General features: G+C 66.7%; 110 protein-coding genes, 1 pseudogene and 2 riboswitches (2 of these 113 cut by a window edge). Of the genes and pseudogenes, 47 read left to right on the top strand and 64 right to left on the bottom strand.

The genetic code is table 11. The features are described 5' to 3' along the window. Together WJ12_RS22460 and WJ12_RS22455 are read left to right on the top strand one after the other, a co-directional pair. Positions 1-300, top strand: partial view of a hypothetical protein gene (locus tag WJ12_RS22460; RefSeq protein ID WP_034188448.1) — the 3' portion only. 396 nt of this gene lie to the left of the window's left edge; only the last 300 of its 696 coding nucleotides appear in the window; the start codon falls outside the window, past its left edge; the stop codon is at positions 298-300. Between the two features lie 129 nt (positions 301-429). Next, complete coding sequence (locus WJ12_RS22455; RefSeq protein WP_059559834.1) at positions 430-750, top strand: DUF1330 domain-containing protein; 321 nt, start codon at positions 430-432, stop codon at positions 748-750. 28 nt (positions 751-778) lie between these two features. On the opposite strand, the gene WJ12_RS22450 is transcribed toward WJ12_RS22455, so the two are convergent. After that, positions 779-1,615 carry an NAD-dependent epimerase/dehydratase family protein gene (locus WJ12_RS22450; protein ID WP_034188450.1) on the bottom strand — a complete coding sequence of 279 codons (837 nt, stop codon included), beginning with the start codon at positions 1,613-1,615 and terminating at the stop codon, positions 779-781. A gap of 79 nt (positions 1,616-1,694) precedes the next feature. Between WJ12_RS22450 and WJ12_RS22445 the strand changes: the two genes are divergently transcribed. After that, positions 1,695-2,798 (top strand): LacI family DNA-binding transcriptional regulator, encoded by a 1,104-nt coding sequence (locus WJ12_RS22445; RefSeq protein ID WP_034188451.1) that lies wholly within the window; start codon positions 1,695-1,697, stop codon positions 2,796-2,798. Between the two features lie 72 nt (positions 2,799-2,870). On the opposite strand, the gene WJ12_RS22440 is transcribed toward WJ12_RS22445, so the two are convergent. Next, a complete protein-coding gene (locus WJ12_RS22440) occupies positions 2,871-4,163 on the bottom strand; it encodes an MFS transporter (RefSeq protein WP_034188452.1) in 1,293 nt (430 codons plus the stop codon). Positions 4,164-4,480: 317 nt separating this feature from the next. On the opposite strand from WJ12_RS22440, the gene WJ12_RS22435 reads away from it, so the two are divergent. Next, positions 4,481-5,953 (top strand): DNA-3-methyladenine glycosylase 2 family protein, encoded by a 1,473-nt coding sequence (locus tag WJ12_RS22435; protein ID WP_059559836.1) that lies wholly within the window; start codon positions 4,481-4,483, stop codon positions 5,951-5,953. After that, positions 5,950-6,483: a methylated-DNA--[protein]-cysteine S-methyltransferase gene (locus tag WJ12_RS22430; protein WP_049028613.1), complete on the top strand. Its 534-nt coding sequence runs from the start codon at positions 5,950-5,952 to the stop codon at positions 6,481-6,483. Before WJ12_RS22435 ends, WJ12_RS22430 begins: the two co-directional genes overlap by 4 nt. A 13-nt stretch (positions 6,484-6,496) precedes the next feature. Here WJ12_RS22430 and WJ12_RS22425 read toward each other — a convergent pair whose 3' ends face one another. Then, positions 6,497-7,315, bottom strand: coding sequence for an AraC family transcriptional regulator (locus tag WJ12_RS22425; protein ID WP_059559839.1), 819 nt, complete (start codon positions 7,313-7,315; stop codon positions 6,497-6,499). Positions 7,316-7,392: 77 nt separating this feature from the next. Between WJ12_RS22425 and panB the strand changes: the two genes are divergently transcribed. Beyond that, the gene (gene panB, locus WJ12_RS22420) at positions 7,393-8,259 is read left to right on the top strand and encodes a 3-methyl-2-oxobutanoate hydroxymethyltransferase (RefSeq protein ID WP_034188456.1); all 867 of its coding nucleotides are present in this window, start codon (positions 7,393-7,395) and stop codon (positions 8,257-8,259) included. A gap of 24 nt (positions 8,260-8,283) precedes the next feature. Here the strand turns inward: panB and WJ12_RS22415 are convergent, their stop codons facing one another. Continuing rightward, positions 8,284-8,775: an Lrp/AsnC family transcriptional regulator gene (locus tag WJ12_RS22415; protein ID WP_059559841.1), complete on the bottom strand. Its 492-nt coding sequence runs from the start codon at positions 8,773-8,775 to the stop codon at positions 8,284-8,286. Positions 8,776-8,932: 157 nt separating this feature from the next. Here WJ12_RS22415 and glmS point away from each other — a divergent pair, with 157 nt between their 5' ends. The 5 genes from glmS to WJ12_RS22395 all read left to right on the top strand — a co-directional run bounded on the left by glmS (position 8,933) and on the right by WJ12_RS22395 (position 14,958). Then, complete coding sequence (gene glmS, locus WJ12_RS22410; protein ID WP_059559844.1) at positions 8,933-10,762, top strand: glutamine--fructose-6-phosphate transaminase (isomerizing); 1,830 nt, start codon at positions 8,933-8,935, stop codon at positions 10,760-10,762. A gap of 252 nt (positions 10,763-11,014) precedes the next feature. After that, positions 11,015-11,452, top strand: coding sequence for a hypothetical protein (locus WJ12_RS22405; RefSeq protein ID WP_051700987.1), 438 nt, complete (start codon positions 11,015-11,017; stop codon positions 11,450-11,452). 22 nt (positions 11,453-11,474) lie between these two features. After that, the gene (locus tag WJ12_RS35145; protein WP_080287846.1) at positions 11,475-11,729 is read left to right on the top strand and encodes a DUF2933 domain-containing protein; all 255 of its coding nucleotides are present in this window, start codon (positions 11,475-11,477) and stop codon (positions 11,727-11,729) included. Continuing rightward, positions 11,713-12,366, top strand: a complete 654-nt coding sequence (locus WJ12_RS22400; RefSeq protein ID WP_034188459.1) for a methyltransferase family protein — start codon at positions 11,713-11,715, stop codon at positions 12,364-12,366. The genes WJ12_RS35145 and WJ12_RS22400 overlap by 17 nt, the downstream gene beginning before the upstream one ends. Positions 12,367-12,594: 228 nt before the next feature. Then, positions 12,595-14,958 carry a heavy metal translocating P-type ATPase gene (locus WJ12_RS22395; protein ID WP_059559845.1) on the top strand — a complete coding sequence of 788 codons (2,364 nt, stop codon included), beginning with the start codon at positions 12,595-12,597 and terminating at the stop codon, positions 14,956-14,958. Positions 14,959-15,185: 227 nt separating this feature from the next. On the opposite strand, the gene WJ12_RS36045 is transcribed toward WJ12_RS22395, so the two are convergent. The 3 genes from WJ12_RS36045 to WJ12_RS22380 all read right to left on the bottom strand — a co-directional run bounded on the left by WJ12_RS36045 (position 15,186) and on the right by WJ12_RS22380 (position 17,652). Continuing rightward, positions 15,186-15,506 carry a hypothetical protein gene (locus WJ12_RS36045; RefSeq protein WP_154233749.1) on the bottom strand — a complete coding sequence of 107 codons (321 nt, stop codon included), beginning with the start codon at positions 15,504-15,506 and terminating at the stop codon, positions 15,186-15,188. A 42-nt stretch (positions 15,507-15,548) separates the two neighbouring features. After that, positions 15,549-15,652, bottom strand: a riboswitch (SAM-I-IV-variant riboswitch). 151 nt (positions 15,653-15,803) lie between these two features. Continuing rightward, positions 15,804-16,616 carry a hypothetical protein gene (locus WJ12_RS22385; protein ID WP_059560090.1) on the bottom strand — a complete coding sequence of 271 codons (813 nt, stop codon included), beginning with the start codon at positions 16,614-16,616 and terminating at the stop codon, positions 15,804-15,806. A 220-nt stretch (positions 16,617-16,836) separates the two neighbouring features. Further along, positions 16,837-17,652 (bottom strand): AraC family transcriptional regulator, encoded by an 816-nt coding sequence (locus WJ12_RS22380; protein WP_059559848.1) that lies wholly within the window; start codon positions 17,650-17,652, stop codon positions 16,837-16,839. Positions 17,653-17,774: 122 nt separating this feature from the next. Here WJ12_RS22380 and WJ12_RS22375 point away from each other — a divergent pair, with 122 nt between their 5' ends. Continuing rightward, the gene (locus WJ12_RS22375) at positions 17,775-18,434 is read left to right on the top strand and encodes a glutathione S-transferase family protein (RefSeq protein ID WP_059559850.1); all 660 of its coding nucleotides are present in this window, start codon (positions 17,775-17,777) and stop codon (positions 18,432-18,434) included. 67 nt (positions 18,435-18,501) lie between these two features. Here the strand turns inward: WJ12_RS22375 and WJ12_RS22370 are convergent, their stop codons facing one another. From WJ12_RS22370 to WJ12_RS22330, 9 genes are all read right to left on the bottom strand, one after another. Further along, positions 18,502-19,590, bottom strand: a complete 1,089-nt coding sequence (locus WJ12_RS22370) for a porin (protein ID WP_059559853.1) — start codon at positions 19,588-19,590, stop codon at positions 18,502-18,504. 196 nt (positions 19,591-19,786) lie between these two features. Beyond that, positions 19,787-20,122: a Rieske (2Fe-2S) protein gene (locus WJ12_RS22365; RefSeq protein WP_059559855.1), complete on the bottom strand. Its 336-nt coding sequence runs from the start codon at positions 20,120-20,122 to the stop codon at positions 19,787-19,789. Between the two features lie 3 nt (positions 20,123-20,125). Then, positions 20,126-20,437 carry a YciI family protein gene (locus WJ12_RS22360; RefSeq protein ID WP_034188464.1) on the bottom strand — a complete coding sequence of 104 codons (312 nt, stop codon included), beginning with the start codon at positions 20,435-20,437 and terminating at the stop codon, positions 20,126-20,128. A gap of 62 nt (positions 20,438-20,499) precedes the next feature. Next, positions 20,500-21,567, bottom strand: coding sequence for a maleylacetate reductase (locus tag WJ12_RS22355; RefSeq protein WP_059559858.1), 1,068 nt, complete (start codon positions 21,565-21,567; stop codon positions 20,500-20,502). 7 nt (positions 21,568-21,574) lie between these two features. Next, positions 21,575-23,041, bottom strand: a complete 1,467-nt coding sequence (locus WJ12_RS22350) for an aldehyde dehydrogenase family protein (protein WP_059559861.1) — start codon at positions 23,039-23,041, stop codon at positions 21,575-21,577. 48 nt (positions 23,042-23,089) lie between these two features. Beyond that, positions 23,090-24,109, bottom strand: coding sequence for a hydroxyquinol 1,2-dioxygenase (locus WJ12_RS22345; protein WP_034188467.1), 1,020 nt, complete (start codon positions 24,107-24,109; stop codon positions 23,090-23,092). 37 nt (positions 24,110-24,146) lie between these two features. After that, a complete protein-coding gene (locus WJ12_RS22340) occupies positions 24,147-24,641 on the bottom strand; it encodes a cupin domain-containing protein (RefSeq protein ID WP_034188468.1) in 495 nt (164 codons plus the stop codon). A gap of 115 nt (positions 24,642-24,756) precedes the next feature. Continuing rightward, positions 24,757-25,686, bottom strand: coding sequence for a LysR family transcriptional regulator (locus tag WJ12_RS22335; RefSeq protein WP_034188469.1), 930 nt, complete (start codon positions 25,684-25,686; stop codon positions 24,757-24,759). A gap of 117 nt (positions 25,687-25,803) precedes the next feature. After that, positions 25,804-27,057 (bottom strand): MFS transporter, encoded by a 1,254-nt coding sequence (locus WJ12_RS22330; RefSeq protein WP_034188470.1) that lies wholly within the window; start codon positions 27,055-27,057, stop codon positions 25,804-25,806. Positions 27,058-27,599: 542 nt separating this feature from the next. Between WJ12_RS22330 and WJ12_RS22325 the strand changes: the two genes are divergently transcribed. Then, a complete protein-coding gene (locus WJ12_RS22325) occupies positions 27,600-29,078 on the top strand; it encodes an aminotransferase class V-fold PLP-dependent enzyme (RefSeq protein WP_059559863.1) in 1,479 nt (492 codons plus the stop codon). Between the two features lie 96 nt (positions 29,079-29,174). On the opposite strand, the gene WJ12_RS22320 is transcribed toward WJ12_RS22325, so the two are convergent. From WJ12_RS22320 to WJ12_RS22270, 11 genes are all read right to left on the bottom strand, one after another. After that, on the bottom strand, positions 29,175-29,474 hold the full coding sequence (locus tag WJ12_RS22320) for an MmyB family transcriptional regulator (protein WP_226103872.1): 300 nt from the start codon (positions 29,472-29,474) through the stop codon (positions 29,175-29,177). A 23-nt stretch (positions 29,475-29,497) separates the two neighbouring features. Then, complete coding sequence (locus WJ12_RS22315) at positions 29,498-29,929, bottom strand: hypothetical protein (RefSeq protein ID WP_049033869.1); 432 nt, start codon at positions 29,927-29,929, stop codon at positions 29,498-29,500. 43 nt (positions 29,930-29,972) lie between these two features. Next, positions 29,973-31,820: a S10 family serine carboxypeptidase-like protein gene (locus WJ12_RS22310; protein ID WP_049033867.1), complete on the bottom strand. Its 1,848-nt coding sequence runs from the start codon at positions 31,818-31,820 to the stop codon at positions 29,973-29,975. A gap of 694 nt (positions 31,821-32,514) precedes the next feature. Next, positions 32,515-34,320 (bottom strand): ExeM/NucH family extracellular endonuclease, encoded by a 1,806-nt coding sequence (locus tag WJ12_RS22305; RefSeq protein WP_059559866.1) that lies wholly within the window; start codon positions 34,318-34,320, stop codon positions 32,515-32,517. 212 nt (positions 34,321-34,532) lie between these two features. Next, positions 34,533-35,474 (bottom strand): CopD family protein, encoded by a 942-nt coding sequence (locus WJ12_RS22300; RefSeq protein ID WP_059559868.1) that lies wholly within the window; start codon positions 35,472-35,474, stop codon positions 34,533-34,535. Beyond that, on the bottom strand, positions 35,471-35,851 hold the full coding sequence (gene copC / locus WJ12_RS22295; protein ID WP_059560093.1) for a copper homeostasis periplasmic binding protein CopC: 381 nt from the start codon (positions 35,849-35,851) through the stop codon (positions 35,471-35,473). The genes WJ12_RS22300 and copC overlap by 4 nt, the downstream gene beginning before the upstream one ends. 14 nt (positions 35,852-35,865) lie before the next feature. After that, positions 35,866-36,213 carry a copper-binding protein gene (locus WJ12_RS22290; protein WP_049035864.1) on the bottom strand — a complete coding sequence of 116 codons (348 nt, stop codon included), beginning with the start codon at positions 36,211-36,213 and terminating at the stop codon, positions 35,866-35,868. Between the two features lie 68 nt (positions 36,214-36,281). Beyond that, positions 36,282-37,577: a multicopper oxidase family protein gene (locus tag WJ12_RS22285; protein WP_059559871.1), complete on the bottom strand. Its 1,296-nt coding sequence runs from the start codon at positions 37,575-37,577 to the stop codon at positions 36,282-36,284. 1 nt (position 37,578) lies between these two features. Beyond that, entirely contained in the window at positions 37,579-39,081 is a 1,503-nt protein-coding gene (locus tag WJ12_RS22280; RefSeq protein ID WP_059559874.1) for a TolC family protein, read from the bottom strand. After that, complete coding sequence (locus tag WJ12_RS22275) at positions 39,078-39,350, bottom strand: hypothetical protein (protein ID WP_059559876.1); 273 nt, start codon at positions 39,348-39,350, stop codon at positions 39,078-39,080. Before WJ12_RS22275 ends, WJ12_RS22280 begins: the two co-directional genes overlap by 4 nt. 88 nt (positions 39,351-39,438) lie before the next feature. Further along, positions 39,439-39,783, bottom strand: coding sequence for a hypothetical protein (locus WJ12_RS22270; RefSeq protein WP_059559879.1), 345 nt, complete (start codon positions 39,781-39,783; stop codon positions 39,439-39,441). Positions 39,784-40,050: 267 nt separating this feature from the next. Between WJ12_RS22270 and WJ12_RS22265 the strand changes: the two genes are divergently transcribed. Both WJ12_RS22265 and WJ12_RS22260 read left to right on the top strand, forming a co-directional pair. Beyond that, entirely contained in the window at positions 40,051-40,722 is a 672-nt protein-coding gene (locus WJ12_RS22265) for a heavy metal response regulator transcription factor (protein ID WP_049035872.1), read from the top strand. Further along, positions 40,719-42,128, top strand: a complete 1,410-nt coding sequence (locus tag WJ12_RS22260; protein ID WP_059559882.1) for a heavy metal sensor histidine kinase — start codon at positions 40,719-40,721, stop codon at positions 42,126-42,128. The genes WJ12_RS22265 and WJ12_RS22260 overlap by 4 nt, the downstream gene beginning before the upstream one ends. 13 nt (positions 42,129-42,141) lie before the next feature. Here the strand turns inward: WJ12_RS22260 and WJ12_RS22255 are convergent, their stop codons facing one another. Genes WJ12_RS22255 through WJ12_RS22245 form a run of 3 tightly spaced genes read right to left on the bottom strand, consistent with a single transcriptional unit; the run spans position 42,142 to position 43,607 of the window. After that, a complete protein-coding gene (locus tag WJ12_RS22255; protein WP_034188486.1) occupies positions 42,142-42,327 on the bottom strand; it encodes a DUF1289 domain-containing protein in 186 nt (61 codons plus the stop codon). A 2-nt stretch (positions 42,328-42,329) separates the two neighbouring features. Next, the gene (gene dmeF, locus WJ12_RS22250) at positions 42,330-43,319 is read right to left on the bottom strand and encodes a CDF family Co(II)/Ni(II) efflux transporter DmeF (protein WP_049035874.1); all 990 of its coding nucleotides are present in this window, start codon (positions 43,317-43,319) and stop codon (positions 42,330-42,332) included. A gap of 12 nt (positions 43,320-43,331) precedes the next feature. Continuing rightward, on the bottom strand, positions 43,332-43,607 hold the full coding sequence (locus tag WJ12_RS22245; protein ID WP_034188488.1) for a metal/formaldehyde-sensitive transcriptional repressor: 276 nt from the start codon (positions 43,605-43,607) through the stop codon (positions 43,332-43,334). 116 nt (positions 43,608-43,723) lie between these two features. Further along, a riboswitch (yybP-ykoY riboswitch) is annotated at positions 43,724-43,859 on the top strand. Positions 43,860-43,961: 102 nt separating this feature from the next. On the opposite strand from WJ12_RS22245, the gene WJ12_RS22240 reads away from it, so the two are divergent. Next, positions 43,962-44,972 (top strand): sodium:calcium antiporter, encoded by a 1,011-nt coding sequence (locus tag WJ12_RS22240; RefSeq protein WP_059559884.1) that lies wholly within the window; start codon positions 43,962-43,964, stop codon positions 44,970-44,972. Between the two features lie 100 nt (positions 44,973-45,072). Here WJ12_RS22240 and WJ12_RS22235 read toward each other — a convergent pair whose 3' ends face one another. From WJ12_RS22235 to gstA, 6 genes are all read right to left on the bottom strand, one after another. After that, positions 45,073-45,441, bottom strand: a complete 369-nt coding sequence (locus WJ12_RS22235) for a copper-binding protein (protein ID WP_059559887.1) — start codon at positions 45,439-45,441, stop codon at positions 45,073-45,075. Next, positions 45,438-48,644, bottom strand: a complete 3,207-nt coding sequence (locus WJ12_RS22230) for an efflux RND transporter permease subunit (protein ID WP_059559889.1) — start codon at positions 48,642-48,644, stop codon at positions 45,438-45,440. Before WJ12_RS22230 ends, WJ12_RS22235 begins: the two co-directional genes overlap by 4 nt. Further along, on the bottom strand, positions 48,641-50,164 hold the full coding sequence (locus WJ12_RS22225; RefSeq protein WP_059560096.1) for an efflux RND transporter periplasmic adaptor subunit: 1,524 nt from the start codon (positions 50,162-50,164) through the stop codon (positions 48,641-48,643). The genes WJ12_RS22230 and WJ12_RS22225 overlap by 4 nt, the downstream gene beginning before the upstream one ends. An 11-nt stretch (positions 50,165-50,175) precedes the next feature. Further along, on the bottom strand, positions 50,176-51,468 hold the full coding sequence (locus tag WJ12_RS22220) for a TolC family protein (RefSeq protein ID WP_059559891.1): 1,293 nt from the start codon (positions 51,466-51,468) through the stop codon (positions 50,176-50,178). 91 nt (positions 51,469-51,559) lie between these two features. Then, complete coding sequence (locus tag WJ12_RS22215; protein ID WP_034188493.1) at positions 51,560-51,946, bottom strand: hypothetical protein; 387 nt, start codon at positions 51,944-51,946, stop codon at positions 51,560-51,562. A 72-nt stretch (positions 51,947-52,018) separates the two neighbouring features. Next, on the bottom strand, positions 52,019-52,651 hold the full coding sequence (gene gstA / locus WJ12_RS22210) for a glutathione transferase GstA (protein WP_049035471.1): 633 nt from the start codon (positions 52,649-52,651) through the stop codon (positions 52,019-52,021). A gap of 136 nt (positions 52,652-52,787) precedes the next feature. Here gstA and WJ12_RS22205 point away from each other — a divergent pair, with 136 nt between their 5' ends. The 4 genes from WJ12_RS22205 to WJ12_RS22190 all read left to right on the top strand — a co-directional run bounded on the left by WJ12_RS22205 (position 52,788) and on the right by WJ12_RS22190 (position 56,029). Continuing rightward, positions 52,788-53,168, top strand: coding sequence for a winged helix-turn-helix transcriptional regulator (locus WJ12_RS22205; RefSeq protein ID WP_034188495.1), 381 nt, complete (start codon positions 52,788-52,790; stop codon positions 53,166-53,168). Between the two features lie 23 nt (positions 53,169-53,191). Continuing rightward, entirely contained in the window at positions 53,192-53,560 is a 369-nt protein-coding gene (locus tag WJ12_RS22200; RefSeq protein ID WP_034188610.1) for a hypothetical protein, read from the top strand. A gap of 45 nt (positions 53,561-53,605) precedes the next feature. Further along, a complete protein-coding gene (locus WJ12_RS22195; protein ID WP_059560100.1) occupies positions 53,606-54,469 on the top strand; it encodes an XAC2610-related protein in 864 nt (287 codons plus the stop codon). A gap of 180 nt (positions 54,470-54,649) precedes the next feature. Beyond that, complete coding sequence (locus WJ12_RS22190; RefSeq protein WP_059559893.1) at positions 54,650-56,029, top strand: MFS transporter; 1,380 nt, start codon at positions 54,650-54,652, stop codon at positions 56,027-56,029. Positions 56,030-56,087: 58 nt separating this feature from the next. Here WJ12_RS22190 and WJ12_RS22185 read toward each other — a convergent pair whose 3' ends face one another. The 4 genes from WJ12_RS22185 to WJ12_RS22170 all read right to left on the bottom strand — a co-directional run bounded on the left by WJ12_RS22185 (position 56,088) and on the right by WJ12_RS22170 (position 61,986). Beyond that, positions 56,088-57,164: a C45 family autoproteolytic acyltransferase/hydolase gene (locus tag WJ12_RS22185; RefSeq protein ID WP_059560103.1), complete on the bottom strand. Its 1,077-nt coding sequence runs from the start codon at positions 57,162-57,164 to the stop codon at positions 56,088-56,090. Positions 57,165-57,251: 87 nt separating this feature from the next. After that, positions 57,252-58,835 carry a DUF3138 family protein gene (locus WJ12_RS22180; RefSeq protein ID WP_059559896.1) on the bottom strand — a complete coding sequence of 528 codons (1,584 nt, stop codon included), beginning with the start codon at positions 58,833-58,835 and terminating at the stop codon, positions 57,252-57,254. A 97-nt stretch (positions 58,836-58,932) separates the two neighbouring features. Beyond that, a complete protein-coding gene (locus WJ12_RS22175; protein ID WP_059559898.1) occupies positions 58,933-60,048 on the bottom strand; it encodes a polyamine ABC transporter substrate-binding protein in 1,116 nt (371 codons plus the stop codon). A gap of 213 nt (positions 60,049-60,261) precedes the next feature. After that, the gene (locus WJ12_RS22170) at positions 60,262-61,986 is read right to left on the bottom strand and encodes an amidohydrolase (RefSeq protein WP_059559901.1); all 1,725 of its coding nucleotides are present in this window, start codon (positions 61,984-61,986) and stop codon (positions 60,262-60,264) included. 237 nt (positions 61,987-62,223) lie between these two features. On the opposite strand from WJ12_RS22170, the gene WJ12_RS22165 reads away from it, so the two are divergent. Beyond that, on the top strand, positions 62,224-63,054 hold the full coding sequence (locus tag WJ12_RS22165) for a helix-turn-helix transcriptional regulator (RefSeq protein WP_034188500.1): 831 nt from the start codon (positions 62,224-62,226) through the stop codon (positions 63,052-63,054). Positions 63,055-63,069: 15 nt separating this feature from the next. On the opposite strand, the gene WJ12_RS22160 is transcribed toward WJ12_RS22165, so the two are convergent. The 4 genes from WJ12_RS22160 to WJ12_RS22145 form a co-directional block, all read right to left on the bottom strand. After that, entirely contained in the window at positions 63,070-63,990 is a 921-nt protein-coding gene (locus WJ12_RS22160; protein WP_034188501.1) for a LysR family transcriptional regulator, read from the bottom strand. Positions 63,991-64,121: 131 nt separating this feature from the next. Beyond that, positions 64,122-65,312: an MFS transporter gene (locus WJ12_RS22155; protein WP_059559904.1), complete on the bottom strand. Its 1,191-nt coding sequence runs from the start codon at positions 65,310-65,312 to the stop codon at positions 64,122-64,124. Between the two features lie 87 nt (positions 65,313-65,399). After that, entirely contained in the window at positions 65,400-66,863 is a 1,464-nt protein-coding gene (locus WJ12_RS22150; RefSeq protein ID WP_034188503.1) for an NAD(P)/FAD-dependent oxidoreductase, read from the bottom strand. Positions 66,864-66,948: 85 nt separating this feature from the next. Then, positions 66,949-67,293 (bottom strand): cupin domain-containing protein, encoded by a 345-nt coding sequence (locus tag WJ12_RS22145; RefSeq protein WP_006484551.1) that lies wholly within the window; start codon positions 67,291-67,293, stop codon positions 66,949-66,951. A 198-nt stretch (positions 67,294-67,491) separates the two neighbouring features. On the opposite strand from WJ12_RS22145, the gene WJ12_RS22140 reads away from it, so the two are divergent. The 3 genes from WJ12_RS22140 (at position 67,492) to WJ12_RS22130 (ending at position 71,005) form a co-directional block, all read left to right on the top strand. After that, positions 67,492-68,376 (top strand): helix-turn-helix transcriptional regulator, encoded by an 885-nt coding sequence (locus tag WJ12_RS22140; protein ID WP_034188504.1) that lies wholly within the window; start codon positions 67,492-67,494, stop codon positions 68,374-68,376. Positions 68,377-68,550: 174 nt separating this feature from the next. Beyond that, entirely contained in the window at positions 68,551-69,501 is a 951-nt protein-coding gene (speB, locus tag WJ12_RS22135) for an agmatinase (RefSeq protein ID WP_034188505.1), read from the top strand. A 22-nt stretch (positions 69,502-69,523) separates the two neighbouring features. After that, positions 69,524-71,005 (top strand): aldehyde dehydrogenase family protein, encoded by a 1,482-nt coding sequence (locus WJ12_RS22130; RefSeq protein ID WP_059559906.1) that lies wholly within the window; start codon positions 69,524-69,526, stop codon positions 71,003-71,005. Positions 71,006-71,146: 141 nt separating this feature from the next. On the opposite strand, the gene WJ12_RS22125 is transcribed toward WJ12_RS22130, so the two are convergent. Then, positions 71,147-72,073 carry a patatin-like phospholipase family protein gene (locus WJ12_RS22125; protein ID WP_156444811.1) on the bottom strand — a complete coding sequence of 309 codons (927 nt, stop codon included), beginning with the start codon at positions 72,071-72,073 and terminating at the stop codon, positions 71,147-71,149. A gap of 350 nt (positions 72,074-72,423) precedes the next feature. Here WJ12_RS22125 and motA point away from each other — a divergent pair, with 350 nt between their 5' ends. The 6 genes from motA to WJ12_RS22105 all read left to right on the top strand — a co-directional run bounded on the left by motA (position 72,424) and on the right by WJ12_RS22105 (position 79,500). Continuing rightward, positions 72,424-73,293 (top strand): flagellar motor stator protein MotA, encoded by an 870-nt coding sequence (gene motA / locus WJ12_RS22120; protein WP_034188508.1) that lies wholly within the window; start codon positions 72,424-72,426, stop codon positions 73,291-73,293. Between the two features lie 27 nt (positions 73,294-73,320). Next, positions 73,321-74,256: a flagellar motor protein MotB gene (gene motB, locus WJ12_RS22115; protein ID WP_034188509.1), complete on the top strand. Its 936-nt coding sequence runs from the start codon at positions 73,321-73,323 to the stop codon at positions 74,254-74,256. Between the two features lie 407 nt (positions 74,257-74,663). Then, positions 74,664-76,118 carry a hypothetical protein gene (locus WJ12_RS36470; RefSeq protein ID WP_167361895.1) on the top strand — a complete coding sequence of 485 codons (1,455 nt, stop codon included), beginning with the start codon at positions 74,664-74,666 and terminating at the stop codon, positions 76,116-76,118. A gap of 28 nt (positions 76,119-76,146) precedes the next feature. Continuing rightward, a complete protein-coding gene (locus tag WJ12_RS35135) occupies positions 76,147-77,364 on the top strand; it encodes a S1 family peptidase (RefSeq protein WP_167361894.1) in 1,218 nt (405 codons plus the stop codon). A 198-nt stretch (positions 77,365-77,562) separates the two neighbouring features. After that, on the top strand, positions 77,563-78,045 hold the full coding sequence (locus WJ12_RS22110; RefSeq protein ID WP_059559912.1) for a hypothetical protein: 483 nt from the start codon (positions 77,563-77,565) through the stop codon (positions 78,043-78,045). Between the two features lie 117 nt (positions 78,046-78,162). Next, a complete protein-coding gene (locus tag WJ12_RS22105; RefSeq protein ID WP_059559916.1) occupies positions 78,163-79,500 on the top strand; it encodes a DUF2325 domain-containing protein in 1,338 nt (445 codons plus the stop codon). A gap of 24 nt (positions 79,501-79,524) precedes the next feature. Here the strand turns inward: WJ12_RS22105 and WJ12_RS22100 are convergent, their stop codons facing one another. From WJ12_RS22100 to WJ12_RS22090, 3 genes are all read right to left on the bottom strand, one after another. Next, positions 79,525-79,848 carry a winged helix-turn-helix domain-containing protein gene (locus WJ12_RS22100; protein WP_034188511.1) on the bottom strand — a complete coding sequence of 108 codons (324 nt, stop codon included), beginning with the start codon at positions 79,846-79,848 and terminating at the stop codon, positions 79,525-79,527. Positions 79,849-80,128: 280 nt separating this feature from the next. After that, complete coding sequence (locus WJ12_RS22095) at positions 80,129-80,896, bottom strand: DeoR/GlpR family DNA-binding transcription regulator (protein ID WP_034188512.1); 768 nt, start codon at positions 80,894-80,896, stop codon at positions 80,129-80,131. Between the two features lie 44 nt (positions 80,897-80,940). After that, positions 80,941-81,621, bottom strand: a complete 681-nt coding sequence (locus WJ12_RS22090) for an MgtC/SapB family protein (RefSeq protein WP_034188513.1) — start codon at positions 81,619-81,621, stop codon at positions 80,941-80,943. 259 nt (positions 81,622-81,880) lie between these two features. Between WJ12_RS22090 and WJ12_RS22085 the strand changes: the two genes are divergently transcribed. From WJ12_RS22085 to WJ12_RS37135, 5 genes are all read left to right on the top strand, one after another. Next, positions 81,881-82,825 (top strand): choline ABC transporter substrate-binding protein, encoded by a 945-nt coding sequence (locus tag WJ12_RS22085; protein ID WP_059559919.1) that lies wholly within the window; start codon positions 81,881-81,883, stop codon positions 82,823-82,825. A 23-nt stretch (positions 82,826-82,848) separates the two neighbouring features. Further along, a complete protein-coding gene (locus tag WJ12_RS22080) occupies positions 82,849-83,529 on the top strand; it encodes an HAD family hydrolase (RefSeq protein ID WP_034188515.1) in 681 nt (226 codons plus the stop codon). 168 nt (positions 83,530-83,697) lie between these two features. Then, the gene (locus WJ12_RS36875) at positions 83,698-83,835 is read left to right on the top strand and encodes a hypothetical protein (protein WP_226103870.1); all 138 of its coding nucleotides are present in this window, start codon (positions 83,698-83,700) and stop codon (positions 83,833-83,835) included. Between the two features lie 41 nt (positions 83,836-83,876). Further along, on the top strand, positions 83,877-86,324 hold the full coding sequence (locus WJ12_RS22070) for a phosphocholine-specific phospholipase C (protein WP_069245819.1): 2,448 nt from the start codon (positions 83,877-83,879) through the stop codon (positions 86,322-86,324). Between the two features lie 510 nt (positions 86,325-86,834). Then, the gene (locus tag WJ12_RS37135) at positions 86,835-87,425 is read left to right on the top strand and encodes a GNAT family N-acetyltransferase (protein WP_034188518.1); all 591 of its coding nucleotides are present in this window, start codon (positions 86,835-86,837) and stop codon (positions 87,423-87,425) included. A 30-nt stretch (positions 87,426-87,455) separates the two neighbouring features. Here WJ12_RS37135 and tam read toward each other — a convergent pair whose 3' ends face one another. Next, positions 87,456-88,241, bottom strand: coding sequence for a trans-aconitate 2-methyltransferase (gene tam / locus WJ12_RS22060; protein ID WP_059559925.1), 786 nt, complete (start codon positions 88,239-88,241; stop codon positions 87,456-87,458). A gap of 129 nt (positions 88,242-88,370) precedes the next feature. Here tam and WJ12_RS22055 point away from each other — a divergent pair, with 129 nt between their 5' ends. Further along, positions 88,371-89,267: a LysR family transcriptional regulator gene (locus WJ12_RS22055; RefSeq protein WP_034188520.1), complete on the top strand. Its 897-nt coding sequence runs from the start codon at positions 88,371-88,373 to the stop codon at positions 89,265-89,267. A gap of 87 nt (positions 89,268-89,354) precedes the next feature. On the opposite strand, the gene WJ12_RS22050 is transcribed toward WJ12_RS22055, so the two are convergent. The 3 genes from WJ12_RS22050 to WJ12_RS22040 form a co-directional block, all read right to left on the bottom strand. Then, a complete protein-coding gene (locus WJ12_RS22050) occupies positions 89,355-89,789 on the bottom strand; it encodes a GNAT family N-acetyltransferase (RefSeq protein WP_049030422.1) in 435 nt (144 codons plus the stop codon). 207 nt (positions 89,790-89,996) lie between these two features. Then, a complete protein-coding gene (gene cynS / locus WJ12_RS22045) occupies positions 89,997-90,467 on the bottom strand; it encodes a cyanase (protein WP_047901820.1) in 471 nt (156 codons plus the stop codon). 36 nt (positions 90,468-90,503) lie between these two features. Further along, entirely contained in the window at positions 90,504-91,163 is a 660-nt protein-coding gene (locus WJ12_RS22040; protein ID WP_034188523.1) for a carbonic anhydrase, read from the bottom strand. A gap of 113 nt (positions 91,164-91,276) precedes the next feature. On the opposite strand from WJ12_RS22040, the gene cynR reads away from it, so the two are divergent. From cynR to WJ12_RS22020, 4 genes are all read left to right on the top strand, one after another. Beyond that, entirely contained in the window at positions 91,277-92,173 is an 897-nt protein-coding gene (gene cynR / locus WJ12_RS22035; protein WP_059559927.1) for a transcriptional regulator CynR, read from the top strand. A gap of 92 nt (positions 92,174-92,265) precedes the next feature. After that, positions 92,266-92,685 (top strand): hypothetical protein, encoded by a 420-nt coding sequence (locus WJ12_RS22030; protein WP_226103868.1) that lies wholly within the window; start codon positions 92,266-92,268, stop codon positions 92,683-92,685. A 312-nt stretch (positions 92,686-92,997) separates the two neighbouring features. Then, a complete protein-coding gene (locus WJ12_RS22025) occupies positions 92,998-93,453 on the top strand; it encodes a DUF3304 domain-containing protein (RefSeq protein WP_059560106.1) in 456 nt (151 codons plus the stop codon). Positions 93,454-93,469: 16 nt separating this feature from the next. Beyond that, positions 93,470-95,482 (top strand): DUF2235 domain-containing protein, encoded by a 2,013-nt coding sequence (locus WJ12_RS22020; protein WP_049033635.1) that lies wholly within the window; start codon positions 93,470-93,472, stop codon positions 95,480-95,482. Positions 95,483-95,557: 75 nt separating this feature from the next. On the opposite strand, the gene WJ12_RS22015 is transcribed toward WJ12_RS22020, so the two are convergent. After that, positions 95,558-95,761 (bottom strand): hypothetical protein, encoded by a 204-nt coding sequence (locus WJ12_RS22015; protein ID WP_059559930.1) that lies wholly within the window; start codon positions 95,759-95,761, stop codon positions 95,558-95,560. Positions 95,762-95,795: 34 nt separating this feature from the next. After that, a complete protein-coding gene (locus tag WJ12_RS22010) occupies positions 95,796-97,115 on the bottom strand; it encodes a DUF3422 family protein (RefSeq protein WP_034188526.1) in 1,320 nt (439 codons plus the stop codon). A gap of 161 nt (positions 97,116-97,276) precedes the next feature. Here WJ12_RS22010 and WJ12_RS22005 point away from each other — a divergent pair, with 161 nt between their 5' ends. After that, positions 97,277-98,152, top strand: a complete 876-nt coding sequence (locus WJ12_RS22005; protein WP_027782171.1) for a LysR family transcriptional regulator — start codon at positions 97,277-97,279, stop codon at positions 98,150-98,152. Here WJ12_RS22005 and WJ12_RS22000 read toward each other — a convergent pair whose 3' ends face one another. From WJ12_RS22000 to WJ12_RS36460, 3 genes are all read right to left on the bottom strand, one after another. Continuing rightward, on the bottom strand, positions 98,153-98,713 hold the full coding sequence (locus tag WJ12_RS22000; protein WP_034188527.1) for a hypothetical protein: 561 nt from the start codon (positions 98,711-98,713) through the stop codon (positions 98,153-98,155). A gap of 146 nt (positions 98,714-98,859) precedes the next feature. Beyond that, positions 98,860-99,210, bottom strand: coding sequence for a hypothetical protein (locus WJ12_RS21995; RefSeq protein ID WP_034188528.1), 351 nt, complete (start codon positions 99,208-99,210; stop codon positions 98,860-98,862). Positions 99,211-99,374: 164 nt separating this feature from the next. Further along, positions 99,375-99,575: a hypothetical protein gene (locus WJ12_RS36460; protein WP_083262751.1), complete on the bottom strand. Its 201-nt coding sequence runs from the start codon at positions 99,573-99,575 to the stop codon at positions 99,375-99,377. Here WJ12_RS36460 and WJ12_RS21990 point away from each other — a divergent pair. Next, a pseudogene (locus WJ12_RS21990) lies at positions 99,534-100,358 on the top strand (GMC family oxidoreductase); the annotation flags it as partial. The gene WJ12_RS36460 and the pseudogene WJ12_RS21990 overlap by 42 nt on opposite strands. Before the next feature lie 40 nt (positions 100,359-100,398). Here the strand turns inward: WJ12_RS21990 and WJ12_RS21985 are convergent. Further along, a complete protein-coding gene (locus WJ12_RS21985; protein WP_059559933.1) occupies positions 100,399-101,301 on the bottom strand; it encodes a LysR substrate-binding domain-containing protein in 903 nt (300 codons plus the stop codon). Positions 101,302-101,410: 109 nt separating this feature from the next. Here WJ12_RS21985 and WJ12_RS21980 point away from each other — a divergent pair, with 109 nt between their 5' ends. Then, positions 101,411-102,118, top strand: a complete 708-nt coding sequence (locus WJ12_RS21980; RefSeq protein WP_063896734.1) for a hypothetical protein — start codon at positions 101,411-101,413, stop codon at positions 102,116-102,118. 119 nt (positions 102,119-102,237) lie between these two features. Here WJ12_RS21980 and WJ12_RS21975 read toward each other — a convergent pair whose 3' ends face one another. Next, on the bottom strand, positions 102,238-103,146 hold the full coding sequence (locus tag WJ12_RS21975) for a LysR family transcriptional regulator (RefSeq protein WP_051700989.1): 909 nt from the start codon (positions 103,144-103,146) through the stop codon (positions 102,238-102,240). Positions 103,147-103,268: 122 nt separating this feature from the next. Here WJ12_RS21975 and WJ12_RS21970 point away from each other — a divergent pair, with 122 nt between their 5' ends. After that, positions 103,269-104,300, top strand: a complete 1,032-nt coding sequence (locus WJ12_RS21970; protein WP_049028945.1) for an NAD(P)H-quinone oxidoreductase — start codon at positions 103,269-103,271, stop codon at positions 104,298-104,300. Between the two features lie 18 nt (positions 104,301-104,318). Here WJ12_RS21970 and WJ12_RS21965 read toward each other — a convergent pair whose 3' ends face one another. From WJ12_RS21965 to WJ12_RS21955, 3 genes are all read right to left on the bottom strand, one after another. Beyond that, positions 104,319-105,140, bottom strand: coding sequence for a quaternary amine ABC transporter ATP-binding protein (locus WJ12_RS21965; RefSeq protein WP_059559939.1), 822 nt, complete (start codon positions 105,138-105,140; stop codon positions 104,319-104,321). Between the two features lie 14 nt (positions 105,141-105,154). Then, positions 105,155-106,120: an ABC transporter permease gene (locus WJ12_RS21960; protein WP_034188532.1), complete on the bottom strand. Its 966-nt coding sequence runs from the start codon at positions 106,118-106,120 to the stop codon at positions 105,155-105,157. A gap of 70 nt (positions 106,121-106,190) precedes the next feature. Beyond that, complete coding sequence (locus WJ12_RS21955) at positions 106,191-107,228, bottom strand: ABC transporter substrate-binding protein (protein WP_059559942.1); 1,038 nt, start codon at positions 107,226-107,228, stop codon at positions 106,191-106,193. A gap of 551 nt (positions 107,229-107,779) precedes the next feature. Here WJ12_RS21955 and WJ12_RS21945 point away from each other — a divergent pair. The 3 genes from WJ12_RS21945 to WJ12_RS21935 all read left to right on the top strand — a co-directional run bounded on the left by WJ12_RS21945 (position 107,780) and on the right by WJ12_RS21935 (position 111,201). Further along, a complete protein-coding gene (locus WJ12_RS21945) occupies positions 107,780-108,931 on the top strand; it encodes a porin (protein ID WP_059559949.1) in 1,152 nt (383 codons plus the stop codon). 324 nt (positions 108,932-109,255) lie between these two features. Continuing rightward, complete coding sequence (gene blaOXA / locus WJ12_RS21940) at positions 109,256-110,065, top strand: OXA-1043 family class D beta-lactamase (RefSeq protein WP_059559954.1); 810 nt, start codon at positions 109,256-109,258, stop codon at positions 110,063-110,065. Then, positions 110,062-111,201 (top strand): acyltransferase family protein, encoded by a 1,140-nt coding sequence (locus WJ12_RS21935; RefSeq protein WP_059559957.1) that lies wholly within the window; start codon positions 110,062-110,064, stop codon positions 111,199-111,201. The genes blaOXA and WJ12_RS21935 overlap by 4 nt, the downstream gene beginning before the upstream one ends. Positions 111,202-111,280: 79 nt before the next feature. Here WJ12_RS21935 and WJ12_RS21930 read toward each other — a convergent pair whose 3' ends face one another. Together WJ12_RS21930 and poxB are read right to left on the bottom strand one after the other, a co-directional pair. Then, entirely contained in the window at positions 111,281-111,871 is a 591-nt protein-coding gene (locus tag WJ12_RS21930) for a class I SAM-dependent methyltransferase (protein ID WP_034188538.1), read from the bottom strand. Positions 111,872-112,237: 366 nt separating this feature from the next. Next, positions 112,238-112,571, bottom strand: partial view of a ubiquinone-dependent pyruvate dehydrogenase gene (gene poxB / locus WJ12_RS21925; protein WP_059559960.1) — the 3' portion only. The gene runs 1,388 nt beyond the window's last position; the window shows 334 of its 1,722 coding nt (coding positions 1,389-1,722); the start codon falls outside the window, past its right edge; its stop codon occupies positions 112,238-112,240.

Genomic DNA, 112,571 nt, shown 5'->3' with positions numbered 1-112,571 from the left:
CTCACGGTCGAGCCGCGCACGTTCACCGTCGAACAAGGCGTATTCGCGGGCCATAGCCACTGGCGCGACCGCGTGACGTTCCGCTACGACGCGGCGCACCGCACGTGGGTGTTCCATCGCGAAGTGTTCCGGAACTGGCGATTCGACGCGGACGCCGACGGCGATGCGCTGAAGGCCGACCCGGTGCGTGTCACGCGCGCCAATGCGGCGAAGGCCGTCGCCTTCGAAGCCTGGCGGCCGAACGACTGGTGCGCTTCCGCCGAGCGGCGCGACACCGATCCGGCTTGCCGCCAGCCTTGACGGCGTCGGCTGGCGGCGACACGGGCGCCGCCGTGAGGATTGGCTTACGTCGCAGGTAATCGACGCGCGCCGCCCGCGCCGCGATCATGGCGCCATCGACTCACGAACCGCAACGACCGGGAGCCCGCCATGACCGCCTACGCCATCGCCCACCTGCACGACGTCGAGATGTGCGACGACATCGTCGGCTACCTCGAACGCATCGACGGCACGCTCGCGCCGTACGACGGCCATTTCGTGATTCACGGCGCGCGGCCGGAGGTGCGCGAAGGCGTGTGGCGCGGCGACCTGATCGCGATCGCGTTTCCCGATCTCGACACGGCGCGCGCCTGGTACGAATCGGATGCGTACCGGCGGATCCAGCCACTGCGCGCACGACACGCGAGCGGCCCGCTGATCCTGATCGACGGGGTCGACGAGCGGCACAAGGCGACCGACATCCTGCACTGAATCAGAACGCCGGCGATGCCGGCAACGCTTACGACGCCTTTCGCTCCATCGGCTCGCCGACGACGAAGCCGCCGCCCTGGAACCGCTGCGCGGGATCGTCGTACTCGGCGCTCGGCGCCGTCACCGGGAACAGGCCCGCGAACTGCTCGGAGCTGTCGCGCGGGCGGAAGCCGAGGAAGCCGGCCTTCGTGTTGTCCCACCACTTCACCGGGTTGTCCGACGCGCCGTAGACGATCGCGTGCCCGACGCGGTTCGTCAGCAGCGAGCAGCGCACGAGCTCAATGAAGTCGCGATAGCTGAGGAACGTGACGAGCATGCGCGGATTCTTCGGCACTTCGAACGACGAGCCGATCCGCAGGCACACCGTCTCGATCCCGAAGCGGTCGAAGTAGTAGCGCGACAGCGATTCGCCGAAGCACTTCGTCACGCCGTACAGGCTGTCGGGGCGCAGCGGCGAATCGGCGTCGAGCACTTCGGTGACCGGATGGAAGCCGATCGCATGGTTCGAGCTCGCGAACACGACGCGCTTCACGCCATGCTTGCGCGCGGCCTCGTACAGGTTGTACGTGCCGGTGATGTTCGCGTCGACCAGATCGTCGAACGGCGCATCGACCGAAATACCGCCGAGATGGACGATCGCGTCCACGCCCTCGACGAGCTGCATCACGGCCGGACGGTCGGCCAGATCGACCACGCGGATTTCTTCATGCGCGGCCGCGTCGTCCAGCGCCGCGATGTCGCTGACGCGCACGACGTCGGCCCAGTCGGCGAGCGCGCCGCGCAACTGGCGGCCGAGGTTGCCGGCCGCGCCCGTCAGCAGCAGGCGCCCGAAAGGTTTGCGCGCGGCGGTGGATGAGGCGTTCATCGAATCTCCTTGAATCTGACAATCTGATCAAAATCGGAAAACGTTTTCCAACTATACGCGGGGGCGCGACCGAACGTCAATGGCCGAACCTGTTCGCAGCCATCCGCACTTTCCCGATATCGGCCGGTGGCCGCAGCCCGGCTTTTTCTGCCACAATCCGGCGTTATCGAACGAAAACGTTACCCTTCCGATGAAAAAAGTTTCCCCGACGATCCGCGACGTGGCCGCGGAAGCCGGCGTGTCGGTCGCGACGGTATCGAAGTACGTGAACGGTACCCAGCGCTTCTCGCCGACCGTCGAGGCGCGGCTCAAGGAGGCCATCGAGCGGCTCGGCTACCGTTCGAACCCGCTCGCGCGTTCGATGATCACCGGCCGCACCCGCACGATCGGCCTCGTGATCCTCGACATCAGCAACCCGCACTTCACGAACGTGGTGAAAGGCGCGAACCGCGTCGCGCTGCAGCACGACTACACGCTGCTGCTCGTCGACACCGAAGAGAACCAGGCACGCGAACGCTCGCTGATCGAAGCGCTCGCGCAGCGCGTCGACGGGCTGATCGTCAGCACGCGGATGCCCGACGAGGAAGCCGGCTGGATGCTCGACCTCAACAAGCCGCTCGTGCTGCTGCGTCGCAGCCCCGGCCTGCCGATTCCGAGCGTCGGCATCGACAACCGGCTGTCGACCTACATGCTCGCGCGTCACCTGCTCAATCTCGGCCACACGCGCATCGCGTATCTCGGCTTCGGCAGCGCGCGCGTGAACGACGAGCGGATCCAGGGCGCACGCGATTGCCTCGCCGAAGCGGGGCTCACGCTCGACGTACACGACGCGCACGCACCGACCGCCGAGGCCGGCGAACGCGCGTGCTCGCGCGTGATGCTCGGGCCGCAACGCCCGCAAGCGGTGATCTGCTACAACGACCTGATCGCGCTCGGCTTCATGAAGGAAGCCGCGTCGCTCGGCTTCCGGCTGCCGCAGGACGTGTCCGTCGCCGGCATCGACAACGTGCCGTACGGCGAATACGCGGCGCCCGCGCTGACGACCGTCGACATCCAGAGCGAGAACATGGGCGAGCTCGCGATGCAGAAGCTGATCGACGCGCTCGCGGGGCGCACCGACGCGAGCTATTCGACGTTCGAGCCGCGGCTGATCATGCGGGCGTCGACGGCGCCGGCCGGCTGACCGCGCGCCCGCCCCGCACGCCGAACGAAAACGCGCCGCCCTCGGGCGGCGCGTTCGTTTGCCGGCACGCGATCACGCATCGAGCTTCGCGGGCTTCATCTTCGGCGTCAGCACGTGCATCACGGCCAGCGCGATCAGGTAGGCCGACGCGCCGATCGCGAACAGCACCCAGTAGTGGCCCGTGCGCTGCAGCACCTGGCCGATCACTTCCGAGAACAGCACGCCGCCGATCGAGCCGGCCATCCCGCCGATGCCGACCACCGACGCGACCGCACGGCGCGGGAACAGGTCGGACGCGGTCGTGAACAGGTTCGCCGACCAGCCCTGATGCGCGGCGGCGGCGAGGCCGACGATCAGCACCGCGACCCACAGGCTCTGCACCTGCGACACGAACGCGATCGGCAGCACGCAGCATGCGCAGATCAGCATCGCCGTCTTGCGCGCGCCGTTCACGCTCCAGCCCGCGCGCAGCAGCATCGACGACAGCCAACCGCCGCCGATGCTGCCGACCGTCGTCAGCGCGTAGATGCACACGAGCGGCAGGCCGATGTGCTGCATGTCCATCCCGCGCGATTCGTTGAGCCACTTCGGCAGCCAGAACAGGTAGAACCACCACACCGGATCGGTCAGGAACTTGCCGATCAGGAACGCCCACGTCTCGCGCTTGCGGATCAGTTCGCCCCAGCGCGGCGCGCCGGCGTCCGCGTTCGCCGCGTCGAGCGCCTCGGCTTCGTCGCGCGGTTCGTCGTATTCCGCGGCGAGTGCGCGCGTGTCGGCCTGCCGATAGAGCACGAGCCACACCGCGAGCCACACGATGCCGATCGCGCCGATGATCACGAACGCCGCGCGCCAGCCGTACGCCACCGCGATCGCGGGGATGATCGCCGGCGCGAACACGGCGCCGATGTTCGCGCCCGAGTTGAAGATGCCGGTCGCGAGCGCGCGTTCGCGGCGCGGGAACCATTCGGCCGTCGTCTTGATCGCGGCCGGGAAATTGCCGCCCTCGCCGATCCCGAGCAGCGCGCGCACGAACGCGAAGCCCGTCACCGAGCCGACCGCCGCGTGCAGCATCGCGGCGATGCTCCACACCAGCATCGCCACCGCGTACGACACGCGCGTGCCGAGCCAGTCGACGATCCGCCCGAAACCGAGCAGGCCGAGCGCATAGAACGCGGAAAACGCCATCACGATCCGGCCGTACTGCACCTGGCTCCAGCCGATGTCGTGCTGGAGCATCGGCGCGAGCAGCCCGAGGATCTGCCGGTCCATGTAGTTGATCACGGTCGCGAAGAACAGCAGCGCACAGACGGTCCAGCGGTAGCGGCTGGCGGCTGCGCGCACGGCGCCGACGACGGCAGATTGCATGAATGTCTCCGATGCGCGGCCGCGCCCGTCGCGCCGCACTGGGTTCGTTGACCGGCGACCGGCGCCGGGGCGGACGGCCCGCGCTGACGCGCGGGCCCTTTCGCCAATCAGTCTGGAAAACGTTTTTCAAAGGATAGGGCGTCTGCCGGCGCCCTGTCAGTCGGGGATTTCGATGAGTCATCTCAAATTGATCGCGGCAAAAGAGACGACTGTTTCGCAGCGTGGCATTAACCGTTTTTCCCGGATTTTCCCGACGCGCGCGCAGACGGGCGGCCGCCGATACACATGTCCGATTCCAGCCAGAATGCGGCACGGAGATGGGTTACAGTCGCCCCATGCGCCTCGATCCCGATACCTGCTACGACGCCCTGCTTGCGCGGAACCGCCGCTTCGACGGCTGGTTCTTCGTCGGCGTGGCGACGACCGGGGTGTACTGCCGCCCCGTCTGCCCGGTGAAGCCGCCGAAGGCGCGGAACTGCAGCTACTACCCGACCGCCGCCGCGGCCGAGAAAGCCGGGTTCCGGCCCTGCATGCGCTGCCGCCCCGAGCTCGCGCCCGGCCACGGGCTGCTCGACCTGTCCGGCAATCTCGCCGACGCGGCCGCGACGCTGATCGAGGACGGTTTCCTGAACGCGCACGGCGTCGACGCGCTCGCGCAGCGCGTCGGCGTGACCGAGCGGCATCTGCGACGGATCTTCGGCGCGCAGTTCGGCGTGTCGCCGGTCGAGTTCGCGCAGACGCACCGCCTGCTGATGGCCAAGCGGCTGCTGACCGACACCGCGCTGCCGCTGGCCGTCGTCGCGTCGACGGCCGGATTCGGCAGCGTGCGACGCTTCAACGACCTGTTCCGCCAACGCTACGGCCTCAACCCGCTGCGGCTGCGCAAGGGCGCCGGTGCCGCCGCCGGCGACATGACGTTCCCGCTGCCGTACCGGCCGCCGTTCGCGTGGGACGAGCTGATGCGTTTTCTCGCCCAGCGGCAGATCGACGGCGTCGAGCGGATCGATGCACGGGGTTATGCGCGCGCCGTCGCCATGCCGAACCGGAACGACGGCGGCCGCGTGACGGGCTGGCTGTCCGTCGCACACGTGCCGCAGCGCTTCGCGCTGGCCGTCACCGTGTCGCCCGCGCTGACGCCGGTCGTCCCGGCCGTGCTCGCGCGCGTGCGGCGGCTGTTCGATCTCGACAGCCGGCCCGACGTGATCGACGCGCATCTCGGCGAGCTCGCGCACGGCTCGCCGGGCCTGCGCGTGCCCGGCGCGTTCGACGGCCTCGAGATCGCGATCCGCGCGATTGCGGGCGAGCAGCTTGCGGCGGCGGATGCGTGTACGGGTACGCCCGTGCCGGCACGCCTCGCAGAACGTTTCGGCGCGTCGGTCGAAGGTGCGCCGCCGGGCCTCGCGCATGCGCTGCCGTGCGCCGCGACGCTGGCCGCCCTGCCGCCTGCGGCCCTCGAAACGATCGGCATCCCGCGCGAGACGGCGCGCGCCATCGTGTCGCTCGCGCGCGCGGTCGACGACGGCACACTCGCGCTCGAACCGATGGCGCCGCTCGACGCGACGCTCGCCGCGTTGCGCGCGATGCCCGGCTTCGACGAACGCGCGGTGCAGTACGTCGCGATGCGTGCGATGGCCTGGCCGAATGCGTTCCCCGCGGACGATACGTGGCTTCCCGCCCGCAACGAACGCGCGACCCTGCCATCATCCGCGCCGCATGCGGCGCGCTGGGCGCCGTGGCGCGCGTATGCCGCACTGCATGTGTGGCGCCTCCAAGGAGATGCAGCGCGATGACTCCCGCTCACCTGATTCCGAGCCCGCTGGGCGACATCGCCGTGCGCATCGAGGACGATGCGTTGACGGGCCTGTACTTCGTCGGCCAGAAATACTTTCCGCCGGTGACGATCGTGACCGAAGCGGACGCACACCCGATGTCGCCGATCGCGCGCAAGGTCGCGGAGGAAATCGCCGAATATTTCACCGGCACGCGCGACACGTTCTCGGTGCCGATCCACCTGCGCGGCACCGCGTTTCAGCGCCGCGTATGGAAGGAACTGCTCGCGATTCCGTTCGGCGAACTCGTGTCGTACGGCGACATCACCGAGCGCGTCGGGTTGCCGATGAGCGGCGCGCGCGCCGTCGGCGGCGCGGTCGGCCGCAATCCGGTATCGATCATCGTGCCGTGCCATCGCGTGGTCGGCGCGTCGGGCAGCCTGACCGGTTACGCGGGCGGCATCGATCGCAAGCGCGCGTTGCTGTCGCTCGAAGGCGCCGGGTTCTCGCGCGGCGCGTCCCATCCAGTGCAGCAGGCGCTCGCGTTCTGAGCGACGCTGCGCATCACGCGCTCAACGCCGGCCGGCGCGCTTCACGCTTCGCATACGCGCCGGGCGTCACGCCGAACTTCGCCTGGAACAGCGCGATGAACGACGACGTCGAGTCGTAACCCAGTTGCGCGGCCACCGTGCCGATCGGCTCGCCCGCGTCGAGCAGCGGCAATGACGCGAGCAGCCGCACGGCCTGCCGCCATTCGGTGAACGACAACCCCGTGTCCTGCCGGAACAGCCGCGACAACGTGCGCCGCGTCGCGCCGACCTGATGGCCCCATTCGTCGAGACTGCGCGTATCGCCCGGCGCGGCATGCAACGCACGCGCGATTTTCAGCAGACGCGGATCGCGCGGCAGCGGCACCGTCAGCGGCGCCGGCTGCATGCGCGCGATCCGGTCGGCGATCAGACACGCGAGCGCGCCGTCCGGCCCCGTCTCGTCGTAGTTCACCGGCAACTCGCCCGTCGCGATCACCAGCTCGCGCAGCAGCGGCGTCATGCACAGGATCGTGCAGTCGCCGTTCACGTCGTCGCGCGCGATCGCTGCATCGAGATACAGGCTGTGGAACGCGACGCAATCGCGCGTCGATACCGCATGCGGCACGTGCGGCGGAATCCACATCGCATAGTGCGGCGGCAGCAACTGCCGGCCCGACGGCGTCGACACCTCGAGCACGCCGCTCGTCGCATACATCAGCTGCGCCCACGGATGACTGTGCGCGTCGACGCTGACGTTGCCGGGAATGCCGAACGCGCGCACGTACAGCGGCCTCGGCAGCCGCGCCATCGGCGGCACCGCGTAAGGGTCGGCCGATTGTCCCGCCAGCAACATAAGACGTCCTCCGAAGGTCATTGCGCGAACGCATGCGATGCTACCGTGGCGGCTCTTCATTCACACGGCTTCCGTTCATGAGCGCTCACACCCGCACCACCCGCAAGACCGTCACCGCGATCCGTTCGACCAAGGGCATCGGCAGCCTCGTCGCGCTGACCGCGTATTCCGCGCCGATGGCGAAACTCGTCGACGACGTGGCCGACGTGATCATCGTCGGCGACTCCGTCGGCATGGTGCTGTACGGAATGCCCGATACGCTGCGCGTCACGCTCGACATGATGATTGCACACGGCGCGGCCGTCGTACGCGGCGCCGCGCAGGCGTGCGTCGTCGTCGACCTGCCGTTCTCGACGTTCCAGGAATCGCCCGCCCAGGCCTATCGTTCGGCCGCGCGCCTGCTCGCCGAAACCGGTGCGCAGGCCGTGAAGCTCGAAGGCGGCTGCGAGATGGCCGACACGATCCGCTTCCTGACCGATCGCGGCATCCCGGTGATGGCGCACGTCGGCCTCATGCCGCAGCAGGCCAACGCGACGGGCGGCTTCCGCGCGCAGGGGATGGACCCGCATTCGGCCGCGCACGTGTTCGACGCCGCGTGCGCGGCCGAGCGGGCCGGCGCGTTCAGCGTGGTGATCGAAGGCACCGCCGAGGCGCTCGCGCGCCACCTGACCGACACGCTGACGATCCCGACGATCGGCATCGGCGCGTCGCCCGCATGCGACGGCCAGGTGCTCGTGACCGAGGACATGGTCGGCGCGTTCGATGCGTACACACCGCGCTTCGTGAAGCGCTACGCCGACGCGAATGCGGTGATGCGCGACGCGATCCGGCAGTATGCGCACGACGTGCGGGAGCGCGTGTTTCCGGAGCCCGCGCATTGCTTCGGATACGGCAAGCCGCTGCAACTGCCGGAGGCGGCTGCGGTTGCGGCTACGGTTGCGTGATGCGGATCGAACGGTATGGTCAGGTCACGCGCGTTTGCGCGTCGCATGCGCGACCCGTGCGTTCGCTTCGAATTTCGCGCGATGCGTCGAGAAGAACGTTCGCACGTTGCGGACGTTCGATGCGCCGGTGAACAGCCGTCGCGCGAATTCGTCGTATTCGGCGACGTCGGCGAGATCGGCCACCACGACGAAATCGGGCCCCGGGGACACGCGGTAGCACTGCGTGACGGCCGGCTCCGCGCAGACGTAGGTTTCGAACGCGTCGTAGTCCTCGGCTGTCTGCCGGTCGAGACTGATCTCGATCAGTGCGGTGACGGCCGTACCGATCGCGACCGGGTCGAGCACCGCGACCTGCCGGCGGATCACGCCCGCCTCCGTCATACGCCGTACGCGGCGCATGCAGGTCGGCGGCGACGACAGCGCCCGCTCGGCCAGTTGCAGGTTCGACACCGACGCATCCTCCTGCAGGATCGCGAGGATGCGCAGGTCGAGATCGTCGAGGGTGATGCCGGCCATCGGCGGCTCCTTCCGGTCAAGGGAGTGAAATTTAATTTCAATATGATAGATGATCTACGGTACGTTTCATTTTCATTTGATTTTTGAAATTTAATTCCACACAGCCAGCCCTACCATCGCTCTCACTGATCCAGACAGGACATTTACGGAGCGCGATATGTGTGGAATTGTCGGGGCGGTCGCCCAGCGGGACATCCTGCCGAACCTGGTCGACGGCCTGAAGCGGCTCGAATACCGCGGCTACGATTCGTGCGGCGTCGTGGTCTATCGCGACCGCGCGCTCGCGCGGGCACGCAGCGTCGACCGCGTGGCCAACCTGCAGCGCGACATCGCCGCGCAGGCGCTGTCCGGTTACACGGGCATCGCGCATACGCGCTGGGCCACGCACGGCGCGCCCGTCACGCTCAACGCGCATCCGCACTTCTCGCCGAGCGACGCCAATGCGCGCATCGCGCTGTCGCATAACGGCATCATCGAGAACTGCGATCAACTGCGCGTGGAGTTGCAGGCGCACGGTTATGTGTTCGCGAGCCAGACCGACAGCGAGGCGATCGCGCACCTGATCGATCACCTGTACGACGGCGATCTGTTCGATGCGGTGCGGCGGGCGGTGGCGCGGCTGCGCGGCAGCTACGCGATCGCGGTGATGTGCCGCGACGAGCCGCACCGGATCGTCGGCGCGCGCGACGGGATGCCGCTCGTGGTCGGGGTCGGCGAAGGCGAGAATTTCCTGGCGTCCGATGCGATCGCGCTGTCGGGCATCACCGATCGCATCGCGTATCTGGAGAACGGCGACGTCGCCGACATTCAGCTGCATCGCTACTGGATCGTCGACGCGAACGGCCAGCGCGTCGAGCGCGCGGTGCAACGCGTCGCCGCGCATAGCGGCGCGGCCGATCTCGGGTCGTACCGCTACTACATGCAGAAGGAGATCTTCGAGCAGCCGCAGGCCGTGGCCGATACGCTGCTCGACGTGTCGTCGATCATGCCCGAGCTGTTCGGCGACGGTGCGTGGCGCGTGTTCAACGATGTCGACTCGGTGCTGCTGCTCGCGTGCGGCGGCAGTTATCACGCGGCGCTGACCGCGAAGTACTGGATCGAGAGCATCGCGAAGCTGCCGGCGAGCGTCGAGATCGCGAGCGAGTTTCGTTATCGCGACGGCGTGCCGAATCCGCGCACGCTGGTGGTCGCGGTGTCGCAGAGCGGCGAGACGGCCGACGTGCTCGGCGCGGTGCATATCGCGAAGAAGAGCGGGATGATGCATACGCTCGCGATCTGCAACGTCTCGACGAGCGCGTTGATGCGCGAATGCGCGCTGCAGTTCGTGACGCGCGCGGGCATCGAGATCGGCGTGGCGTCGACGAAGGCGTTCACGACGCAGCTCGTTGCGTTGTTCCTGTTGACGTTGTCGCTGGCGCAGGTGCGCGAGCGGTTGAGCGACGACGAGGAGAAGACGCATCTGCGCGCGCTGCGGCACCTGCCCGATGCGATGTCGAAAGTGCTCGCGCTGGAGCCGCAGATCATGGGGTGGTCGGAGTTGCTCGCACGACGCGACAACATGCTGTTTCTCGGGCGCGGGATGCATTACCCGATCGCGCTGGAAGGCGCGCTGAAGATGAAGGAGATTTCGTATATCCATGCGGAGGCTTATCCGGCCGGCGAGCTGAAGCACGGGCCGCTCGCGCTCGTCAGCAACGAGATGCCCGTGATCGCGGTCGCGCCGAACGACATGCTGCTCGAAAAGCTCCGGTCGAACATGCATGAGGTCAGCGCGCGGAACGGACGGCTGTTCGTGTTCGCGGATGTGGACTGCGGGCTGGTGCCGGGCGAGGGGATCGAGGTGATCCGGCTCAACGAGTACTACGGGCCGCTTTCGCCGATCCTGCATACGGTGCCGATGCAGCTGCTCGCGTATCACGCGGCGCTGGCGCGGGGGACGGATATTGATAAACCGAGGAATCTGGCGAAGTCGGTGACGGTGGAGTGAAGCCTGTTTTTTGAGCAATTTCGGCACGATGAAAAAAGCGTTCCGCGCCCCGTCCAGTTAGGTTTTTCGGAGAATTTATCTCCCTCCACGAAACGCTCCGGCCTTCACCCCCTCGTCTTCGCTCTGGATCGCGTTATGGCCGCGCTACATATGAAGAATTCGGTGCGTGATTCGTTGAGCCACGTCAAGCCATCGGAGGGGCGTCGGCATAGAGTGGTTTCAGGGTTCGACCGCCTCCCGAGAACCGCGCTCATGGAGAACAAGATGGCAATCCCGCAAAAACTCGCCATTGCAATTGCGACGCTCGGCATGGTCAGTGCCGCTGCAATCGCTGGTACGCCGGCAGCCAGCGACAGTGCAGCACACGACGCCCATCATCCGAATAAAGCAACCGCAAAAGCGCCGAGCAAGTCGAAACGCGACGCGGACGACCAAATGCAGGCCATGCGCGTCATGCACGAAAAGATGATGAACGCGAAGACGCCTGAAGAACGCGCCGCCCTGATGGACGAACAGATGAAAGTCATGCAAAACGGCATGAGCATGATGGAAATGATGGGGCCTCCCTCGTCCGGCATGCCGATGTCGTCGCGGCGGGGAAGCATGGAAATGCGCATGGACATGATGCAAATGATGATGCAGGCAATGATGGACCGTCAGGCTGCTCGGGAGCATCCGGCCGAGAAGTGACGGTACGAAATGGGAGACTGCCGTGGATGACAACTCGCATGGCGACCGGCCGTTCTGGAAATCGCGGTCAGCCGTTGCACTCATCGCGTTCACCGCAATAGCGCTGGTCCTCCTGCTTTCCGAACACCGCGCCCACTTCCTTGGGGCGCTGCCCTATCTGCTGTTGCTCTCGTGCCCGCTGATGCATCTGTTTATGCACCATGGACACGGGCACCACGGGACGAAATCGACCGACAGGCGTCCTGATTCAGGAGACGGTCATGACCAGCATCGGTGACGGTTACGGGCTATGGAGCCTCGTCGTTATCAATTCTCTTGTCTTCATCATCTTCGCGTTCAGCTTCTTCAAGCCGGCAACCAAGCGGGACTGGCGAACGTTCGGCGGGTTCTCCGCCTTCATCGTCGCGCTATTTGCGGAAATGTACGGATTTCCGCTCACCCTCTATTTGCTGTCGGGTTGGTTGCAGACGCGCTTTCCGCAAACGAATTTGCTGTCTCACGACGCAGGGCACCTCTGGTGGACCTTGACCGGCCGGCACGGCGACCCGCATGGCGGACTGCCGCATCTTCTCAGCTTCTTCCTGATACTGGGCGGCTTCTACTTGCTGTCCACAGCCTGGCACGTACTGTATGAAGCGCAACGCGACAAAGAGCTGGCCACCACCGGCCCCTACGCGAAAATCCGGCATCCTCAGTACGTCGGGTTCGTCGTCATCATGCTGGGCTTCCTGCTCCAATGGCCCACGCTCGTGACTTTGGCCATGTTCCCCATCCTGGTCTTCATGTACGTTCGACTCGCGATACAGGAGGAGCGCGATTCGGAGGCGAAGTTCGGCGCTGCGTGGCGTGAATATGCGGCACATACGCCGCGCTTTGTGCCGAACTTGTCTGGAAAACGCCCGGCTCACCCGTAGCTGGCACTGCCGCCCGGAATGAATGTTGCTCCCGCCCTATCGCTCAGGCGTCCTCCGACGATTCGGCAATGTAGTCTCACTGTACGCAACCGAGATACCGGCCAGCCTCAATGGAAGCGGAACGGATGAGCAAAGGAGCGTCAAATGAGCGGCCAACCCGGCGAAGACAAGCTTCATCACCCACGGATTTCCGAGCACGTGTCATCGGGCGAACATCACGCTCGCGAGATGGACAAGCACGACCATCCCGCCGGGCACGAACACGACGCACATGCTCATCACCGTGAGGGCCAGGACGAGCGCGTTCGTTCCACCGATTCGCTTCGCGACCCTGTCTGTGGAATGACGGTGACCGATGAGTCACGCTTCCGCCGCGAACACAATGGCAAGTGGTACACGTTCTGCAGCCAGGCCTGCTTGACGAAATTCGAGGCTGCACCGTCCAGGTACGTTGAGCCTTCGACCATTGAGCAACCACAAGCAGTGCCCGGGGGCACCATCTACACGTGTCCGATGCACCCGGAAATTCGCCAGGACCATCCCGGGCAATGTCCGAAGTGCGGCATGACCCTGGAACCGATTCTGCCCAGCGATGACGAAGACGACAATCCGGAGCTGGCCGATTTCCAACGCCGATTCTGGTGGACGTTGCCACTGACCGTCGCAGTCTTCGTCCTGGCGATGTTCGGTCATCGCCTCAGATTGATGGACGTCGGCACCGGGAGCTGGATCGAGTTCGTCATCTCCACACCGGTCGTCCTGTGGGCAGGACTGCCGTTCTTCGAGCGGTGCGTGCGCTCATTCATGAACCGCAGCCCCAACATGTGGACGCTCATCGGGCTCGGGACAGGCGCGGCCTACATCTACAGCGTCGTCGCCACCCTCTTCCCTGGCGTGTTTCCCGATACGTACAGTGCGCACGGCCGAGTCAGCGTATATTTCGAGGCGGCGGCAGTCATCATTTCGCTAACGCTTCTCGGGCAGCTGCTCGAACTGAAGGCCCGCTCGCAAACGTCCGCCGCCATCAAGGCACTCCTCGGGCTCGCGCCCAAGACTGCGCGGCGCATCAACCCGGACGGCTCCGAAGAAGACATTCCGTTGCCCCATGTTCATGTCGGAGACATTCTTCGTGTGCGGCCGGGCGAGAAAGTCCCCGTCGACGGTGTGGTGACGGACGGCACGAGTTCGGTCGACGAGTCCATGATTACCGGCGAGCCCATTCCCGTCACGAAGCGTGTTGGCGACCACATCATCGGCGCAACGATGAACGCGACGGGCAGTCTCCTCATCCGCTCCGAGAAAGTCGGCGCCCAGACCGTCCTGTCGCAGATCGTGCAGATGGTCGCGCAGGCGCAGCGCTCCCGTGCCCCCATGCAACGTATGGCCGACAAGGTCGCCGGCGTATTTGTCGTCGGGGTCGTCAGCGTTGCGCTTCTGACGTTCTTCGTGTGGGGCATCCTTGGCCCCGAGCCCAGCTGGGTGTTCGGTCTCATCAATGCGGTGGCGGTGCTCATCATTGCGTGTCCGTGTGCGCTGGGCCTGGCGACGCCCATGTCCATCATGGTCGCGAGCGGAAAAGGCGCCACAAACGGAATTCTCTTTCGCGATGCGGCTGCGATCGAAAATTTGCGCAAGGTCGACGTGCTCCTTGTCGACAAGACGGGGACACTGACGGAAGGGCGTCCCGCGTTCGAGCAAGCCGTAGGCGCAAACGGATACACGACCGACGAAGTGCTTCGTCTGGCGGCGAGTCTCGATCAAGGCAGCGAGCATCCGCTTGCGGCAGCCATCGTTGCGGCAGCCCGTGAGAAGAAGCTGACTTTGGACCGCGCGGAAAATTTTGAATCCGCAACGGGTATCGGCGTGAGAGGAATGGTCGCGGGCAGGAGACTTGCACTCGGCAACACCGCGCTGATGCAGACTGACGGCGTATCCGTCGAATCGCTGTCCAACAAGGCGGACAGCCTGCGTGCACAAGGCGCCAGCGTCATGTATCTGGCAGTCGACGGCAGTTTGGCCGGACTGCTGGCGGTCGCCGATCCGATAAAGCTGACCACGCCGGAGGCACTTTCGACATTGAGGGCGAACGGAATTCGAGTCGTGATGGCGACCGGTGACGGTGTGGTCACGGCCCAGGCGGTGGCCGAAAAGCTCGCCGTCGACGAATTCCATGGCGAGGTGAAACCTGCCGACAAGCTCGATCTGGTGACACGGCTTCAGCAAGCCCGGCATGTCGTCGCGATGGCTGGCGACGGTATAAACGACGCCCCCGCGCTTGCCAAGGCCGATGTCGGCGTAGCCATGGGAACAGGCACGGATGTGGCGATGAGCAGCGCTCAGGTGACGCTCGTCAAGGGCGACTTGCGCGGTATCGCGCGTGCTCGAAAGCTGTCCGAGGCAACCGTCGCAAACATGAAGCAGAATCTTGGCTTCGCGTTCGTTTACAACGCGCTCGGGGTTCCGTTGGCGGCCGGCGTTCTTTACCCGTTCACGGGGCTGCTACTCTCGCCGATGATTGCAGCGTTGGCGATGAGCCTGAGTTCGGCCTCGGTCATCTCGAACGCGCTGAGATTGCGTAACGCCAAAATTTGAGCAGCACCGAACCCTGCCGCAATTCGAGCCACCCGCCACGATTCGCTGATGAAGCGTGCGTCAAGGCACTGGCGGGAGACGCGGTCCGGAGAAGTCACGCGCGCAGTTCCACCGGCGGCATACGTCATTCACACGATTGCAAAAGCGCGTGTTCGGATGTTGATGGTGGACACACGATCCGTATGACCTGCACCAACGGGCCGTTGTCCGGTTCATCCGAACGCGCCTCACCCCGCCCGCACGAAATGATGCTCCACCCTCGTGCGCAATACACCATCGAGCGCGGCAAGCCGTTCGCGCAGACGCACCGCCTGCCCTTCCGTCATTTCACCGAGAACGATTTTTTGCTCGAGCACGTCGCCACAGCGGGTGATGGCCCACCGGTCGACCGTCGCCGTTTCACCTTCGAGCACGGCGGCCGCGGTCGAGACGATGCCCGGATTCCGTTTCGATACGAGATGAACGGTATGCGTCAACGTGAAACCGGGAAGGAACTGCGACCAGTCTTCACAGAGGGTCGGGCGGGAAGCGGAGGAAACTTGGCTCATGGTTGCTCCGGATGAAAGGTTATCGAACCGGTGCCAGCCATGCTGCTCCCGTTTCGTTGCCGTCAATCGGCCGCATCGCCTCGAAGGCGTCCACCTTGCCCGGGAGGGCAGGTTGGCGTCGGATAATCCGACTCTGGATGCTTGATGTGTCACGTTCGGCATTTCGAACGTGGGTTCATTATACCGAAAACCTGCCGTCGGGCAAGAAGCCCCGGAAAACGGCGCTTCAGCCGGACCGCATCACCGATCCGGCCCTTGTCTGTCCACACGCCGGCATACCCTCGTCGCCGACACCCGCTACTTCGACAAAGCCAGCTTCTTCGACACCACGACGCCGCTCGACGGGCTCACGAGCCGGATGTCATGGAGATCCACGTGCAACGTGGAGACCCTCGTCGTGATGTCCGTCGGCTCCTCGATACTCGGATCGGCATGTTCGGTTTGGTCGGTCAGGTAAGGCCGAACCAGGCGCCCGGAAAAAACGAGCGCGAAGTCGCCCTGCGTCCGGGCGTACTCGGCGGGCGAAAGCCGCATGCGGCTACGAACGGTGGTCTTTTTGCCTTCCCCGGCGTCGAGTTCGATGACGTCGACGTGCTGGATGTACCCTTTTGCCTTCGCTTCGGGTGCAATCACGAGCCCGCGCCCTCGTGGCCCCGTCGTGACCTTGCTGAGCAGGATGCCCGTCCGGTCGCCGCGCTCCGCGTCGAACAGGTCGACATCCAGCGTCAACAGGTGCCGCCGCGACCGGTACCTCACCCCGTACCGCACCGGTACCACGAACGTCACGTCACGATCCAGACCGACGGCCGCCAGGTCAGGATTCGATCCGTGCCGGTCGACCGCACCGGGAACCAGGCCGCGAACCCGGTCGCGCAACGAAGGCGAGCGCGTGCCGACGTGCAGTTTCTGCAGCGCATCGCGAATGGCGGCCGGGTCGTCGCCGACAATCGGCCGGGCCGGCGACGCGTCGCGATTGACGGCCGACGCGATGCGCGTCGCGCCGTCGACAGTCTCCGTCTCTGCGTGCGCGGCGGCCGTCGCCAGCATCGTCGCCAGGGCGACGATGCACGCCAGGTTCGAACGACCCCATTTGGATTTCCGGTGAAACACGACACACTCCTGATTGGCTTGCAGATCGATCAACGACGAGCACTATAGGGTGGAATGATCGGCAGCGCACCCCTCGGTGTTGACCGTCACCGAGGGCCGGCTCGCCCCATCATAGGTTCGTTGTCGGCGCGGCGGCAGGCCCACGGGCACACTACCGTGTTGCCCGGCCGACAACAACCAACGGGGGGTGCGCTGCGGCGCCCATCGGGCATCCACACACTCATGCCTGCCCGTCCTCCCGCCGATACTCCGCCGGCGCCTTCCCCACCAGCTTGCGAAAATCGCGCGTGAAGTGTGCCTGATCGAAATAGCCAAGCGCCTGCGCCAGTTCAGCCAGATCGACCGGCTGTCCGCCGGCCAGCCGGTCAGCCGCCTCGTGCAGGCGATATCGACAGATCACCCACTTCGGCGTCACCCCCACGTAGTCGGCAAAGAGCTGCTGCAGCGTGCGCTCGCTCAAGCCGGCGCGTTCGGCCAGATCGCGCACCTGCGTGATGCCGATGTCCTGCTGCAGCATCTGCAGCAAGCCGTGGATACGCTCCACCTGAGGATCGGGCGGCGGCAGCACGCGCAACAGCAACGACTCCGCGGCCGACACCATGCCCGCATCGTCCTGCGCACCGAGCACCGCCGCCTCGGCCTGCGCATCGCTGCAGTCGAGCAGCGTCGACACCGGCAGCACCTTGTCGGTCATCAGATGCACGGGCTTGCCGAAAAACGCCCGAAACGCGCCGGGCTGGAATCGCAGCCCGATGACGCGCCCCGTGTCGGCCAGCGTCGTCTCGAATGCGCCGGACACCACGCCGAAAATGCCCGTCTGCCGCCGGTCGAACACCAGGTTCACGCAGGGATACGGCAGCGTGCGCTGCACATGGGGCGGCTGGTCGCGCAAATCCCATTCGACGATCCAGTGGTGATCGAGCACGCCGGCCAGTGCGGCGCACGGATAGTAGCGATTCAGGCGGAAGCGCTGCAGGGCGGCCCGAGGGCCGACCACGCCCTTGGGGCTATCGGTCACGTTGCGCAGGTCGGACATGGTGTGAACGGCGAGAGGGAATACCGTGATGATGCACCGCCACAGCGGATTTTTCCAAGACGATGCCGCGCGCGCCGGCCTACATTGGACGCCCGCTTCCCGACCACGCCATGGAGTCCGCCATGCCGCCAGACCGCCACCTGATCCTTTACCATTCGCCGCGCAGCCGGTCGGCCGGCGCCCGCATGCTGCTCGAGGAACTGAACGCCGACTATGCACTGCACGCGTTCGACCTGTCCGCCGGCCAGCATCGCGAGCCCGCCTATCGGGCGATCAATCCGCTGGGCAAGGTGCCCGCCCTGCGCCACGGCGACGTGGTCGTCACCGAGCAGGCCGCCGTCTATCTCTATGCGGCGGAACTGTATCCGGAAGCCGGCCTGGCGCCGGCAACGGGCGATCCGCTGCGCGGCTCGTACCTGCGCTGGATGGTGTTCTACGGATCGTGCTTCGAGCCGGCCATCGTCGATCGATCGATGAACCGGCCGCCTGCTCCGTATTCGACGTCACCCTACGGCGACTTCGATACCGTCGTCGACACGATCGGCGCGCAACTGGCCAACGGGCCTTATCTGCTCGGCGAACGCTTCACCGCAGCGGACGTGCTGTGGGCGTCCGCGCTGAACTGGATCACGATGTTCAAACTGATGCCCGAGACGCCGGCGGTGCGCCACTATCTCGATCGCGTGCTCGCACGCCCCGCCATCCAGCGCGCACAGGCGGCCGATGCGGCGCTGGCGGCGGAGCAGGACAAGGTGAAGGCGGCCGCCGCATCGGCCGGCTGACGCCGGGAACCGTCGCACGCGACGGAGCCGGACCCGCGCACCGTCGTGCGGCGTCGGCTCCGCTCCCTCAAAACACCGTATGCAACCCGAGCCGAGCCACCGTCTGACTTGCCGAACTCGACGCACCGTTCGGATCGAGCACGCCATTCACCTGCGCATTCGCGCCGCTATTGGCGCGCTGGTAATCGGCCGACACGTACACCATGGTCCGCTTCGACAACAGGTACTGAAGCGCCACGCTGACCTGATGCGCGTGGTTGTCGTTCACCGCTTCGTTGCCTTTCATGTACATGTACTTCGCGCCCAGGACGACGTCCGGCCTGATCCGCCACAGGCCGCCTGCTTCCGCCATCCACACACCGGCATCGTTGAACGCATTCCGCACGGTGGTCACCAGTGCCGTCGCCTTCACGACACCGAAGTCGTAGTGCATGCCGACGCCCCAGTTGCGCACGCTGGTCGACGGCACACCCGGCGCCGAGCCATATTTCTCGTTCGTGTATGCCGCGCCCACGCCGAAAGCGCCCATCTCGTAGTTCACGCCGGCACTGACGGCGTTGTCCGCGCCGATCGAGCCGGCCACCCCGCCGAACGCATACATCACGCCGCCGGAAAAGCCCGAGACCGTCGGCGACGTGTACTTGACCGAATTCGCGATCGGCTTGCTGCCTGCCGTGCGGTCCCAGTCGAACGCGCCGGTCGGATTGCCCGGCAGCGCGAGACGCTGGAACGGCCCGTTCCTGAAACCGTACAGCCCCGAGATGTCCCGCCCGATCGCATTCCCCTTGTTGAAAAGCGCGTCGACCATGAAGTCGTATTGATTCCCCAGCGTGATGCTGCCGAACCGGTCGCTGTCGAGGCCGACGTATGCATTGCGCCCGAAGATCCCGGTCCCGACGATGCTGCCGTTCGCCATCGAGAACTGGTTCACGAGCGCGAACACGGCGCGATATCCGCCGCCGAGGTCTTCGGTGCCGCGCAAGCCGAACAGATTCGGCGCATAGATGCCGTCGTCGAACTTGACGTTCTTGCCGCCGCCCTCGTTGCTGACATACGAGATGCCGGCGTCGATCAGACCGAACATCGTCACACTGCTCTGCGCCCATGCGCCCTGCGCGACGGCAAGCACCGCGAATACGCCAAACCTGAGTTTCATGTTGTCTCCGTCTTTTTATGGAAATACGAGCCCGTCACCGCGCCAGGCGGCGGGTGCTCGCTTGTTGCCTCGTGGAAAATCGCCCTGATTCGGGCTGCTACATCACCATCAAAATCATGATTAGTTTTACTGATTGATTATCTTGAAATTCTTTACGTGAACCGGTGTCGCACCCGAGCCGATCAGGATCCGTGATTCACGGCTCTCGAGAAATGACCCACGCCGAGGAATCCACGTCAACGGCCACGGCTTCCAGTCCGGCACCCGCACACGGCCCGTCGATGCACACGCCGTCGTCGAAGCGGAACAGCGCGCTGTGATGTGCGCACATCAGCACCTGCGACCGATAGCAGGAGACATTGCCCGGCACGTAGTCGAGCGGGACGGAAAAGTGCGGGCATCGATTCACGTACGCCCACACCTGCTCGCCACGCCGCACGACGATGACGGGACGCCCGAGGCACGCTTCGTCGACGACGCGCGCGCCGCCGTCGGGCACCTCGGAAACGCGGCAGAGTCGTCTCGCTTCCATCGCTCACACCCGCTGCTCGGGGTTGCCGAGGCTCCAGTCCCACGGGCGCACTTCCACGTGCGAGAACAACCCCTCCTTCACATACGGGTCGTTGCCAACGAACCGCATCACCGCATGAATGTCGTCCGCCTCGACGACGAGCAGCGTACCGTTCATCGCGTCGCCCTGCGGGTCGAGCGTCGGGCCGCCGAGCCGCACGACCACGCCGTGCTCGGCGGCCGCACGCAGATAGGTCCGATGAATCGGCCGCACACGATCGCGCACGTCGCGCATGCCGGGCTGGTCCGTCGCCAATACCGCGAAAAATCGAGCCATGACGATCAGCTCCGGTCGATGGGGTCATTCATCAGTCTTTCTCCATTGGCGCATCACGCCGCTCAACGCGGCGCACGCCCTTCCCATGCGTCCTGAAGCAGCGCGCGAATCGCCGCGCGCTCGATCGGCCGCGGATTCGCATACGGGTTCTTGCATGCGAGATCGGCCGCCTCGTCGAGCCCTTCCCGCGGCATTCCGATCGCGGCGAGCGCCGGCGCGATGCCGAGCTGCTCGTTCAGCCCGAACAGCAACGGGCCGGCGTCGGCCGCGTCGTTCCCGCCTAGCGCCCGCGCGACGCGACGCAACGCATCCGGCGCCGCCGCGTGGTTGTAATGCGCGGTATGCGGCAACATCGACGCGTGCGTCTGTGCGTGCGGCAGGTTGAACGTGCCGCCGAGGGTGTGACAGAGCTTGTGGTGCAACGCCATGCCGACCGCACCGAGGCAGGTCCCGGCGAGCCACGCGCCATACAGCGCGCGGCTGCGCATCGGCCGGTCCGCCGGATCGCGCACCACGCCAGGCAGCGCTTCGCCGAGCGCGCGAATCGCTTCTTCGGCCATCAGGCTGATCACGGGGTTCGCATCTTCCGCATAGAGCGCCTCGACCGCATGCGCGATCGCATTGACGCCCGACGCCGCCGAAATACCCGGCGGCAGCGACACCGTCAGTGACGGGTCGTACAGCACGGTACGCGGCAGCACGCGCACATCGCGCCCGGTGCGCTTCAGGCGGCCTTCCGTGAGCCCGTAGATCGGCGTCATCTCCGAGCCGGCATACGTCGTCGGCACGGCCAGGATCGGCAGCGGCGATTCGAGCGCGATGGCCTTGCCCAGCCCGATCGTCGACCCGCCGCCGATCGCGATGCAACAGTCCGCGCCCCGTTCGGCGGCCATCTCGCGGGCCGCGCGCGCGACGTCGACCGGCACGTGCATGACGGCCTGCGCGCACACGCCGGCCGCGCGCTCGCCCAGTATGTCCGTCACCCGGTCGGCGAGAGGCCGCTGTTCGGGTGTGGACAGGATGAGCGCGCGGCGGGCGCCGAGCGTCGCCAGCTCGTCCGGCAGCCTGTCGAGCGCCCCCCATTCGAATACCACGCGGGAGGGCGTGCCCTGATAGACGAAGCGCTCCATGCGAACCTCAGCGCTTGAAGTGCGGCGGCACGTTGCCGTCGACGTTGACCCACACCGATCGCGCTTCCGTGTAGTCGTGCATGGCCTCGAAACCCATCTCGCGGCCGTAGCCCGACTTGCCGACGCCACCGAACGGGCTGCCCGGATTGACGCGCTTGTAGCAGTTGATCCAGCACATGCCGGCGTTGATCCGCGACGCCATCTTGTGGGCACGCGAGAGATTCTGGGTCCAGAGGCCGCTGCCGAGCCCGTATTCCGTCGCGTTGGCAATGGCGAGCGCCTCTTCGTCGCTGCCGAAGCGCAACACGGTGACGAACGGGCCGAACACTTCCTCCTGCGCGACGCGATCGTTGGCGCGCTTCGCCTCGATGACCGTCGGGCGCACGTAGTAGCCGTTGGCGAGCGCCGGATCCTGCGGCGCGCTGCCGCCGGTGAGCACGTGGCCGCCCTGCTCGCGCGCGACGTCGACATACGACAGCACGCGCTCGAGGTGCTGCTTCGACGTGAGCGGCCCCATTTCGGTATTCGCATCCAGCGGATTGCCGATGCGGATCGACGACGCGAGCGCGACGAAGCGCTCGAGGAACGCATCCGCGATCCGTTCGTGCAGCACGAGACGCGAGCCCGCGATACACGCCTGCCCCTGGTTGTGAAAGATCGCCCACGCAGCGCCGTTGATCGCCGCATCGAGGTTCGCATCGTCGAACACGATGTTGGCGCCCTTGCCGCCCAGCTCCAGCTGCACGCGCTTCAGGTTGCCCTGCGACGCTTCGACGATCCGCCGGCCGGTCGCGGTCGACCCCGTGAACGCGATCTTGCCGACGCCCGGATGTTCGGCGAGCCGCTGGCCTGCCGTATGACCGTAACCGGGCACGATATTGACGACGCCGGCGGGAAACCCGACTTCCGCCATCAGCTCGACGATGCGCAGCGTCGACAGCGGCGTGATTTCCGACGGCTTGAGCACCACCGTGTTGCCGGCCGACAGCGCCGGGCCCATCTTCCAGCTCGTGAACATCAGCGGAAAATTCCACGGCACGATCTGGCCGACCACGCCGATCGGCGCGCGCTGCACGTAGTTCAGGAAACCGGTCTCGACCGGGATCACCGAGCCTTGCAGCTTGTCGGCCATGCCGCCGAAATAACGAAAGCACGCGGCCGTGCGCGGCACGTCGAGCGAACGCGAATCGCGAATCGGGTGACCGGTATCCAGCGATTCGAGGCGCGCCAGTTCGTCCGCGTTGGCTTCGATCGCATCGGCCAGGCGCAGCAGCAGACGGCCGCGTTCGGCCGCCGGCATCGCCGACCATGTCGGAAAGGCGCGCGTCGCGGCTTCGACGGCCAGGTCAACGTCCGCCGCGGTGGCCGCCGCGATCTTCGCGATGACGGCACCGTCGTGCGGGTTTAGCACGTCGATCGTGCCGCGCTCGACGGCGTCGACGAAACGCCCGTCGATGAAGAGTTGGGTTTGCATGAATCGTCCTCGGTGTAGGGCTGAAGCGGAAGCCGTCGCTGGCGCGGCTCAGAACGCGATCGGGTACGGCGCAAGCTCGCCGCTCTCGTAGCGCCGCGGCAGGTCCGGCGTCGCGTTTTCCCAGACCAGCAGCATCGACCGCTTCGTCGAATAGCCCTGGTGGCGGATGTCGGCCGGCATCGCGCAGATGTCGCCCGCGCGCATCGTGATGCGCGCACGCGGCGCGCCGGTATTCTTGTCGCCGATGTCCCACACGATTTCGTCGGACAGTTGCAGGAACCATTCGACGCGGTCGTTGCCGTGGAACACCGGCAGGATGAATTCCTCGGTGGTCGGGCAGAACAGGCTGCGCCCGCACACCGACGTCACCGACGGATTCCACGTCACGTCCGAGCGCGACAGGTACTTGAACAGGTTGAACGCGTGCAGCTCGCCTTCGAAGCCCGGCTCGACGTGCACGTCCGGCTCGTCCTGCGCGACGTCGAGGAACGCGCGGTTGACCGGCAGTGCGTCGCGCAGCGGCGAATCGCCTTCGAGGCCCGGCATGCGGCGCGTCGCGATACGCGTGCGCTCGATCGCCGAGCCGTTGTCGCCGTGCTTGCGGCCGAACGCGGTCCCCGTTTCCTCGGGCGCCGCGAACGGATCGAAGCCTTCGTTCGTCCAGTCGTGCAGCATCGCCTTGAAGGTCGCCATGATCGTCGGCGTGTCGAAGGTCTCGGTATAGTCGACACCGGCATCCTTCAGGATGCCGTTGAAGGTGCCCGCATACATGTCGACCTTGCCGTAGTGATTGCGCGTGCCGAACACGTGGTCGAAGTTCACCCAGCCGTAGAAGAAGCCCCAGGCGACGTCACGCATCATCGCGCGCAGGAACGCATCCGCCGGCATCGCATGCGTGCGCGTCTGGCCTTTCGCGGGCCAGCTGATCTTCACGAAGTATTCGTCGCGCTGGAATTCGAATTCGCCGAGCTGGAAGCGGCGGTAGCCGGTCACGGCATCGGCGTCGGTCGATCGCACCAGATCGGCGGCAAAGCCCGTGGACGGATCGAGGGTGTCGAGGGTGGCCATAACGTGTCTCCTGGAATAGTCGAATGAGGTCGGAAGGTCAGTGCAGGCAGATCTCGGCCCACTTCTCGACGGACAATTCGCCGAGGACGGTCTGCACGAGCGCGACGCCCGGCCGGCTCGCGGTGAAGCGATACGCGCAGCCGGCCGGCAGCAGTGCCTGATGGCCCTGGCGCAACACGACGTACCCCATGTTCCGGCCGGCCGGCTGCGGGCCGGCGCTCACGGTGCCGCGGCCCGATCTCGGCGGGTGGTCGAGCTTGATGAAATCGATCCGGACTTCGCCGTCCATCTGGATCGTGAACTCGTCGTGCGCACAGGCGAACCACGGCGACTGGCCGTCGGTCCTCAACACTTCGATCACGTATTCGAGATTCTTGCCGGCGACGACCTTTTCATAAGGGGCCGACTTCGATGCCACCTCGAAGACGTTCGAGAAGGCGTAGTGCTGCGCGCTGCCGCTGGTGATTTCGATCTCGCCCTTCCGGTAACCGTCGAGCGAGCCGAAGACGGTGTGGAATGCCGTGCTGGTCATTGCTGTCTCCTGAGTTGAACCGCTTGTTGGATTCCACTCTAGGGGCAACGCACGGCAGCAACAAGGCAACGGACGGCGATTACGGCATTTGCGTTTCGCGAATAATCCGCGCGGCTCAACGCACCCAGCCGCGCGCCAGCAGCGGGAGATCCCACGGCGATTCGTCGCCGATGTATTCGGCGAGGAATTCGACCAGCGCCTTGACCTTCAGCGCCTGTCGCTGCGTCGCGGGATAAACGGCGGCGAAGCTCAGTGGCGCGAGCTGGTAGTCGGTGAGGATCGGCACCAGGCGGCCCGCGACGAGCGCGTCGCTCGCCACGAGCGTCGGCAAACAGACGACCCCGCCGCCGGTCAGTGCGTATTCGCGCAGCAGGTGGACGGAGTTCGAGCGGATCATGCCCGGCAGCTCCATTTCGACGACCTCGTCGCCGCGCGTCATGGTCCAGCGGTTACGTGACGGATAGCCCGAATACAGCGCCGTCGTGTGCTGCAGCAATTCGCGCGGATGTTGTGGCGCACCATGCGCGTCGACGTAGGCGGGTGCCGCGCAAAAGAGACGCCGGACCGTGAACAGCCGTCGCTCGATCAGCGATTCGGAAATCGGCGGGAAGATCTGGAACGCGATGTCGAACCCTTCTTCGACAGGGTCGACCACACGGTCGTTGACGATGATGTCGAGCTGGATGCCCGGGTAGCGCTGATTGAAGGCCGCCAGCGGCGCGCCGAAGTGATCGAGCGCGAAGCCGGGCAGCATCTGGATACGCAGCCGCCCGGTCGGCGTCGCGCGAAGCTCGCGCATCTGGTCCGTCAGCTCGTTGACGCGCCCGACCACCTCCGCGCACTCGCGATAGAACGTCTCGCCCACGTCCGACAGGCGCACGTGGCGCGTGCTGCGATGGAACAACGGCGCGTTGACGAACTTCTCGAGCTGCTGGATGCGATTCGTCACGACCGAACTCGTCACACCCAGCTGCCGCGCGGCCTCCGCGAAGCTGCTCGCCTCGGCCACTCTCACGAATGCCTCGATGCTCAGGAACCGGTCCATACCGCGCCCTTTTTCGACAGCGAAACCGGCAGTCTACCCGCGCGGGAATCGGGCTGTGTCATGTGAAAAGCGTCACAGTGTCGCCGAATCGATGTCAATTGCGCGGCGCACCGCGCGTTACCGCGATTGCTCTCCGGCCGCCAGCTCCGGCGGCACGACCGCGCGGCGCTGCAACACGGCCGGCGCGGTTTCCTTCAACAGCAGACTGACCACGATACCGAGCAGGACCGCGCACATCGGCAACCACAGAATGTTCTGGATGCCAAAGTGTGCGGCGACATAACCGCCCAGCGCCGGCGCGATGCCGCCGCCGAAGATCTCGCCGACGCCGACCACCACGCCGATGGACGTCGACACGAGGCCGACCGGTGCGGCTTCGGTCGCGACCGGGCCGGACAGCAGCGACACCAGCCCGAGCGTGAAGAACGATGCGACGAACAGCACGCCGAACAGCGCGAGCGGCTGCGGGCCGAGACCACGGAAGAGGTAGAGCATCGCGGCCGTTCCCGCGAAACCGACGATGCTCGCGATGCGGCGGCCGACCAGATCGGAAAGACCCGGCAACCCGAACTGCCCGAGAAAACCGCCGAAGCCGATCGCCGAGACGACGAGGCCCATCTTCTGCGTACCGAGCGCCAGGTAATCGGTCAGGTACAGCGGCAGCAGCGCGCCGAGCACGAAGACGCCCGTCATCGCGCAGCACAGTGCGGCCATCGCGACGAGGATGTTGCGGCTCTTGAGTACATGGCCGAGCGACGCCGGCGCACGTTCCGCGGCGACTTCCTTTACCACCTTCGGCTCGCGAATCACGAAGAACATGATCGCGCCGAGCACCAGGCCGGGCACGGCCACCAGCGCAAAGACCCAGCGCCACGACACGAAGCCGAGCAGCTGCGTGGCGATGATCGGCGACAGCGCGAGACCGAACAACGCGAAACCGCTTTGCTGCAGCCCGAGGTTCAGGCCGCGCCGCCGCGGATGCGACGCATCGGCCGTCGCCGCGAAGCTGGTCGGGCAGAACGAGCCTTCCGCGACGCCCATCAGCCCGCGAATCGCCATCAGGCCGAGCAGCCCGCCCGCGAGCCCCGAGAACCCCGACAGCAGCGAGAACGCGATGATGGCCGGAATCAGCACCTTCCTGCGGCCGATCTTGTCGGAGATGCCGCCCATCAGCGCCGCGAAGATGCCCCACGACAGGCCGAGCACGCCGATGCAGTTGCCGACGTCCTGCGCGGTCAGGTTCAGGTCCTTCATGATCGAAGGAAACAGCGGCGCGATGAGCCAGCGGTCGAGGCCGACCAGCCCGAAACCGAGCGCCAGCAACGTGACTGCCCTCCACTCGTATGCGGTATCCCACTCGTTTGCTTTCATGTCCGTCTCCGTGGACGCCGGTTCGCCCGCGCGCGCCGCAGCGCCTGCGCGTGGGTCCGGTCCGATGGTTTTTGTGTGCGATGCGAATCGCAATGAAGTGCCGGCTAGCGTCCGGATTCGACGCGTCGAATTCGCCCGGCCGACGTCGCCACGATAGGGGTATGGCCGCGAATCGGGTATGGAACAACCAGCGAACGCGCCATTCGCGAAACGCAAATAATCGGGAACGGCGGGCGGGAAGGAGCGGCAGGGAAGCGTCGCGCGCGTCGACGCCGTGTTGAAGCGGCGCTCACGCGCGCCGCATCGGGGAATCCCTCATGGACTTGCAAGCGCCCGGATACAGCACCACCCGGGAACGCGGGAGGGCGCGCGTCTCATCCGGACAGAAAGGCCCTCGCATCGAATGAGAACCAAATTCCCCAATTTAGCATCAGAATAAAACGTCATTTCATATCAGGCGGAATTACCAGCCAACTTTGGATCCTTTTTCCCTTCTGTCCCCCGTATCATTTCCGTCACCATGCAATGAGCAAGAGACGGAAATGAGCGACATCCACCCGCTGCACTACCTCGACTACGCCGCCACGACGCCGGCCGATCCGCGCGTGATCGACGCGATGACGGCCTGCCTCGGCTTCGACGGCATCTTCGGCAACCCCGCGTCGAGCTCGCATACCGCCGGCCGGCTGGCGAAAGACAAGGTCGAGCAAGCACGCGCGCAAGTCGCCGCACTGATCGGCGCGGATGCCGACGAGATCGTCTGGACGTCGGGTGCCACCGAATCGAACAACCTCGCGCTGAAAGGCTATGCGGAAAACGCGGCCGGCAAGCGCCACCTGATCACGAGCCGCATCGAGCACAAGGCCATCCTCGACACGATGGCCAGCCTGGCGAAGCACGGCTCGCAGGTCACGTTCCTGACGCCCACGCGCGACGGCGAGATCACCGCCGACGCGGTGGCGGCCGCCATCGGTCCCGAGACGGGCCTCGTGTCGCTGATGCTCGTGAACAACGAGATCGGCACGCTGACCGACATCGGCGCGATCGCCCGCCTCGTGCACGCCGCGGGCGCGCTGCTCCACGTCGACGCCGCGCAGGCGCTCGGCAAGACGCCGATCGACGTGCGCGCGCTCGGCATCGACATGATGTCGATGTCGGCGCACAAGGTTTACGGGCCCAAGGGTATCGGCGCGCTGTTCGTGCGCCGCGAGATCGCCGATCGCATCGCACCGCAGATTCACGGCGGCGGTCACGAGCGCGGGTTGCGCTCGGGCACGCTCGCGACGCATCAGATCGTCGGCATGGGTGTCGCATGCGCACTCGCCGCCGACAAGCTCGACGGCGAAACCGCACGGATCGCCGCGCTCGGCGCACGCCTGACCGACGCGCTGCTCGCGCTCGGCGACGTCACGCAGAATGCAGCCGCCGCGCGCCGCATCCCGCATACGCTGAGCCTGACCGTGAACGCACCGGGCTTCTTCCCGTTCATGCTCGGCGAAGCGCTCGCCGTCTCGTCGACCTCCGCGTGCAACTCGACCAGCGGCGCACCGTCGCACGTGCTCACCGCGCTCGGCCTCGATGCGGAAACGGCCGGCCGCACGGTGCGCATCAGCTTCGGCCGCTTCACGACGGAGCAGGACGTCGACTTCGCGATCGCGTGTTTCCGCAAGGCGATCGAGCAGTGCCGCGCGACGGCGGCGAACGGGTTCTCCGCGTCGCGCCAGATCACGCCGGCCGACCTGAAGGCGATCCGCAATGCCGGCTTCCGCTCGGTCATCTGCAACCGGCCCGACGGCGAAGGCGACGATCAGCCGGCGTTCGACGAGATCGCCGCCGCCGCCCGCGAACTGGGCCTCGAGGCACGCTACCTGCCGGTCGAGCGCGACCAGATCGGCGACGCGGAGATCGACGCGTTCGGCGCACTGGTCGACACGCTGCAGAAGCCGGTGCTCGCGTATTGCCGAAGCGGCAGCCGCTCCGGCCTGTTGTGGAATCGCCTGTCCGCGCGACGCACGGCCTGAACCCGCGCACTTCCCCGCTATACCGCGTCACCCGCGTTCACGCACGAAGCCGATGCTGCGTTGCATGACCGCGAGGTGATGCCGGCCAACGCAGCATCAGCCCCCTTCTCCGTCATTCATCGGCGTGTAGATCGCCAGTTTCAGCGCGGGATCGTCGTTCGCCTGAAACGTCGCGTACTCATAGCGCTGCGTGCCGCGTTGCGCATGCACGAGCACCTTCTCGCCGGACACGCCGCTGCGCACGTCATGAGCGTCCCACCCTTGCGCGAATGCGACGCTGCTCGCATCCGGCGCACGCTTCCGGATTTTCACTACGCCGCCGAAATCTGATAAAGCCGGACGATCCCGCACGCGCGCTACCGAAGATTCGGCGGCCGATGCGATTCTCCATCGCACCGGCCGCCGCGCTGCCTGCTACGTCACTCGTCCTGCTGTTCCTGCTGCGCCTGCACCTGCCGCTGCTGGATGAACTGCCGCACGTCGCTCATCGTCACACGCCCGGTGTGCTTCGCATCGATCTCGTCGAAGTGCTTCGACACGAAACCCAGGCCGCTGCTCTGCGCCTGCGCCTTCGTCACGGCCGCGCCGTTGCTCAGCACGGTATTGCCGCCAAGCCTTGCGTCGACGCGCTGCTGCGCCTGCTGCTGCAGCGCCGCGCCGGTCGACGGCAACACCGGCGCCGCCCGCGTGGCGGGAAAGAACGGGCCGTCGACGCCGCGCCCACCGTGCGGCAGCTTCACCGGCGCCACCGCTTGCGGCGGCAACGCATAGGCACTGCTCGTCACGGCACCGAGGACGATCAACGGAGACATACGCCGCATCAATTTGATTAGGGACATGATCACTCGCATTCAATGGATGAATAGAGGGTTCCTTTGACAAGGAGTCCGTCGCTCAGGGCGCCGCCGCCAGCGTCGTTCCGGCCGTCGCGCCCGGGACGCTGCCGGTCGGCACGCTCGGTGGATTCTCGTCCGGCCACGGCGGCGGCAGCGTGTGCAGCGTCAGCGCCGTCGGAATCCGCGCGCCCTTGTAGAACGTCTTCAGGTCCCGCTTCATCTCCGGCCGGGCGACGTCGTCCAGGTAGATCATATGACCGCCCTGGAAGAAGTTCACCTGCAGCTTCGGATTGAGGCCCTTCACCGTCTGCAACCGCGCGAGTTGCTTCTCGGTGTTGAAGAACGGCGTCGCGAGATCGTGATAGCCATTCTCCGCGAGCACGCGAAGCTTCGGGTTCAACTGCAGCGCACCGAGCAGATCGGGGATCGTGTCGGGCATCGGCTGGCCGTCGTGCGAGAAGTCCCAGACGCCGATGATGTTGTCGTTCAGCGGCAGGTAGGTCGCGTTCGGCGCGGAGTAGCCGAGGTAATCCGGCATCTGCGTCGCGAGCGCGTTCGTAAACGGCTGCGAGATCAGGATGTCGGACGGGTCGCCGTCGTCCTGCAGCCGCGGATCGGAATTCGGCAACGACACGCGTCCGTCATACCGGCCGATCGTCGTGCCGGGCAGCAGGCTCGTGCCGAACGGATTCGCGTTGAAGTAGCCGCGCAGCGCCTGTTGCGTGAGGCTCGACGGGATCGACCACAGCCTGAGCGTCGCATCGCTCGGGAACACCGGCGTGCCGAGCGCATCCGGAATGCCGAGCTGGCTCAACACCCACGACTGCGAGTACTTCTGCAGCTGGTTGTAGATCAGCGTCGTGAACAGTTCCGTCTGCAGTGCGTACAACCCCTGGTTCACCGGCGCCGGCGAGACCTGGTTGAAATACGCCGCGACCGCCGCATAGCCCGGCAGGTAACCGGCCACCGTATCGGTTTCGAGCAGCAGCCCTTCCGTCGACTGCGTGATCGCCACCGCTTCCACCGCATCCGCGAAGTAGTTCAGGATGGCTGACTGCAGCACGATGCCCGTCAGGTGCACGCCGGCCGATTCGAGCGCGAGCGCCAGCATGTCGGTACGCGGCGTGCCGTACGATTCGCCGTACAGATAAATCGGCGACGTGCCGCGACTGTTGACGTTCAGGTAGCGCTGGATGAAATCGCGCATGATGTTCACGTCCGCGTCGGAACCCCAGTACTTCTGGTTGGTGTTCGGCAACACGGCTTCCGACAGCCCCGTTCCGGGCGGGTCGATGAACACGAGGTCGGTGGTGTCGATCAGGCTCTCGGCATTGTCGACGAGCGGATAGTTCGGCCAGGTGGTGCCGAACCCGGGATCGGGCGTGGCCACCCGTGTCGGCGCGAACGAGCCGAGCCGCAGCCAGATCGACGACGAGCCGGGGCCGCCGTTATAGACGAACGTGACGGGGCGCGGCTTGCCGTTGGTGCTCGGCGCGGTGTACGCGACGTACGACATCGACGCTTCCGCATTGCCGTTCGCATCCTGCGCGGTCAGGTGGCCGGTGGTCGTCGTGTAGTTGACCGTCGTGCCGCCGGATTTCCACTGGTAATGCATGACGGCCGCTTTCTCGGATACCTGCGCCGCGGCGAGACCGTCGGTCGCGTTCATCGAGTAGGCGACGGGGTCGATGTACGGCTGGTTGGCCGCCGGCGCCTGATTGCCGGCCGCTTGCGCGCTGGCCTGCTGGCTGGCCGTGGCCTGCGCGAGGCTCGACGCGCCGACGGACGACGAATCGTCGCCGCCGCAGGCCGCGAGCGCCAGTGTCATGACGGTCACTACGCCCAGCCCGGCCATCCGGCCGTGACGAGCACGGCGGCTGCCGGTACAGCTCCTGTCTGGTTTCATCTCTGTCCTTTGGTTCGGATACCGCTTCACAAAGGCCGCCTTCGCCGACGAGACGCGCAGCAACACCCGCCACTCGCGCAAAAGGCGGTTGGGATCGGACTGCTTCAAGAGACTGAACGTGATACAGACACAGCAAACTGCTGGCGAGAATCGTGCTTGAACCGCCCCCTGCAGTTTGGACTTCTATTCTGATTACCGAAATTTACGACATCGACAAAATAGGCGGTGCTGCGCCGCGTTGTCAAAGATCATTCGGATATTAAAAATCCCGCAATGATGCGAAGGGCGGACAGTGTCTGGCATTTGAAAGAAAACGGAATTATTCGTGCAAGCTGCGCTTTATCGGTAATACCGGGCCGAATATTTTACTTTTCTCGCATAACCCGGAAGCCCTTCCTGCATTGACTCGACGATGACGAAACCTTCAGATCGACAGGATTTTTCTTTCATTTTTATTATCTGTGATCGATTAATACAGCACGGCAACCTTCACCCATCACGCCAGGATTCGATTCGCTTCAACCTTTCTTCAATCGCCATGCTGATACGCGCCGCATCGCCCATAAAATACCGATTCCATTAATTTCAATCCGGCTTGACGGCATTATTTACTCGATATCCGGCCGGCATTTCCGGGCGGATGACGACATGCGGCGTCGCCGCACGTCGTCGGTTGCGGCACGTCGATTGTCGATTATTTCTTGCCGCCCGGGAGCGCGATATCGATCAGCACCGGATCGTGATCCGACGAACGATAGGCGTCCGGTGCATAGAACGTCTTCTGCTGTTCGGCCGACTTGTACGCGAGCGTGTACTGCAGCGCGAGCGGCTCGTCCGCGTTGATGTGCCATTCGTGCACGGCCTTCACGTGCGAGGCGAGCGGCAGCGTCGCGAGCGCGTGATCGAGATAGCCGGCTTCGCCGTTGTACACGTAGCTGTACGCATTCGCGCCAATCCAGCGCGCGACGAGGTTGCGGTAGCCGCGCGATTCGAGCGCGCGGATCGGGTCCTCGTACGTATAGCTGTTGAAGTCGCCGATCAGCAGCACGCCCTGGCCCGCGACGCCCGTCGGGTTGCCGGCCAGCCAGTCGGCCAGTTTCGTCGCCGCGCGCGTGCGCGTCGGGTTCCAGCAACCCTGGCCGTCGCCCTGGTCGAGATCGTCGTTCGCGGCGTCCGGGCAGTTCTTCGACTTCAGGTGATTGACGGCCACCGTCAGCGCCTGCTTGTTGCCGTCGACCAGGCGGAACGACTGCGCGAGCGGCTGGCGGTTCTTGTCGTCGATTGCAAGCGTCGCCGCGCGGCCGACCGGTTCGACCTTGCGGCTATCGTAGATCATCGCGACCGCGATCGCATCGCCGCCGAGGCGTGACGAGCCGGGATCGACGACGCGCCAGTGGTTGCCGAGCTTCGCCGCGAGCTGACGCACCGCGCTCAGTTCGCCGTAGCCGTTGTTCTGGATTTCCATCAGCCCGATCACGTCGGCATCGATCGCCTTCAGCGCGCTGACGATCTTCGCTTCCTGACGCTGGAATTCCTGGAACGTCTTCGCGCCGCGGTTGTTCGGATCGTCGAAGCCGCCGCCGAGCCCGTTGCCGTTGAAATAGTTGAGCACGTTGAACGACGCGACGCGCAGGTTCGACTTCGGATCGCGCGCGGGCGCGTTGGTGCGCGGATTCGGACGCGTGTCGAACGCCGGCACGGCCGCGCCGGGCAGCGGCTGCACGCGCCACGCGCCGTAACGCACTTCGAGCACGCCTTCGACGTCGCGCACGGTGTAGCCCGCGCGCAGCGGGTTCGCGGCCGACAGGCCCGGTGCCGGATACGGCACGGTCGCCGGGTTCTGCTTGTTCGAGCCGTCGTCGAGGATCAGGCGGTTGCGTGCGTTCGCATCGATCTGCGTCTGCGCCTGCGCGGGCGGCACGACGCTCGTCGGCGTACGCAAGCGGCCGTTGCTGAGCATCACGCTGCCGTAGCGACCGAGCTCGTAGTTGTCGGTCACGTTCAGCGTCTGCGGCAGGCGCACGCGCATCCCTTCGTACGCGGCGAACGCGTTCGGGCTGTCGACCGGCAGCGTGAGCGTCGCGGGCGTGACCGTCTGGCCGTTCGCGCACACCGCGATCGCCCCCGACAGCGTCAGTTGCGTCTGGCCATATTTCTCCTCGACCTTGCCCGTCACGTGCACGAGATCGCCGGCCTTCGCGCGCGCTTTCGGCGCATAGACGAACAGGCCTTCGGACACGCCCGGCTGGTTGCGGCGTTGCGCGTCGGCCTGCTGGACGAAGAAGCCGCCGAAGCCGTCCGTGCCGCCGAAATCGGCGGTGACGACCGCCTCGACCGACACGTTCTGGCCGGCGAGCGGCGACGGTGCGCCCGGCCCCTGGATATCGGCGATCGGCGTCGTGCTGCCGCCGCAGTTCGGGCTGACGGGAGCGGCAAATACCGGCGCGGCAAGCGTCGGAAGCAACAATAGCGGGGCAAACAGGCGGATTGTCGAGCGCATGACGGGGAATCCCGGTTGTGAGGGTGGCGAAAGCTTAGCGGCGCTCAATGACAGTTTTTGGTAATGAAAAGACAGGCCGACGTAATGCCCGTCATCACGCCGCGATCCCCACCGATCGCATGTTCGGGCCCGGAAATGCGGGGCAATCGGCTGGCAGGAACGCCTCCGTGCTCCGGACGATTCCCCCGCGCCGTCGCCGCCGCATCGCCGCGCTAGGCCGTTCCCGGCAACGCGCTCGATACGAGCACGGCCGCCACCATCAGCACGCCGCCGAGCACGACCGCCTCGATCCGCAACACGGCGCCAAACCGTTTCAACGAGACGGCCGGCATCGCGGCAGCCGGGTCTCGCAGCGCGGCCAACAGCTTCGGCATCCCGAAGAAACGGTTATGGCCGCCGAGCGCCGCTGCGATCAACACGAGCGAAAGCTTCAGCAGCAGGATCTGCCCGTACGTCGACACGAGCAGGTTGGCCGGCGTATCGACGCCGCGCCAGCCGCTGTACGCGCCGGTCGCGAACAGCACGACCAGCGCATACGTCGACGCATCGGACAGCGACTGCACGAACGATGCGCCCGTCGCGCGTTCGCTCGCGGGCATGCCGGCGAGTCGCGGCATCACGCCGAATGCCGTCACGAGCACGAGCCCGACCCACGCGCTGATCGCCAGCAGATGCAGCCAGTCGATCCACACGGGCACGCTGAACAGGCCTGCGTCCACCGGATGCCCGCCGTTGCTGCGCGCAAGCGCGACGCAGGCAAGCGCGGCCCACATCGCGAACGGAAAACGCGTGTCGTTCGCGCGCCTGACGAACGCCAGCAGCACGACGACGAGCATGAACACGGCGCCGGCCAGCCATGCATGACCGAAGCCCGTGCCCGCGAGCATCGCGCGGACGGCCGGCCCCGCTTCGAACAACGGCACTTCGCTCATCAACGCGCAGTGCGCCCAGAACGCGGTGACGCTCGCGAGCAGCGACACGGCGGACGCGATCCGCAGCGTCGCGACGAGCCGTCGCCCGATCCCGTGCTGCCATGCCGACGCGCCAAGCGCGAGCCAGCGGCCGCCGAGCAGCGCACCGACGACGACGGCGAACCCCGCATTCTGGATCGCTACCGCCACGAGCCGCAGCAGGCCGACGATACCGTCGTTCATCCTTTCACCCGGAACGTATAGGTGCCCTTCGTGCGATGCGCGTCGGCGGTCATCGCCACCCATTGCACCGTGTATGCGCCGGGCGCGAGCCTCGGCATCGCGACCGTCATCACGCGCGGGTTCGACGCATCGACCTTCGCCTTGTCCCGCGTGACGGCATTGCCGTTCGCGTCCGACACCTTCACCGAGCTGAATGCAGGTTCGAGGTCTTCGTTGAACGCGAGCCGCACGGTGTCGGGCGCCACGTCGACCGTGCTGCCCGTCGCCGGTGCGGCGCTTTCCAGCTTGCCGTGCGCCGAGGCCGCGACAGGCGCGGCCGCGAGGATCGCGCCGGCCGCGGCAAAGCCGGCCAGCCGCTTGAGCATCGTGATCGTCATGTTCGCGCTCCGCGTCACGGCTTCTTCAGTTCGACGACGGTCAGCGCGCCGCCCACCTCTTCGGCGACGAAGTCGATCTTGTCGCCGGCCTTGACCTGGGACAGCATCGCCGGGTCCTTCACCTTGAACACCATCGTCATCGCCTCCATCCCGAGGTTCTCGAGCGGGCCGTGCTTGATCGTCAGCTTGCCCGCGGCCGCATCGACCTTGCGAACTTCGCCGTGCGACATGCGCTGCGCCGCGTCGGCGCCCTGCTTCGCGCCGCCGCTCATGTCCATGCCGGCCATGTCGCCGGCCGCGTACGACGCGACGGAAAACGCCAGCGCGCAACCCGTTGCCATCAAAACCAGTCCCTTCTTCATCGTGTCGACTCCCGTGTGAGTGAATGGAAACCGGCGGCCGCATACGCACGGCCGCCGCATGCTGCTGCTCAACCGTCCGGCAATTCGCCGGTGTATGCGTAGGCGACGGTGCCCTTCGGATGCCGGAACCAGCCCGGATCGCGATAGTCGGTGCGGCCGAGCCCCTGCCGCACCTTGCAGACCGTGAACATGCCGCCCATCTCCAGCGGCCCGAACGGGCCCGTGCCCGTCATCATCGGCAGCGTGTTGTCGGGCAACGGCATTTCCATCCCGCCCATCGCGCCGCCCGTGCTGCCCATCGCCATGTAGTCGGGCACGAGCTTGCCGATACGCTGCGCGAGATCCTTCTGCGGCACGCCGATCAGGTTCGGCACCTGGTGGCCCATCGCATTCATCGTGTGGTGCGACTTGTGGCAGTGGAACGCCCAGTCGCCCGGACGATCGGCGGTGAACTCGATCGCGCGCATCTGCCCCACCGCGACATCGGCCGTCACTTCGGGCCAGCGCGCGGCCGGCGGAATCCAGCCGCCGTCGGTGCCGGCCACTTCGAAGCTGTAACCATGCAGGTGGATCGGATGGTTCGTCATCGTCAGGTTGCCGAAACGAATCCGCACGCGGTCGCCGGCGCGCACCGGCAACGGATCGATGCCCGGGAACACGCGGGAATTGAAAGTCCACATGTTGAAGTCGGTCATCTCGTTCACGCGCGGCGTGTAGCTGCCCGGGTCGATGTCGTACGCGGCGAGCAGGAACACGAAATCCCGATCGACCGGCATCGTGCCGCGATCCTTCGGGTGCACGATGAACATGCCCATCATCCCCATCGCCATCTGCACCATCTCGTCGGCGTGCGGGTGATACATGAAGGTGCCGTGCGCTTCGAGCTGGAACTCGTAGACGAAGGTCTTGCCGGGCGGGATGTGCGGCTGCGTGAGGCCGCCGACGCCGTCCATCCCGTTCGGCAGCCGTAGCCCGTGCCAGTGGATCGTCGTATGCTCGGGCAGCCGGTTGGTCACGAAGATGCGCACCTTGTCGCCTTCGACGGCCTCGATCGTCGGGCCCGGCGACTGGCCGTTGTAGCCCCACAGGTTCGCGTTCATGCCGGGCGCCATCTCGCGCACGACGGGCTCGGCCGTCAGGTGGAACTCCTTCCAGCCGTTCTTCATCCGCCACGGCAGCGACCAGCCGTTCAGCGTCGCGACGGGTGTGTACGGGCGGCCGTTCGGCGGCACGAGCGGCGGCTGCGTGCCGGTCTTCGCCATCGTGGGCGCTTCGGGCAGCGACGCGGCGCCGGCCTTGCTGACCATCGCCGCACCGAGCAGCGCGGCGCCCGAGCCGCTGAGAAATTGTCGACGGGACACCATGTCAATGACCTTCCGGATGCGTTTGCGTCGCGGGCGCCGGTGGCGCCGCGGGAGTGGAGACCGGCTGCGCGGCAGCGTCGGCCCTGGGCGTGGTTTCGGGTGCCGGTTCGGCGGCATTCGCCGCGCGCGGCGCAGCGCCTGATGACGGCAAGCGACCGCCGACGGCCATCTGCAGATCGGTTTCGGCGAGCCAGTAGTCCTTCAGCGCATCGATGTAGCCGTTGACCGCGCCGACCTGCTCGCGCGCGTCGGCCAGCAGCTCGAACACGCTCGCGAGCATCCCGTTGTAGCGCAGCAGCAGTTCGTCGGAGATCGTCTTGCGCAGCGGCACGACTTCGTCGCGATAGTGGGTCGCGACGTCGTAGCTCGTCACGTACGCCGCGTACGATTCGCGCACTTCGGAGCGCGCGTCGATCGCCGTTTTCGCGAGCCGGTTCGCCGACTGCATGTAGAGGGCCTCGGCGCGCGCGACCTTCGCGCCGCCCCAGTCGAACAGCGGAATCTCGACGCTGATCTCGTAGCCGTGCTCGTGGCCCTTGCCGGTTTCGTAGTTGTTCACGTAGCCGAGATCGACCGCGTTGACGAAGCGTGTCGCCTTGCTCAGGCCGAGCGACGACGCGACGCCCTGCGTCTGCAGCTTCGCGGCCTGGATGTCGAAGCGGTTGCTCATCGCGAAGCGTTCGAGATCGGGCAGGTTCGGGCGCGCTTTCGGCAGGTCGGGCAAGCGCTCGGGCAGCGCGTACCGCGTGCGCTCGCCCCACAGCCCCATCGCGCGCGTGAGCTTCTCGCGTGCGGCCAGCGCCTGCTGGCGCGCCTTCGCGTGCAGCGCGACCGCGTCCGCCTGGAACGCCTGTTCGCGCGCGTAATCGAGGCGGCTGAAGTTGCCGGCCTGCCGCATGCGTTGCGCGAGTTCGGCGGCCGCGCTCGCGGCGTCGCGCACCTGCTGCGCATAGTTCGCGGCCTGCCCGGCGGCGACGGCTTCCACGTAGGCGCGGCGCGCGTCGGCCGCCACCTTCAGCATCGCATCGGCCGTTTCGAGCCTGGTCTGCTCGAAGCGGCGGCGTTCGATGTTCGTCGCGAGCGGCATCGTCAGCAGTGCGAACACGTTCGCCGACAACGTGCGACCGAGCGTCAGTTCGCCGTCGCCGGCGCGCGTGCGGCTGAATGCGAAGCGCGGGTTCGGCAACCGGCCGGCCTGCACGAGGTCGGCCTCCGACAGTCCGAGTTCGGCGTACGACGCCTGCAGGCCGCGGTTGTTCAGCAGCGCGACCTGCACCGCATCGTCCATCGACAGCGGCCTGGCCAGCAGTTCCTGCGTCCGCCTGTCGACGGCCTCGCGGTCGGCATCGGTCCTGACGACCACCGCGTCTTTCCCGATGCGTTCCGATGCGGCGGACGACACGGCGTCGAAACCGCCATCCTTCGAAAACGTCGTACAGCCCGCAAGGAACGCCAGCGCGACCGCGGCCGCACCGATCCTCGGCGATATCGCCAGGTTCGTCATCGCGCGGCCCCTCCGTGCGTCGCATGCGCGCCGCCGTTGCGCGCCGCATTGCCGGGCTTCGCGGGCCGCTCCGTCACGTCCCGGTTCAGTTGTTTCCAGCCGGGGCCTTCGTCGTCGCGATACGGCCGGTAGCCGTCGAACGCGGACGTCACGGTGACGTCCGGCACCGACGCGGCGGCGTCCGCCGGATCGGGCAACGGGGTTTGCGCAGGCGCGAGCGACGGCATGAAGGCCGCCGCGCTCAACAGCGCCGCAGTGATCAGTCGCATGAAAATATCTCGTCGTGAGTCGTCCGGCGGACCGGGTGCGGCCGCCAGCGTGAATTGCAGGTCGTGGCCTGTCGGCCACGGGCGGGGACTAGACGGGTATCGCGCGAGGCGGCCGGTCGATGCCGCCGGTCAGGAACGACTCGCCGCCGGCCGATGGGGGAGGCGCGGCGATCGCGACGCCGACGCTCGTGACGGCGGGCACCGCCCCGGCACCCGACATGCCCGTGCCGAAGCAGCACGACACGCACGCGGAACACGACGACGCATGCCGCGCGTGACCGTCATGATCGTGATGGCCCTCCTGCGCGTGCGGGGCCGCCTCCGCCGGCATGACGGCAGCGCCCGCGCACTGCATCGACACAGCCGCGAACGACTGGATCGGCAGGCTCAGCGCCAGCAGCACGACGACGAGAAATTTGCGCCAATACGACATGGATGCGGAATCGGGCAGGCAACGACCGGTTGGGCCGGCGCGGCGCCGCGACGGCGCGCTCCGGGGACAAGACGGCTGCAGGTTATCGCCGCCGCGGTGACGACGACATGGCCGAAACATGACCGGATTTTCATGAAACGCGGGTGACGCGGCGCCTGGGCGATGCATGACAATCCCGTCATCCGGCGGTCATCGTTCGCGCACGCGCGGCCCCTTAAGCTCAGGCGTTACACTGACCGGCTGGAAATACGGACAGCCTGCCCCACCATGCGGATACTGATAGTCGAAGACGAACCCAAGATGGCGTCGTACCTCCGCAAGGGGCTGATGGAGGCGAGCTACACGGTCGACATCGCGGAAAACGGCCAGGACGGGCTGTTCCTCGCGCTGCACGAGGATTTCGACCTCGTCGTGCTCGACGTGATGCTGCCGGCGCTGGACGGCTTCGAGGTGCTCAGGCGGCTGCGTGCGCAGAAGCAGACGCCCGTGCTGCTGCTCACGGCCCGCGACGCGATCGAGGACAAGGTGGCCGGGCTCGAACTCGGCGCCGACGACTACCTGCTCAAGCCGTTCGCGTACGCCGAATTCCTCGCGCGCATCCGCTCGCTGCTGCGCCGCGCGCCGCGCAACGCGCGCGACATCCTGCTCGTTGCCGATCTCGAGGTCGACCTGCTCAAGCGCCGCGTGCGGCGCGCCGACACCCGCATCGACCTGACCGCGCAGGAATTCGCGCTGTTGCAGTTGCTCGCCGAACGCGAAGGCGAAGTGCTGACCCGTACGTTCATCACGTCGCAGATCTGGGACATGAATTTCGACAGCGACACGAACGTCGTCGATGCGGCAATCAAGCGGCTGCGCGCGAAGATCGACAACGCATATGAGAAGAAGCTGATCCACACGATCCGTGGCATGGGTTACGTGCTCGAGGATCGCTCGTGAGCGCGAGCCCGGCTTCGTATTCGCTGCTGCGGCGCCTGACGCTCGCGTTCGCCGTCGTCGCCGCGCTCGTATTCGCGCTGACCGGCGCATACCTGTACCGCTCGCTGTCCGCCGAGCTCACGCGGCGCGACGACATCGAGATCTCCGGCAAGCTCAACCAGTTCCTGCAGCTCGCGCACGCGAGCGGATCGACAGCCGCGCTGCGCGCCGATCCGGCCGTGTTTCATGAAGTGCTGCTGTCGCACCCGGGGGTCTATCTCGGCATCTACGATGCGCAGGACCGCCCGCTCGTCGAGCACTCCGACGCGGCCGGCAACACACTGGCGTCGGTAATCACGGCACCGCTTCCAGCCGGTGGCGCCGCCGGGCCGTTCTCCTGCTCGCCATCCGGCATCGGCACGTCCCGCTGCGTGTATGCGCGTGCATCGCTGCCGTCCGGCGAAGCGATCCAGGTCGCGCTCGCACGCACGGCGACCGATCGCCAGTCGCTGCTCGAAAGCTATCGCGTCGACATCTGGCTCGCGGCGGCCGTCGGCGCGCTGCTGGTCGGCGCACTCGGCTACGCGGTCGCATCGCGCGGCCTGCGCCCGGTCGAGAGCCTCGGCCGGCAGACGTCGCGCATCGAGGCGCACAACCTGAACGCGCGCCTCGACGCGCGCGGCGGCCCCGTCGAGCTGCGCGAACTCGCGACGTCGGTCAACCGGATGCTCGACCGCCTCGAACGCGCGTTCGTGCGGCTGTCGCAGTTCTCGTCCGATCTCGCGCACGACATGCGCACGCCGCTCGCGAACGTGATCAGCTCGTCGCAGGTCACGCTGTCGCGTGCCCGCACGACCGAGGAATACGAAACGCTGATCGATTCGAACATCGAGGAATGCGAGCGGCTGCAGCGGATGATCGAGAACATGCTGTTTCTCGCGCGCACCGACAATGCGCGTCAGCACCTGAAAACCGCCGAGCTGGACGCCGGCAGCGAGTTGCGCCGGCTCGCGTCGTATTTCCAGGCGCTGGCCGACGAAGCCGGCGTGCGCATCGACGTGCGCGGCGAAGCACCGGTCGTCGCGGACGCGACGCTGTTCCGGCGTGCGGTGAGCAACCTCGCATCGAATGCGCTCGAACACGCGCAAGTCGCGTCGGCGATCGAACTGGCCGTTTCGGTGCAAGGGAATGATGCGGTCGTCGAGGTCACGAATCGCGGCGCCGCGATTCCGCCCGAACAGGTCGAACGGATCTTCGAGCGCTTCTACCGCATCGATTCGTCGCGGCACGGCGCGGCGCGCAACGCGGGGCTCGGGCTCGCGATCGTGAAGTCGATCATGGAATTGCATCGCGGCAAGGTGGAGGTCGCGAGCCGCGACGGGCGCACGACGTTCGCGCTTTATTTTCCGCGCGGCACGGACGGGTGATCCGCCCGCCCGCTCACGCGTCCGTTCCGCGCCGCAGCTTCGCCTCGCGGCGCGACCGGTCATTCAGTATCTGGTGCCGGCGGTGATCGGTCATCTTCTTCCAGTCGCGTGCCTCGTCGCGCGTGCGCAGGCAGCCGGCACAAAAGCCCGTCCGGCCGTCGAACGCGCACAGGTCGATACACGGCGATTTCACGGCCATGATCAGGCCGCCTTCGCACGCGTCGTCACTTCGACGGTCACGTGGGACACGCCGTCGAAGCGCGCGACGAGCGCATGGTAGAAACGCGCATCGCGCGCGGTATCGCCGGTTTCGACCGACACGATCGCGCTCATGTGCCCCGGGCCCACGCGCCACACATGGAGATCGTTGACCTTGTCGCCAAGCGCCTCGATCGCGCGGCGGACGTTGTCCGTCAGCTTGCGATCGACGTTGACGTCGAGCAGGATGCCGCCCGTGTCGCGCATCAGCCCGTAGGCCCAGTTGGCGATCACCAGCGCGCCGACGATCCCCGCGAGCGGATCCATCCAGACCCAGCCGAACGCCCGCGCGAGCAGCAGGCCGACGATGGCCAGCACCGACACGGCCGCGTCGGCGATCACGTGAACGTAGGCGGACCGGATGTTGTGGTCGCGATGCGCCGCCGCGAGCGAGCCGTGGTCGTGATGCGCGTGATGCGCGTCGTCATGGTCGTGATCGTGGACATGCGCATGACCATGCCCGTGATGATGATCGCCGCTCAGCAGCCACACGCTGGCGAGATTCACCGCGAGCCCAAGCACCGCGATCGGAATCGCTTCGCCGAAATGGATGGGCACCGGAGACAGAAGGCGCGCGATCGCCTCGTAGCCGATCAGCAGCGCGATCATCGCGAGCACGATCGCGCTCGTGAACCCGGCCAGATCGCCGAGCTTGCCGGTGCCGAACACGAAGCGCGGATCGTCCGCATGCCTGCGTGCGTAGGTGTAGGCCAGCGCCGCGATCAGCATCGCGCCCGCATGCGTCGACATGTGCAGCCCGTCGGCGACCAGGGCCAGCGAGCCGAACAGCGTGCCGCCGACGATTTCGGCGATCATCATCGCCGTGCACAGGCCGATGACCATCCAGGTCTTCCGCTCGTTCCGCGCGTGCGCTGCGCCCAGAAACGCATGGCTGTGCCAGCCGTCGGCGGCACTCCCCTCGAGTTTGCTCATGTTCCGATCCGGTTACTTGAAATAACTGTGGACGACGTCGATGAGCTGCTCGGTCGCGCTGCCTTCATGCGCGTCCGGCGTGTCCGCGTCGACGAGATGCGACCGGATGTGGTCTTCCAGCACGACGGCCAGCAGGCCGTTCATCGCGCCGCGGCAGCTCGTGATCTGCTGCAGCACATCGTTGCAGCCTCGCTCGTCCTCGAGCGCGCGCTCGATCGCCTCGACCTGACCCTTGATACGGCGCACGCGGTTCAGCAGCTTCTGTTTGTCGCGAACGGTATGACTCATCGATGGCTCCTGTATAGGGTAGGGGAGTATATCTCCACGACGGTTTCCCCATAGGGTGGAGGGAGATATTTTTTCGAGATGAAGGCTTGTCGAAAGCAACCCGCTCGGCTAGACTGCCCTTCGTCTTTGGGGAGTAGCCTGCTTTCCGTCCCCCGGAAAGCGAACGCGTCAACACACTCGGCCTGCGGCCGTGGCGCGTTCGGCCTGATCGGCTTGGCGAGACCATGGGCGCGTCGCGTCGTTCCTGGTCGGACGGCGGCGGATGCGCCATGGTTCGTCAGCGTCCGACCACGGAGTCCCCATGTTCCTCCCCGCTCTCTCCCCATACGCCACCGTTGCCCGCGGAGGTGCCGCATGACGTTCATGTTCCTCGAACTGGCGTTCATGCTGATCGTCATCCTCGTCGCGGCCGAAGTCTTCACCAATGCGCTCGAACATCTCGGCGAACGCCTGAAGATTTCCGAAGGCGTGACCGGTTCGCTGTTCGCGGCCGTCGGCACGGCGCTGCCCGAAACGATGGTGCCGCTGCTCGCGCTGGCCGGCGGCACCGCGAACCAGGCCGTGAACGAGGAAATCGGCGTCGGCGCGATCCTCGGCGCGCCGCTGATGCTCGCGACGCTCACCACGTTCCTGATGACGCTCGCCGTGATCCGCTCGCGCGGGTTGCGCGGCACGATCGCGCCGGAACGCACGGGCTTCGTGCGCGACATGAACTACTTCCTCGCCGCGTTCTCGCTGGCGACCGCCGCGATGTTCGTCCCGCATCACAACTGGGCCGTGCGCGCGCTGCTCGCCGCGATGCTCGTCGGCCTCTACGTGATGTACGTCGTGGTGACGTTCCGCGCGTCGACCCGGCTCGTCGATGCCGGGCACGGCACCGAGGCGCCGCATGCGATGTTCCTGTCGCGCGCGGGCCTGCCGACCAACCTCGCGACGATCGCGCTGCAACTGCTGATCGGCGTCGCGCTGCTGGTCGGCGGGGCGAAGGGCTTCATTCACGGCGTGGAAGGCGTGTCGCATGCGCTCGGCATCTCGGCGCTGCTGCTGTCGCTGATCATCGTGCCGATCGCGACGGAGCTGCCGGAGAAGGTCAACAGCGTGCTGTGGATCCGCCGCAGGAAGGACACGCTCGCGTTCGGCAACATTACCGGCGCGATGGTGTTCCAGGGCACGCTGCTGCCGGCGATCGGCATCATGCTGACGCCGTGGGAGCCGCGCCCCGAAGTGCTGACCGGCGTGATCATCACGCTCGCGGCGGCCGCGTGGCTGCGCGTCAACGCGCGGACGCGCGGGCTCGCGATCTGGGCACTGCTCGCGAACGGCGCGGGGTATGCGGGGTATCTGGTCCTGACGCTGACGCGCTGAATGCGCCGATGCGTGGACCGGGCGCGCCGGCCGACGGACACGTCGGCGCGGCGCGCTTCACTGCGCAGATGCGGGCGACCGCCGCACCTGCCGACGACGGTCAGGAACCCTTGACGAGCTTGACGATCGTCAGCGTGCCGTCGACCTTCTCGATCCGCACCTTGACCTTGTCGCCCGCCTGCGCGTGCGCGAGCATCGCCGCATCCTTCGCCTTGAACGCCATCGTCATCGCCGGCATCCCGACGTTGTCGAGGGCGCCGTGCTTTAGCGTGATCTTGCCGCTCGCGGCATCGACCTTCTTCACCTCGGCGTCGGTCAGCGCGGCATGCGAATCGGCCGCGCCGTCCGGCGCCATCTTCATGCCGGACATGTCCATGCCCGACATCTCGCCGGCGGCAAACGCCGGCACGGCGGCAGCGCCGAGCGCGACAACGGCGGTTGCGGCGGCGATCAATTGATTCATCTTCATCGTGATTCTCCAGTTGGGATGGGTGGCACGTTCGTGCCGGAAGGAACTGCATCGGAATGCCGCGCCCGGCCCGCGCCGTACGCACGACGGCGCTGAAGCAGGAGCCACGCGGCGGGAATGACGAACATCGACAGCAGCGGCGCCGTGACCATGCCGCCGACCATCGGCGCGGCGATGCGCTGCATGACTTCGGAGCCGGCGCCATGGCCGACCATGATCGGCACGAGACCGGCGAGCACGACGGCGACCGTCATCGCCTTCGGCCGCACACGCAGCACCGCGCCCTCGCGGATCGCGTCGAGCAGCAGCGCATCGGTCAGCGGTTCGCCGCCGTCGAGCCGGCGCTGAAGCGCGCCTTTCAGGTACAGCAGCATCACGACGCCGAATTCGGCGGCCACGCCGGCCAGCGCGATGAAGCCCACCGACGTCGCGACCGACACCGCATGACCGAGCGCCCACACGAGCCAGAAGCCGCCGACCAGCGCGAACGGCACCGTCGACATCAGCAGCAGCGCATCGGCCACCGAGTCGAACGTGAGGAGCAGCAGCACGAAGATCACGACGAGCGTGACGGGCACCACGGTACGCAGCGTCGCCGCCGCGCGTTCGAGATACTCGAACTGGCCCGACCACGCGATCGAATAGCCGGGCGGCAACGCGACCTGTTGCGCGACGGCCTGCTGCATCGCGCGGACGGCCGTGCTCAGGTCGACGCCGCGCAGATCGACGTATACGTAGCCGGACAGCCGCGCGTTCTCGCTGCGGATCATCGGCGGCCCGTCGGCGATGCCGATGCGCGCGACATCGCCGAGGCGGATCTGCGCGCCGCGCGCGGTGACGACCGGCAGTTGCCGCAGGTTCTCGAGCGAATCGCGGATCTCGCGCGGATAGCGGAGGTTGATCGGGAAACGCTCCCGCCCCGCGACCACTTCGCCGACATCGTCGCCGCCGACCGCCGACGACACGACCGACTGGATGTCGGCCACCGACAATCCGTAGCGCGCGGCCGCGAGCCGGTCGATATCGACGTCGATGTAGCGGCCGCCGTTCAGCCGTTCCGCGAGCGCGGACGTCACGCCGGGCACGCGCTTCACGGCCGCCTCGACCTGCGTCGCGATCGCGTCGATGCCTGCCAGGTCCGGCCCGGAAATCTTCACACCGACCGGCGTCTTGATCCCGGTGGACAACATGTCGAGCCGGTTGCGGATCGGCGGCACCCACACGTTCGACAAGCCCGGCACCTTCACCGTCCGGTCGAGTTCGTCGACGAGTTTCTCCGGCGTCATGCCGGACCGCCATGTGCTGCGCGGCTTGAAGCGGATCGTCGTCTCGAACATCTCGAGCGGCGCGGGATCGGTGGCCGAATCGGCCCGGCCCGACTTGCCGAACACCGTGTCGACCTCGGGCACGGTCTTGATCAGCCGGTCGGTCTGCTGCAACAGTTCGCCCGCCTTGTCGGCCGAGATGCCCGGCAGTGCGGTCGGCATGTACAGCAGGTCGCCTTCGTCGAGCGGCGGCATGAATTCGCTGCCGAGCCGCGACAACGGCACGGCCGTCAGCACGAGCGCGACGACCGCGATACCGATCGCGAACCACGGGCGCCGCAGCGTCGCCTCGAGCAGCGGCCGGTACAGGCGGATCAGCACGCGGTTGATCGGGTTCGCGTGCTCGTGCGGAATGCGGCCGCGCACGAGATAGCCCATCAGCACGGGCACCAGCGTCACCGACAATCCGGCGGCCGCGGCGATCGTGTAGGTCTTCGTGAACGCCAGCGGCGCGAACAGCTTGCCCTCCTGCCCTTCCAGCGAAAACACTGGAACGAACGACAGCGTGATGATCAGCAGCGAGAAAAACAGCGCGGGCCCGACTTCCGCGGCCGACGCCGCGACCAGCTCCCAGCGGCGCGCGGCGGTCGGCGGCTCGCCCGGATGCGCGTGGTCGTACGCTTCCAGATGCTTGTGCGCGTTCTCGATCATCACGATCGCCGCGTCGATCATCGCGCCGATCGCGATCGCGATCCCGCCGAGCGACATCAGGTTCGCATTCACGCCCTGGTAACGCATCACGATGAACGCGGCCAGTACGCCGAGCGGCAGCGACAGGATCGCGACGAACGCGCTGCGCAGATGGAACAGGAACACCGCGCAGACGATCCCGACGATGACGAATTCCTCGATCAGCTTGTCCTTCAGGTTGCCGACCGCGCGCTCGATCAGTTGCGATCGGTCGTAGGTCGTGACGATGTCGACGCCGGGCGGCAGCGAACGCTTCAGGCCGGCGAGCTTCGCCTTCACCGCGTCGATCGTCGTCAGGGCGTTCTTGCCCGAGCGCATCACGACGACGCCGCCCGCCACCTCGCCCTGCCCGTTCAACTCGGCGATCCCGCGCCGCATCGCCGGGCCGACCTGGATGTGCGCGACGTCGCCGAGCAGCACCGGCGTGCCCGCGTCGTCGGTACGCAGCACGACGCGGCGGAAGTCGTCGAGCGTGCGCAGGTAGCCGGACGAACGCACCATGTACTCCGACTCGGCCAGCTCGACGACCGAGCCGCCGGATGCCTGGTTGGCCTTGCCGAGCGCATCCGCGACCGCCGCCTGCGTGATGCCGTAGGCACGCAACTTATCGGGATCGAGGACGACCTGGTACTGGCGCACCATGCCGCCGATGCTCGCGACTTCCGAGACGTCCGGCACGGCCTTCAGCTCGAACTTCAGGAACCAGTCGTTGAGCGCGCGCAGTTGCCCGAGATCGTGACGGCCGGTGCGATCGACGAGCGCGTACTCGTACACCCAGCCGACGCCGGTCGCATCCGGCCCGAGCGACACGGTCGCGCCGGCCGGCAGGCGGCTTTGCACCTGGCTCAGGTATTCGAGCACGCGCGAGCGCGCCCAGTACGGATCGGTGCGGTCGTCGAACAGCACGTAGACGAACGCATCGCCGAACGACGAGTACGCGCGCACGGTCGTCGCGCCCGGCACGCCGAGCAGCGTCGTCGTCAGCGGATAGGTGACCTGATCCTCGACGACCTGCGGCGCCTTGCCCGGATACGACGCCTTCACGATCACCTGCGTGTCCGACAGGTCGGGCAACGCATCGAGCGGCGTCTGCCGCAGCGAATGAACACCCCACGCGGCGATCAGCACGGTGGCCAGCAGCACCAGGAAGCGATTCCGGACGGACCAGAGAATGACGCGCGCGATCATCGTTCGCCTCCCTGCGGCTCGACCTTCGTTAGCCGGTAGCCGTCGTCGGTCTGCATGAACGCGAACCGTGCGGTCTGACCCGGCTTCACGTCGGGAAACGCCCGGGCCGACGGCTTGCCGAACGCCATCGTCATCGCGCCCCAGCCGAGCGCCGGCACCGGTTGATGCGAGAACGTGATGTCGTCGGCCGTCACCTTCTCGACCTTGCCGGTCGTTTCGTAGACCGGCGCGGTCGCCGCAGCGGACGATGCGGCCGTACCTGCCTCCGACGCGCGTTCGAGCCGCGGCAGCACGCTTTTCAGGCTGGCTTCCGAATCGATCAGGAACTGGCCCGACGCGACGACCGTGTCGCCTTCGTGCAACCCGTCGAGCACTTCCGTGTCGCCGCCGACGTCGTTGCCGGTCGTGACCGATACCGGCTGAAGGCGGCCGTCGCCGTTCTTCACGATGACGATCGTGCGCTTGCCGGTCGCGATCACGGCCTCGGACGGCACGAGCAGGCGCGACACCGTATCCTTCGCGGCTACGCGCACGCGCATCAGCATGCCGGGTGTGAGCTTCAGCGACGCGTTGTCGATCTCCACGCGCGCCTGCAGCGTACGGCTGCCCGTGCCGATGCCGGGCAGCACTTCGCGGATGCGGCCGCTGACGTGCCGCGCCGCATCGCCCGCGAACGTCGCGTCGACCGACATCCCCGGCTGCACGGTCAGCGCGAGCGCTTCCGGCACCTCGACGATCAGCCACAGCGTCGACAGCCCCGCGATCTTCGCGAGCGTCTGACCGGGTGCCACCATCGCGCCGTCACGCACGTTCAGCTCGCTCACGACACCCGTTTCCGGCGCCGTGAGCACGACATGCGTCTGCGCACGGCCGGTGCGCTCGAGGGCCGCGACCATCCCGTCCGGAATAGACAGCGCCCGCATGCGTGCGCGCGCCGCATCGAGCAGGCTGCCGTCCATCCCGCCGCGCTTCAGCGCGAGATATTCCTCCTGCGGCGCGAGCCAGTCGGGCACGAACAGCGATGCGACCGGCGCGCCCTTCTCGATGCGCTGCATCGGCGCACGCGCGTACAGGCGATCGATATAGCCGGTGACGCGCGACTGCACGACGTCCGCGCGCGATTCGTCGAACTGTGTCGTGCCCACCGCGTCGAAGCCGGCGGCCGTCTGCTGGCGCCGCACGGTCGCATACCGGATGCCGAGGTTCTGCTGCAGGCCCGGATCGATCCGGATGCCCGGTGCGGCGCCCTCTTCGTCCGCATAAACGGGCTGCAACTGCATGTCCATGAAAGGCGATTTGCCCGGTTTGTCGAAATGCTGGTTCGGCACCATCGGGTCGTGCCAGTACAGCACCTTGCGTGCCGCTTGCGGATCCTGCGTGCCGGACGGCGCGGCAGCGGCCGGGGCGGCCGTCGCCGCGCCGCCCGCCGCATGGCGAACGCCCGCGAAGTAGCCGGCGCCGCCGAGCGCCGCGCCGGCGAACGTCAGCACCACCGCGCGTGCGAGTGCTTGCTTGTTCATGGTGTTCTCCTTCACTGCGCGGCGGCCAGCGCCGACGGCACGACCTGATATTCGAGCTGCGCCCAGGTCCGCGACACGTCGCGCCTGAGATCGAGCACCTGCAACTGCGCATCGAGTTGCGCCCGCCGCGCGGCGAACGTATCGGCGAGCGCCCCCGTGCCGGCCCGGTACGCGGCCATCGCGAGCTGCACGCGCTGGTCGGCGGCGGGCAGCAGCGCGGCGCTCAGGTTCGCGATGCGTTCGCGGCCGCTCGCCAGCGCCTCGGATTGCGTACGGATATCGGCCTGCACCTGGCGCAGCGTGTCCTCGTACATCAGGCGCGCCCTCGTCTCGAGGGCGGCCTTCTCGGCGACGTCGCGGTTCTGGCGGTTCTTGCGATTGAGCGGCAGCGGGATCGAGACGCCGACGGACACCATGTTCGAATACGCGCCGCCGCGCTGCTGGTACGCGATCTCCCATGTCCAGTTCGGGCTGCGCTCGCTGTTCGCGACCGCCGTGTCGGCTTCGGCCACCGCGATGTCGTCGGCCGCGGCGACGAGCGCCGGCTGCGACAGGCGCAGTTCGTCCGGCGGCAGCGACGACACGAAGGATTCCGGTGCAGGCGGCGCCCCCGTCACGTCGGCCGCCGGAACGGCCGTCCAGCGGGCCAGCACGACAAGCGCGGTGCGGTATGCCTGCTGCGCCTTGAGCACCTGATCCTGCGTTTGCGCGAGCATCGCGCGCGCCTGCACGACATCGCCGGCACCCGCCTTCGCGCCGCGATACGACGCCTGCGTGGCGTCGAGTTCGTGATTCATGTGGCCGAGCAGCGCCTGCTGAAGCGCGAGCGCCTGCTTCGCGTAGACGGCGTCGAGCCAAGCCGTCGCGGTCTGCTGGCGCACGATGGCGAGCTGCGCGAGATAGCCCGCGCGCTCACGGCCGACCTGCTCGTTGGCAAGTGCCGTGCGCAGCCGCCGCTTGTCGCCGGACACCCACTCCTGCTCGATGCCGATGCGGCGCATCGTCATGAAGTCCTGGCCGACGGTGAAGCGCTGACCGCCATTGACTGGCAGGTTGTCGATACCGGCCTTGAGCATCGGGTCGGGCAACTGGCCGGCCTTGACGGCCGCTTCGGAACGCGCGAGCACGGAAGCCTGCGCGGCCTGCATCGAAGCGGAATGATCGGTCGCGGATTGCAGCGCGGCGTCCAGCGTGACAGGCGACTGCTGCGCATGAACGGCGCCCGCCGCCAGCAGCGCGACCCACAGTACGGGCGCGCGCCGACACGCACGCCGCGTACGCGGCGTGCTGAAATCGAATGACATGGTGTAACCCCAGGTCGGAACCCAAAAGGATTCCACGTCCTGCGCACAGGACGAACCTCACCGCGTGCGCGGTGAACCGGTCAGATCGGGATCAGTTGATGCGCGGCGGGCGCCACAACCCGTTCGGGTCGCGGGCCGGGACGGACTGCGTGTAATGGAAGACGATCGTGCTCGCGAATGCGGCGGGACGGCTGACGTCGACGCGAGCGACCGGGTGATAGAGGCTGCCGAACTGGCATTCGGCCGTCACCTTGCAGGCCGCGCCCTTGGCTTTGGCCTTCGCGTGATCGGCGGATGACGGCTGCATCGAATCGCAGCCGCTCATGCCGGCGGACATCGCCAGGTTCATGCCGGTATCCGGATCCGTCGACATCGTGTGCTGCATCGGACATTCACCGGTCAGGCCGCTGGCTGCCAGCCCAGTGAGGGGCAGCACCGCGCACAGCAGCAGCAGGATGAAGGTCCGAAGCAGTTTCATGGCCGCGATTATATCCCGGCCGGTCGCTGCGTGGCGGCGCATCGCTACGGCAGAATGACGCGCCGCCACGCCTCACTTCAGCAGGCCGTCCGCCGCCAGCGCGGCCTGCACGGCCGGCCGCGCGCGCACGCGCTCGTACCACGCGCGCAGATGCGCATGGCGGCTCAGGTCGATATCCGCGTTGTACACCGAGCGCATCCAGTCGGCCTTGCCCCAGCCGGTCAGCGCGAACAGGTACGCATCGGCGACCGTGAACGTGTCGCCGGTCACGAACGTCCGGCCGTCGAGCTGGCGGTCGATCCATGCGAAGCGGCCGTCGAGTTTCTGCCGGACGGGCTCGACGTACTTCCCCGCCTGCACCGCATACAGCAACGGGATGAAGCCCTTGTGGATCTCGGTGCCGAGGAAGTTGAGCCATTCCATCAGCCGGTAACGCGCGAGCGTCCCATGGGCCGGCGCGAGCGCGGCTTCCGGGCGCTGGTCCGCGAGATACTGCGCGATCACCGGCCCTTCGCGCAGCATCGTGCCGTCGTCGAGTTCGAGCAGCGGCACGTAGCCGAGTTCGTTCACGTCGTAGTAGTTGCGGCCGTCTTCGACGACGTGCTTGCGCGCGTCGACCTTGACGATCTCCGCGTCGATGCCGCCTTCGCGCAGCACGATGCAGATCGCCTGCGAACAGCTGCCGGGAGCGTGATAGAGCTTCATGCGTATCCTTCGTGGGTAGTCCAGGTATCGATTCGCCGCGACGCGGGCGCTAATATCTCGCATCGGCGCACGGCTGGGAAGACGGCAGTCGTTTGTGCCGTAGTCACAAAAAATTTACCGACCAGGGTTCAGCACGATGAAAACGAGTGCGACAGGATGTTCCGTTGAAGAAGCGATGCGCCTGCTCGGCGGCCGCTGGCGGCTGCTGCTGGTGTCGTATCTGCTCGACGGGCCGCGGCGCTTCAGCGACCTGCGCCGCGACATGCCGGGCATCTCGCAGCGCATGCTGACGCTCGACCTGCGCGCGCTGGAGGATGCGGGACTCGTGAAGCGGACCGTCTATCCGGAAGTGCCGGTGCGCGTCGAGTACGATCTCACCGCGGACGGCGACCGGCTGCGGCCGGTCGTCGAAGTCATGCGCGAGTTCGGGCTGTGGCTGAAGGCGCGCGACGAGCAGGCGGATCCGACGCCCGACACCGCGGCCACGATCGAAACACGCATGCATTCCCTCCGATAATCTTCATGCAGGAACCGACGTTCATGGAACTTCACGCTACCGTCGGCGCGGCGACGTCCGACCTCGACGACGACGAAAGCTTCGCCAACCTCTACTGTCACGATGCGGAGCAGGACTACTGCTTCGCGCTGTCGCGCTTTCCGGACGACGCGCTGATCGAAGTGATGGTGCGCGACCAGGTCAACCTGCGCGTCAAGGATCTGTCGGTGCGCCTGACCGACGATGCGATCGACGTCGAGATCGAACCGGGCATCGCCGCGCGGCTCGACGGCCACACGCGCTACGTGATCCATCTCGCGCCCGGCCAGTACGATCCGGTCACGCTGCGCGCCGCGCTGAAGGAGATCTTCGTCGGCAAGAGCGGCTATCGCGACGACAGCACGCAACGCTGACCGGCTGCCCGCATGCGCCCCTTCGCTTCGCTCCGGCACCCGCTCGTGACGCACTCGCCGCGGCTCCGCCCGCTTCCCCGCGTCGCCGCGCTGCTGCTCGCCGCGTGCGCATCGATCGCCCCCGCCGCGCATGCGGCCAAGCCGCTGCTCACGTTCAAGGTCGACGACACCGTCACGGCCCGCGTCGAACGCGCCGACAGCGCGCGCATCACGGTCCGCTTCCTGCCGAGCGGGAAAACGCAAACGCTCGACGTCACGGCCACCGACGAGGAGGGCCACTATCACCTCGCAACCGACGACTACAACTTCGACGGCCACCGCGATCTCGCGGTGCATGCGCTGCTCGGCATGGTCAACGAAAGCTACGGCATCTACCTGTACGATGCCGCGCGCCAGCAGTTCGCGCCGCTTTCGATGCCGGCGGGCAACCTGCCGCACGGCAGTTGCGACGAGCTGATCAATGTCGATGCAAAACCGAAGGAGCGCACGCTGTACAGTTCGTGCCGTGGCGGGCCGATCTGGTACACCGATGCGTACCGTTTCGACACCGCCGGCAAGATGTATCTGTACCAGTCCAGCGAAGCGGTACCCGACGACCTGCGCACGTTCCTCGACGACGACAACGGCCCGGCGTCGATGCTGCTGACCTACGACGAGCACGGCAAGCGTGTGTCGCGCCGACCGCAGGCGTATGGCGGCGGCAACGTGACGTTCAAGGTGCGTCCGGCGCGCCTGCCACTGCACGACGCAATGATCGATGCGCCCACGCGCCGTTATGTCGTCGCGGGCGACACGGTGGAGGTGATCGATGCGAGCGATGATTTTCAGTGGCTGAAGGTGCGGTATCGCAATCCGCACGCGGGTGTGGTGCAGGGCTGGGTCAGGGCGAAGGAAGCGATGGCCGACTGACGCACGACGCGACACGCACCGCCCTTTCCCACATACTGAACGCCAAACATCCCATTAATAGGGATACCTGTCCAAATGTTGACGCGCATCGCGCCACGGTTCTAACGTTCGCCCCAACGCCATCCGATTCGGCCGCCCCGCTCGCGGGCGCCGGCCGGGCAGAGAACACAGGAGACGACCGTGGCCCAATCCGCGTCACGCACCCATGCAACCCCGCCTGAGCGCTCGACCGCGCATGGCGGTACCACCCCCGAATCCACGCCCCGCTCAACCGCAACCACCCAGCCGAGCCGCAAGCGCCTGCTGATCCTCGCGCTGCTGTTCGTCACGGTCGTGATCAACTATCTCGACCGCAGCAACCTGTCGATCGCCGCACCCGCGCTGTTCAAGGAACTGAACATCGATCCGGTCCGCGCGGGCCTGGTGTTCTCCGCATTCGGCTGGACCTACGCGCTGATGCAGATTCCGGGCGGCTGGCTCGTCGACAAGGTATCGCCGCGCGTCCTGTATGCGGGCGCGCTTGCGCTGTGGTCGGCCGCCACGCTGCTGCTCGGCTTCGCGGGTTCGTTCGTCGGGCTGATCGTGCTGCGTCTCGCGGTCGGCGCGCTGGAAGCGCCAGCCTACCCGATCAACAACCGTGTGGTCACGACGTGGTTCCCGACCCGCGAACGCGCAAGTGCGATCGGCGGCTACACGTCGGGGCAATTCGTCGGCCTCGCGTTCCTCACGCCGGTGCTCGCATGGCTGCAGGTGCACCTCGGCTGGCACATGGTGTTCGTCGCGACGGGCCTCGCCGGCATCGCATGGGCCGCGATCTGGTATGCGGTATATCGCGAGCCGCGCGCGTTTCGCGGCGTCAACGCGGCCGAGATCGCGCTGATCCGCGACGGCGGCGGGCTCGTCGATCTGGAGGACCGTGTCGCGGCACGCAGCGAACGCGCGCCGTCGACGTGGCGCGACCTCGGCGTCGTGCTCGGCCGACGCAAGCTGTGGGGCATCTACCTCGGCCAGTTCGCGCTGAACTCGACGCTGTGGTTCTTCCTCACGTGGTTCCCGACCTACCTCGTCAAATACCGCGGGATGGATTTCATCAAGTCGGGCTTCCTCGCATCGCTGCCGTTCCTCGCCGCGTTCGTCGGCGTGCTGTGCTCGGGCGTGCTGTCGGACTGGCTGACGCGCCGCGGTGCGTCGCAGGGCTTCGCGCGCAAGCTGCCGATCATCTCGGGGCTGCTGGTCTCGACCTGCATCATCGGCGCGAACTACGTGTCGTCGACGGGCTGGGTCATCGCGTTCATGACGATCGCGTTCTTCGGCAACGGCTTCGCATCGATCACGTGGTCGCTCGTATCGGGGCTCGCGCCCGCGCGGCTCCTCGGTCTCACGGGCGGCGTCTTCAACCTGATCGGCAACCTGTCCGCGATCGCGACGCCGATCGTGATCGGGTTGCTGGTCGACGGCGCCGACTTCTCGCGCGCGATCACCTACATCGCCGCGATGGCGCTCGCCGGCAGCCTGTCGTACGGGCTGCTCGTCGGCAAGGTCGAGCGCATCGACGCATGAGCGTCACGAGGGCGGCCCATACGAGCCGTCCCGGCCTTGCCGCTGTCCGCGTGCCGCGTCAGAACCGCATGAACCCGTCGCGCGCGAGATCGTGCGGATTGCCGGCCACATAGTCGAGCGCGCACGCATCGGTATCGATGCCGACGGTCAGCAGCGTTTCCCAGCGCTCGGTATCGGGCATCGACGGATCCGGGTGGAAACACACGACGGCCGCGTCGCCGGCCGCACCGCACATCGCCGCCGCGCGTTCGCGCACATCGGCGCCCGTCATGCCCGTCACGACCTCGTTCAGGTACGCGAAGCGTTCGCGCGTGGTGGAACTGTCGGGCATGCACTCGCCGCCGCTCAACGCGCGATCGAGGAAGTGGTTCGTGTGCAGCAGCCAGCCGTCCGGGCGCGGCACGACCACACCGACACCCGACGGGCTCAGTTCGATGCTCGCCGCACGCGGGTTCGCGTCGTGCCGCGTGAACACGGTCAGCACCGTCGATGCGCTCACGCGCGCGGTGCGCGCGAGTTCGATCGCCTCCTGCACCGTCGTCGCCTCTTCGAGCAGACGCCGCGCGATCGCATGCACGGGCACGCCCGCGCTGCCGTCGTCGCTCGCGTGATGCAGGATGTTGAAGTGCAGCCCGAGCCCCGCGCTGTTCACGCCGAGCTTCGCGAGCATCCCGAATTCGGCGAACAGCTTGACCGTGCGGCCCTGCGGCGTCGCGAACTGCATCAGCAGCCCCTGCGGCGCGAGGCTGTCGTGCCAGTCCCACGTCTGCAGCGTGCGCGGCGCGTGCGGGCCCGCCGGCGCGTAGACGGTCGTCGAGCATTCGCCTTCGGCCGACGCGGGCGCGGTCGCGAGAATCTCGGTGCGCGCGTTCAGGCACGCGAGCTGCCAGTACGGCAGGTCGACGCCCTCGGCGATCGCCTCGACTTCGGCGGCCAGGCGTGGGCACCATGCGTCGAGCGCGGCGAGGCTCGCTTCGCCGATCGCCCGCGCGCGCTGCGGCTCGACGCCGAGCTTCGGGAAGAACGCGAGATAGCGCGCAACCGTATCGCGGATCGCGGGCGCGAAGCGCGCGCCGATCAGACGGCCCCGCTCATGCGGATCGGTGATGTCGGTCGCGAATGTGTGCAGCTTCAAGATCAAACCTCCTGTGTCGAATGAGACCCGGGCCGGCGCGGCCCGTAAAGTGTTTCGCTATACGAACAAATCGGCACGCGCCGGCCGTCAGAACGAGTAGATGAACTGCATCCCGGCGAGGTCGTTGCTGCGCGCGTACGTGCCGTTGCTCTTCAGGAACACCGGATGGTTCGCCGCGTCGTGGCGGTATTCGACCTTCACGGTGATCTGCTGCGTCGGATAGAACAACAGGTCCGCCGTGATCGCATAACGCCGCGCGCCCTTGCATTCGGTGCCGTTGGTCGCCGAGCCCTGGAAGCACGCCGGATCGATGCCGAAGCCGCTCGTGCCGTTCACCGACGGGTTGCCGCCCGCGAGCCCGTACTGGATGTTCGTGCCGCCGCCGCCGTTCGACGTGTTGTTCAGGTAGTCGAAGCGCAGCGTCGCGCCCATGCGGCCGACCCACGACGTCGTCCACTTCGTATGGCCGAGCAGCGACATCCCGTACCAGCGGGCCGTGCCGCCGTTCCACGCGCCCTTCTGCAGCTCGCCGTAGTCGACCTGCGCGTTGACCTGCGTCTTGTCGTGCGTATAGGTCATGTCGGCTTCCACGTACTTGTAGAAGCCGGTCGGCGACGCGCCGTTGCACTGGTAGCCGTAGCCGCCCGCCACCGCGCACGGCGAGAACAGCGACTGCCGGCCGAGCATCCCGGAGATCCCGAAGTCGAAGGCCGTCGACGTCGCGTTGTCGAAGCGCGCGGTGATCGTCGGCGTCCAGTTGGTCTTGGTCGTGTTGTTCGCCGCGTTCGCGATCGCACCGGCCGTACGCAGCACCTCGTTGCCGATCACGACCTGCCAGAAGCGCGTCATCGCCGCGTTGGCCCCCTTCAGCCCGATGCCGATCAGGTTGCCCGGCTCGCTGAAGTCGTACAGCAGCCCGTGCGTGAGCGTGAGCATCTGGTTCGACGGCTGCACTTCGTAACCGGCGAGGCTCGGCATCATGCCGATCTCGAACGTGCGCGTCGTGGTGAGCGGTACGTTGACCTGCGCCTGCGTGACGATGTTGTTGCCGACGCCGCCGTGCGAATTGCTGAACACGTTGCCGAAGCCGCGGTTCGGCTGGATCACGATCTCCGCGGACGGCGCCATCGGGCCGACGCCGAAGGTCTTCTTGATGTCGAGATAGACGTCGCCGATCGTGCTGTTGTAGTAATCGTACGCGCCCGGGTCGTGGTTCAGGAACTGGAAGCCCGACGTACGCTGCGCGCGGTTGAACAGGTACACGGGATCGACGTAGCCGGTGATGCTCAGGCCCGCGAGCGGGCCGGTCGTCGCGGCTTCCTGCAGCGAGTCGACCTTCAGCGATGCATTCGCGATCTGCTCGCGCATCTGCTGCAGGTCGTCGTTCGTGAAGGCAGGCGCGGAATCGGCGGCCGGCGCGGCGGCCGCCGCCGTGCTGATCGAACCGATCTTCACGCCGCCCGAGGCGGCATGGGCCGTTGGTGCGGCGCCGGCAGGCTGCGCCGCCAGCATGCTCGCGCGCAGCTCGTTCACCTGCTGCTGCAGCGCGGTGACCTGCGCCTGCAGCGCCTTCATCCTGCTCGCGTCGGTCGCCTGCGGCGCCGTGTGCGCCATCGCCGAAGCCGCTTCGAATGCGAGCAGGCACAGCGCCGTCATGTGTTTGATCTTCATGTTCTGGGTGGTCGTCGGGACGAGCGCGCCCCCGCCCGCCGCGATCAGCGGCGGGGCGCGCGAAAGGTATGCGGGAGTGCGGGAGGCGGCGGCCGGCTTACTCGGTCTTCAGCTTCGTCCAGAGACGGTTCTGCAGACGCATCAGATCGGGCGGAACCGGCTTGCTGAGGCTCAGCCGGCGGATCACGTCGGCGGGCGGGAACACGGCCGGGTCGCTCGTCACTTCGGCGCGCACGAGATGCCTCGACGACGGCACGGCCGACGGATACGACGTGTCGTTGGTCAGGTTCGCGCTCTCCTGCTCCGACAGCACGAAGTTCACGAACTTCAGTGCGGCGTCCGGATGCGGCGCATCCTTCGGAATCGCCATCATGTCGAACCACATCGCGCTGCCTTCGGTCGGAATCACGTACTTGATGTGATACGACTTCTTCGCGGAAGCGGCCGCGATCCGCGCGGAGTTCACGTCGCCCGACCAGCCGAGCGCGAGGCAGATGTCGCCGCCCGCAAGATCGTTGATGTAGCTGCTCGAGTTGAACTGCGTGATGTACGGCCGCACCGTCTTCAGCAGCTCATAGGCGGCCTGGTAGTCGGCCGGGTTCGTCGTGTTCGGATCCTTCTTCAGGTACACGAACGCCATCCCGAACGCATCGACCGGCGAATCGAGCACCGACACGCCGCAGTGCTTCAGCTTCTGCACGACCTTCGGATCGAACAGCAGCGACCAGCTGTCGAGCGGCGCATCGTTGCCGAGCGCCGCCTTCACCTTCTCGACGTTCATCCCGAGCCCGTCGGTGCCCCACGTCCACGGAATGCCGAACTGGTTGCCCGGATCGTCCTTCGCCAGCACCTTCATGATTTCCGGATCGAGCAGCCCGTAGTTCGGCACGTGGCTCCGGTCGATCTTGCGGTAGATGCCGGCCTGCAGCTGCCGCGCCCAGAAGATGTCGGACGGCACGACGACGTCGTAGCCCGACGTGCCCGACAGCAGCTTCGCCTGCAGCGTCTCGTTTGAATCGAACTCCTGGTAGACGACCTTGATGCCGGTCGCCTTCTCGAAGTTCGCGATCGTCGCCTTGCCGATCGAGTTGCCCCAGTTGTACACGTTGACGACGTCCGCCGCGTGCGCGACGGGCGTGCCGGCCCACGCGAACCCGCCCAGCGCGAGCGCCGCGCATGCCGTCCCCAGATGCCGTTTCCACTCCCCTGCCATGTTTTCCTCCGTCGGTATCGTGATCCGCTCCCGGCGAGCGGTGGTTGCTTCGGTCCGGGAAAATGTAGCCAGAGGAAATTGGCCGGTCTGCCCTGCCAATAGGGGGACACGCGTCATAATCGGCGCATCCGGTTCCGGCCGGGATGCGGCGGCCCGCGAAAACGGAAGCCGCCTGAAAGCCGGCGTCACCGCGTCGTCAGCCGGGATGCCCGGTCAGGACGCCTGGATACCCGTGCGTGCCCCGAAATCGTTGCCCACGTGCGTGATGCGGCCGCCCATCATCGTCAGCCCGACGTCGATGCGGCCGATGTCGTATTGGCCGACCTCGAACAGGTCGTTCTCGAGCACGACGAGATCCGCGCGCTTGCCGGGTGTCAGCGAGCCGACCTCGTGCTCCATCCCGAGCTGGTACGCGCCGTGGATCGTGTACGCGGCGATCAGTTGCGGAATGCTCAGACGCTCGGCGATGTCCGGAAACACCGGCGCGTCGGGTTCGCCCGCGAGCTGGCGCGTGTGGCCCGACTCGATGTGCTCGAGCGGCTTGTGCTGGCAGCGGCACTGGCACGCGAGGCCGTCCATGCCGATCGACACCGTCACGCCTGCGTCGAGGAACGTGCGGAACTTGTACATGTTGCTCCAGCGTGCGTGGCCGTAGTGGTCGCGCAGCTGCTCGGTGTACGCGTCGACCACGCCCCACTGCAACTGCGTGTTCGCCATCACGCCCGCGCGGCGAAAGCGCGGGATGTCGTCCGGATGCGTGAGAAACGCGTGCGTGATCACGTGGCGGCGGTCGCGCGGCGGGTTCGCGCGGTTGACCTCGTCGAAGCCGTCGAGCGCCATTCGCACCGCCGCGTCGCCGACGCAATGGACCATCACGTTCGCGTTCGCGCGATCGGCTTCGACCAGATAGCGGTTGAACGTGTTGGCCGGCATCGTCGGCGCGCCGCAGGTGTCGGGGCGATCCGCGTACGGTTCGAGCAGGTAGGCGGTGTGGTTCGCCTCGGTGCCGTCGAGGAACAGCTTCAGCGCGCGCGCCTTCACGAGCGGCGAATCGTACTGCTCGCGATACCGGACGAGCGTGCCGACCGGATCGTCGATCTCGCCGATCACCGCGACACTGCCCACCACGCGCAGCTTCAGGTCGCCCGCGCGCTCCATCGTCTGCAGCGTCTCGTACAGCAGCGACTGGTCGCCGCTCGCGTCGAAGAAGCCGGCATCGAACACGGTCGTCACGCCGGCCGCGCACAGCTTCTTCTGCCACGGCGGAATCGATTTCAGGTACAGATCGATGCCGGTCGGCAGCAGGCCGGCCGCGCTGATCCGCTGCATCAGCAACGAATACGCGGCGCCGTCGACGATCAGGCCGGTCGGCTCGCCCGTCATCGCGTCCTTCTCGAACCAGCTCGCGCCTGCCTGCACGGGCGGCGTCGACGCGTCGATACCGGCGATCTCCAGCGCCTTCGAGTTCACCCACATCGAATGGAAATCCGTCGACAGCAGGCACACCGGGCGATCCGCGCAGATCGCGTCGAGCGTCTCCTTGCGCAGCATGGCTGGCGGGATCGTCGCCTGCACCCAGCCCATCCCGGTGATCGCCGGCTCGTCCGGATGCGATTCGACGTAGGCACGCAGCGCGCCGAGCACCTTCTGCGGATCCTCGTGATTCACGAACGCCTGGAACGCGAACGCGGTCGTCTCGAAGTGCCAGTGCGACTCGACGAAGCCCGGCAGCACGAGCCGGCCGGCCGCGTCGACGACCTTCGTCCGCGCACCGACGTACGCCTGCACGGCCGCCACGTCGCCGACGTGAACGATCCGGCCGTCGCGCACGGCAACGGCCTGCGCCCACGGCCGGTGCGGATCGACGGTGTAGACCTTCGCGTTGGTCAGAACGAAATCCGCCGGCGTCGCGGCGACCTGCGTCGGTTGAATCTGCATTGCCTGTCCTCGGTGGTCATCAGGTTTTCGAAGTGCTTTCACTATAGACAGACGATTCGCATCGGTATGCCCCCCCGCCGCGGGGGCTTCGGCGAATTCACGCCGCCGCGTACCCGGTCTTGTCGTCGTTTTGGGGACAACGCGCGAAATCCGCGGGGTTGACCGGTGAATACCCGGCTGACGCACGCGCGGCGTTCGCGTAACGTCGCGCTGTCCCCTGACCGCCTGCACCCGACCATGCGACTGCTCCAGCCCGACCCCGCCGCCCGCGGCCACTACCTGATCGGCGTGCGCCCCGACACGCTCGGCGCGACGCTGCGTGCGGTCGGCACGCCGGATTTCGTCGGCGCGGTCACCGCGTTCGTCAACGACAGCATCCACGCCGACGCCGTGCACCTCGAACGCTGGCGCGCGGACGCGGGCAGCACGTCGGGCTTCGTCGTCGAATGGCTCGGCAGCGGCAGCCTGCGTGTCGCGGCCGATACACTGCGCGTGATGGATATTTACTACCAGCACTATTGCCAGACCGACCCGCTGGTCGCGCCGCTGCGCGGCAAGGCCGGCACGCTGCTCGTGCAGCGCCATGTCGACGGCATCGCGCAGGGCGAGTTCCGCCGGCGCATCTTCGACGAACCCGGCATCGCGCAGGAATGCCTGCTCGTGCACGGCACCGCGCACCTGCAGTACGCGCTCGGGCTCGCGCGCGCCGTCGGGCGGGCCGCGTTCACGACGGACGAGCTGTTCCATTTCCGGCAGATGGTCGATCTGCTGTTCCCGATGTTCGAGCTGCATGCGCGTACCTGCGCGGCGCGGCGCGTGGCAACGGTATCGGTGAACGTCGGATCGCAGGCGAGCTTCGACGCGCGCCTCGAACGCCAGGACGTGCAGTTGTCGCGCCGCGAGCACGAGATCTGCCGGCTGATGCTGTGCGGGCGCTCGGTGCCCGAGGCCGCGCAGCAGTTGGACGTGAAGCTGTCGACGGCCGAGTCGTACGTGAAGCGCGCGTTCGCGAAGCTCGGCGTGCGCACGCGCCGCGAGCTGTTCGACTGGACGCTCGTCGACTGCTGAGCGCGCGGCCCGGATTTACGCGGCCAGCGCGGCCGCCTTGATGTTGAAGGCGCGCAGCAAGTCCTCGCAGAACGCGTCGACGATCGGCTTGTCGCTCGTGCTGCGCTTCATCGCGAGATGCAGCGGCACGTCGAAGCTGAACGTCGCGCGGCCGACGGCCTTCACGAGCCCGCGCTGTTCGAACGGCTCCGCGTAGTGCGCGGGCAGATAGCCGAGATGGCCGCCCGACAGGATCAGAATGGTCGCGGCCTCGATGCTGTCCGCGCTCGCGGTCACGCGGCGCTCCGGCAACGGATACTGCTCCTCCGGCACCGGGTAGGTACGCCACACCCAGTCGTGAAGCTGCAGATCGTCCGCCGTCACGGGCCGCGACGCATGGAACAGCGGATGCCCGCGCCCGCAATAGATCACCTGCTGCTCGGTGAACAGCGGCGTATAGAGCAGGCCCGGCACGCGATGCCAGAAATAGCCGATCGCGAGATCGAGCTGGTTGTTGACGAGGCTTTCCTCGAGCTCCTGCGGCGAGGCGACCTTCATCGAGAACGTGACGGCCTGGTCGCGCTGGCGGAACGCGCCGATCGCGTCGGCCACCCGCGCGTTCTCGACGAGCGGCGCCTGGCCGATCAGGCCGATCGACAGCGTGCCGACCAGCTTGCGGTCGATGTCGCGCACGCGCGCGACGAATTCGGAGGTCGCCGCGACGAGCGTACGCGCCGTGGCCGCGAAGCGTTCGCCCTTCGACGTCAGCCGAAAGCCGCCGCGCCCGCGATCGCACAGCTTGAAGCCGACGCGCGCCTCGAGCGCCGACAGCTGCGTGCTGATGGTCGACTGCCGCACGCCGAGCGACGCCTCGGCAGCCGTGATGCCGCGTGCGTCGACGACGGCCAGAAAGACCCGGATGAGCCGGAGATCGAGATCGGTGGTATTCGAAAACATGCGTCAAGCCGCTGCGCGTACGCGCGTTGCCCGGCCGGCACGGCGCGCCTCGCGCGCCCCGCCCGCCGCCTTCGCCGATGAACCGAACGGGACGCGCGCCGCCATCGGCAGCGGCGCGCGTCGCAACCCTGTCACTCCGATACCGCCGCGAGCGGGCGCGCGATGCCGAACACGGCCGGCCGCAGCCGCCCGTAGCAGAGGAACGCCGCCGCGCACAGCGCGATCGCCGCGATCAATGCCGACTGCGTGCCCGCGCGCTCGATCAGCGACCCGCCCGCGACCGAGCCCACTCCATAGCCGAGCGCGACGCAGCCCGGCGACAGCGCGGCCGACTGGCCGATTAGGTCGTACTGCGGAATCGTCGCGTAGATCAGCAGCGCGCCGCCGGTCCAGCAGCCGATGAACACGATCGCGCCGAGCGTGAACGTCGCGACCGACGCCGGCATCGCGAGCAGCACGGCCGCGACCGCGCAGCCGCCGAGGTTCACGAGCGTCCAGCGACGCAGGCCCGCGCCCGCGCCGAGCTTCGGCATCGCCGCGCAGATCACGAGGCTCGCGACGTTCGCGATGCCGAGCACGAGCGACACCGACTTGCCGCTCAGGCCCGCATCGGTGCCGATCTTCTCGAGGAAGGTCCATACGACGCCCACGCCGCCGTACAGCGCGAGCTGCGCGCACAGCACGAGCATCGCGCCCTGGCGGTCGATGCGGCCGGCAACCCCGACCGGCGTCGGCGCGGCCATTGTCTCGCCGCGGCGGAACAGCGGTGTCGCGAGCACGAACATGCCGAGCACGCACGCGACGAAACCGAACACGCCGCGCGCGCCCCACGTGCCGCTCAGCATCGGGAAGACATACGCAAGCAGCACCATGCTCCACATCACCTGCCCCATCAGCATGATCCCGAGATTGCGTTCCGGCGCGCGCGAATACGACAGGTAGCGCAGCGCGATCCCGTTCAGCCCGCCCGAGCCGACGCCCGCGACGAACTGCAGCGTCGAATAGGCGGCGAGCCCGTGCGTCGCGAGCGTGCCGAGATTCGCGCCGGCCGCGAGCGCCACCGCGCCCGCGAGCACGAGCCGGACCGGCTGGCGGCCGAGCACGAACGCGACGAGCAGCGTGCCCGTCGATTCGCCGAGCACCTCGATGAAGCTCGACAGCCCGAGCGCCGCTTCGCCGAAGCCCCAATGGCGCTCGACCTGCCCGACGATCGCGGGCAGGCCGAGAAAGACCGTCGGTCCGAGGATGCCGAGCAGCAGCATCACGACGACGAACAACGCGCTTTCCTGCCGCGCTTCATCCTGCAGATTCACAACGTTCATGCGATGTCTCTCTCCGTGTCCGCGGCGCGGACCGTCTCCTCGGGGGAGTTGGATAGGGCGGCGGCCCGGGCCGGGCCGCCGTGTCGCTTACATCGGGAAGCCCATCGCCTTGAGGCCGCTGATCCACGCGCGCTTCCAGCCGCCTTCGGCATCCGCGCCGTCGAACGCGTGGAACGTGATCTTCGCGGCGACCCAGCGCATCGGCTCCGGCGGGATGTAGCTCGGGCTCTGGTTCGCGATGTCGAGCTTGCGCTCGGGGCTGTCGCGGTCGAACAGGATGTTCAGCCCCATGAACGCGCCGAACCGGCTCGCCGCGACGCCGAAACCCGTATAGCCGGCGACGAACACGGCCTTGCCGCCGAGATAGCGTTTCGCGAACACCGAGCCGCGCGAGCAATAATCGATCGGGCCACCCCACGCGTGCGAGAAACGCACGTCGCTCAGTTGCGGGAACGTGCGGTAGAACGCTTCCGCGAGCCGGTAGTACGTTTCGCGCCGGCCGTCCTGGTGCGGCTCCGGATCGCCGTCGAAGTGATAGCTGACGAGGCCGCCGAAGATGATGTTGTTGTGCTTCGTCAGCCGGAAATAGTTGAGCTGCGTGCGCGTGTCGTACACGCCCTGGCGATTCTTCCAGCCGATCCGCGCGAGCTGCTCGTCGGTCAGCGGCTCGGTGGCGAGCACGTGATCGCGCACCTGCATCACGCGGCGGTTGATGTCCGGAATCCCGACCTTCGCGGTGCCGCTGCCGAACACGACACGCGGCGCGCGCACGCTGCCCTTCGGCGTCGTCACGAACACCGTGCCGCCTTCGTCGGTCACGGTCGTCAGCGGCGTGTGCTCGTACAGTTTCACGCCGAGCGACAGCGCCGCGCGCTTCAGCCCCCACGCGAGCTTCGCCGGATGCACGATGCCGCTGCGGTTGCGCGACCACAGCGCGCCCGCGAACAGCGGCGAATTCAGTTGTTCGAGCGTTTCCTCGCGGTTCAGCAGCACGACGTCGTGGCCGTACTCGCGATGCAGGTCGTAGTCGCCCTTCAGGTGCGCGAGGTGCTCGGGATCGACCGCCACCGTCATCTCGCCGTTCCACTCGATGTCGGCGTCGATGTCGTAGCGCTTCAGCGTTTCCTCGAAGCCATCGAGGTTGTGATGGCCGAACGCCTCGAGTTCCGCGATGTCGTTCGGGAACACGCGCACCGCATTCGGCAGCCCGTGCATCACCGACGTCGAGATGATCCCGCCCGCTCGGCCCGATGCGCCGTGCGCGACCTTGCCCGCCTCGATCAGCACCACGTTCAGGTGCGGCATCTGTTCCTTTGCCTGCACGGCCGACCACAGCCCCGTGAAGCCGCCGCCGACGATCAGCAGGTCGGCCGTCACGTCGCCGACGAGTTCCGGCTCGGTGGCCGGCGCGGCCGGGTTGTCGAGCCAGTACGGGAACAGCCTGGTATTCGCGAGCGCCGCCGCGACGCCCAGCGCGACCGGTGCGACCGGCGTGCCACGCGGCGCCTGCACCGGCGCGGTCTGTTTTGCTTCGTTGACTTCCATTTCCATGATCTCAGCCATCACACGCGAAAAACGAAACCGCCGCCGGATGCGCGTCACACGGACGACGACACCCCGGCGGCGGCTTCGGACATCACGACTGTTCGAGCAGCACGTAGAACTTCTTCGCGTCCTCGATCGTCTCCCAGCGGCCCGCGAAGCCGGCCGGCAGCAGGTAGCCCTGGCCCGGCGTGAATTCCTTGCGGTTGCCTTCGACGTCGGTCAGCGCGATCCGGCCCTCGACGAGCCACACCGCTTCGTCGGCCGCGGTTTCCGGAAACTCCACCGAGCCGGCCTTGCCTTCCCACCAGCCGACGATGTAGTTGCCGCTCTTGCCTTCGGCCGCGCGCCAGTCGCTTTCGTCCATCCCGAAGTCGAGCTTCGTGAATTCGCCCACGCCTGCGCCCAGCGGCAGGATGTCCTTGATCAGTTTGGTCATCGGAATCTTTCGTCTCTTGATTGAAAAAAGCAGAGACAAAGTTACTCATTTACACTGCCCCGGTATGCCCCCCTTCAGGGGGGACAAACGATGTTTTGCGGGGGCGCGCAGGTCGGCAGGACAACCGACGGTGTTTCCCCCTAATGACGTTTTCCGTTGCCGACGCTACAATCGCGCCGCTTTTCACCGGGGAACCGCATGCTGCTCAACGTGAACCCCTTCCACCGCGACAACGACCGCTTCAACGTGTCGTTCAAGGCGCTGGGCGAGCTGATCGAGACGGTCGGCACGCCTCACTTCGTGCCGCGCCTCACGCAACTGCTGAACGACGTCGTGCCGCTCGACGTCGCGCACGTCGAACGCTCGCGCGTCGACGGCACGATGCCCACCGGCTACCGATGCGAATGGATCGGCAGCAGCGGCATCGGCACCGCCCCTCATGAAATCTCCGACGTGATGACGCTCTACTACGAGCGCTTTCTCGACAGCGACCCGCTGTTCGCCGGGTTGCGCGGCAAGACGGGCACGATGCTCGTCGTGCGCGACATCGCGGCGATCCCGCCCGGCGAATTCCGTCAGCGGCTGTTCGACGACGTGCAGATCGGCCACGAATGCGTGCTCGCGCGCGGCACGCGCTATTCGCAGCACTCGATCGCGCTGGAGCGCGGCCGCGACCGGCCGCCGTTCACGCTCGCCGAGATGAACCGCTTCCGCGGCATCAGCGACGTGCTGTTCCCCCTGCTCGAACTCCACGCGTCGACCACCGCCGTGCGGCGCGTCGCGCATCCGACACCGGAGATCCATCCGCTCGCGCAGTTCGACGCGCGCATCGCCGCCGACGGCGTGAAGCTGTCGAAACGCGAATACGAAACCTGCAAGCACCTGCTCTCCGGCAAGACCGTGCCCGAGACCGCCGGCATCCTCGGCGTGCGCGTCGCGTCGGCCGAGTCGTACGTGAAGCGCGCGTTCGCGAAGCTCGGCGTGCGGACCAAACGCGAACTCGCCGCGTGGGGCTCGGCCACCACCGCGTTCCCTTCCGCCGGATCGCACGACGCCGCCACGCCGCCCGTCCTCTCCCGCTGACCGCCCGCCGCCCGCGCCGGCCGCGCGGCCGCCTTCGGTTGCGCGGCGTCGATGCGGCGGCGCCACTCGCATCGAGACCCGTCGATGTAAACGTTGCGACTTCAAAATCTTCGCGCAGGCGTTCTCCTCTACCATCGGCCGATCGCTTTACCCTGGAAAAAGGAGACGGCCCCCATGCCCCGCGAACTCAATCAACCGATGGGCGGCAACGACATGCCGCGTTTTGGCGGCATCGCCACGATGATGCGGCTGCCGCAGGCCGCGACGACCGACGGCCTCGACGTGTGCTTCGTCGGCGTGCCGCTCGACCTCGGCACGTCGAACCGCTCGGGCTCGCGCTTCGGCCCGCGCCAGATCCGCACCGAATCCGTGCTGCTGCGCCCGTACAACATGGCCACGCGCGCGGCGCCGTTCGATTCGCTGCAGGTGGCCGACATCGGCGACGTCGCGACCAATCCGTACGACCTGAAGGACTCGGTGCGCCGCATCGAGGAGGCCTACGACGAGATCGTCGCGAACGGCTGCCGGCCGATCACGCTCGGCGGCGACCACACGATCGCATGGCCGATCCTGCGCGCGCTGCATAAAAAGTACGGCAAGGTTGCCGTCGTGCATATCGATGCGCATGCGGACGTGAACGACACGATGTTCGGCGAGAAGATCGCGCACGGCACGCCGTTCCGCCGCGCGGTGGAAGACGGGCTGCTGCAATGCGACAAGGTCACGCAGATCGGCCTGCGCGGCACCGGCTACCACGCGGACGATTTCGACTGGTGCCGCGAGCAGGGCTTCACCGTCGTGCAGGCGGAAGAATGCTGGAACAAGTCGCTCGTGCCGCTGATGGCGCAGGTGCGCGAACGCGTCGGCGACACGCCGGTCTACCTGAGCTTCGACATCGACGGGCTCGACCCGTCGTTCGCGCCCGGCACCGGCACGCCGGAAATCGGCGGCCTCACCATTCAGCAGGGCCTCGAAATCGTCCGCGGGATGAAGGGCCTGAACATCGTCGGCGCGGACCTCGTCGAAGTGTCGCCGCCGTACGATCCGGCCGGCACCACCGCGCTCACGGGCGCGAACCTCGCGTTCGAGATGCTTTGCGTGATGCCGGGCGTCGCCTACCGCTAACCCGACCGACAGGATGACGCCCATGTCCACCGCCGAACTTTCCCGTTCCGCAACCGCGTTCGTGCTGCCCGCCGCGCGCATCGCCGGCCAGCCGGTCCGCACGCATTCCGACACGGCCGGCGCGCCGATCTTCAACGCATCGACCGGCGACGCGATCGGCTGGCAGGAATTCGCGACGCCCGCGCACGTCGACGCCGCGGTGCGCGCCGCGCGCGACGCCTTCGCCGGCTGGCGCGACACGCCGCCCGCCGCGCGCGGCCGCGTGCTCGCGACGATCGCCGAGCGCGTCGAAGCCGCACGCGACCGGCTGGCCGCGCTGCAGATGCAGGTCAGCGGCAAGCCGCCGTTCGAGGCCGACGCCGACGTCGGCGACGTCGCCGCGACGTTCGCGTACTACGCGAAGCTGTGCGAAGACCGAGCGCTGTTCGCGGCCGAGCCCGTCGCACTGCCGAGCGACGCCGTCACGGCCGAGCGGTTCCACGACGCGGTCGGCGTCGCCGCCCTGGTGACGCCGTGGAACTTCCCGATGGTCACGACCGCGTGGAAGCTCGCGCCCGCGCTCGCGGCCGGCTGCGCGGTCGTGCTGAAGCCGTCCGAACTCACGTCGCCGACCGAGCACGCGCTGCTCGACATCGTCGCCGAAACCGGCGTGCCGGCCGGCGTCGTCAACGTCGTGAACGGCGGCGCCGAGGTCGGCGCGGCACTGACCGCGCATCCGCTGATCGACAAGATCTCGTTTACCGGCAGCACGGCGGCCGGCCGCAAGGTGATGCGGGCCGCGGCCGAAGACATGAAGCGCGTGACGCTCGAACTCGGCGGCAAGTCGTCGCTGATCGTCCGCGACGATGCGGATCTCGACGTCGCGATACCGCTCGCGATTGCGGGCGCGTTCACGAACGCGGGCCAGATGTGCTCGGCCACCGCGCGCATTCTCGTGCACGACAGCCTCTACCGCCGCTTCATGACCGCGTTCGAGACGGCCGTGCGCGCACTCGTCGTCGCGCCGCCGACCGACGAACAGGTCGCGATGGGGCCGCTGATCTCGGCCGCACAGCGTGCGCGCGTCGAAGCGATGCTCCAGCAGGGCATCGACGCGGGCGCACGCATTGCGTTCAGCGGACGGGTCGCGGAGGCCGGCGGCGAAGGCTTTTTCATGGCGCCCGTCGTGATCGCCGAGCCGGCCGCCGACAACCCGTTGTGGACCGACGAAATATTCGGCCCCGTCGCCTGCGTGAAATCGTTCCGCACCGACGACGAAGCGATCGCACTCGCGAACGACACGCGTTACGGGCTCGTCGCGACCGTCGTCACGCGCGATGCCGACGTCGCGAAGCAATTCCAGCAGCGCGTGCGGGCGGGGCTCGTGTGGATCAATGCGCCGCAGCTGATCTACCCGCACGTGTGCTGGGGCGGCTTCGGGCTCAGCGGGATCGGCCGCGAACTCGGCGTCACCGGGCTGCGCAGCTATCAGGAACTGCGCCACGCGATGCGCGCGATCGACTGACCCGTGCGGCCGTTCAGGCCGTTGGCGGCACCGTGGCGGATGGCACGGTGCCGTTTTTTTCAGGTACACGTCGGATTTCCAGGCAGAGGACCGGCGGCCCGCGTGCGCCGGTCACGCGTTCGAGCGGCGCGCGAGCGCGCCTCAATGCGACAGCGCCGCGGCGTGATCGTGCTCGCGCAGCGGGTCGGGAATCGCACATTGCGCGAGCCCGCCGGCATCGATCCACGCCCGCGTGCGTTGCGCCGCCGCGTCGATCAGTTGCGCGCACTTCGAGTAATCGTATGACGACACCTCGAGCGGGCAGAGCGGCGGCACGACATGGATGTGCGCGCGGGCCGCGTACAGCTCCAGATCGCGCACCAGTTGCCGCGCGATCACGAGCGTCAGCGCGTGCGTCGCATGCGCGATCGCGCTGCGCGGCGGCACGCGCAACGCACAGGCGAACCCGGCCGGCAGCACGACGATCCGCTTGACGCCGAGCGCGATCGCGACGGAGATCGGCGTATTGTTCGCGACGCCGCCGTCGACCAGTTCCACGCCACCGATGCGGACCGACGGAAACACGCCGGGAATCGCCGCGCTGGCCTGCACGGCATCCACGACCGGGCCGGCGGACAGCACGACTTCGCGACCGCTCAGCACGTCGGTCGCGACGATGTGCAGCGACAGCGCGGCCTGCTCGATCCGCCGGTACGGCAGGTTCTTTTCCAGCAGCAGGCGCAGCGCGTCGGCCTCGACCAGATGGGGCCGGTTGCGCAGCAGCATCGCGACGATGCCGCGCATCGAGAACGGCATGATGTCCTGGCGGCGGATGCTGCACCACAGCGCGGCGAGCATCGCGACGCCGTCCCTGTCCGGCCGGCCCGCGAAATAGGCGGCATTGATCGCGCCCGCCGACGCGCCGACGACGCAATCGGGCCGTTCGCCGCTCGCGATCAGCTCACGGAGCATGCCGACCTCGATCGCGCCCAGACTGCCGCCGCCGGCGAACACGAAGGCGGTCGAAGGCGTGGAATCGGAATTCACGGGGCACCCTCCTGCGGTTGGCTGCGACAGCGCTTTCTCCATGATGGATCGTGCGGCGCGTTGGATGTCCTGATGAAAACCCTGCCGGCGTGCGGGCCAGGCCGTTCGGATGCCGACGTTTCCGGGTCGCCTCCACTCGGAAACTCGCGCGATCGCCACGTACTTTTTGACCTCGATCAACAAAATCGCGCGCTTCGGCGCCCGCAAACGTGTGCCAGGCACGAATCGCGCGGGATGCGTGGAATCACGGGTTCAGCCGCCGCGACGCGCGCCGTTATTGCATCAACACCCGCCGACCGGCATCGCGTCGCGGGCATGGAGCGAGACAGCCGGGCTGTCCCGCCCGCTTATCGACAACGGAACCAGCAGCGCACGTCGCGGACGAGGTAATCATGTTTGTAGCCATCGGATGGATCGTCGTGATCGGGTCGGTGATCGGCAGTTTTGTCGGCGTGGGCGGCCATTTGCCTGCCTTGCTGCAGCCGTTCGAGCTGCTGTGCATTTTCGGCGCCGCGCTGGGCGCGTTCGTCGTCAGCAATCCCGTCACGACGCTGAAGAAGACCATCAAGACCCTGCCGACCTGCTTCAAGGGCGGCGGCTATACGAAACAGCAGTACGTCGAACTGATCGCGCTGCTGTACGAGCTGCTGCACAAGGCGCGCAAGGACGGCATGATGGCGCTCGAGGCCGACGTCGATGCGCCCGAACAAAGCCCGCTGTTCCAGAAATATTCGCATGTGCTCGCCGACCATCACCTGCTCGACTTCATCGTCGATTACCTGCGGATGATGTCGAGCGGCAACGTGAACGTGCTGGAGATGCAGGACCTGATGGATGAAGAGCTGCATACGCATCATGCGGAGGCGTCGGTCGCGGCCAACGCCATCCAGAAGATGGCCGACGGCCTGCCGGCGTTCGGCATCGTCGCCGCGGTGATGGGTGTCGTGCATACGATGGGCTCGGTCGGCGCGCCGCCCGCCGTGCTCGGCAAGATGATCGCCGGCGCGCTCGTCGGCACCTTCCTCGGCATCCTGCTCTCCTATGGCTTCATCGGTCCGCTCGCGGATCTGCTCAACGCGAAAGGCCGTGCCGCGGCCAAGCCGTTCCAGTGCGTGAAGGCCGTGCTGCTCGCGTCGATGAGCGGCTACGCGCCGTCGGTTGCGGTGGAGTTCGGCCGCAAGGTGCTGTTCACCGCCGATCGCCCGAGCTTCAAGGAGCTCGACGACGCCGTCCGCGCGACCAAGTCGCCCAAGGCGGCATAACGGATACGCGAGGAAACGGAACACGCCATGGCCGACCATCGCTCCAGTTCGTCGAAGCAGCCCGCCTCGGCATCGCGCGTCGTCGTGCGCCGCAAGAAAGGCGGCGACCATGACGCCCACCACGGCGGTGCATGGAAAATCGCGTACGCCGATTTCGTCACGGCGATGATGGCGTTCTTCCTGCTGATGTGGCTGCTCGGCTCCGTCTCGAAGTATGACAAACAAGGAATCGAGGACTACTTCAATACGCCGCTGTCGACGCTCCTGTCCGGCGGGAAAGACGCCCAGGCGCCGCGCCCGAGCGTCGTGCAGGGTGGCGGCCGCGACCTGTCGGACCCCGCGCCGGCCATCGACACGAAAGCGCAACCGGTGCCGGCCAGCTCGCCCGCAGCCGTCGCCGACAACGCCGATACGCAAAAACTCGAGCGCCTGAAGGCAAAGCTGACCGCGGCGATCGCACGGAGTCCGTCGTTGCGCGCCTACCAGGACCAGATCCGGATCGCGATCACCCACGAGGGCCTGCGCATCGAGATCGTCGATTCGCTCAAGCGGCCGATGTTCGCGTCGGGCAGTTCGCAGCCGGAAAGCTATGCGACCGCGATCCTCGCGCAAGTCGGCGCGGCGCTCGACGAGGTCGACAACCGCGTGTCGATCGCCGGCCATACCGATTCGACGCCCTATCCCGGCGGCCCGACCGGCTATTCGAACTGGGAGTTGTCCAGCGATCGCGCGAACGCCGCGCGGCGCGCGCTGGTCGCCGGCGGGTTGCGGGAAGCGAAGCTGCTGCAGGTGCGCGGGCTCGCGGATGTGCTGCCGCTCGACCGGAACGTGTCGGACGAGCCGACCAATCGCCGCATCAGCATCCTCGTCATGAACAATGCCGCCGAGCAGGCGTTCTTTCGCGACGGTGGCCGCACGACCGTCGGCGAGACGCCCGGCATCGTGCCTGCCGTCCGCCCGTGACGCGCGCGCGGCCGCAGCCGGCGACGGTCAACCGATGAGCGCGGCCGTTCAGGCCGTTGACGACATCCTGCCTTGCGGCACGGTGTCGTCTTTTTTGAAGTGATGCGGGTCAGCCCAAATATTGCTTGTATTCAGTAGCCCCGATATCTCGCCTCACTCTCGACGCTGGATTCGCCTGCACCCTCGTGGAGCCCGCATTTGAGAACAGAACGTCTTCGACATATCGACGCAACTGGATAACTCTCAGCACGATCTCAATCATCTGATCAATCTCATCGACGTTTCCTGCTATCCGCAGTCACTATTGTTGCTTGCATCCGCGGCAACCATCACCTATCACTCAAACTGCACGATGACAAAGAAATTCAAATCAGCTATATACAAAATGGGCGCGTTCGGGGGTAGCCATGTTCATCAAAAAACTGACGGTCGCTCTGGCCGCAATGCTCCTATGTCCGCTCGCATGTGCGCAAGGGCTCCAAACCCGTGTCACTTGGATGGAACATTGTCCAAGTGAACCGCGCGTCAGCGACACAGGTAATCGCATGTTTCCAATCGCGGCTGCGCTCATCCCCTATGCCATTGGTGCCAGTATCGATTATGCCAGTGCGGCCCTTACGAAGGCGGTGAGCGACAAAGCGGAAACCAGTTCTGCAAGTATCGATGACCACCTTTACGAGATCGATGTAACTGGTGGACTGTATTCATCAAAAAAAATTCGATGTCTTGTGGTCGTTCGAGGTGTCTTTGAGGGCTCGAAAAGTGCCCCCGAATTCGGCATCTGGGCCGTTGGAGATCTGGCCGGCTTGCAAACCCCGTACTTCAGGTTCGAAGCAAAATTAATTAACAGCGACAACGACAAAGGCGTGTATCGACTACAGCCAATTTATGTAGAAAGTCTCAGAGTGGAAAGCCGCTCTATCTTTTCTGCTTCAAAACGTGACTACAACGTTTCGGTGTCACTGACTCAGTTTTCGTCGTCCGCTCCGTTCGCATCTGCGACATTCACCATGACCGTCGAGTCGCCTGGTCCTGACGGAAAACTCGGCGCAGCAGCGCTCAGCCGACTCGTCAGCGGCCCAATATCGCTTCCATCGTCGTTTCCCGATATCACAGCGGAACGCAAGCAACGTGAAAAAAAGGCTGCACGGGAAATCATGGCCGCCACCATCCTCGATGCCGACTGGCAATCGAGACGCGCCAAACCGGAACCCCGGCCCGACGAGTTCTCTCGTCCTGAAGTACAGCAAATACTGCGCAAATATTGCACCGATATTCAGAGCAAGAACAAGACCCTTCCGGCCGATCATAAATACTACGATGAAAGATGTATTCACGATCTTGCAGCAGAAAGCGCTCGTCTCGACATCGCGACAGACAACGCCCTGATCAGTCGGGAATCAGTAGCATGGGCGGCTCAAATCTGCCCGAACTACCGCGTGACGGCCGACAACCGTCTAACTGGGTGCAATCTGACCGACAAACGTACACCTGTCGGTTTGTTTCTCTCCAACGTAACCTTGACGGAAACTCGTCATGGCGCCGAGTGGGCAAAAGTATTCGCGAAGGCCATCGACGACTCCAAGGAAACGCTCAAAACCTCCGCCAAGTCGCTGCTTCCGTCGGAACAGGAAAAGGCTCGCCAGACTGCCCAAGATATCGCTCGGCAAAACGCGCAAGGGGTCATGCTCGCCGATCTGGCAGTTCAAGGTGCGCAAGACTCACTAGATGAGCTTTTGGCTGCTAATGCGCCGCGCTCCGAAGTTGCGACAGCGAGAATCGGATTACTCAAAGCCAAGATCAGCCGCAACGATGCGTATCGCAAGGCGGGGCTCCCTGTTCCCGATCCAGAAATTGGCTAATTGCAATAGATATCCGGGGATATTACTCATGAACGTGAGACACGTTATTCCAACTGTATACATCGGCCTGACAATATTTTCCGCTATCAATACATGCCGCGCCGACGACAACAAGGAAATCGTTCAAACACCGATTGTCGGCCAAGGGTTTGTCGATGCACAGCAAAAGGCAGCAAGCGCGGCGAACGCTTATGCGTCCATACTCGCAAAAAAGGGAACACCAACCTTCACTACTGAGCTTCGTAAGGCACTAGCGCTTGCCTATCCGACGAGTATTCTGTCGTCACCCAAAGCGATGAACGAAATTTCCAGCTACCTCCGAAACAACTCGAAAGACTTGTCGGAAGCAACCGCGCAGCAGTTGCACTCGTCGATCGTCGATATCGTCGGGGGCACTCCCGTCGACGGTGGAGAGCGACCGATACCCTCCCGCCTACCAACCAAAACCGATAGCGATCCACGATTCACCCGCAATCTCCTAGTCTTGCTAAGCGAATCTCGCGATCGCGTCTACGGCGGGCTCCCAACCAAACAATTCGTGAATACGGTCGCCCTCACGGGTAAAGGACTATGCACCGGCGTTGTGATCGGCAAAAGCGCTGTCCTGACCGCGCAGCACTGCATATGTGACGGCGCAACTGAATCTGTGTTCGTCGGAGCCGATATGCTCGGCAATGGTGACGAATATAGAGTCAAGTCCACGGCTGTCATGAAAACGTGCGGCTCACCGCGAGCGACCATGGCCGATGTTGGCCTCGTCTTCATGGAGAATGCTTTTCCGGATGGGATCGAACCGACCAGGATCGCCGCGCCAGCTGAAATTAATAATGCGACGACGCTGCGAGCCGTCGGCTTCGGGCGTACGGAAGACAATGTCACCGGTCGCAAGATGATGGTTGATCTTCCGGTCGCGTCGCCGGATTGCACCGGTGTCGTTCAAGGACCAAGCGGCCGCGCAAGCGACACGTCCTATTACGGTTGTAATGCCCATTTCGAACTGGTTGCGGGACACCCCTTGCTTGGCAGGGATACATGCAACGGCGACAGCGGCGGCCCTCTGTTTGTAGAAAGCAAAGACGCGATCACCGGCGCCAAAACCTTTGTTCTGGCTGCCATTACTTCGCGGGCGATCGAAACACCCGGCTTGGCTGCTTGTGGTGACGGTGGAATTTACGTTCGCCTCGACGGTGCTATCCGGTCCTGGATCGATACACAACTGAAATCCCTCACCGACGGAACGCGCTAATCAACACCGAAGTCTTCCGCTTTCTCGATTCACGCGTCGCTCGAACACGTCTCCTGGCTCTCAGCAGCTTCAGCGGTGCATTATCAGTCGGCCCCGCCATTGATATATCCAATAGAATATATCGATAACCGGAGACGCAGCACGCCTCACATTCCGACAGATCGCGTTCTACTACGCGCCACACACGACCAGCCACCTATGCGCAAGATCAGGGTACTCAAGCCGCTGTCGAGCGACACCCGGGCGCGGCAGGTCACGGATGTCGTCGACGCGTTCCGGCGCCTGCGCGGCAGCATCGTGCGTTTCATCCGGATGCTCTCCACCGCGCACACCGGCGCGATGCCGGACGAAGCGTTGTCGGCAATGGGCTTTCGTGAACTGCTAGCGACGCTCGAACGCGACGCACGCGACGCCCGCTTCACGCGCCTGCCCGACCTCGAACGCGCGATCGGCCACGCGCGCGGCCTCGAACGCACGCGCGACGACGTGTTTTCCGATTCGTTCAGCAACGACCCGGCCGCGATGCGCGACGCGGTTGCCGCGCTCGAGCGCGTCGACGTGCTGTTCGTCGGGCTGTGCGTCGAATCCGTGATGGCGCGCCACGCGCCGGCATCGCTCCCCCTTTCGCCCGCGGCGCCGGCCGCGCTACCGCAACCCTGCCGTCCGGCGCTGTCCTGCTGACCATCCCCCGCATCGCCCGATGGTTTCCCCGGAATTGTTCCCGTTATATTCCGTGGTATATTTCGAAAATCTTTCGCGCATCCGTCTCCGGTCCGATCGTGCCGGATAGAGGTCAACATGCACGCTCCGCCCTTTCGCCTGGCCCGCACGGCGGATCTCCCGTCGTCCGGCGGCCTTCCGTCCACGGCCACCGGCGCGCGGATCGACGCGTGCTGTGCGCCGTCCCGCGCGCAACAGGCCGAGTTGAAGCGCCGCGCGCGCCTGTCCGAACTCGATGCGAACCTGCACTGCTCGATCATCGGCACCTGCCTGACCACGCACGAACTGCGCAAGCTCGTGCCGAAGTTCACCGACCTCGACCGGCAGCGTGCGACCGACCTCGACATCCATCACGCGGCCGTCGCGCTCGCGATCGACGGCACGGCCGGCGCCAAGGCGTTGCACAAGGCGCTCGACGAACGCCATGCGGGCGCGATACGCGCGTTCGACAACGCAAAGGACGCGGACGAACTGCTCACGCGCTGGAAGGAAGCGCTCAAGCGCGGCGACATTCCGCCCGCGTACTGGGCACTGATGACGCATCCGCGCACGACGATGGGCGTGCGCCAGGCCGCATTCGGCGACCTGCACATGCTGTCGCACCTGGTCGGCGCGGCCAATCGTGCCGATATCCGGCGGCTGGTCGCGCTGGAGGAAGAGAACGCGGCATTGCATGCGAAGCTCGAACGGCAGCAGGCACGCCTGCACGAGATGAGCACGCAGCGCGACGCAGCACTGCAGGAACGGGACGCGCTCCACGCCCGCCACCACGCGCGGCCGCTGGCCGCCGAAAGCGCGTTGCGCGACGAAGTGCACGAACTGCGCGAGGCGCTGGCCGCGCGCGACGAACGGCTTGCGCTGCACACGAGCCGCCGCGAGGCCGCCGAGGAGCGGATCGCCGCGGAACAGGCGAGCGCCCGCGCGATGCGCGCGCGGCTCGACGACCTGACGGCGATGGTGAAGACGCTGCGCGCGGAGGCGAGCGCGATCGAACAGGCGGTGCAGGCGTCGGCGGCCGACCCGGCGACGAATGCGCTGTCGATGCTGCAGGGCAGGCGCGTCGTCTACGTCGGCGGGCGGCCCGGTTCGAACCGGGCGATCCGGCGGATCGTCGAGGCGTCGGGCGGCGAAGTGACGCTGCACGACGGCGGCGTCGAGGATCGCAAGGGCCTGCTGGCCGCCGCGCTGCCGGGCGCGCAGATGGTCGTCTTCCCGGTCGACTGCATCGATCACGATTCGATGAACCTGCTCAAGCGTATCTGCGAACGCCACCACATCGCGTACTACCCGTTGCGGACCGCCAGCGTCGCGAGCTTCGTCGAATTGATCGGTCGGCTCGATGCACGGGCACGCGACGTCATCGCGCCGGATGGCGCCGCGAGCGACCCGTCACGCTTCTGCCTGCGGCACGGGTAGGCCAGCGCCGGCACAACGCACCCGTCAGCGACGCACCATTTTCGTGAGCGCGGCGATGTCGTCCGCGCACGCCGCGTAAGCGCGCGCCTCGATCCCGCGATAAAGGCGGATGATCTCCTCGCCGACCGGCGTCAGCACGCTGCCGCCGCCGCTCTGCCCGCCATGCTCGGACACCGTCGCGGGCGATTTCAGCGAACGGTTCAGTTCGTCCATCAGCAGCCACGCGCGCCGGTACGACATTTTCAGGCTGCGCGCCGCCGCCGAAATCGAACCGTGCTCGCGCACCGCCTCGAGCAGCGCGACCTTGCCCGGGCCGAGCGCGATCGTGTCGGCCTGCTGGATACGCATCCTGAACCGCACCTCAGGCTTGGGGTGTGCCGAAGTCTTCATGTTGTCCGCCGAGTGATCGATGCGGGCAAGCATACACGATGGCCTGCACGGAAAACGCCGCCCGGCCCCCGGCAGGCGCGCGACGATGCCGGCGAGCCGCTTCACGCAGCGCGGCGCGGGCAGCCGGTCGGCGCCCGGGAACGGCGGCGGCGCGCCGTCGTCGGCCGACAGCGGTCCGGGTGCAAACGGCGCGCCCCATGGACGGTAGACGGCAGCCGATCGCCCCTGCCCGCGGGCGCTATGCCAGCACGACGTTCCCGACGGCCTTCCTGATGCGCTTGTAGCTGTCGACCGATTCCGCCTTCTGGTCGGTCACCAGCGTGCCGATCCGAGCGGGCTCACAGAAGCTGATCCGGCTGTTCGTGCCGAGCTTGCTGAAATCGGCCAGGATCGCCACGTCCGCCGCGTTGCTCACCATCGCGCGCGCCACCTCGGTTTCCATCCGGTCGTAGTTCGTCGCGCCGCGAACGGCATCGACGCCCACCGGCGACAGCAGCGCGAGATCGGCGCGGTAGCGGAAGATCTCGGCGACCGTGCCGTCGCCGACCGTCGCGGCCGCGCGGCTGCCAATCATCCCGCCGAGCAGGATCGTTTCGTTCCTGCCTTGCGCCGGGTCGCTCGAGCGCATCTTCAGCGCGACGTCGATCGAGTTCGTGACGATCGTGAGGCCCGACAACTTCGCCAGTTCCTCGGCCAGCAGCGTGGTGGTCGTGCCGGCGTCGATGAACAGCGTCTGCGAGCCCGTGACGAGCCGCGCGGCCGCGCGCGCGATCGCCAGCTTCGCCTTCACGTGCGTCTGCGCGCGCTCGGCGATCGGCGCTTCGTCGCCGACCTGCACCGCGCCGCCGTGCACACGCTTCAGTTCACCGAGCGCCTCGAGGTCGACGAGATCGCGGCGCACGGTTTCGCGCGACACGTTCAGGTCGGCCATGATTCGGTCGGTGGACACGCGCTGCATCTTCGATAACAGAAGCCGGATCCTCTGGTATCGCTCTTCTTGCCACATGTAATGTCCTCGGAAAAGTCTGTCAATCTTATTCGAACGGCCGTCTACCCGGCGCTTTCTTCCATTTTTTTGACGCCGACGAGGGTCTGCAGCGATTGACGGACCACCTGGAATTCGCGGCTCGTCATCTTCGAGAACACCACGTGGATGCGGTCGTCGTCGGGTGTCTCGTCGTCCTGCTCGATGATGAACTGGACGATGCGCGCCTGGTCGATGCCGGGCATCGACTGCAGCGACGTCAGTTTCACGGCGCCTCGGCTCGCGAGGATGCGCACGCCCCAGCGCTGCCGCGCGGCGAAAAAGCGCTTCTCGATCGGCTTCAGCCCGGCCAGGATCGCCAGCACGATCGCCGTCGCGGCGATCGCGGCCACGTACATGCCGCCGCCCACCGCCAGTCCGACCGCCGCGACGACCCACAGGCTCGCCGCGGTCGTCAGCCCGCGGATGATCTCGCCGCGCAACATGATCGACCCCGCGCCGAGAAAACCGATACCCGATACGACCTGCGCGGCGACCCGCGACGGGTCGAGCGACACGTTCTTCGCCTCCTGGATATCCGCGAAGCCGAACGCCGACACGATCATCACCAGCGCGGCGCCCACGGCCACCAGCATATGCGTGCGCAACCCGGCCGCCCATGACAGACGCTCGCGCTCGATGCCGACGATGCTGCCGAGCAGGGCCGCCAGCAACAGGCGGGAAACGATTTCCAGCTGACTGATCATTCGAACACTCCTTCCTGACGGATTCACTTGATGACGCACGGACCGCACGGACCGCTGCGCGGCTCGCCCCGGCTTCGCCCGGCCGCCTTCGCGTTCGCCGGGTTGTATTTTTGTGCAATCTTGCGATTTTGTGCGTTCTAATATACGGTACGCAAAACGACAAAGCCAGACCCAGGTTCGTTTGTTTCATCCGATCCACACGATCAATCGTCAGACCAATCAGGTAACACGATCCGAAACACTTGCTTAGGAGACCATCATGATCAAGAAAGCATGGATGCTGGCTGCGACGCTGCTGGCGGCATTTTTAACGGCACCCGCTCATGCGTCCGAGGGCGATACCTGCAGGAAGGTGACCCTCGGCGATGTGGGCTGGAGCGACATCGCGGCCACCACCGGCGTCGCGATGATGCTCCTGGACGGGCTCGGCTACGAGGCAACCAAGACGATCGCGTCGCCGCCGATCGTGCTGGCCGGCGTGAAGAAGGCGCAGATCGATGCGTTCCTCGGCTACTGGGATCCGAGCATGACGCCGACCGTGAAGCCGTTCGTCGATGCCGGCGCCGTGCACCTGCTGCCGCAACCCAACCTGGTCGGCGCGCGCTACACGCTGGCCGTGCCGCAGTATGCGTCGGACAAGGGCCTCAGGAGCTTCGCCGACATCGCCAGATTCCGCGACCAGCTCGACGGCAAGATCTACGGGATCGGCGCCGGCAACAACGGCAATGCACTGGTCCAGCGGATGATCGACAGGAACGAATTCGGGCTCGGCGGCTTCAAGCTGGTCGAATCGAGCGAGGCCGGGATGCTCGTCCAGGTCACGCGCGCGGTGCAGGAACACCGGATGATCGTGTTCCTCGGCTGGGAGCCGCATCCGATGAACATCAACTACAAGATCGCGTATCTCGACGGCGGCGACACCGTGTTCGGTCCGAACTACGGCTCGGCGAAGGTCTACACGCTCGTCACGCCCGGCTATCTCGAACGCTGCCCGAACGTCGGCCGGCTGCTGACCAACCTGAAATTCACGACCGACGAGGAAAACCAGCTGATGGTGTCGATCATGAATCACGCCGATCCGGTCGCGGTCGCGAAGGAATGGGCGAAGAAGAACCCGGGCGTGCTGTCGAAGTGGCTCGACGGCGTCACGACCATCGACGGGAAAAACGCCAGGGACGCGATCGAGAAGCTCATCGGCGCGTAAATACGCCATACAGGGAAAGGCCCATGCACAAGAATCTCGCGCTGTTCGACCTCGATCACACGCTGCTGCCGCTCGACAGCGACCAGGCCTGGAGCCGCTTCATCACGCGGGTCGGCTGGCAGGAGGACGACGCGCACACGGCGCTGATCGACGAGCACTACGGCCACTATGCGGCCGGCACGCTCGACATGGATGCGTATCTCGCCGTGACGCTCGCGCCGCTCACGCGCTACTCGCGCGCGCAGCTCGAACGGTGGCATGCGCAGTTCATGGACGAGGTGATCCGGCCGGCGATTACACCGGAGGCGCGCGCGCTGGTCGACCGGCATCGCGAGAACGGCGATCTCTGCTGCATCGTGACGGCGACCAACGTCTTCGTCACGCGGCCGATCGCGGCCGAGTTCGGGATCGAGCACCTGCTCGGCATCGAGCTCGATACCGACGACGGCACGCCGGCCGGGCGGTTCACCGGGCGCAGCATCGGCGTGCCGAGTTTCCGGGAAGGCAAGATCGTGCGCACGGCGGCATGGCTGAAATCGCTCGGCTACCTGCCGTCCGATTTCGAACGGACCTACTTCTACAGCGATTCGATCAACGACGTGCCGCTGCTCGACTACGTCACGCATCCGGTCGCGACCAATCCCGACTCGAAGCTTTCCCAGGTCGCCGGCAAACGCGGCTGGCCTGTCATGAAGTTGTTCTGATTCGGGCGATATTCTCTGCTGTCCATTTTCATGTCTGGAGGGGAAATGAAATACGGAGCACGCAGCAACCATCCCGATCAATCAGGAATCCGATTCGAATCGGATCGAAATCAAGTCGTCCCGCCTCGCCCCGCGGAAAGCCGTATTCCGCACTGGCGCGGCGTTTTCATGATCGCGCTGCTGTGCGCGCTGGCCGCCTGCGGCGACGGCGACCCGGGCGCGGCGGGCACTGTCGCCGCCGCGCGCGCGTCGGCACCGGGTTCGGCGTCCGCGCCGGTCCTGCACTGCGCAAGCGCGTGCCATTGACCGGCCCCGGCCCCACCCGCCATCCAGGACAAGGAGCGATCATGCAAAACAAACCCACGACACGACGTCAGTTCCTCGCCGATGCGCTGAAGCTCGCCGGCGCCACCGCGGTGACGGGCATGCTGCCCGAAAGCATCCTGCGCGCACAATCGATTCCGGCCGCCACCGTCACCGGCACGATCCAGGACGTCAAGCACGTCGTCATCCTGATGCAGGAAAACCGGTCGTTCGACCACTATCTCGGCACGCTGCGCGGCGCGCGCGGCTTCGGCGATCCGCGGCCGGTCGTGATTTCCAGCGGCTACCCGGTCTGGCGCCAGCCATCGACGCTGTCCTACGTGTTCCCGTTCAACCCGTCGCCGCCCGTTTCCGGCGTCGCGAACGGCGACACGTACTACGGCGACCTCGATCACAGCTGGAGCGGCACGCACAGCGCATGGAACAACGGCCGCTACGACAACTGGGTCGCCGCGAAGACCAGCGGCACGATGTACTACTTCACGCAGAACGACATCCCGTTCTACTACGCGCTGGCCAGCGCGTTCACCGTGTGCGACGCGTACCACTGCTCGATGCTCGGCCCGACCGACCCGAACCGCCTGTATCTGTGGACCGGCTGCTGCGGCAACGTCGCCGGCTATTCGCCGTACACGACGAACACGATGACCGGCACCGGCTGGACCACGATGCCGGAACGCCTGAACACGGCCGGCGTCACGTGGAAGTTCTACCAGGACAAGGGCAACGGCCTCGATGCCGGCCACGGCTACGGCGAATACGACGGGTCGAGCAAGGATCTCTGGTGGAACGGCAACTACGGCGACAACGTCATCCTGAACTTCAAGCAGTACCAGAACCTCGGCGCGAATGATCCGCTCGCGCCGGCGCTCGACGGCACGCAGATCGACCCGACCGGCGGCGGCACGGAGTACGACACCCGTCTGTTCAGTCAACTGCGGGCCGACGTCGCGAACGGCACGCTGCCGCAGGTATCGTGGATCGCCGCGCCCTATGCGTATTGCGAACACCCGTCGTGGGCCGCGAGCGGCGGCGAATGGTATGTCAGCAACGTGCTCAACGCGCTGACGTCGAATCCGGCGGTGTGGGCCAGCACCGTGCTGCTCGTGATGTACGACGAGAACGACGGCCTGTTCGACCACGTGCCACCGGCCGTCCCGTCGAGCGCCGCCGCCGGCACCGGCCGGTCGACGGTCTCGACGGCCGCGGAATTCGTCGCCGGCAGCGGCGCCGCATCGGACGGCGCCGCGAGCGGCGATGTCCCGATCGGGCTGGGCCCGCGCGTGCCGATGTTCGTGATCTCGCCGTGGTCGAAAGGCGGCAAGGTCAACTCGCAGGTCTTCGATCACACGTCGGTGATCCGTTTTCTGGAAGCGCGCTTCGGGCTGCAGGAGACCAACATCACGCCGTGGCGCCGCACGGTGTGCGGCGATCTCACGTCGGCGTTCGACTTCGCGAATCCCGACCAGACGATTCCGGCGATTCCGGCGGCGGCCAGCAACATGGACCCGAACGGCTCGACGGTGCTGATTCCGCCGGCCACCACCACGGCGGTTCCGGCGCAAACGGCCGGCCGCAACACCGCGTGCCGGCTGCCGTACGAGTTCTTCGTCCAGGGCCGCGTCAACCGCTCCGGCAAGACGCTCGCGCTAACGATGACCAACACGGGTGCAGCCGGCGTGCACCTGCAGGCATGGGTCGACGGCACGAGCACGACGCCGCGGCAGTACACGATCGGCGCCGGCACCGGCGCGTGCCTCACGGATTCGCTCCCGCTGAATTCGGCGGGCGGCTACGACTATTCGATCTACGGCCCGAACGGGTTCCTGCAGACGTTCCGCGGCACCATCGGCGCAGCGGGGAACGCGGGATCGACCGGCGAAGTGTCGCTCTGCTACGACGTACAGAACGGCAACGTGCAGATCACGCTCGACAATTCGGCCGGTTCGAGCACGACGACGTTCCAGCTCGTCGACAATGCGTACGGGATGAACCGCGCGCAGTCGGTCAGCGTACCGGCCGGTGCGACGCAGGCCGTCACGTGGTACGGCGACGCCGGCTGGTACGACGCGAGCATCCGCGACGCGAACGATCCGAACTTCCTGCGCCGTATCGCCGGCTGCGTGCAGACGCAATCCGGCACGTTGCTGACGGATTCGGCGATCGGCAATACGAACGGGAAATTCGTCGCGGCGCTGGCGTCGCAGGGGTCGTCGTACGCCACGCTGCGGTTCGACTACGTCGTGCCGCCGTGGCGCCACAGCCCGAAGAACTGGGTCGGCATCTATCCGCGCGGCGCGCAACCGACCCGGGGCGGCTACAAGTCGTGGGCGTACCTGCCCAAGAGCACCGGCTCGCTGCTGTTCTCGTCGACCGCGAACAGCACGCTTGCCTCGGGCCAGTACGACGCGTGGCTGCTGTTCGACGACGGCTATACGCCGCTGGCAGGCCCCATCGCGATCAGCATCTGAGGTCGCGGCCGTTTCGTCGTCGCTTCAACGTTCCGGCCGGCGCGCGTGCATGACGCGCGCCGCGGCAAAAACGGGTGACGCAGGCCGATCCGCGTTGCGCCGGCGATGCAGGTCAGCCTCTCTTCCGGCATTCGTGGAGCAGTGGACGACGCGATGCTTGACGGCGCCAAGACCGTCAAACTGTTTGACGGAACATGTCGAGTTGTTCAAAACGGTAAACAATCATTCGGTTTCCTGTCGTCTTTCATCCGCCGACGATCGACTGCCGTCGAGAATGGGAGACACGACGCGCGGCGGTCGTCATCGCACCGGCAGCAACGCCGTGACGACGCCGAAATCCAGCATAATCAGGCGGGCACACAGCCGTGTCTGTACCGGTTTCGCATGCAGCGAATGGTGCAGATGCAGAAAACGAAGAACGGGAACGGGCGCGATTCGATGCACATCGGTGCACCGGCGATCGCGCCACCAACGAGACCACACCCTCCGCCGAAGACAGGACACCGACATATGGACCGAGCCGAGCACATCAGCATCGAACCGGCGATCTCGCTTGCCGCCGACGAGCTGGAGCAATGCGACTTCTCGTTCGACATCGCATGGGAGCTGAATGCGCCGTATCAGGATTTGCTCGACCTGCGCGCGTTGCCCGCGCGCCGCAAAAACTACGGGTTCGATCCGGCCGGCTGGGCCGATGAAGCGTCGGGCAAGACAGCGCTCTTTCGCGCGACCGCCGGCGGGCGGTTCGCCGGGTTCGTCGCGGTCGCCGAGCGCTGGAACGGCATGGCCGAAATCGCCGAACTGGCCGTCGACCGCGAGCATCGGCGCCTCGGTATCGGGCAATTCCTGCTGGCGGCCGCGGAAGCCTGGGCGCGCCATCACGGGTTCGGCTTCATGCGGCTGGAAACGCAGGCGAACAACGTCGCGGCCTGCTCCACTTATGCGCGCGCGGGCTTTACGCTCGGCGGCCACGACCGCTTCCTGTATGCAGGCGGCGAGAACGCCGGGGAAGTCGCGCTGTTCTGGTACAAGGACCTGCGCGACGGGCAGACCGCACGGAGCCGCACGGTCGATCCCGCATCGGTGCGGCCGGTGCGCTGATGCCCCGCCGCCCGTCACGTCATGGCCGGGTTACTTCCGAGTCGCCACGATGAACAGGCGCGGGAACGGCAGCAGCACGGTGCCGTCGTCGAGTACCGGATAACCGTCCGGCCCGGCGATCGCGTCGCGATAACGCGCGAGGAACGCGCGCTGCTCGGCATCGTCGAGCGCGGCAAGGAACGGCCGCAGCGCACTGCCCTTGAACCATTCGACGACCGCGTCCGCACCGCCGCGCAGCGGGTGATAGTAGGTCGTGCGCCACACATCCACGCGCGAACACAGCGGCGACAGCAGCGCATGGTAGTAGCGCGCATCGAACCGCTCGGTACGCGCCGCCCCTTTCAGCTTGTCGGCCCACGGCCTGGCCGCGGCGACCTCGCGCATCAGCCGGTGTGCGGGCTCGTCGAGGTTGTCCGGCATCTGCACCGCGAGATGGCCGCCCGGCGCGAGCCGGCCGACGAGCATCGGGAACAGCGTGTCGTGCGCGGGCACCCACTGCAGCACCGCGTTCGACAGGATCAGGTCATAGCCGCCCGGATCGTCCCACGTGGCGACATCGGCAAGATCGAACCGCAACGCCGGCAGCCGCTTGCGCGCGGCCGCGATCATGTCCGCCGATGCGTCGATCCCGTGGATCGTCGCGTCCGGCGCGCGTGCCATCAGCGCCTCGGTCGAATTGCCGGGCCCGCAGCCGACGTCGATCGCGGTACGGATCGGCGTCTTCGGCACGGCGGCCAGCAGGTCGCGCACCGGCCGCGTGCGTTCGTCCTCGAACCGCACGTACTGGTTCGCGTATTGATCGAGTGGGGTCGTCACGATGATTCTCCTTGTGGGCGGAGGCGGCATGCGCGCCGGGATCCGGGCAGCCGCCGATCCAGCGCATTCTGCGACCGTATCCGACCTTCAGTAAAATGAATTTAATATCGTTATTGATTCAAAATTCTGATGAAGATCGATACGCTCGGTGTCCAGGCCTTCGTCGCGATCGCCGACGGCGGCAGCTTCCGGCAGGCGGCCGACACGCTGCACGTCACGCAAACGGCGATCACGCAGCGGCTGCGCAAGCTCGAATCCTATCTCGGCGTCGCGCTGGTCGAGCGCACGACGCGCCGCACCACGCTGACCGAGATCGGCCGGCGCTTTCTGCCGCAAGCGCGCCGGCTGCTGAACGAGTTGTCCGACGCGCTGACCGAAATTCGCGAGACGGGCCTGAGCCAGCGCGGCGACGTCACGATCGCGTGCGTGCCGACGGTCGGCGTGCAATACCTGCCGCGCATCCTGCGCGCGTTCTCCGGGCATCGCCCGCACGATCGCGTGAAGATCCTCGACCATGCGTCGGCGTCGGTGCTGCAGGCCGTGCTGCGGCGCGAAGCCGAATTCGGCATCAGCATCGCCGGCGACCAGCATCCCGAACTTGTCAGCGTGCCGCTCACGCACGATCCCTACGTGCTCGTGTGCCGCGACGATCATCCGCTCGCGAGGCGCCGGCGCATCCGCTGGGCGGCGCTGCAGCCGCATCCGCTGATCTTCGCCGGCGAGGTGAGCGGCAATCGCGGGCTGCTCGAAGGCGCGCTGAAGACGAGCGGCGTGTCGCTGCATTCGTTCTACGAAGTGCAGCGCAGTTCGACGGCGCTCGGGCTCGTCGCGGAAGGGCTCGGTGCGGCCGTCGTGCCGAAACTCGCGATCCAGAAGAACGCGTATCCGATGATCCGCACGATCGAGCTCGTCGAGCCGTCGGTGTCGCGCACGCTCGTGCTCGTCACGCGCAAGAGCGCGCAACTGTCGCCGGCCGCGCGTGCGCTCTACGACATGATCGTCGAGCGGGCCGCGCCGGGGCGGTAACGCGCGCCATGCGGGCGTTGCCTGTGCCGGCCGGTCGTCCGCGATGTCGGCAGGCGTCAGGAAGTAGCCCGCACCGCCACGCAGCGCTCAAAGCACCTTGACCATGAACACGCGCGCCGCGCCTTCGGGATCGCAAGGCACTTCGCCGAACGTCTCGTAGCCCTGCTTCCGGTAGAAGTCCGGTGCCTGGAACGAGATCGTGTACAGCACCGCACGCGCGCAGCCGCGCCGCTTCGCCTCCGCTTCGGCCTCGCGCAGCAGCCGGCTGCCGAATCCGCCGCCGCGCAGCGATTCGGGCAGGTAGAACAGGTCGATGAAAAAGAGGCCGAGCGACGTGCGGCCCGTCAGGCCGCCCAATATCTCGCCGGTCGCGGGATCGGTCACGTAGACGTCGAGCGCGGCCGAGTCGGCGCGCCCCGTCATCGCATGGTTGAATTCGCCGAGCTTGCGGCTGATGAAATGGCGGGCGGCCGGTTGTTCGGTATCGGTCAGTTGCAGGGTGACGTCGGCAGGGGTAGTCATCGGGCGAACGCGTGCGTGAATGAAGCCGCCGGGTGCGCGGTACCCGCGGCGGGCGTCGCATGACTATAGCGCGCCGCCACACGCTCACGCCACCGAGAACGCCGCCTTTCGGGCGGCCGTGCGGTGCCGCTCGCGCGTCCGCTGCACCCTCGGCGGCCGGCGCACGTCGGGCGCATGCGGCACCGCTGCCGCCGCGCCGCGCAAACGTCAGAACGGCTTGGTCGGCAGGTACTTGCCGTCGAGCGTGATCACCGCACGCGAACCGCCTTCGGGATCGTCGACCTTCTTCACGTCGAGCCGGAAGTTGATCGCGCTGATGATGCCGTCGCCGAACTTCTCGTGGACGAGCGCCTTCAGCGTCGTGCCGTACACCTGCAGCATTTCGTAGAAACGGTAGATCGTCGGGTCGGTCGGCACGCGATCGTCGATGCTGCCGCGCAGCGGGATCGTCTGCAGCAGCAGTACCGCATCGTCGTCGAGGCCGAGCTTGTCGGCGACCACGCGCGCCGCATCGGCCGGCAGCGCATGCTGGCCGAGCAGCGCGGCGGTGACGAACGCTTCGCTCAGGCCCGTGCCTTCGGTGAGCTGGGCGAACGACAGGTTCTTGCGCGCTTTCGCGAGCACGACGGTTTCCGCAAGCGCGTGGCGGGCAGTCTGGCTGTGCTGGGACTGGATCATGGCAATTCCTCGTGGTGGGGTGGGAGCAATCCGGATTCAGGCCGCGGCGGCAAGCGTCGCGGGAGTCGCGCGGACACCGGGGTGGTCCGCGAGGGACACGAACCGGCCGGCCGCGCCGTCGTAGGCGTCGATACAGCCCGATTCGATGTCGTAGACCCAGCCGTGCAGCGCGAGACGTCCTTCTTCGAGCGCGAGCCGCACGGCGGGGTGCGTCTTCAGGTTGGCGAGTTGCGCGACGACGTTCTCGCGCACCATCGAGTCGATCCGCTCGCGTTCGCTGCGGTGCGGACGCGCCTCGTTCACGACGCGCGCCGAATCGGCATAGCGCAGCCAGTGGCCGACGGCCGGCATGTGGTCCATGCACTGACAGGTCGCGATCGCGGTCATCGCGCCGCAATCCGAATGACCGCAGATCACGACGTCGGTCACGCGCAGCGCGGCAACCGCATATTCGACCGACGCCGACACGCCGCCCGGCTCGGGGCCGTACGACGGCACGATGTTGCCGGCGTTGCGGATCACGAACAGGTCGCCCGGTTCGCGCTGCGTGACGAGCTCCGGCACGAGCCGGCTGTCCGAGCACGAGATGAACAGCGCACGCGGGTGCTGGCTGCGCGCGAGATCGCGGAACAGCGCGGCGCGTTCCGGATACGCGTCACGCTGGAACTTCAGGAAGCCTTCGATGATGTCCTTCATCGCGTGTTCTCCGGTGCAGGTGGAATCGATGAAGGGCAGGTTACGCCGCGCTTCCAATAACGTAAAAGACTGATTTATGATCAATCGGATAAGTACGCCTTATAGGAATCGCCATGCTGCTGCGCCATATCAACTACTTCCTGGCCGTCGCCGAGCACCGCAGCTTCACGCGCGCGGCCGCCGCGCTGCACGTGTCGCAGCCCGCGCTGTCGCAGCAGATCCGCCAGCTCGAGGAGACGCTCGGCGCGCAACTGTTCGACCGCACCGGGCGCGTCACGCGGCTGACCGATGCCGGCGACGTGTATTTCCGCTACGCACGGCAGGCGCTGCACGACCTCGCTGAAGGCCGGCGCGCGATTCACGACGTGCAGGATCTCAGCCGCGGTTCGCTGCGGATCGCGGTCACGCCGACCTTCACGAGCTATCTCGTCGGGCCGCTCGTCGAGGCGTTCCACGGCCGCTATCCGGACGTGATGCTGTCGGTGCGCGAGCTGTCGCAGGAGCGTATCGAAACGCTGCTCGTCGACGACGAGCTCGACGTCGGCATCGCATTCGAGGACGTGCAGTCGGCGGATATCGCAGTAGAGACACTGCTGGTCGAAACACTCGCGCTCGTCGTGAGCCGTCGGCATGCACTCGCGGGAAAACGCAAGGCCGGCCAGCGCGCGCTGCACGACGCGTCGCTCGTGTTGCTCACCGCGGAGTTCGCGACGCGCGTGCAGATCGACCGCTATTTCCGCGAGCACGATGTGCAGCCGCGCGTGCTGATGGAGGCGAATTCGCTGGGTGCGGTGATCGAGATCGTGCGCCGCACGAACCTCGCAACGCTGCTGCCCGCGACGATCGCGACGGGGCATGACGATCTCGTCGCCGTCGCGCTCGATCCGGCCGTCCTGCGGCGCACGGCCGTGCTGCTGCAGCGCAAGGGCGCGTACCGGAGCGCGGCCGCGCGTGCGTTCGTCGAGCTGGCGCTCGCGCTGGGGGCGGGGCCGACCAACCGCACGCGGTAGCATGGCCGCCGCGCGCGGTCGCCGGCGGCCGGCGGGCCGATCGCGTGTGACGCGTCGGGGCGGCGCTACCCGCCGGCGCCGCGACGCCAATCGTGTTCACGGAGGCGCAGTACGATGCACTCGCGCACGAGGGATTTGCGGAGACGCTGTATTTCCGGTTGCGTGACGAATTTCTGCCGCCGATGTCCGCGGTGCCGAACCGCTGGGGCATTCGCTACGTGAAGGATCTGGTCGCGCGAGCGCGGAGCCGGCATGGGCTCGTGAATGAGAACGATCTCGCGTATTTCGCGCTGATCGGGATGAACGTGCATCCGGCGTTCGATGCGCATCCGGCGATCGCCGAGAAAATCGCCGCGCGCGGAGCAGCGCCTCCGCCAATGTCGTCAACGCTCGCGGATGTCGATGCGGACGTTTGGGCTGCGTTGCTCGATACGCATCCGCTCGCCGGATATGCCGGCGAGTCGCGGGATGCCGAAGCAGCAGCGGCCGATGCGTCGCCTGACGCGGGTTGAGCGACGGGAGATGAGGATGGTGCACGAATTGACGTATAGGATGCGGCGGGCCGTCGAAGCGGGCGCGGTAGCCGCTGGCGGTTTGCGGACTGCGTTGGCACATGCGGGGAGCGACGGACCGTATCGCATCATCGGGGACAACTTCACCGATCGGAGTATCTCTCGTTTCAGGATCGACGGGTTTGGGGCGGGCAATCTGCGCGCGCACCGCAGGATCGACGCTCGATGGGCGGCAGCTCCAACCGATCCGCGCAACCCGAATACAACGAGCAATGCGTCGTCCGCGACGAACTGAATGACAGGAACATCGACATGCTGACTTTGCTTCGCCGCCTCATTCGCAACCCCATCGTCATCGCGGCGCTGCTGTTGAGCGGCGCATGGTGGGTGCATGCACAGACCACAAGCTACGGCCCCTATCGCGTCGTGGGTTTCAACTACACCGAGCGAGGTGTCTACAACTTCGTCGTGGATGGCTTCGGCGCAGGCAGCGTGCACGCCCGCCAATTCGGCGGGGGCGGCGGCACCGTCTGTTGCATGGAGGTGCCGCGCAACAAGAAGACCTGGCACCTCAAGATCACGTACGACCTGACCCCGGAGGAGGACGCCAAGAACCTGTCGCCGGAAATCTACGAGACGGATGTCGCCGTTCCGAAGCTACCGAACAAGCGCGACGGCTATATCGAGTTCCATTTCCTGCCTGAGCGCAGGATCGAAGCGCAGTGGGTCGAATATCCGACGATGCCGCGCATGCGCGCCACCAACTAGTCCAGCGGGGGGAAACATGTCGGACGAAACCATCGCCGCACAAGGCGCCTCAAAAAGCCAGTCCGAATCGGCATCGGCTGCATCGCGGGCCACACGCGCCGCGAGCGTCAGCGCGCAACTTCCGGCCGAGCCGCCCAGCCCGTGTTTTCGTTGCAATCAGGAAATTTATCAGAGCTTCTTCTTCGACGGTTTCGCACAGAGCCTGGCCGACACTGATCGTTTGTCGAATATCGCGCGTCTCTTCAACGCGCACGCTGACAGCAGCGATGAGTTCGGCATCTACAAGATGTATTACGAAGGCATGGGCCGGGACTTGTCGGGGCAAACGGTCGGTGCGATCAAGAAAGTCCTGACCGATTCCGAAGCCGCCTTGCTCAAGGAAGCCGACGCCAAAGTGATTAAGGATCCTGGCAAGAAGATCGCCGCCGACATCGCCCAGCGGTTTCGCGACTCGCCTGCCGACAAAGGATTGTTGTCACGAGGCACATCGTCGGTCCTCGACGGGCTGGAGCATGCGGGAGAGACCGCGAGAAATCAGATCAAGGAATCAGTGACGCCGGGAAAAGTGGCTGGTGCCCTGCTACCCGCCGCCACGACCATCGCGGCAGACTCCATTCCAGTTGTCCGGGACAGTGAATTCGCTGCAGGTTATATGGGTACGGGATTTGATGCACGGGTGAACAAGGCTATTGCGGATTTCAAGAATAACGTCGCACACGCCACCTCAGCCGATCCGCGCGAAATCAAGCGCATTCGTGTGGCGATTTTCGGATATGACCGCGGCGGCGTCATCGGCCGGAAATTCGCAAACGAATTGATTGGAAAGACCTGCAAGCAAAAGGACGGCAAGATCACTTACGCCGGCATCGAGGTCCAGTTCGATTTCATGGGGCTGTTCGATTGCGTATCGACGTCCTATGCGGATTCGATCTTCACGAAAGTCGTCGCGCCTGTACTTGGCGTCGTCCCCGGCGAAGGCAAGGCCGCCAGCATCAGCATCAAGGGGCTGAGTTTCTTCCTCGCCCTGTCCAAGCAGTCGCTCGGGCAATTCGACATCCAGAAGGAATTCAAATCGATTGTCCATCACGTCGCCGCAACGGAGCTGCGCTTCTACAAGAACCTGGATTCACCGCGAAAATCGCCGGACCACGCGAACCTGCTGGAGATCGTCTATCCAGGCAGTCAGTCGGACGTCGGAGGTGGCTTCCTGGACGGCGAGGATCAAAAATCCTCCGAGCTGGCACGTGTCTCCGCAAGAAACATGCTCGATCGTGCATGGTCCGCGGGTGTGCCGCTGCTGCCGCTTGCCAAGCTGCGCACGATATCCCCATTGGCGGCACGCGAATTCGAGTATCGCAAGACTGTCAATGTCAACGGCAAGGATCTCAACGTCAACGATCTGTTCGGTGCGTACACCGCGATGCTGCCGAAAACAAACGGTCCGCTCGAGAAACACTTCCTCGAACATCAGAAGCTGTTCGTGTCGTGGGCACGCTCTGTTCACGATCGCACGGGCCACTCCAGCAGCGGCAGCAATCTTTTCATCAACACCATCGACGCCGACGTCTACAACGCTATCTTCACGAGTGGCGGCGGCTTGCCGGACTACGAAGGTCGGGACTGGTACTACAAGGGCCAGGATCCGAATTCCAAGGTTCCGCAGTCGACCTTCGGCGAACGCCGGACGGTCGACGACATCTCGGACAAAACGGTGCGCGCACTGGCCACCGCATGGGTACATCCGCCAAAGCTGACGCCGGAAGTGATCGCGTTCTTCGACAACTTCGTGCATAACACGATTACGCGGCTCAACAACGTGTCGCTTGGCGACGGCGTATTCATGCAACTTCGCGAAATCGAAGAGAAGGGCTGGATGGCGCGCCAGACCGACGCCGCCAAAGACTACATCAAGAAAGTCCTCGGCAACATCTCCAAGAACATCAAGGACGCCCAGAACGAATACGTCCGGCAAGTCACGTCCGGCCAGATTCCTCACGGCGCTTCGATCGGCGATCTCTCCGGCGACTGAGCGGCTCAGGCCGCACCAACCGCCAAATCCGCCCGGCGCATAGGCAGCCGGAGGGCTCATACGCTCAACCCCGCGTCAGTTGTACCCGAGAATCGCCACCGCCGCGACCTCCGGCCGATCGAGCGTATTCCCGACGAGCGACGTCATCGGTTCCTGCAGCACGGCCTGATACGACGTCACGCGCGCCGCTTCCGGCACACCGGCATCGCCCGATGCCGGCTCGTCGAACGCTGCATCGAAACCGCTGTAAAACCCCGCTTGATTCTGCGAAAAAGTCATCTCCACTCCTTTCCTTGATTGTGCTCTTGATCGGCTAACCGACGCGCTTCAACGCCGTCACCTGCACGGGCGCACCGTCATGCGCAGCTTCCGACCGTGCAAGCTGCGCGCGTGTGCGCCGCGTGATGTGGATCACCGCGAACACGACCGGTGCGATCAGCAGGCCTTCCGCCAGCTCCGGATCGACCGGCAGGTTCATCACGTGCAGCGCCTTGAACGCCGCCGTCGCGAGCGACAGCACGTAGTACGAAATAGCCGCCACCGACAGACCTTCGACCGCATGCTGCAGATGAAGCTGGTTGCGCGCGGTGCGCTCCATCCCGGCCAGCAGGCGCGTCACGTCCTTTTCCTGCGCGAGGTTCACGCGCGTGCGCAGCAGGTCGACCGCGCGGGCGATCCGCGCGGCGATCTGCTCGTGGCGCGCCCATACGCTGCGGCACGTTTCCATCGCCGGCGCGAAGCGCCGCTCCATGAATTCGGCGATCGTCGGCATCCCTTCGATCCGCTCTTCGCGCAGTTCCTGAATGCGCGCCAGCACGAGCTTTTCGTACGCGCGCGACGCACTGAAGCGTGCGCCGGCCCCCGCCAGCGACTCGACCCGCACCGCGAGATGCGTGAGCTTGACGAGCAGCGCCGTGTCGTCGCCGTCGGCGCCGCTCGCGTCCATCCGCTGCATCAACGCATGCAGCGCCGCGTGGATCTCGTCGAGCTCGCGGCTCATCCGGCGCGCGACAGGCAACGCGAGCAAGGCCATCATCCGGTACGTTTCGATTTCATACAGGCGCTGCAGCAGGCGGCCGCCCTGCTCCTCGCGGAAATCCTCGTCGATGACGAGAAAACGCATGAAACCGTCGTCGCGTACGTGCCAGTCGCAGAACACCTTGCCGCCGCCGAGCACGTTGCTGCCGACGAGCGCGGGCCCGTCGATCCAGCGCCGCAGGTCGCCGCACACGCGTCGCGCGGCGTCGCCCGACAGCAGCTCCATCCTCACCGCGACGAAACGGATGCCGGCCAGCCGCGCGAACCACGCGGCCGGAATGCCTTCGATCGCGAGATCGTCGAAGTAGCCGGTGTCGCGACGCGGCGCGACGAACGTGAAAGTCGAGAATTCGGTGTGACGCTCCCACTTCAGATGCCAGCCGCACGGCGACTGCACCGCGTGGTGCGTCGCGCCTTCGTGCGGCGCGGCAATGCCGGTGTCGCGGCACAGCGCGTGCAGCAGCGTTTCGTGGATATCGGGCTGGCCGTCCGCGTAGATCGCGTAGTGCGTGAGCGACACGGCTTCGGCGAGCCGCAGGAACGGCCTGGCATGCAATTCGGCGGCCAGCGCGGCGCGCAACGGATGGTCGATCATCGATACACCACGCTTCCTCGTTCAGTGCTGCACACCGGGTCGACCGGCCTGAATGCCGCGCCGCCCGTGGGCAGGACGCCAGCGTGATCGCACTATGGCAGACACACATCAACAATAAAAACGCATAATGTTGATCGTTACGTTCAGTTTTCCTGATACCGATGAAGATGCTCGATCACGACGTGCTGGCCACCGTCGTCGCCGTCGCGGAGACCGGCAACATGACCCGCGCGGCCGAGGCCGTGAACCGCTCGCAGTCTGCCGTGAGCATGCAGATCAAGAGCCTGGAGGACGCGATCGGCCGGCCGCTGTTCGTGCGCAAGCCGCGCAGCATCGTGCTGACGCGCGAGGGCGAGGTGCTGCTGGGATTCGCCAGACGAATGCTGGCGCTGCGCGACGAGGCGTGGGCGGCCGTGGTGCGGCCGGAAGTGACCGGCAAGGTCGTGATCGGCGTGCCGGACGACTACGCGTCGTCGCTGCTGCCGTCGGTCCTGAAGAAATTTTCGGCGACCTACCCGAAGGTCGAGATCCAGGTGATGGGGCTGCCGAGCAGTGCGCTCGCGCCGCTGATCAAGGAAGGCACCGTGGATCTCGTGTGCGGCACGCGCATCAAGGGGCTGACCGGCGACTTCATCCGCCACGAGCCGATGGCGTGGGCCGCGATGACGAACGGGCCGCGCGTATGGGAAGAACGGCCGTTGCCGATCGCGGTGTTCATGCCGGGCAGCGTCGCGCGCGAGAACGCGATCCGCAGCCTCGAACGCGCGAAGGTGCCGTACCGCACGTCGTATGAAAGCCCGAGCCTGCTCGGGCTGCTCAGCATGGTCGAGGCCGGCCTCGCGGTCGCGCCGCTCGCGCGCTGCGCGATTCCCGCGCAACTGTCGATGCTCGGCCGCTCGCACGGCTTGCCGGACCTGCCGCCGCTCGAACTGATCCTCGCGCGCAGCACGAAATCGAAGCGGCCGCCGTGCGACTTTCTCGCGGAACAACTGATGGAAGACCTGCAGCGCCAGACCGGGCAGACCGGCGACGCGTGATCAGCGCGTCGCGCCGAACCCTGCCGCGCCCAGCGCCGCGTTGACATGCGCGGCGACCGCATCGACGAGCGCTTCGAGCGTGTCGCCGCACACGTACCGGTGTTCCGGCGCCACGTGCTCGGAGCGCCGCCCGCCCCACTGCGCGCCCGATGCGACCGACAGCGTCGCACCGAACCGATGGCCGTGGCGACGCCCGAAGACGCTCACGCGCTGCCCGGCCACATACGCCTGCTCAGGCAGATAAAGCCGGATCTCGACCGCCACCTGCACGGGATCGTTGACGCGCGCGGCCGGGCTGACCGTCGCGCCGAATACCTTGCCGATCCGCCAGATCACGCAGGTCTCCCACGCCGCGAGCGGGCCGCCGATCGCGTCGACCCGTTCGGTGTCGACCGACCACTGATGCCGGGGCGGTAGGACGATCGCTTGATGCAGCAGCACTTCGGCCACGCGTACCGTCGTCAGCAGCTGACGCGCGAGTTGCTGCCCTGACGGCAGCGATGCCGTCCGCGCGCGACGGCTTGCCGGCCGCGCGACACGCACTTCTTCCGGGATGTACATGGTCACTCCGTATTCAGGGGGTAGCGCCGCGCACGACGCGGCGCGCGAACCTCCGGCGCCGCCGGCCGATGGACAGCCATGGCGACCGGCGATCCGGCGGCGGAGCAAACGAACCGTCTGTGTACGAGCAACAACCGTTCCCCGCGTCACCGGGCCCGCGGCCCGACATGCAACCGGCGCGCGACGGGCCCGATCACCGCATCGGCCTGCTGCGCGATCAGCATGTGCAGCGTGAAGTCCAGGTCTTCCGGCGCGATCTCGAAATGAACGTGGATCACGTCGCGCACCGCGCGGGCGCGGACGACATACACGCCGAGCGGCGAATGCAGCAGCGCCGCGAGCCGCTCGCGCGCGTGCTCGCCGGAATCGGCTGTCAGCGTGACGGGCAACTGCAGGCGCGGGCGCGGCGGCGGCAACGGAATGACGCGGGTGCGGGTGCCGGCGCGCATTTGGCGGCCGGCGACATCGAAGGCGGGAAAGGGATGGATGAAGGTCATGGAGCGGACGGGAGCCGTCCCGGCTGTTCGACATGTCCCCAGCTTAGAAGAGACGGCATAAACGTCGTGCAAAAAAATGCCGCGGCGACGCAAAAAACGGCATGCAGAGCGCAGCGCGCCGTACCGATTCGACCCCACGCCTCCCCTGCCGCGCGACCGCTGCGCTATGCAAACGCCTCGAGCGACGCGCGCCGTCGTTCGTCGACCATCGATTCGATCAGCGACACGAGATCGTCGGTCAGCGGATCGCAGATGCCGGGCGAGCGATGCAGTTCGAGATCGGCCGCCGGCAGCGGCGGGAATCCGTCCGCCTCGCCGAGCACGTGCATGCGCTGCCGGCCGTCGGCCGCAACCTGCAGGACCATCTGTGCGTGAGCTTCTACTTCAAGGCGAACCGGCCGACGCTGAACGACGAGATGGGCACGCTGCTCGGCAAGATGAAGATCGGCTTGCGCTACCTGCTGACGAAGCGCGGCCCGCTCGCGATGAGCGTGAACCAGGCCGGCGGCTTCTTCCGCGGCTCGGCTGACGTGCGGGAGCCGAACCTGCAGCTGTACTTCAACCCGCTGTCGTACCGGATTCCGAAGAGCGACCGTGCGAGCATCAAGCCCGAGCCGTATTCGGGCTTCCTGATCGCGTTCAACCCGTGCCGGCCGACCAGCCGCGGTACGATCGAGATCGCGTCGAACCGCGCGGAAGATGCCGCGAAGATCCACATCAACGCGCTGACCACGCAGAAGGATCTCGACGAAGCCGTGCAGGGCAGCAAGGTGATCCGGGCGCTGATGCGCGCGCCGGCGCTGAAGTCGATGACCGTCGAGGAAATCTCGCCGGGGCCGCAGGTCGACACCGACGAAGCGATGCTGCAGTATTTCCGCGAGCAATCGGGATCGATCTACCACCTGTGCGGCTCGTGCGCGATGGGGCTCGACGCGGCGACATCCGTCGTCGATGCGTCGCTGCGCGTGCACGGGCTGCAGGCGCTGCGGATCGTCGATGCGTCGGTCTTCCCGAACATCACGTCCGGCAACATCAATGCACCGACGATGATGGTCGCGGAGAAGGGCGCGGACCTGATTCTGGCGGAGGCTGCGCTGGCGGAGCGGGCCGGCATGCCGTCGACGCAACGGGAGACGGTCGCACAGTGAGTGACGCCACGCCGGCAGGGCCGGCGGCGGCCGCCGGCCCTCAGCCGTTCCCCGCGTCCACGACCTGCCGGCAAACCTTCACGATCAGGTCCCGCAGCCCCGCATGCACCGTGTCCCGGTCGAAGCGGGGATGCCACATGATCGAGATCGCCAGCCCCGGCGTCGCGACCGGCAACTCGAACGTCACGACGTCTCGCCGGGCCTGAGCGGTGTGCTTCTCCGGCACCTGCACGATCCAGTCCGAACGCCGGGCCAGCTCGATGCCCGATTTGAAGTTCGGCACCACCGCGATCACGTTCCGCTCGCGCCCCTGCTCGCCGAGCGCATCGTCGATCGGCCCGTGAAACCGCCCTTTGCGCGACACGCTGATGTGCGGCACGGACAGGTACGCGTCCAGCGTCATCCGGCGCCGCGCCAGCCGATGGCCTTTGCGCAGCACGCCGACCATGCGGTCGTCGAACAGCTTGCGGACCATGATTTCCGGCCCCGTCTCGCCGATCACGCCGATTTCGATATCGACTTCGCCGCTGCGCAGCCGCGCCACCGTCTTCTCGTGCTTGGGCAGGAACCGCAGCTTCGCATGCGACCATGCCGCGTACGCCTGCTCGATGATGGGCACCGCAAACGAATCGATGAATCCGTCGTTGGCGCTGATGTTGAACACGCGTTGCGCGTCGATCGACCGGTGCTGCGCACCGAGCAGCTGTTCCACATCCTGCAGGATGCGGTCGAGCGGCGCCTTCAGCCGGCGCGCCGTTTCGGTCGCCACCATGCCCTTGCCCGCGCGTACCAGCACCTTGTCGCCGATCGCGTCCTGAACGCGGGCAAGGGTCCGGCTCATCGCGGACGGACTCAAATCGAGGCTGCACGCCGCGCGCGACACGCTTTCCTCGTCGATCAGCGCCTTCAGCGCCAGCAACAGGTTCAGGTCGATTCGGTTCAACGCCGCGCTCCTCGCAGATTTGCGTTGAATGCATCATATATCTGACAAACCTGCACTGTACACACGCGATCCCCGCTCCTACCATTTGTGCAACCGAACGGAGGAATGCATGGAAACAATGCAAGTACACGACGAGCCATTGCGCGAATTGCTGATCCGGGACTGGCAGGAGCATACGAAGCAGCCGATAGCGGTCGCGACCCGCCTGCGGGAACGGCTGGCGCGCCCGATGGGCGCGCAGGACCTCGTCGAGCTGGCGGCGCTCGTGACGCATGTATTCGGCGAGCATCTCGGCGACTGGGAAGCGGGAATGGACGCGCTCGAACGACTCGTGGACGCGCACGACGATGCACCGGCCGATGCGCGCCGGCGGATCGATCGCCAGCATGCGGTGCTCGAGAAATCGCGGGACTTGCATGCGCCGCTCGACCGGTTCGACGCCGACGATCGCCTCTACGTCACGGCACTCGCGCTCCCCGCGATCACGCTTCAACAATCCGCGGCCGAGGCGGAAGCGGCATTCGCCGAAGCGATGCACTTGCTCGCGTCCAGCGACTGCCGCGAGCACCGCCGGCTGTTCGGCATGGTCACGGCCAATCTCGTCTGCGACCTGCTGGAGCGTTCGGCCCTGTCGGCCACCAGACGGCGCCTGCTGATCCTGCTCGCGGAGAAAAGCCACGCGATCTGGCTGCAGGACGGCGACGACACGGACCGGGAGAAGGCCGCGTTCCGGCTGACGCAGTGTTACCAGAAATGCAGGATGCCTGACAACTACGGCAGCGGGCGCTATCCGCGGTATCTGTCGATCGAACCGTAACGGCAGGCGATACGCGAACCGGAATGAAACACGGCACGGCACGGCGCGGCGCGTTGCACCGCGCCGATCGACGCGGACGGCCCGCATCCCGTCGCGGCCTGCCGCCCTTCCGGCTCGCGTCACACGTGCCCGGCATCCCCCCAAGCACCGCCCGATGCCGGCACGGCGTCGAACACCCGCACGATGTGATCGATCATCGCGCTCATCCGCGCGGTATGCCGCAAATCCTTGTGCGTCACCATCCAGACTTCGTAAGGGCGCGCCGACGTACGCGCCGGCCACACGCGCACCAGTCCGTCTCGCTCCGCGATCGGCACCGGGAGTTCGGCGAGCCCGAGCCCGGCACGCGCCGCCGCGCGCAGCATGAGATTCGAATTCAGCCCCGACACGATCCGTCCGGCCCGAACCGGCTCGCCGACCATCGTGAGCGGGCGGCGCGCATTCAGGTGCGGCAGGAAGCACACGAGATCGTGGCCGTCGAAGCCGGTGCCGGACACCGGTTCGCCATGCCGGTCCAGATAGTCCGCCGACGCGTATAACCCCGTCGGCCACGCAGCAAGCCGGCGCACGAGCAGATCGGGGTTGTCGGGCTTGATCGTGCGGATGGCGATGTCCGCCTCGCGCTTGGCGAGATTCTCCACCTGCGTCGACGTGTTGAGCAGCACACGCACGTCCGGATGCTCGTCGTGCAGGTTGCGCATCGCGCGCATCACGAATTCGAGCCCGATCGTATCGGTCGTCGTCACGCGCACGTCACCCGCAAGGCGCCGGTCGACGCCCTGGGTCTGCCGCATCAGGTCAATCACCGACTGCTCCATCTTCTCCACGTTGCGCAGCGCAACCTCGCCCACCGCGGTCGGCACGTAACCGGCCGACGTGCGCAGGAACAGCGTCGCGCCGAGCGCGCGCTCGAGTGCCGCGAGCCGCCTGCCGACCGTCGCCTGGTCGAGCCCGACCACCCGCGCGGCGCCGCGCAGGCTGCGTTCCCGGTGGATGGCGAGAAAAATCCGCGCGTCGTCCCAGTTCAAAGGCCTTCTCCTGAAGTGATGCAAATTTGCATCTGTGGTCTTGAAAATCGCTGCGCGAATTCATCAACCCCGAAGCCTATACTTTTTTCACCGATCACTCATCTACCCGTTGCGAGGCAAACATGTCCGGTACGCACGCGCCCCTTCCCGCCGACATGGCGGCAGTCGAAATCACCCGCCCCGGCGGCCCCGAGGTGCTGGCAACGACACGGCGCCCGGTGCCGCGGCCGAACGCCGACGAAGTGCTGATCCGGGTTCACGCCGCCGGCGTGAACGGCCCGGACGTGCTGCAACGCAAGGGGCACTACCACCCGCCGCCCGGCGCGTCCGACATCCCGGGCCTCGAGCTCGCGGGCGAAGTCGTCGCGACCGGCGAGGCCGTGCGCGAATTCGTCCCGGGCGATCGGGTCAGCGCGCTGGTGACGGGCGGCGGCTACGCGGAATACGCGGTCGCCCACCGCCTCACCACGATGAAGCTGCCGCCCGGCCTCGACATGATCGAAGCCGCGGCGATGCCGGAAACGTTCCTGACGGTGTGGCTGAACCTGATCCAGCGCGGACGGCTGCAGGCCGGCGAATCGGTGCTGGTCCACGGCGGCGCGTCGGGCATCGGCACCACCGCGACGATGATCGCGAAGGCAATGGGTGCATCGACCGTCATCACGACGGTCGGCTCGGAAGCTCATCGCGCCGCGAGCCTGCGGCTGGGCGCGGATCACGCGGTGCATTACCGGGAAGAGGATTTCGTCGCCGAAGTCGACAGGATCACCGCCGGCCGCGGCGTGGACGTGATCCTCGACATCATCGCGGGCGACTACGTCGCGCGCAATTACCGGGCCGCGGCGATGAACGGCCGGATCCTGCAGGTGAGCGCGCTCAACGGGCCGGCGAAGGAACTCGACGTGTGGCCGATGATGACCAAGCGCCTGACGCACATCGGCTCGACGCTGCGCTCGCGCACGCCCGAGGAGAAAGGCGCGCTCATCGCCGAGCTGGAACGGCACCTGTGGCCGCACGTGGCGGCCGGCACGGTCAGGCCGCAGGTGTTTCGGTCCTTCTCGCTCGACGACGCGCGCGATGCGCACACGCTGATCGATTCGGGCGTGCACATCGGCAAGATCGTGTTGACGACGGCCGCGCACCGTGCGGCCTGAGCAAGACGATGCGCCAGGTCAGTTCACGCTCGTGCGCTTCTCGACGAACCGCTTCACGTAATCGTCGGCCGGCCGCGACAGGATATCGTCGGGCGTGCCGACCTGCACGAGCGTGCCGTCGCGCAGGATCGCGATGCGGTCGCCGATGCGCAGCGCCTCGTCGAGATCGTGCGTGATGAACACGATCGTCTTCGACAGCGTCGTCTGCAGCTCGAGCAGCTGATCCTGCATCTCGGTGCGGATCAGCGGATCGAGCGCCGAAAACGCCTCGTCCATCAGCAGCACGTCGGTGTCGGCCGCCAGCGCGCGCGCCAGCCCGACGCGCTGCCGCATCCCGCCCGACAGCTCGTCCGGGTAATGATCGCCGTAGCCGTCGAGCCCGACCTTCGTCAGCCAGTTGCGCGCCGCGTCGGCCGCGTCGTGCCGCTTCCCGCCCCGCGTGCGCAGCGCATACGCGGCGTTGTCGAGCACGGTCCGGTGCGGCAGCAACCCGAAGTTCTGGAACACCATGCTGACCTTGTAGCGGCGCAGTTCGCGCAGCCCGTGCGCGTCGAGCTTGATCACGTCGCTGCCGTCGATCACGATCTCGCCGGCCGTCGGCTCGATCAGCCGGTTGAAGTGCCGCACGAGCGTCGACTTCCCGGAACCCGACAGCCCCATGATCACGAAGATCTCGCCCGACTCGATGCCGAGGCTCACGTCGTTGAGCCCGACGTTGCAGCCGGTTTCGGCCAGCACGTCGGCCTTGCGCCTGCCGGCCCGCAGCAGGTCGAGCACGCGCGCATGCGCGGCCTGCGGCCCGAACAGCTTGTACACGTGTTTGACGTCGATGGTCGCCATGTCTGTCTCCGCTCCTATGCGCGCGACGATTGCGTCGCCTGATTCGAATCGACGCTCGGCGCCGACGCGTTGCGCGGCAGCCGGTACGGCACGCGCGATGCACCCTTCTGCCGGCGCTGCTGCGCAAGCCGCCGCCGCGCGCGCCGCTCCTGACCGAAGCCCTGGCTGATGCGGTCGATCACGATCGCGAGAATCACGATCGCGAGGCCGGCCTGCGTGCCCTTGCCGACGTCGAGCGTCTGAATGCCCGCGAGCACGTCCTCGCCGAGCCCGCGCGAGCCGATCATCGACGCGATCACGACCATCGACAGCGCCATCATCGTCGTCTGGTTGATGCCGGCCATGATGCTCGGCCGCGCGAGCGGCAATTGCACGTTGACGAGCAGCTGCCAGCGCGTCGTGCCGAACGCGCGTGCGGCCTCCGTCACGTCCGGATCGACCTGGCGGATGCCGAGATCGGTCAGGCGGATCAGCGGCGGCAACGCGTAAATGATCGTCGCGAGGATCGCGGGTACCTTGCCGAGGCCGAACAGCATCAGCACCGGGATCAGGTAGACGAAGCTCGGCAATGTCTGCATCACGTCGAGCACCGGCAGCAGCATCCGCCGCAACCACGCGCTGCGCGACGCCAGAATGCCGACCGGCACGCCGATCGCGACCGACAGCACCGTCGCGACGAGCATCAGCGCGAGCGTCTGCATCAGCTTGTCCCACAGGCCGAAGCAGCCGATCGCGTAGAGCAGCAGCATGAAGAGCGCGCCGAGGCCGATGCGGCGCGTCGCATTCCACGCGATCGCGCCGACGACCAGCAGCACGAGCCACGGCGGCGCCATGCGCAACGCGCCTTCGAGCGGCACGAGCAGGTAGCGCAGCAGCAGCGTGCTGAAGTGATGAAAACTGTCGCCGTATTGCGCGACGAACGTCTCGAGCGCGCGGTTGACCCAGTCGGCGATCGACAGGTGCAGGAAGAAGCCGTTCATGTTGATTCTCCGTCGCGCCGCGAAGGCGCGTGACGGCGGCGGCGAGCGCGGGCCCGCCGCCGCGCGCAGGTTACGCGCCCTTCAGGCTGCCGGCGATCTTCTGCGCGACGTCGGCCGGCACCCACTGCTTCCACATGTCCGGGCGGGTCTTCAGGAACTGCGTGGCCATCGCCGCGCCGTCGATCTTCTTCGTCGTCATCTCGAGGATCGTCTGGTTCAGGAAGTCCATCGGAAACCGCACCTTGCCGAACACGCCGACGAGATCGGGGTTCGCATCGGCGAACGGCTTCGACACGCCGACCGTCAGTCGCGACACCATGTACGACGACGCGCACTGGTGCGTGCTGCTCTCGTCGCGCAACGTCTTCCAGCATGCTTCGTTGAAGGCCGGCATCTTCAGCGCCGTGAACTTGTATTTCGCCATCAGCGCGGCCGGGCCCCAGTAATAGAACACGATCGGCGCGCCGCGCTGGTACGCGGACGCGATCGCCGCATCCAGCGCCGCACCCGTGCCCGGATGGAAGTTCGTGTACGACTGGTCGAGCTTCAGCACGCGCAACAGGCGCGTGTTCACGCGCTCGCAGTCCCAGCCGGTCGGGCAGTTCAGGAAGCGGCCCTTGTCCGGCTCCTCCTCGTCGGCGAACACCTGCTTGTACTTCGGCAGATCGTCGACCGACGCGAGCCCCGGCGCGACCGGCTTGATGTTGCGCGCCGGATCGCCCTTCACCACGTAGTCGGGCACGAACCAGCCTTCGGTGGTGCCGCCGGGCAGCGTGTCGCCGATCAGCTTCACGGCGCCCGACGAGACGGCCTTCGCGGTGATCTCGCTGCGGCCCGTCCACTGCTCGGCCCAGATCTGCAGGTCGTTGCGCGCGAGCGCCGTTTCGGTGGCGGCCGTGCTGCCCGGCACGACGTCCGTCCTGCAGCCGTAGCCCTTCTCCATGATCAGCCGCAGCACCTCGGTCGCGAACGACCCGCTCTCCCATGTGATGCCCGCGAAATGGACCGTCTTGCCGTCGGCGCACGCGCCGCCGGCCGCGTGGGCCGCGGGCGCGGACAGGATCGCCGCGGCGGCGAGAAGGACCGTTTTCAGTCGTCGAATCTGCATGGTGGGTCGTCTCCAAATCGAATCTGTTGTTTGTGCGTCGCGGCATGCGCGGCAACCGGCGCATCGTGAATGCATCCACGTCCGGTCAGCCTGCATGTTCGAGCGGCCATTTTGTTTAGGGAAACGAGTAATTCCGATCATTGCAATCGGCGGCGCCAATCGATCGCCGTCGCCCCCAGGAGGCCCGCCGGACGGGCCTTGCAGGCGATTGCAGGCAGCCGGTCATGACCCGGCGCGGGCGCCTGTTCGAACGCCGCCCGGCCGGTGTCGAACGGCCGCGCCGTCCCCGCCGTTTCGACTGTCGAAACGGCCTGCGCCGCCCCCATTGGCGAACCCGATCCCGTCCATCGAAATTACTCGCTTTCGAATCCGTATCGGCTTGGGAAGAATGCGCGGTGTCATCGGAGGAGACACGACCCGACGCCGCCGTTGCCGCGCCGCCGCACGTTGCCGGCGCCTCGCGCGGCGCCGGATCGCCCCGGATGACGGGGGCGCGCCTCGCCGGACGCGCTCACGACAACCGATACACGCTGGATATCCCGGAGATCTCAATGAAAAAGACCCTGACGGCGCTCGCCGTGACGGCAACCTTCGCAGCGCCCGCGTTCGCGCAAAGCAGCGTCACGCTGTACGGCGTGATCGACGAAGGCCTGAACTACACGAACAACGTCGGCACCGGCCACGTCTACGAGATGGCCAGCGGCTACGCGCAAGGCAGCCGCTGGGGCCTGAAGGGCAGCGAGGATCTCGGCGGCGGCATGAAGGCGATCTTCCAGCTCGAAAACGGCTTCGACGTGAACACCGGCCGCCTCAACCAGGGCGGCCGCATGTTCGGCCGCCAGGCGTACGTCGGCCTGAGCCAGACGCAGTACGGCACGCTGACGTTCGGCCGCCAATACGATTCCGTCGTCGACTATCTCGCGCCGACCACCGCCAACGGCAACTGGGGCGGCTACCTGCTCGCGCATCCGTTCGACAACGACAACACCGACAACTCGTTCCGGCTCGACAACACCGTCAAGTACGCGAGCCCGAACTTCGGCGGCTTCCAGTTCGGCGGCGCGTACAGCTTCAGCAACAGCACGAACTTCTCGGACAACCGCGCCTACAGCTTCGGCGCGCAGTACCAGAACAACGGGCTGCTGATCGGCGCCGCCTACCTGCAGGCGAACCGCCCGGGCGACGGCTCGGCCGGTGCGATCACCGCGAACGACGCGAGCTACATCGCCGAGCGCATGCGCGTGTTCGGCGCGGGCATCAACTACTCGTTCGGGCCCGCGACCGTCGGCTTCGCGTATACGAACTCGAACTACAAGAACCCGACCGGCAACGGCTACCTCGGCACGCCGGGCGCGATCATCGCGCCGGGGGCGACGGTCAGCGCGATCAAGTACCAGAACTTCGAGGTGAACGGCTCGTACCAGATCACGCCGGCATTCATGGTCGGCGCGCAGTACGTCCTGTCGCTCGAGAAGTACGACGCATCGACCGGCGACGCGAAGCCGAAAATCCACTCGGTCGGGCTGATGGCCGACTACAACCTGTCGAAGCGCACCGACGTGTACGTGCAGGCCGCGTACCAGCACATCGCCGGCGACAAGACGAACGCGATCCTCGACAACGCTTTCATCCCCGGCACCGACGCACCGTCGTCGACGTCGAACCAGGTGGCCGTGCGCCTCGCGCTGCGCCACAAGTTCTGACGCAACCCGGTTCTCCCTCCTTCACGCGACACCCGCGCCGGTCGGCCCGAGGTGTCTTCGCCCGCCCGCAAGCGCCAGCCTGCCGGCGGGTTTTTTCATGGATCACGCCGTGCCGTGACGGGCGCCGGCAGCCCCATCCGCCGAAAGCCGCACGCACCCCGTCAACCATGACAGGTCAACGGCCCGCGATCAGCCGATACACTGTGTGATCCCGACGGCCGCGATCCGCCCTCCCCTTCAAAGCAGGCCGTCGTTCCGATTGCGCGGCCGCCCGCTTCCCCGCCCGCCCCGCGCACCTTCCGCACGCTTTCCAGGGAGCAACACTTGAAGCACTGCCGCACCGCGCTGCTGGCCTTCGCCACGGGCCTGCTGGTCGCCGCATCCGCCCATGCCCATCCCGTCTGCACCGTCGTCGCCGACGCCGCCACCGGCCGAGTGCTCGTGCAGCAAGGCGACTGCGCGACCCGCGTCACGTCCGCATCGACGTTCAAGGTGGCGATCAGCCTGATGGGTTTCGACGCCGGCGTGCTGACGGACGAGCACACGCCCACGCTCGACTTCCACGCCGGCTACCCCGACTGGGGCGGTGCGCCGTGGCGCGAACCGACCGACCCGGCGCGCTGGATGAAGCTGTCGATCTTCTGGTATTCGGAGCAGGTCGCGCAGGCGCTCGGACAGGCACGCTTCCAGCAGTACACCAGCGCGTTCGATTACGGCAACGCCGACGTCACCAGCAAGCAGGGTGAACTGAGCGGCGTGATGGGCGCGTGGGCCAATTCGTCGCTGCGGATCTCGCCGCTCGAACAGGTCGCGTTCATGCGCAAGATCGTGCGCCGCACGCTGCCCGTCAGCGCGCATGCGTACGACATGACCGAGCGCATCACGCTGATCGACGCGCAACCGGGCGGCTGGATCGTGCACGGCAAGACCGGCACCGGCTCGCCGGGTCTCAAATACGACAGCGCGCATGCGTACGGCTGGTTCGTCGGCTGGGCGACGAAGGGATCGCGCACGCTGGTGTTCGCGAACCTGATCCAGGACGACACGCGGCAAACGCCGAATGCCGGCCTGCGCTCGCGCGACACGTTCCTCGCGGCGCTGCCGGCACTCGCCGAAGCGGGCGCGTCGCCATGAGCACCGGACCGCGCAACGCACGCATCGACCTGCTGCGCGGCGTGTCGATCCTGCTCGTGCTGCTGCATCACTTCAACATCGCGTATCCGCTGCGCGACACCGCGCTCGCGCGCGTGCTCGGCTGGGACACGATCCACGCGATCGTGCGCAACGGCAACTACGGCGTGACGATGTTCTTCGCGATCTCGGGCTACCTGATCACGTCGAATGCGCGCCGCCGCTGGGGCAGCCTCGGCGCGCTCGACGTACGCGCGTTCTACGTGTCGCGTATCGCGCGGATCGTCCCTTGCCTGCTTCTGCTGCTCGCGCTCGTCAACGGCCTCGCGGCGGCCGGCGTGCCGATCTTCACGAACCATGCGCCGCAGGGCATCGCCGTGTCGTACTGGCTCGTGAACCTCGCGTCGCTCACGTTCTGGATGAACGTGCTGATCGGCGCATACGGCTGGGTCAATTACGCGCTCGGCGTGCTGTGGTCGCTGTCGGTCGAGGAGGTGTTCTACCTGTCGTTTCCGCTGCTGTGCATCGCATTGCGCCGCGACGGGCGGCTGTTCGCGTTCTGGCTGCTGATCGCCGCGATCGGCCCCGTGTATCGCTACACGCATCCGGGCGACGAAGGCGGCTTCCTTTATGCGTACTTTGCATGCTTCGACGGCATCGCGATCGGCTGCTGCACCGCGCTGCTGGCCGAACGCGCGCGCTGGCAGGTGCTCGCGGCCGCGCCCGTGCAATGGCTCGTCGCGGCGGGAATGACGGCGCTCTATCTCGCGTGGCCGATTGCCGAAAGCCATGTGCCCGGCGTCTCCGCGATGGCGCTCGGCACCGCCGTGCTGCTGATCGGCGCGCATGCCGAACGCGAACGCGCGCACGGTCGCGTGCTCGCGCCGCTGCGCTGGAGCGGCCGGCTCAGCTACGAGCTGTATCTGTTCCACCTGATCGTGCTCGGCGCGTTGCGCACGGCGTGGCCGCCGTCGGGCACGCACGGAGACGGCAAGCTGGCGTTGCTCGTCGCGTATCTGGTGCTGTCGGCCGGGTTGAGTGCCGTCATCGCGCGCGGCTACGCGACGCCGCTCGACCGCCTGATCAAGCGGCTCGCGTTACGGCCGGCGGTGCAAGTGACGAACCGCGCACGCGTGTAGCGCGGCGGCGGCGATCCCTGTCGCGCGGCGGCGAAAACGGAAAAAGCGGCCAGGGTCCGCTTACGACGTTTCGATCGAGTCAGCCCGCGTATTCCGCGGCGGCACAGCGCACGGTCACGATGCGCGCGGGCGGAAGATTCGCCCAGACGATCCGGCTGCCGCTGGCGACAAACGCCGCATCGCCGAGCGGATGGCGGCGGGGCGGCCGCAGGTCGTACGTGAACTGAATCATCACGCCGTCGGCCGACAGCACGCGGTGACATTGATCGACGATCGCCGCCACGTCCTCGCGCGGCAGCGTGCGCAACGGCAGGCACGACACGATCGCATCGACGCGCGCATCGGGCGGCAGCAGCCGCTCGAGCTGCCGCGCATCGCCCGACACGATCGTGATGCCGGGAAAGCGCCGTCGCAGATGCCGCACGAACGCGGGCGAGCGTTCGACCACGACGAGGCGCCGCGGCGCGACGCCGCGCTCGAGCAACGCCGCGGTGATCGCGCCGGTGCCGCCGCCGAGCTCGACGACCAGCCCGTCGCCAGCCGGTACCGCGTCGGCCATCTCGCGCGCCAGGTGCCGCGAACTCGGGCACAACGCCCCCACCGCGGCCGGACGGCCGACCCACTCGCGCACGAACAGCGCCGAGACCCGCCATGCGTTCGGCCACATCATCGGCGACCCTCGAGCGGTTGCGTCATCGGCCTCGACAGGCGGATGACTGCGTGGAACAAGGCTACGGCGACACGGTGCTTCGGCATGCGCATCCTCCTGGGCGAATCGGTCCGCCGCGGGACGCGCGGCGATCAATCGATTCTAGGAAACGCAAACTTAAGGCGACGTGAAGATTGTCCCTGATTTGCCTGATCAATTCGTGCCCGACCGGCGATCGACGCACTGCAGCATATGCACGCGCTCACGTGCGCCGACGAGCCGGATCGGCTGCCGCGCGGCCGCGATCGCGGCGCGCGCGCCGGCCGTCGATGCGAGCGGCCGCGCCGGCGTTCCCGACGCGGCCGCCATGCGGCGCACGCGCTGCCGTCACCGCAGGTTGGTTCTCGCGAGCTCGACGATCTCGTCGCCGCGCCCGCTGAGGATCGCGCGCAGCATGAACAGGCTGAAGCCCTTCGCATGCGCGAGCTCGATCTTCGGCGGCATCGCGAGTTCGTACTTCGACGTCACGACGTCGACGACGGCCGGCCCGTCATGCTCGAACGCCGTGCGCAACGCGTGCTCGACGTTCTCCGAGTGCTCGACCCGCACGCTGAAGATACCCGCGCCCTTCGCGATCGCCGCGAAGTCCGTCGGGCTCAGGTCGACGTTCGTATCGAGATAACCGGCCGCCTTCAGCTCCATCGACACGAAGCCGAGCAGG

Source organism: Burkholderia seminalis, assembly GCF_001718535.1.
In the GTDB taxonomy this organism is placed as follows: domain Bacteria; phylum Pseudomonadota; class Gammaproteobacteria; order Burkholderiales; family Burkholderiaceae; genus Burkholderia; species Burkholderia seminalis.
This window is presented reverse-complemented; position numbering and strand designations above follow the sequence as displayed.

Coding starts and splice junctions, on each gene's coding strand:
- WJ12_RS22455 (WP_059559834.1), top strand. CDS start 430: ATGACCGCCTACGCCATCGCCCACCTGCACGACGTCGAGATGTGCGAC.
- WJ12_RS22450 (WP_034188450.1), bottom strand. CDS start 1,615: ATGAACGCCTCATCCACCGCCGCGCGCAAACCTTTCGGGCGCCTGCTG.
- WJ12_RS22445 (WP_034188451.1), top strand. CDS start 1,695: ATGGCCGAACCTGTTCGCAGCCATCCGCACTTTCCCGATATCGGCCGG.
- WJ12_RS22440 (WP_034188452.1), bottom strand. CDS start 4,163: ATGCAATCTGCCGTCGTCGGCGCCGTGCGCGCAGCCGCCAGCCGCTAC.
- WJ12_RS22435 (WP_059559836.1), top strand. CDS start 4,481: ATGGGTTACAGTCGCCCCATGCGCCTCGATCCCGATACCTGCTACGAC.
- WJ12_RS22430 (WP_049028613.1), top strand. CDS start 5,950: ATGACTCCCGCTCACCTGATTCCGAGCCCGCTGGGCGACATCGCCGTG.
- WJ12_RS22425 (WP_059559839.1), bottom strand. CDS start 7,315: ATGTTGCTGGCGGGACAATCGGCCGACCCTTACGCGGTGCCGCCGATG.
- panB (WP_034188456.1), top strand. CDS start 7,393: ATGAGCGCTCACACCCGCACCACCCGCAAGACCGTCACCGCGATCCGT.
- WJ12_RS22415 (WP_059559841.1), bottom strand. CDS start 8,775: ATGGCCGGCATCACCCTCGACGATCTCGACCTGCGCATCCTCGCGATC.
- glmS (WP_059559844.1), top strand. CDS start 8,933: ATGTGTGGAATTGTCGGGGCGGTCGCCCAGCGGGACATCCTGCCGAAC.
- WJ12_RS22405 (WP_051700987.1), top strand. CDS start 11,015: ATGGAGAACAAGATGGCAATCCCGCAAAAACTCGCCATTGCAATTGCG.
- WJ12_RS22400 (WP_034188459.1), top strand. CDS start 11,713: ATGACCAGCATCGGTGACGGTTACGGGCTATGGAGCCTCGTCGTTATC.
- WJ12_RS22395 (WP_059559845.1), top strand. CDS start 12,595: ATGGACAAGCACGACCATCCCGCCGGGCACGAACACGACGCACATGCT.
- WJ12_RS36045 (WP_154233749.1), bottom strand. CDS start 15,506: ATGAGCCAAGTTTCCTCCGCTTCCCGCCCGACCCTCTGTGAAGACTGG.
- WJ12_RS22380 (WP_059559848.1), bottom strand. CDS start 17,652: ATGTCCGACCTGCGCAACGTGACCGATAGCCCCAAGGGCGTGGTCGGC.
- WJ12_RS22375 (WP_059559850.1), top strand. CDS start 17,775: ATGCCGCCAGACCGCCACCTGATCCTTTACCATTCGCCGCGCAGCCGG.
- WJ12_RS22370 (WP_059559853.1), bottom strand. CDS start 19,590: ATGAAACTCAGGTTTGGCGTATTCGCGGTGCTTGCCGTCGCGCAGGGC.
- WJ12_RS22365 (WP_059559855.1), bottom strand. CDS start 20,122: ATGGAAGCGAGACGACTCTGCCGCGTTTCCGAGGTGCCCGACGGCGGC.
- WJ12_RS22360 (WP_034188464.1), bottom strand. CDS start 20,437: ATGGCTCGATTTTTCGCGGTATTGGCGACGGACCAGCCCGGCATGCGC.
- WJ12_RS22355 (WP_059559858.1), bottom strand. CDS start 21,567: ATGGAGCGCTTCGTCTATCAGGGCACGCCCTCCCGCGTGGTATTCGAA.
- WJ12_RS22350 (WP_059559861.1), bottom strand. CDS start 23,041: ATGCAAACCCAACTCTTCATCGACGGGCGTTTCGTCGACGCCGTCGAG.
- WJ12_RS22345 (WP_034188467.1), bottom strand. CDS start 24,109: ATGGCCACCCTCGACACCCTCGATCCGTCCACGGGCTTTGCCGCCGAT.
- WJ12_RS22340 (WP_034188468.1), bottom strand. CDS start 24,641: ATGACCAGCACGGCATTCCACACCGTCTTCGGCTCGCTCGACGGTTAC.
- WJ12_RS22335 (WP_034188469.1), bottom strand. CDS start 25,686: ATGGACCGGTTCCTGAGCATCGAGGCATTCGTGAGAGTGGCCGAGGCG.
- WJ12_RS22330 (WP_034188470.1), bottom strand. CDS start 27,057: ATGAAAGCAAACGAGTGGGATACCGCATACGAGTGGAGGGCAGTCACG.
- WJ12_RS22325 (WP_059559863.1), top strand. CDS start 27,600: ATGAGCGACATCCACCCGCTGCACTACCTCGACTACGCCGCCACGACG.
- WJ12_RS22315 (WP_049033869.1), bottom strand. CDS start 29,929: ATGCGAGTGATCATGTCCCTAATCAAATTGATGCGGCGTATGTCTCCG.
- WJ12_RS22310 (WP_049033867.1), bottom strand. CDS start 31,820: ATGAAACCAGACAGGAGCTGTACCGGCAGCCGCCGTGCTCGTCACGGC.
- WJ12_RS22305 (WP_059559866.1), bottom strand. CDS start 34,320: ATGCGCTCGACAATCCGCCTGTTTGCCCCGCTATTGTTGCTTCCGACG.
- WJ12_RS22300 (WP_059559868.1), bottom strand. CDS start 35,474: ATGAACGACGGTATCGTCGGCCTGCTGCGGCTCGTGGCGGTAGCGATC.
- copC (WP_059560093.1), bottom strand. CDS start 35,851: ATGACGATCACGATGCTCAAGCGGCTGGCCGGCTTTGCCGCGGCCGGC.
- WJ12_RS22290 (WP_049035864.1), bottom strand. CDS start 36,213: ATGAAGAAGGGACTGGTTTTGATGGCAACGGGTTGCGCGCTGGCGTTT.
- WJ12_RS22285 (WP_059559871.1), bottom strand. CDS start 37,577: ATGGTGTCCCGTCGACAATTTCTCAGCGGCTCGGGCGCCGCGCTGCTC.
- WJ12_RS22280 (WP_059559874.1), bottom strand. CDS start 39,081: ATGACGAACCTGGCGATATCGCCGAGGATCGGTGCGGCCGCGGTCGCG.
- WJ12_RS22275 (WP_059559876.1), bottom strand. CDS start 39,350: ATGCGACTGATCACTGCGGCGCTGTTGAGCGCGGCGGCCTTCATGCCG.
- WJ12_RS22270 (WP_059559879.1), bottom strand. CDS start 39,783: ATGTCGTATTGGCGCAAATTTCTCGTCGTCGTGCTGCTGGCGCTGAGC.
- WJ12_RS22265 (WP_049035872.1), top strand. CDS start 40,051: ATGCGGATACTGATAGTCGAAGACGAACCCAAGATGGCGTCGTACCTC.
- WJ12_RS22255 (WP_034188486.1), bottom strand. CDS start 42,327: ATGGCCGTGAAATCGCCGTGTATCGACCTGTGCGCGTTCGACGGCCGG.
- dmeF (WP_049035874.1), bottom strand. CDS start 43,319: ATGAGCAAACTCGAGGGGAGTGCCGCCGACGGCTGGCACAGCCATGCG.
- WJ12_RS22245 (WP_034188488.1), bottom strand. CDS start 43,607: ATGAGTCATACCGTTCGCGACAAACAGAAGCTGCTGAACCGCGTGCGC.
- WJ12_RS22240 (WP_059559884.1), top strand. CDS start 43,962: ATGACGTTCATGTTCCTCGAACTGGCGTTCATGCTGATCGTCATCCTC.
- WJ12_RS22235 (WP_059559887.1), bottom strand. CDS start 45,441: ATGAAGATGAATCAATTGATCGCCGCCGCAACCGCCGTTGTCGCGCTC.
- WJ12_RS22230 (WP_059559889.1), bottom strand. CDS start 48,644: ATGATCGCGCGCGTCATTCTCTGGTCCGTCCGGAATCGCTTCCTGGTG.
- WJ12_RS22225 (WP_059560096.1), bottom strand. CDS start 50,164: ATGAACAAGCAAGCACTCGCACGCGCGGTGGTGCTGACGTTCGCCGGC.
- WJ12_RS22220 (WP_059559891.1), bottom strand. CDS start 51,468: ATGTCATTCGATTTCAGCACGCCGCGTACGCGGCGTGCGTGTCGGCGC.
- WJ12_RS22215 (WP_034188493.1), bottom strand. CDS start 51,946: ATGAAACTGCTTCGGACCTTCATCCTGCTGCTGCTGTGCGCGGTGCTG.
- gstA (WP_049035471.1), bottom strand. CDS start 52,651: ATGAAGCTCTATCACGCTCCCGGCAGCTGTTCGCAGGCGATCTGCATC.
- WJ12_RS22205 (WP_034188495.1), top strand. CDS start 52,788: ATGAAAACGAGTGCGACAGGATGTTCCGTTGAAGAAGCGATGCGCCTG.
- WJ12_RS22200 (WP_034188610.1), top strand. CDS start 53,192: ATGGAACTTCACGCTACCGTCGGCGCGGCGACGTCCGACCTCGACGAC.
- WJ12_RS22180 (WP_059559896.1), bottom strand. CDS start 58,835: ATGAAGATCAAACACATGACGGCGCTGTGCCTGCTCGCATTCGAAGCG.
- WJ12_RS22175 (WP_059559898.1), bottom strand. CDS start 60,048: ATGGCAGGGGAGTGGAAACGGCATCTGGGGACGGCATGCGCGGCGCTC.
- WJ12_RS22170 (WP_059559901.1), bottom strand. CDS start 61,986: ATGCAGATTCAACCGACGCAGGTCGCCGCGACGCCGGCGGATTTCGTT.
- WJ12_RS22165 (WP_034188500.1), top strand. CDS start 62,224: ATGCGACTGCTCCAGCCCGACCCCGCCGCCCGCGGCCACTACCTGATC.
- WJ12_RS22160 (WP_034188501.1), bottom strand. CDS start 63,990: ATGTTTTCGAATACCACCGATCTCGATCTCCGGCTCATCCGGGTCTTT.
- WJ12_RS22155 (WP_059559904.1), bottom strand. CDS start 65,312: ATGAACGTTGTGAATCTGCAGGATGAAGCGCGGCAGGAAAGCGCGTTG.
- WJ12_RS22150 (WP_034188503.1), bottom strand. CDS start 66,863: ATGGAAATGGAAGTCAACGAAGCAAAACAGACCGCGCCGGTGCAGGCG.
- WJ12_RS22145 (WP_006484551.1), bottom strand. CDS start 67,293: ATGACCAAACTGATCAAGGACATCCTGCCGCTGGGCGCAGGCGTGGGC.
- WJ12_RS22140 (WP_034188504.1), top strand. CDS start 67,492: ATGCTGCTCAACGTGAACCCCTTCCACCGCGACAACGACCGCTTCAAC.
- speB (WP_034188505.1), top strand. CDS start 68,551: ATGCCCCGCGAACTCAATCAACCGATGGGCGGCAACGACATGCCGCGT.
- WJ12_RS22130 (WP_059559906.1), top strand. CDS start 69,524: ATGTCCACCGCCGAACTTTCCCGTTCCGCAACCGCGTTCGTGCTGCCC.
- WJ12_RS22125 (WP_156444811.1), bottom strand. CDS start 72,073: ATGGAGAAAGCGCTGTCGCAGCCAACCGCAGGAGGGTGCCCCGTGAAT.
- motA (WP_034188508.1), top strand. CDS start 72,424: ATGTTTGTAGCCATCGGATGGATCGTCGTGATCGGGTCGGTGATCGGC.
- motB (WP_034188509.1), top strand. CDS start 73,321: ATGGCCGACCATCGCTCCAGTTCGTCGAAGCAGCCCGCCTCGGCATCG.
- WJ12_RS36470 (WP_167361895.1), top strand. CDS start 74,664: ATGTTCATCAAAAAACTGACGGTCGCTCTGGCCGCAATGCTCCTATGT.
- WJ12_RS35135 (WP_167361894.1), top strand. CDS start 76,147: ATGAACGTGAGACACGTTATTCCAACTGTATACATCGGCCTGACAATA.
- WJ12_RS22110 (WP_059559912.1), top strand. CDS start 77,563: ATGCGCAAGATCAGGGTACTCAAGCCGCTGTCGAGCGACACCCGGGCG.
- WJ12_RS22105 (WP_059559916.1), top strand. CDS start 78,163: ATGCACGCTCCGCCCTTTCGCCTGGCCCGCACGGCGGATCTCCCGTCG.
- WJ12_RS22100 (WP_034188511.1), bottom strand. CDS start 79,848: ATGCGTATCCAGCAGGCCGACACGATCGCGCTCGGCCCGGGCAAGGTC.
- WJ12_RS22095 (WP_034188512.1), bottom strand. CDS start 80,896: ATGTGGCAAGAAGAGCGATACCAGAGGATCCGGCTTCTGTTATCGAAG.
- WJ12_RS22090 (WP_034188513.1), bottom strand. CDS start 81,621: ATGATCAGTCAGCTGGAAATCGTTTCCCGCCTGTTGCTGGCGGCCCTG.
- WJ12_RS22085 (WP_059559919.1), top strand. CDS start 81,881: ATGATCAAGAAAGCATGGATGCTGGCTGCGACGCTGCTGGCGGCATTT.
- WJ12_RS22080 (WP_034188515.1), top strand. CDS start 82,849: ATGCACAAGAATCTCGCGCTGTTCGACCTCGATCACACGCTGCTGCCG.
- WJ12_RS36875 (WP_226103870.1), top strand. CDS start 83,698: ATGATCGCGCTGCTGTGCGCGCTGGCCGCCTGCGGCGACGGCGACCCG.
- WJ12_RS22070 (WP_069245819.1), top strand. CDS start 83,877: ATGCAAAACAAACCCACGACACGACGTCAGTTCCTCGCCGATGCGCTG.
- WJ12_RS37135 (WP_034188518.1), top strand. CDS start 86,835: ATGGACCGAGCCGAGCACATCAGCATCGAACCGGCGATCTCGCTTGCC.
- WJ12_RS22055 (WP_034188520.1), top strand. CDS start 88,371: ATGAAGATCGATACGCTCGGTGTCCAGGCCTTCGTCGCGATCGCCGAC.
- WJ12_RS22050 (WP_049030422.1), bottom strand. CDS start 89,789: ATGACTACCCCTGCCGACGTCACCCTGCAACTGACCGATACCGAACAA.
- cynS (WP_047901820.1), bottom strand. CDS start 90,467: ATGATCCAGTCCCAGCACAGCCAGACTGCCCGCCACGCGCTTGCGGAA.
- WJ12_RS22040 (WP_034188523.1), bottom strand. CDS start 91,163: ATGAAGGACATCATCGAAGGCTTCCTGAAGTTCCAGCGTGACGCGTAT.
- cynR (WP_059559927.1), top strand. CDS start 91,277: ATGCTGCTGCGCCATATCAACTACTTCCTGGCCGTCGCCGAGCACCGC.
- WJ12_RS22025 (WP_059560106.1), top strand. CDS start 92,998: ATGCTGACTTTGCTTCGCCGCCTCATTCGCAACCCCATCGTCATCGCG.
- WJ12_RS22020 (WP_049033635.1), top strand. CDS start 93,470: ATGTCGGACGAAACCATCGCCGCACAAGGCGCCTCAAAAAGCCAGTCC.
- WJ12_RS22015 (WP_059559930.1), bottom strand. CDS start 95,761: ATGACTTTTTCGCAGAATCAAGCGGGGTTTTACAGCGGTTTCGATGCA.
- WJ12_RS22010 (WP_034188526.1), bottom strand. CDS start 97,115: ATGATCGACCATCCGTTGCGCGCCGCGCTGGCCGCCGAATTGCATGCC.
- WJ12_RS22005 (WP_027782171.1), top strand. CDS start 97,277: ATGAAGATGCTCGATCACGACGTGCTGGCCACCGTCGTCGCCGTCGCG.
- WJ12_RS22000 (WP_034188527.1), bottom strand. CDS start 98,713: ATGTACATCCCGGAAGAAGTGCGTGTCGCGCGGCCGGCAAGCCGTCGC.
- WJ12_RS21995 (WP_034188528.1), bottom strand. CDS start 99,210: ATGACCTTCATCCATCCCTTTCCCGCCTTCGATGTCGCCGGCCGCCAA.
- WJ12_RS36460 (WP_083262751.1), bottom strand. CDS start 99,575: ATGGTCCTGCAGGTTGCGGCCGACGGCCGGCAGCGCATGCACGTGCTC.
- WJ12_RS21980 (WP_063896734.1), top strand. CDS start 101,411: ATGGAAACAATGCAAGTACACGACGAGCCATTGCGCGAATTGCTGATC.
- WJ12_RS21970 (WP_049028945.1), top strand. CDS start 103,269: ATGTCCGGTACGCACGCGCCCCTTCCCGCCGACATGGCGGCAGTCGAA.
- WJ12_RS21965 (WP_059559939.1), bottom strand. CDS start 105,140: ATGGCGACCATCGACGTCAAACACGTGTACAAGCTGTTCGGGCCGCAG.
- WJ12_RS21960 (WP_034188532.1), bottom strand. CDS start 106,120: ATGAACGGCTTCTTCCTGCACCTGTCGATCGCCGACTGGGTCAACCGC.
- WJ12_RS21955 (WP_059559942.1), bottom strand. CDS start 107,228: ATGCAGATTCGACGACTGAAAACGGTCCTTCTCGCCGCCGCGGCGATC.
- WJ12_RS21945 (WP_059559949.1), top strand. CDS start 107,780: ATGAAAAAGACCCTGACGGCGCTCGCCGTGACGGCAACCTTCGCAGCG.
- WJ12_RS21935 (WP_059559957.1), top strand. CDS start 110,062: ATGAGCACCGGACCGCGCAACGCACGCATCGACCTGCTGCGCGGCGTG.
- WJ12_RS21930 (WP_034188538.1), bottom strand. CDS start 111,871: ATGATGTGGCCGAACGCATGGCGGGTCTCGGCGCTGTTCGTGCGCGAG.